Below are 115343 nucleotides of genomic sequence, written 5' to 3' on the forward strand. Positions count from 1 at the left end.
AGACCCTCCTGGTACAGCTGGAAATGCTGGGGGCGATCAAACCCCTGTATGCCTATTTCGCCGAGGTGAAGTACAAGTTCATCCAAGATCAGGCGCAGATCCTGGCGCAGTTCGATGAGCAGAGACGCAGTTTCTTGAACAGCATCTTCCAGCACACGGACTTCAAGAAGGTCTGGGGAACCCCAAATCTCGATAGCCTGTTTCAAACCCTGGGCTGCGAGCGCCACAGGGTGCTCTCGGCATTGAATTATCTGGCCGACAAGCGCTTTATCGAACTCGAGACCAAGGGAATTACCGAGGTCTTCGAGGTCAATTCGGCTATCCTGCAGAATCCCGGGCTGGCCGGGCAACTGCATGGGTATTTTGTCGACAAGGAAGCCAAGGAAATCGCCCGCATCGCCCAGCTGATCCGCTTCTTCGAGCTTGACTCCTGCCTGAGCCATAATCTGTCGCGCTATTTCGACGACCAGCAAACCCCATCCGTCTGTGGCCATTGCAGCGTCTGCCGTGGCCAGCCGGCCAAACTGGGCTATTCGTCGGCGGTGCAGGCGCCAACGGATGCCCAGCTGCGCAGCGATATAACGGAACTCAGGCGCCACCTCGACGCCAAAGGTGCCGAGCCGCCATCACTGGAGAGCGCCTGTCGCTTCCTGGCCGGCATAGCAGTCCCGGCCTTCGGCCGCTACCAGCTGCGCAAGTTGCCTGGCTTCGCCCGGGCCGAACACATGAGATTTGCCGAGATAAAAACCAGGCTCGCTCGGCTCTGGACCGAACTGAACCAAGAGGGAGTAGCATGAACAAGACAGTCAAGAAGATGTTGGCGGCACACGAACACTTGCTCCACATGGAAGATGCCATAGTAACATCCCATACCCAGAGGGAGAGCGGCGAATGGGTGCAACATACTCTGATGCTGCAAGGTTACGATGTGCCGTTCAAGTTTCGGCGGGTGAAGAAATACAAGAGCCTGCAGGGGCAGAGGGTCAACCTCGTCTATTACCCAGAAACCACCTCGGTCGCCGGCATAGAGCTGGAAATCATGCAGGTGGTTCGGATCAAACGCGCCTGAGGTTAGCCTAGCTTACGTTTGATGTCATTGAGTAGCTGATGCGCCAGCTTGCAGTCTCGCTCGCCCAGGCGGGCCATGCCGTCCAGCAGCCATTGCTTGAGCTTCTTATCCTCGCCGGCCTCCAGCTCGACCAGCAATGCCTCCGCCTTATGTTTCAACGCCTGCAGCTGCCCGCTATCCGCCGTGGCTTGGCTGGCACTGAGGCTGGCATCTATGTTTGAGAGCGTCTGACTCAGGGCATAGCTGTACACCATCACTGCCTGCGCCAGGTTCAGCGAAGGATAGTCATTTGCCAAGGGCACATAGCTGAACAGATCGCATGACTCTAGCTCATCGTTGCTCAAGCCACTGGCTTCACGACCAAACAACAGCGCAATAGAGGCAGAACCCGTCTGCTCCAGGTGCCGGGATAATTGCTGGGGATCGAAGAACTGTCGCGGAGTGCCGCGCTCCCTGGCGGTGGTCGCCACCAGTATGTCGAACCTTTGGCGGACACTGGCGAGATCCGGCATGACCTCCACCGACTCAAGAATATCCGTGGCACCGTGGGCCAACCAACCGGCTTCCGGAGTCAGATGTAACTCAGAGCCAACCAAAATGAGTTTGTTGAACCCCATGGTCTTGATGGCGCGGGCAGCGGCGCCGACGTTGGTGGCGCGGCTGGGTTCGACCAGGACGAAACTGATAGACATAAGGGGACTCGGTTGGCAAATATGCCGCTGATTATACTCAATAGCTTAACCTGTGGCATGCCTGTCACCGCAAAAGCTCAGAGCCTGCCTAATAACTGAGCATTGAACATGTTCAGTGGCTGTCGCCATGGGGCTTGGCATACTGAAAATTACTTTCTGCCTGCCAGAGGCGGAATCTCAACTCGGCGCCCTCGGGCAAATAAAAGACCTTAGGCATGCGGCTGTCGTACCCGAGTCGCAATTCCCCCGGGATCCGCACGAATGCCTGTTGCTTGGCTTGGTCGAAGCAGGCCATCTGGGTGCTGATCCTGGCCCCGAGCGCATCGAGCTTGTAATAGCTGTAACCCCAGCCGGAGAGGGTATGCTCCTTGAGTTCACCCGTCAGGCCGTGTTTGTTGCAATCAACCATCTGTGTCTGGCCAATCTGCACTTGCAGTTGCAGGTTCTGTTCCTCCCGAGTCCCATCCTTCCCCTCGGCGGTAAGCGGCGGCATGGTCAATATATATTGCACCATCCCGGCAGTCGGTGGCGGAAACATCTTGGTTGATGCCAATGCCTGGTAATCGTCCGGGGTGAAACGTTCGATGCGGATGTCTGAGGCATGGATTTCGTATGCCTGGGCGGCATGGATCTGCGGTGTGCTCAAGGCGATAACGGCGAAGGTGGCGGCCAACAAGGACTTGGTTCCGGATTGGCACTTAAATAGGGGAGTGGGTGAGCCTAGGTTCCTGGACATCATTTTCTTCATGCTTTGCTCCATTGTTTGTTTGATAGGTCGCTTCATGCTTTTCTCCATATAAAGGGGAGGGGATCTGATTGAAACGGATGCAGCCTATAAACTCAGCCTAAAGGAAAAAGGGTTAAGCGAATAGAAAATAATGTCAACCGCTTGGATTGTAACTGTAAACGCCGGTCTCATGCCTATGTTCATACCTATGTTCATACCTATGTTCATGCCTATGTTCATGCCTATGTTCAGGCCCATGCCTGATACACAGCCTGATGCGCAGTTAGCTTGCAATAGCGAAAAATTAGTTTGGCATTCAAACTATTTGGATGGCAAAATAAATACATCAGATATTCAGCCAATTGAGCCTTAGATGAAAGCGAATCCCCATTCAGTCAAGAAATGGCAACACCAACACAATTTTTCCACCGTCAACCTCAAGGGTGAACGCAATACCCGCTACGTGCTTTATCTCACCCTGATCACCATGTTGGCGGAAATTACCGCGGGTACCTTGTATGGCTCCATGGCCTTGCTGGCTGATGGCTGGCACATGGGGACCCATGCAGCGGCCTTCATGATCACTTTGTTTACCTACACTTATGCCAAGAAACATGCCGACAATCCCGAGTTTGCCTTCGGCACAGGTAAGGTCAGTGTTCTGGGCGGTTATACCAGTGCCATTGCCCTTGGGTTGGTGGCGCTGGTGATGGCGATAGAATCCTGCATGCGCCTGGTCAATCCCACCCAGATCCAATTCAACCAGGCCATACTGGTCGCCATCATAGGCCTGACTGTCAATGTGTTGAGTGTGTTTCTGCTCAAAGATCACCACTCTCACGATCATGGGCACGATCACGGACATGGTCACTCGGATCATCACGGTCACGGGCATTCCCATGAGCATCATCATGATCATAACCTGCGCGCCGCCTATTTCCATGTGCTCGCAGATGCCTTGACCTCTGTGCTGGCGATTGCCGCCTTGCTGCTGGGTAAGTATCTGGGACTCAATTGGCTCGACCCTGTGATGGGGATAGTCGGCGCCCTCATCATAGGCCGCTGGGCCTGGGGACTCATTCGCCAGACCAGCCCCACCTTGCTCGATGCCAGCATAGATGAGCAGTATCGGCAGCAGATGATCAATTCAATAGAAGAGGTGGCCGATCATCAGGTGGCGGATATCCATGTCTGGCGCGTCAGCGCGGATCACTTCGCAGCTATGATCTCCATCGTCGCCCATCAGCCCAGAGACATAGAGTATTTCAGGGTCAGGCTGGCCAGGTTCGATCGCATCTCTCACCTGACGCTGGAGATCAATACCTGCCAGGAAGCCGCCTGCCATGCAGCCCAGGGGAACAAGGCATGACGACCGAGCATAAGCTCAACCATGCCATGATAGAGTTCTACGAGAAACTCTCCTCCTGGGAGCACGCCATAGTGCGCGACAAGGGGTATAGCCTGACCCAGGTGCATATAGTGGAGATTTTGGGCGCCAACGGCGCCATGCGGATGAAGGAACTGGCGGACAAATTGGGGGTTACCACGGGCACCCTGACTGTCCAGGTCGATAAGATGGTGCAGGCAGGCTTGATCCTCCGCCGTCCCCACGCCAGCGATCGCCGCTCCATTCTGGTGGAGCCCACGGCCCAGGGGCTCAGGCTCTACGCCGAACACGATGCCCTGCATCTGCAGCTGACTCAGGACATCACGGTCGGGCTGTCGGCCGAGGAACGCCAGTGCTTGTTGAGTCTGTTCGAGCGCATCAACAGCGAGTTTTAGTTGCCCCCCTGGCCCCTTGGGGGAAGGAAACAGAGTGAGGCAAGCCATGGCATTAAGCCGCCGGAAAAAACATTCGTCCAGGGGAACTTAATCGCAAGCCACTTGCCTACTCTTATGCCGGGATGAGTCAGCTTGCAGTCCTGGGCAGCTCCATGGCGAGCCCGAATTTCCCTATAGGTTGGGGAGACAAAAAGCGGTCAGATTCAGTCGAGTCGGCCGCTTTTTTATAGCCGATTAATGTTACATTAAGAAACGAGTGGCACATTTGAGCGGCCGGTGGCAATTTGCTACCATTGCGCCCTTGAGAATGCAGGCAAGCCGTGTCTGGTGATGATCAACTATTTCGAGTGAATATTTTGCTGTTATCTAAATTTAAACGTCTCTCCGTCAATCAGTTTACCCTGCTTATCACCCTGTTTTATGTTTGCGTATTCAACATACCCCTGTTTGAAATCGTTAAACAAGGCATGGAGAACCAAGGGGAGGTGAATCCCGGATTCATTGTTTCCTTTCCCTTATTCCTCATCTGCGCCCTGGGGATCATCTTCTCGCTCTTCAGCGTCAAGTTTGTGCTTAAGCCTTTTTTCATACTGCTGACCCTGTTATCGTCCAGCGTGTTCTTCGCCGCCCTGAAGTACGGCGTGGTGTTCGACACAGGCATGATAGAAAATACCCTGCAGACCAACAAGGCAGAGGCTTTTACCTATCTCAACTGGGCCTCGACGGTCAATTTCATCCTGACCGGGCTGCTGCCGGCCTACCTCATCTACCGGCTGGACATAGAATATAAGCCCATGTGGAAAGAGCTGGGCCATAAGCTCGGCTTCATGGCCATATTGCTGACCATCATCGGCGGGATCGCCTTCTTCTTCTTCCAGAATTTTGTGGCCTTCGGCCGCAACAACGACGAAATAAAGCGCTACGTCATTCCCACTTATTTCGTCGGCTCGGCGGCGAAATACATCAACACCCACTATTTGCAGCAACCTTTGGTCTACAAGCAACTGGGGCTGGATGCCAAAAACACCAGCGTCAATGCCAATGGCAAGCCCAACCTGCTGGTGCTGGTGGTCGGCGAAACGGCCAGGGCGATGAACTACCAATATTATGGTTATGACAGGCCGACCAACGCCTATACCCAAGATCTTGGGCTGATAAGTTTCGCCGATGTCGCTTCCTGCGGGACTGCCACCGCCGTGTCGCTGCCGTGCATGTTTTCCCAGATGACCCGGGAGCAATATGAGCCGCGCCGCGCCAGGGCCCAGGACTCGGTATTGGATGTGCTCAGTCATGCCAAACTCACAGTGAATTGGCTGGATAACGACAGCGGCTGCAAGGGCGTGTGTGACAGAGTCAATTTTGTGCAGATAGATCTCAACAGCGATCCCAAGCAGTGCAGCGGCGATTACTGCTTCGATCAGGTGCTGCTCGACAAGCTGGATGACGAGCTGGCGCAGGATAGCCAGGAAGACAGGGTGATAGTGCTGCATGTGATCGGCAGCCATGGGCCCACTTATTATCTGCGCTATCCGGATGACCACAGGTATTTCGAGCCGGATTGTCAACGCAGCGACATTCAGAATTGCACCAATGAGCAACTGGTCAACACCTATGACAATACCCTGCGCTATACCGACTATATCCTCAGCCAGGTGGTGAAGAAGTTGGCCGCCCAGCAGTCACGTTTCGATACCGGCATGTTGTATGTGTCGGATCACGGCGAGTCACTGGGAGAGAAGGGCATGTACCTGCACGGTGCGCCTTATGCCATCGCCCCCAAGGAACAAACCCAGGTGCCCATGCTGGCATGGCTGTCGCCCGATTTTGCCAGTGACAACAGTCTGAGTCTCAGCTGTGTGGCCGAGCATGCCAGGCAGGGAAGTTTCTCCCACGACAACCTGTTCAGCAGCCTCCTGGGGCTGATGAATGTGCAGACCCAGGCCTACGATGCCGGGCTGGATATGTTCGCCGCTTGCCGCAGCTAAAACCCGGCGCTGATACCGTAAAAAGGCCCAGCGGCTTACGCCGTTGGGCCTTTTTATTTGGGTTTGCTTTGACTTTTTTTGGGCCCCGGCGGCGTTAGCGGCTCAGCGATGCTGGCCCTTCAGGGCTTGAGTGCCAGGTGCATCTTGATCAGCCGCTCCTCCATGTCGAAGGCGACCTCGAACCCCAGCCCCTTGGCCAGGCTGGCCATGTTGCGGTTCTCGAACAGGGTGAAACCGCTGAGCACCTGAGTGTCATTGGCCCGGTAATAACGGATCAATTTCTCCAGCAGCAGCTTGCCCAGCCCCAGTCCCTGATGATCGCCGCGCACCGCCATGGCGAATTCCGCCTCGGTATTGTCCGGATCTATCGAGGCCCGTACCGCCCCGAGGGTGATATCTTCGCCGTCGGCGCCCTTGGCGGTGGCGATGAAGGCCATCTCCCTGGCGTAATCTATCTGGGTCAGCACCGCCATCTCCTCATGTGTCATGCGCGAACGCACCCCGAAGTAGCGTTTATACCTGTCTTCATCGGACAGGGAATTGTCGAACGCCAAGTGCTTGGGTTCATCCTCGGGCAGTATCGGCCTGAGCATCACCTTGAGGCCATTCTTGAGACTGGCAACTTCCTCCAACTCCTTGGGATAGGGCAAGATGGCCAGGCGTGAGCCCTGTTCTGCATCCTTGGGATGCAGCCCCAGACTGACGTCGAGCAGGGTGATATTGTCGGCGGCGGCGAGCACGGGATTGAGATCCAGGCTGGCGATCTCCGGGCAGTCGATCACCAGGTGGGAGATCTGGGTCAGCATCACGCACAGGGCATGCATGTCCAGCCCCAGCGGCAGATGCCTGTCCTTGAGCTTGTGGGTCTTGAGCGCCTGGATCACCATGTAGCGCGCCAGCGCCATGTTCAGCGGCGGCAAGGCCACGGCGGCATCCGTGGTGGGATCCCATTCGGAGCCGCCTTCGCCCAGGCAAATGGCGGGACCGAACACGGGATCGTTGATCACCGCCACCCGGATTTCCTGGGCCCCGGCGGTCAATGCCATCTTCTGCACTATCAGGCCATCTATCACGGCGTCCGGGTGAATCGCCAGCACCCTGTGGCGCATGGCGGCGGCCGCGTGGCGCACATCCTCGTCATTGATGAGGTTGAGCATCACCCCATGCACATCCGACTTATGGGCTATGTCCGGCGACTGGATCTTCAGCGCCACAGGGTATCCCGCCTCGCGGGCGATGGCCACTGCCTCATCGGCCGTCGCCGCATACCAACTTGGGACTGTATTCAGGCCATAGGCCGACAGCACAGGGCTGGCCTCATGGGTCTCAAGCACGGCCTTGCCCTTGAGCTGCGCCTGTTGCAGCAGGCCACGGGCGGTATGCATATCTGTGGGAATATTGTCCGGAATGGATTGCGGCACTTCCTGCAACAACTTCTGGTTGCGGCGGTATTCCACCATGTGCATGAAGGCACCGACCGCGCCTTCCGGGGTCCTGTAGGTCGGCACCCCGGCCCTGTTGAAGCTTTTTCTGGCCAGGTAGGCCGAATCTTCACCGCTCCAGTTGGTGAGTATGTTGAGTCTGTGACGTTTGGGATGGCGCAGCACAGTGGCGATCACCGCATCGGCTATGGCCTCACTCTCGCCCAATGCCGAGGGAGAATGCATCACCAGGATGGCGTCCAGATCTTCGCTGTCCATCATGATCTCCAGCGCCTTGGCATAACGCGCCGTGTCGGCATCGCCTATGATGTCGACCGGATTCTGTCCCGACCAAGTCGCGGGCAATACGCTATCCAGCGCCGCCAGGGTGACGAGCGACAACTGGGCCAGCTTGCCACCGCGCAGCATGAGTTCATCCACGGCCAGCACGGCCGGGCCGCCGCCGTTGCTGATGATCCCCAGGCGTTCCCCCTGGAGCGGGTTGGAATGGGCCAGGCTCTCGACCGCCGCGAACAGCTCTATGAGATCCTGCACCCTCAGCATGCCGGCGCGCCGGAACGCCGCCTCGTAGACGGCATCGTTGCCGCCCATGCCGCCGGTATGCAGCTTGGCCGCGCGTGCGCCCTCCAGGCTGCGGCCGGATTTGATGACGAAGATGGGTTTGTTGCGTGACGCCGCCCGCGCCGCCGAGAGGAAATGGCGTTTCTCATTGACCGAATCTATGTAGAGCATGATGGCGCGGGTCTGGCCGTCGCGACCGAGATAGTCCAGCAACTCGTCGAAATCTATGTCTGTGGCGTCCCCCAGGGAGATGAAGGCCGAGAAGCCTATGCCCTTGTTGTTGGCCCAGTCCAGCACTGTGGTACAAACCGCGGCAGACTGGGACACGAAGGCAATCTTGCCCGGCAGGGCACCCGCATGGGCCAGGCTGGCATTGAGCCCCAGCGGCGGCAGTATCATCCCCAGGCTGTTGGGCCCCAGCAGGCGCATGCCATAGCGTTTGGCATGTTGCTGTGCCAGTGCGAGCAGGCTGACACCCGCATCGTCGACTTCCTGGGCCATGCCAGAGGCCATGATGATGGCCACCTTGCAGCCGAATTGGGCCAGGGTTTCGACCAGGGCCGGCACCCTGCTGCCACGGGTACAGATGATGGCAAGATCCGGCTTTATCGGCAGGGCTTGGATACTCGGGTAGGCCAGCACCCCCATCACGGCCGTGTATTTCGGGGTCACAGGCATGATGGGACCGGAAAAGCCGCTGGAGAGCAGGTTCTTCATCAGCACATTGCCGGCACGTTTGGCGCCGTTGGAGGCGCCTATGACGGCAACCGAGGAGGGTTTGAACAGACTGTGTAGGGTACGTTGACTCATAGCTTATTTCATCCCGGAGTTCTATGCCTTTGCTCTGCACTATACTCTTAACGCCAATGCCTGGTTTGATTCTATCGAGGTTTAGCCTATGAAGGCATTAAAATTTTTCGGCACCTGTCTCCTGGCTGCGCCCTTGCTGCTCTCGGCGGGCTGCGCGCCGATGCTTGCCCATGCCTGCCATTATCGGCAGCAAAGCTATGTGGGCAAACTGCTGGAGATAAGCGATTCAGGCTATCTGTTTCGCCTCTACGGCGCCGGGACTGAGTTGCCGGATCCTCTGCGCCTCAGCCACGAGGTTGTGTTCAAGGCAGCGCCTCAGTGGCAGGCGGTCGAAAACCGCCAATACAGATTGAGCTTCAGCCTCCTGGAGCAGGGCAGTTGTGCCGCCTATCGACTCGAGGCCATCAGTCCGCCCCGGCTGATGCAAGACGGCGGATCCGGGCCCTAAGGCCATGGCGCTTGTTATCGTCAGCCGAAGACGCCGCCCGGCTAAAAGACACCCGCTTTTGCAGCGGCTACACTGAAACTATGATTAGCATGACATCTTGATGATGGACTGGCGATATCGCCCATCCGGGGAGGCGAAATGAAGCGCTTTATGTCATTGATTTTTTTGAGTTGCATTTCCGGTCAGGCGATGGCCAATAACAGTTTCAACAGCGAGGCTTGCCATGCGGCGGGTGGGGCCGTGATGGCAGGTACCTTGGTGTGGGTGTCGGACAAATACTGGCCGGAGCAGGACAGGGCCTGGGTCGGGTTTTCCCTGAGCACGGCTGCCGGTGTCTTGTCGCAATACTATGAATATAACCGAGGCAGCAACAGCGCGCAGGAGGCCCTGATCGATGCCGCCGCCCATACCCTGGGATCGGCGCTGGGAGCCTATGTGACCGACGGCTATTGGTTGACCCCAGTGATCAAGCCCGAGGCCGGTGGCAGGTACGTCGGCATAGACATCAATTTTCGTTTCTGAGGCGCTTGCCCGGCTTAGGCGGCGCTTGCAGCATCAGACTCGCGACTATTTTCTATTGCTCACTATCACCTGCTATTACTCGTGATTACTCAATTCTTAACCCGCGATTCCTCTCTCGCTATTTTGGCTATGGGCGGCCAACAGGCGTCGCTGCTGGCAATAGGCGAGGCGTTGACGTATGGCGTCCAGGCGCTGACTGGCCTGGTTATCCACCAGATACCAGACTGAGGGGCAAAGCTCGGGGGTTTGGTTGAAGAACAGGGCCTCGGCGGCGCGCAGCTTGGCGTCGTCGGCATGTTGCAGCCAGAGCTCTATGTCGCTGTTTGCCAGAAGGTCCAGGGTGCTGAGCCTATCTTGCGCCGACTCGGCTGCGCCCTTGTCTTTGGCCAATGCCTGCAACAAGGGGAAGGGATCCCTTGCCAGGCTGGCATAGCTGCCTGGCTCGAACGCCTGGTTAGCAAGAGCATGGGCAGACAGATCTTGGGCAGAAACAGGGGACGCCAGATACAGCTCGGGCCACTCCAGTTGCTGCGGGCCCAAGTCGGCGGCCAATGCCAAGGCGATACGCCGCTCACCCAGCCAATTATGGACCATGCAGGGCAAGTGCTGTTCGGCGCGCATCCCGGGCGGGCGGGCCAGGCAGGGCAACAGCGACATGCGGCTCACCCTGAGCCGGGTCGCAGTCCGGGCCATGAGCACCAGGGTGGTGAGTCCGGACGAGGGCCAGCAACCGAGTTCCTTTTCCAGCGTCTGCGCCGTAGCTGTCAGGGCGGCGATCAGCGCCTCCCTGTGGCGGGTGCCTTGCACCTCGAAGGCAGCTGCGACCCCGGCGTAGGGGCCGTTGGCTATGTTGATCACCCCGCCGTCCGGCGTCAAAGCGTCGCCCCGGGCCCGGGTGCCGTTGAATACGAAGGTCACCCCTGTCTCGGCCGGCTGCCAATCGCCGGCGGCATTGCCGACTATGGCAACCTCGGCGAAGGATGGCAGTGGGAACTCAGTTGTGCTTAACATAGGCTGTCACAGTCGGCTCACATAACCAGGTAGAGCGGCCAGCCGAGCAGACCGACCAGGCCTTCCTTATGCTCGAAACGCTCCAGGCGCTCAGGGGTGGCGTTTTGCAGCAACAATGCCCGGTAGCTTTTGGCGAACTGCAGGGTGCGCAGCAGCGCCCGGTCGAAGTTCTTCCCCAGATCCTGGGCTATGGTCTCGGCCAAGGGGGCGGGCAATTCCGCCAGCGCCGCCTGGGTTTGGGCCGCAATGAAGTCGACATCGAACCAGGCCTCGTCGAGACTTATCTGCCCCAGGCGCTTCTTCATGTCCTGCCTGACCTTGGCATTGCCAAAGAGGATGCGGTACAGCACGGCTTCGGCCAGCACACCTTCGAGACTCAGACAATCCAGCGGATCGTAACTCGAGGCGGTGTAGAACTGCTTGAGCAACACGGCGATGGACTCCTGCCTGTTATGCTCCGCCAGCGCCGTCTGGTAGGCATGCCAGCCTTGCCACTCGTCGGCATCCGGCGGACAGGAGACCTGCTCCAGCAAGCCCTTGTCGACGTCGCCGTAAATGGACTTGCCGCCTTGCTTGTGCTGGCTGACGCTGCTGAGCAGGCTCCAGCCCTTTTGAAACGACCTGACTATGCCATCGCTCGCCTGCAGCAGGGCCAGCGCCCGCGGCAAATCCTGGTGGGACAATTCCATCAGGCCCAGGCTCACCACGCCTATCACATCCTGGGAGGCTTGCTCCAGCAGGTGCATCTTGTATTTGTTGTAGAACTTGTCCGCCAGTTTCAGGCTCATCAGCACGGCCTTGGCCTTGATCTGCTGGAGCTGCTCCGGGTCCATCCCGGCTTCTTCCAGGCCATAGGCCAGAACCTTGCTCAGGTAGGGGCCCTGATTCACATCTCGTAGTACCAATTGCATTAAGGGTTCCCTTATTCCAGAAAGCTGAACATGTCATCGACTTCGGCGTACTCGTCTGTGACCTGGTTCTTCTCTTTCGCTTGGATGACCAGCTCGTTGACGAACTTGCCTATGATGGCCTCCCAGCCCGAGCTTTCGTTGCGCAGCAGGCTCTTGATGGCCTTCTCGACTTCAGGGGTGAGTTCGCGGATCAAGGCCAGCAGGCTGCGGGGATCGTCTATGCTGAGGCTGTGGGCATCTTCGCTCGGCTGCCAATCTGTGTAGCCGACTGTGTCACCGTCTTCTTCGTCATCATAGGTATCGCGGACCACATCGCCCTCATCCTCGTTCGGCGACAACACCAGCTCGATGAAGGGGATGGACAGATAGAAGAGGCCTGCGGGATCGTCGGCTATGCACTCGAGAATGGCGGCCTGTTTCTCTTCGCTTTCCTGGATGCGGATAAGATAGGTCAGGAAGTCGAAGGTATGCTGGATCAGCTCTTCGGCATTGCTCTTGATCTTCTCTTCCCAGTACAAGGGTTGCTGACAGACGATATCGCGGATCTGCTCCGGGCTCATCAGCTCGGACATGATGGAAGGGTGGGAGATATCGTGGTGACTGTTTATCTGCGTCAGGGTGACGATATCCATATGCTCTATCACTTCGACCAATTGGGCGTCGGACATGGCATTGGCGATCAGCTCAAATTTCTTGCTGGCCTGCTTGGGCTCGACGTCGGCAAGATCTTTCAGCTCGGCGACAGTAACTTCAATGAGACTATTCATCAGTAGTTTTCCTCGTCATCGTATCGATCATAATAACCTTCTTCATCACTGTCTTCCTCGTCATCATCCCCATAACCCGAGCCGTAATCCGTCCCCAAGTCTGAGTCATCCTCCTCAACCTGGGCCACAGGAGCCTGCTTGCCCTGGGTCTCCAGCAGATAGAGCACGGCGCAGCTTTCGACCAGCAAGGCTTCGGAATAAGCGCGCACCGCCAACACCAGCGGCAGATCGGCATTGTTGAAGGCGATGCTCACCTTGAATTCATCCCATTCGGGTTGCACGCCGCGGCTCAGCCAGTCGGCCCACTTGCCTTTGGCATCACTTGGAAACTTGACCCGCTCGAACAGCGCCAGCGGCAGGTATTCGGGCACGGATGCCAGCATCTTGGGATCGGCCAGCAGCACCCCGCGGATCTGGCCGGTAAACTGGCTCAAGGCCTGGGGCGTGTCTGGGTCGTCATATGACATTATGTTGTCATAGGCATTATCTTTAAGCTCATTAATGCGTGAGATATTCAGTTGTTGGGCCATGGTGCTCGGATACTCAGGAATAATATTGGTCCCACAGCTCGCGCATGGCGGCTGCCGGATCTGTCACAATTACATTGTTAAAATCTTTGATGAAGGCGTTTCTCAGCTTGGCGTCCGACAGCACTTCGTAGGCTTTCTTGACCCTTTGCAGTTCGGCCCCGGCGCGTTGTTTCTCGTCTTCAGACGCACCGAGCAACTTGTCCGGATGATACTTGTTCGACAAACGTTTGTAGGCTTTTTTAATGTCGTCTTCTTTGGCGCTGGGCTTAACCCCCAACACACTAAAGTGGTTAATCATATTGATACCTGCAGGCGATGACTCAATGATCTTGAGATAACTGAGAGTGCGATAACTGATTGTGTAATTAAAAGGTTGCGAGATAAAAGTGCGTCAATCCAAACCCAAAACAACAGGAGCAGTGTAAAAGGCGCATAGTCAAAGGATTATGATTAGCAAGCCAAGAGATCACAGCCGCGGATCATAGCAGAAATCGCCCCGAAGCGGCAAACAAAGAAGCGCGACTTCCCCCGTTAAGGCAATCATTTTCGGGCCGAGCCAGTGCAAGCATAGTGTAAGCCGGCGGCCATAGGCTAAACTGCGCCTCTTCTGGTGTACCCGGCAGACTTGGATTTCGCCAAGAGGCTAAATATGCGAATATCATCTTGATGGGAAAGGTGGTTTGTCTCAGATGAAATGGCAAGCAACAAGAATAGATCCGATCGTAGATGAGCTATAAGGAAGATATGCATGGGTAAGGTGGTGATCGTCACTGGCGCTGGTCGAGGCATTGGCGCCGCTACATCAAAGTTATTGGCTGCTAAAGGCTACCGGGTTTGTGTCAACTATCGTTCAAACGCCCAAAGTGCGGCAGCCATAGTAGATGAAATAACAACGTCAGGCGGTAAAGCCTTTTCGTTTCAAGCGGATGTTTCGAATGAGAGTGACGTCATCGCTTTATTTGATGCGACTGAAAGAGCCTTTGGCCCAGTGACTCATTTGGTCAATAACGCAGGGATTCTGTTTCCACAAACGACTCTCGCCGACATAGATGTCGCACGATTCAATGAAGTCATGATGTCTAATGTCACAAGCTGCTTCCTCTGTTCTCGGGAGTATATCAGACGAGCCGAATCCACAGGTTCCATCGTCAATGTCTCATCCGCGGCTTCTCGGAGTGGCGCTCCATTTGAGTATATAGATTATGCCGCATCGAAAGGCGCAATGGATTCGTTGACCAAAGGTCTTTCATTGGAGCTGGCGCCCAAAGGCATTAGGGTTAACTCTGTAAGACCGGGTTTTATTTATACGTCAATGCATGCCGATGGCGGCGAACCCGATAGAGTCGCGCGTTTGGCACCTCAGATCCCTTTGCAGCGTGGTGGTACCCCGGATGAAGTAGCCAATGCCATTGTCTGGTTATTATCGGATGAAGCCTCTTATGTCACAGGCGCTTTTATCGATTTGGCCGGTGGCAAATAGTTCATGGCAAATGATGCAAGAGCCAGGCACAGTTCAGGATCTGCAATAGCTTAAGTACTACTCAAATCCAGGCTTTACCTTTTAACTGTTTTTATATACAGTGGTTTTAGTTTGCTCTACGAGGACTGAAAAATGAAATATAAAGGAAGTTGTCATTGCGAGGCAGTGCAATTTGAATTTGAAAGCGAAGTCATAACAGAGGCATTACAGTGTAACTGCTCTATTTGCATCCGAAAAAACGCCATCATGTCCAGAAGATACTACGAGCCTGCTGAGTTCAACTTGCTCAGTGGCACAGACAATCTCGCCCTTTACCACTGGGGAGATCATGACGTAAACCATTACTTTTGCAAAACATGTGGCATTTCCCCGTTTCATGACACTATCTACGAGCCCGGTAAATACAGAGTCAATTTAGGCTGCGTTGCCAATGTTGCACCACGGGAGCTGGACATTATGTATTTTGATGGCAGGAATGAGTTGTAAGGAAGAGGACAGGCACAAGGCTTTAAGACCCAAATACTGAGTTAAACACTCTTGCCAGAGGCGTTCAGGCCTATGTTAAAGCAGAAGGGTTTTTTTTATAATCTGAAGCCTTACTTTACTCGTTGAAACCATACTATGCCCTCATCCTGGTTACAGTTTGATGCTGTCCCTGCCGATATTTTTGCACTCTTAACAATCACGGCGGCTTTTACGTCTTTCTTTACTGCTTGTTTCGGCATTGGTGGTGGCGTGATGTTACTCGGCGTCATGGCGCAAGTGTTGCCGCCGCAACTGATTATTCCACTGCATGGCGTGGTGCAATTAGGCTCTAACGGGGGACGCGTGCTGCTGGGTTGGCAACATATTCAGTGGCGAGTCATAGGGGCGTTTTTACCCGGGGCTATTATCGGCGCCTTGCTCGGCAGTTTTGTGTTGGTCGCGCTGCCGCCCTCGGTCATGTATCTCACCATCGCAGCCTTTATCTTGTATTCCTGCTGGGGGCCGAAACTACCTAAAATGGTGCTGGGCACTTTAGGTACATTCATGGCCGGCGCAATGACCACCTTTATTTCGTTATTTGCAGGCGCTACCGGCCCTTTGGTGGCGGCATTCATGAAGCAGTTGGCGGTCGATAGATTTCGCACAGTGGCCACCTTTGCGATGGCAATGTCGTTGCAACACGGGGTTAAAATTGCGGTGTTCGAGGGAATGGGCGTATCGTTGGATGATTGGTGGCCGGTGCTTGTTTGCATGATATTGAGTGGCGCGTTAGGCACTTGGATTGGCTTTAACATGCTTAAACGCCTTGCAGACAAGCATTTTCACACCGCATTCAGTGTGGTGCTGACCCTGCTTGCCATTCGATTGATTTGGCAAGCCATCGGCCAGTGGTAAACCTGAATTCAAGCTGTTGCCATTAGTCCAAGCCGCATCCCGGCAAGCATACAGTCTATGGGGATTTGCGCATAAAAATGCGGCCCCGTTGCCGTTCCTGCCAAGCGCTCCCGTAGGGGCTGGATTAGGAATGCCGCGGGGCCGGTATTGTTCATGGTTACCAGCTGTGACTGCCGCTATTCGCTTCAGGTATTTGCTTCGGGCAGTTTAAGCGACTCTCTGGGCTTCCATCTGGCTTGAAAGATATTCATCGAATGTGCCCTGGAAGTTGATCAACTGCTTATCTTTGATGTCTATGATACGGGTCGCCAGGGAGGAGACAAACTCGCGGTCGTGGCTGACGAAGATCAACGTGCCTTCAAATACTTTCAAGGCATTGTTGAGCGCTTCTATGGCTTCCATGTCCATGTGGTTGGTGGGTTCGTCCATGATCAGCACGTTGATGTCCTGCATCATCAGCTTGCCGAACAACAGCCGGTTCTTCTCACCACCAGAGCAGTTGCGGGCCTTCTTGTTGGCGTCGTCCTCGGTAAACAGCAGGCGTCCCAGCATGGCGCGCACCATCAAATCGTTATGCTTGGGCAGGCGCCACTGGCTCATCCAATCCATCAGGCTGAGATCATTGTCAAAATCCGCGCTGCTGTCCTGGGGGCAGTAGCCTATGGAGGCATTTTCCGACCACTTGATGACGCCGGCGTTATGTTCCAGCTCATTGACCAGGCAGCGCAGCAGTGTGGTCTTGCCCACGCCGTTCTCGCCTATGATCGCCAGCTTGGCACCGGCTTCCAGGATCAGCTCGCCGCCCTCGAACAGGTGTTCGCCATCGAAGCCATGGGCCAGATCTTCGAGGATCAGCGCCTGGCGATGCATCTTCTTGCCGGCGTCGAAGCGGATAGAGGGGGTGATGCGGCTGGAGGATTTCACTTCATCGAGCTTGATCTTGTCCATCTTCTTGGCGCGGGAGCTGGCCTGCTTGGCCTTGGAGGCATTGGCACCGAAGCGGTTGACGAAGTCCTGCAGCTCTTCGATTTCGGCGCTCTTCTTGGCGTTTCCTGCCAGCAGCTGCTCACGCAGCAGGGCGGATTGCGCCAGGAAGTATTCGTAGTTGCCCGGGTAGATGCGCAGCTCGCCGTAATCTATGTCGGCCATGTGGGTACAGACGGCGTTGAGGAAGTGCCTGTCATGGGAGATGATGATCATGGTGCATTTACGCTTGTTGAGTTCGGTTTCCAGCCAACTTATGGTGTGTATGTCCAGGTTGTTGGTGGGCTCATCCAGCAGCAGTATATCCGGATTGGCAAACAGCGCCTGGGCCAACAGCACCCGCAGTTTCCAACCTGGGGCCACCTGCTGCATTGAACCATAGTGGAAGGATTCTTCTATGCCGGCTTCCAGCAAGATTTCACCGGCGCGGCTCTCGGCGCTGTAGCCGTCCATCTCGGCAAATTCGCTTTCGAGATCGCCGACCCGCATGCCGTCGGCTTCGGTCATGTCGGGCTTGGCATAGATGGCATCCCGTTCCTGTTTGACTTTCCACAGGGCCACGTCGCCCATGATCACTGTATCGATCACACTGTACTGTTCGAAGGCGAACTGATCCTGGCTCAGGGTGCCGACTTTCAGCCCAGGGGTGATGGACACGTTGCCCGAGGTCGGTGCCAGGACGCCGCTGAGGATCTTCATGAAGGTCGACTTGCCGCAGCCATTGGCGCCGATCAAACCGTAGCGGTTGCCGTTGCCGAATTTCGCCGAAATGTTTTCAAACAGCGGCTCTGGGCCGAATTGCATTGTGATGTTCGCGGTAGAGATCAAGGGAGCTTTCCTGGATATTGGCTAACTGATGGTGACAAACAAGCCTCAAAATGAAACATGCGCTTCTTTCGCTGAAGAGGAAACTCGTGTCCGGACTTCAGTGGCAAGAATAAAGTCGCGGAGTATACAGATTAAGCGTTTAAGATGCGAGAGCAGGCCTGCATTTCCTTTCGATGAGGCCCGCCGCCTGCGGGGGCAATTTCCTGGGGGCATTTAATCCGAGGCGTTTCGGCCGTTTGCCGTTATCATGCCTCCGGCCCCTCATGTTTAGCCTTATGGGGTACGTCAATCCGGTGCTATAGCCATACACTACTCATACAATAAGCTCAGCCAAGCGGCTGAATTTGGAATGTCCATGATAGAAATGCAACAGAACAACCCATTACATGGCCTGAAACTCGAGCTGTTGCTCTCAGAGTTGGTCGATTTCTATGGTTGGAAGATTTTATATGCGGCGCTGAAGCTGGAATGCTTCAACACTAAGCCGACGCTCGAGAGCAGCCTCAAGTTCCTGAAGAAGACTGAGTGGGCGCGGGAGAAGTTGGAGAACTTCTACCTCTATCGTTTCAAGCGTATGCCCAAGGCCAGTGCCGCCCAGTATGAACTGAAACCCAGGGAGCGTGGCTTCGCTGCCGGCATAGTCCCCCGCAACCCCATGGTGTTGACCCTGGAGTCCATCGCCCAGATGCAGGCCAAGGCCAGTGCCGACTATGAAGCACTTTCCGGCTTCAACAAGTCAGGCGCCAATAAGTTAAACAGGGGTGACTCTGGATTCAACAAGCCCGGCGGTCAGCATTCCAGCGCGTCCGGCAGCCGTCCCGGAAGCGAGGGGCGCAAGCCTTCGACCGATCCCCGGGATCCCTGGGGAACCAAGGGCGGTGCTTGATCTCGGCTCGTTTATTCAAAATATGAATATAAATGCGTGAAATTGCATGGAGGTTAGAAAATTCCCCGGGGTGATAATGTCAATTCTGCATATTTCAAGCATAAAAATTCAACTTGTGAGGCAGGATCTTGTGGCGGGGGCCTGAGGCGGCTCAACCTATGCAACTGATTATGCAACTGATACTTAATCCGTTTGACTTAAGCCGTAATAACCTAAGCCAGGTGAGCCGCAATAACACGAACTAGAGCGAATAGCCGCCATCTATGCTGATGTGGGCGTTGCGCAGGCCAACGGCGGCATCCGATACCAGGTAGTCGATGGCAGGCACTATGTCTTCGACCTGCAGTATCCGCCCGAGGGGAGTCGCGGCCAGGCCGTCGGTCAGGGCATGGATTTCCTCTGTTGTCATGCCCGCCTTGGCCTGGATCTCAGTTGCCGTAACCCCAGGACGTATGCTGTTGATGCGGATCCCCGCGGGAGCCAGTTCCTGATTCAGCACCCTGGCGGCGGCTTCGAACGCGGCCTTGCTGGCACTGTAGACACTGGTGCCGGCGAAGGCCTTCTCGACGGCCAGGCTGGAGATGAAGATCACGCTGGCGGGAGATGCCAGTTGTCCCAACAGGGCCTGCAGGGTGAAGAAGGGCCCCTTGAGATTGACATCCATGGTGGCATCGAACTGGGACTCGGTGCAGGCCGCGAACTCGCCCGGATGAAACACCCCGGCGTTCAACACCAGGGCATCGAGCAAGATCCGCTCCTCGGCCAGTGTCTGCTGCAACTGCCGGATCTGCGCCATGTTGCCGCTGTCACACAGTATCCCGGTCGCCCTGTAGTCCAGCGTCTTCAGCGCCTCGTCCAACCTTTGGCTGTCGCGCCCTGTGATGATGACCCTGTGTCCTTGTTGGCAGAAATGACTGGCCGCCGCCAGGCCTATGCCGGCAGTACCACCCGTGATTAAAATTGTTTTGCTTTCCATCATTTATCCTTTGTGTTTACCGAGAGAAACCCAGCATAATGAAAATCACTGTTTCCCATAAGATGGGAATGGATGAACACTTTGTTTCTCAAATGCGAATTTAGCCATGATACAACTGCATCAACACCTGCCACATCTCTATGTCTTTCGCCTGGTCGCTTCCCTGGGCAGTTTTCAGGCCGCCGCCACAGCGCTGGCATTACCCCGTTCCTCGGTCAGCAAGAAGGTGATGCAGCTGGAGCAATACATGGAGCAGCGGCTGTTGCAGCGCAGCACCCGCCAGCTCAGGCTGACGGAGGCCGGCCTGTCCCTGCTGGAGGCGACCCAGGGGCTGACGGCACTCTTGGACAACACAGAGCAGTTGCGGCTGCGACAACAACATAAACCCATAGGCAGGGTGAAGATCAGCAGCTCGACCTTACTGGGGCAGCGCTTCCTGCTGCCGCGGGTGGCGGAGTTGCGCCGCCGCTATCCTGAGGTGACTATCGACCTGAGCCTGGATGACAGTGTGGTGGATCTGATTGCCTCCGGGGTAGATCTGGCACTCAGGGTAGGGCATCTGCCGGATTCATCGCTCATCGCCCGGCGCGTCGGCCAGAAGTCCTGGGCCTGGATGGCGAGCCCAGGCTATCTGCAGCAACATGGCACCCCGGCAACCCCGGATGATCTCAAACAGCACCAGTGTATCGTCTTCAAGAATCGGGATATCGCCTTGAATCATTGGTCATTTGCCGATGGGCATGGCCGGATAGAGACCCAGGTGGTGGAGGAGGCGATCGCCGTGGATGATGGCCGCACCATGGTCGAATTGGCCTGTATGGATCAGGGGATAGTGATGCTCGACCTTCTGTTGGTGCAAAGGGAGTTGGCGCAGGGGCTGTTGCAGCCGATCCTCGGCAACTGGCAACACCCAGAGACGTCGCCGATACATCTGCTCTGTTTGGGCAAAGCCGCCCGCAGCAAGGCGGTCGACTGTGTCTGGCAGGCATTGGTGCCCTGGCTGCAAGCGGATCTGGCGGCCGCGAGCCAGGACGAAAGTCCGCGCTGATGCCATAGGCTGCAGCCCGGGTGCTAATCTCAGCTTTAGAACTATTCCCCTGATTTGGCAATGAATATCTCAGGCCGAGTGGCTAAATAAGCGTTCTTGGTACAGAATTAATCTCATCTTATCCTTGCTTCTCCGGGTATCAATGAGTCTTCTCTCGGGTCATAAGCGTACCCTCACATGGAGTGTACTGACGCTGTTGCTTGGACTGGGGTCGAGTGCCCTGGTGGCCTCGATGGTGCAAAAAAATAACCTGAGAGTGACCCAAGCGGCGCTGCAGGCGCTGTCGGAGCGAGTGGCCGACAGGCTTAGCCAGCGTCTCTCCTCATACCCCTATGGCCTGCGCGCGGCGCGAAGCTCTGTATTAGCCGCGGGTACCTATGGCATTGACCCGGCGGCATTCCATCGTGACAGTTTGACTTGGGAGTTTGCGAGCGGGTTTCCCGGGGCCGCCGGCTTTGGCTTCATTCGCCGGGTCAGCCCGGAGGCGGAAGCCGGTTTCCTTGCCAGGGCGGGAGGCGCTGTCTGGCCAGGATCTGGGCCCGGATCTGGAGCAGAGTTTGCCGTGCACCAGTTGAGCCCCCATCAAACCGAGCGTTACCTCGTTGAATATGTTGAGCCACTGGCGCGCAATAGAGCCGCCCTGGGTCTGGATATCGCATCCCATGCCGCTAGCCGAGCGGCGGCCAAGGCGGCCTTGGCCTCAGGCGAAGTACGTTTGTCGGCCGCCATCCCCGCCGCCCAGGCAGCCGCCTTTGGCGGGCCGCAGCCCTCTTTCCTACTCCTCATGCCTGTGTATGTCGGCGGCGCTGCGCCTGAAACGGCTGCGGCGCGCGAGCTTGCCGGCCTGGGGTGGAGCTATGCCCGGCTGGCGGCGGATGAGATGTTGGCCGATTTGGCGCCGGCGAATATCCGCCTGGTCCTGACAGATGTGACCGATGTAACTGATGTAACTGAAGCAACGGCTGTGACAAACATGGCCACAGTCGATGCGCCGCAGCCCTTCTTCGAAAGCCATGCCGACACTGGCACAGAGGTGTCCGCCCATGAAGTGTCCGTCCATGAAGTGACTCTGGAGCGCAACTTCTTCGGCCGCCAATGGCGACTGAGCTTGACCCCGAACCCGAACCCTGAAGCCATGGCCGCCTTGCCCTTAACCCATGTTGCCGTTATCTGGCGCTATGGCCTCTTGCTCAGTGCCCTGTTGGCGGCCTGGGTCTGGTGGGCTATCGGCAACAGGCAACACAGACACCCGCCATCCGGACCGGCGCAGCTTGAGGAGAGTAAACAGGGCGCGTTGCTCGGCCATGTGTTGAATGCGGGCTCGGAAGTTTCCATCATAGCCACGGACGTCGACGGCATGATCACCCTCTTCAATCGGGGCGCGGAGAAGCTGCTTGGCTATAGGGCCGATGAGATGGTCGGCAAATCGACCCCGGCGCCGCTGCATCTGGCAGAAGAAATGCGGGCCCGCTCCCTGCAACTGACCGAGGAATACGCCGAGCCTGTCGAAGGTTTCGAGGTGTTTGTCTACAAGGCGAGAACCGAAGGCCCGGAAACCCGCGCTTGGACCTATGTGCGCAAGGATGGCTCCCAGTGCCAGGTATCGCTGTCGGTGACCGCCATGCGGGATGAGCGCAATGGTCTTCTGGGTTATCTGGGCATAGGCGTCAATATAGATCTGCTGTTGCAGCAACAGGCGGCGCTCGAGTCGGCGAGTCAACAATTGCGCAAAGCGGCCGAGGTAGCCGAGCTGGGGATCTGGACCTGGACCCTGGCCGACAACAGGCTGGAATGGAACGAGCGCATGTTTGCCATGTACGAGCAACCCTTGAGCCTGCGGGAACAAGGCCTGGATTACGAACACTGGCGAATGCGGGTGCATCCGGATGATATCGCCGCGGCCGAGACCAAACTCACTGCGGCTGTCGAGGGCCGGGGCGTCTATGATCCCGTGTTCCGCATCGTCACCCCCGGCGGCGTGATACGCCATATTCAGGCGGGGGCCCAGGTCGAGCGCGATAAGCAGGGCAAGCCCCTCAAGGTCATGGGGATCAACCTGGACATCACGGAACAGCGCCATCTGGAGGAGAGCTTACGTTACGCCAAGTGTCAGGCCGATGAGGCGAGTGCGGCCAAGTCGGCGTTCCTGGCCAACATGAGCCACGAGATCCGCACGCCCATGAATGCCGTGTTGGGCATGTTGCAACTCATTCAACACACACAGATGACGGAGCAGCAGCAGGATTATGTGGCCAAGTCCCACACGGCGGCCAAGTCCTTGTTGCGTTTGCTCAACGATGTCCTCGATTTTTCTAAGATAGACGCAGGCAAGCTGGAGCTGGACTCCCATCCCTGTGCCATCGAAAACATCATGCGCGATCTGGCGGTGATCTTGTCCGGTAACCAAAGCAGTCCCGGGAGTGTCGAAGTGATCTTCGATTTGGATGCCTCGATCCCCGCCTATTTGAAGGCGGACCAACTGCGGCTGCAGCAGGTGCTGATCAATCTCGCCAGCAATGCCATCAAGTTCACTCAGCGGGGGCATGTCATCGTCAGCATCCAATGCCTGAGCCGGGATGCGGCGCAGGTGAGTCTGCGCATGGCGGTGACCGATACCGGCATAGGGATAGCCGCAGAGGAACAGGAGAAGATTTTCTCGGGGTTCGTCCAGGCCGAATCATCCACCTCGAGACGCTTTGGCGGTACCGGCTTGGGGCTGGCGATCACCAAACGTCTGGTGGAAATGATGGGCGGCGAGTTGCATCTTTGCAGCCAAGTCGGCAGCGGCAGTTGTTTCTGGTTCGACATCAATCTTCCCATAGTCGCCAATGACACAGGACTGCAGCAGGTTAGCCTGGATGGCCATAGGATACTTGTGGTTGACGATAATGCGACCATGCAAGAGATACTGCATAAGAATCTGCTGCGTCTGGGTTGTGAGGTCGAGTCGGCCACCGGCGGCCGGCAAGCCATCGCCAGAGTCGAGGCCGCAGCGACCCAGGGCAAGGCCTTCGATCTTGTGTTGATGGATTGGCATATGCCGGATCTCAATGGTCTGGAAACGGCCGACATCATTCGTAACAGCCTCAACAGCGGTGAGCCGCCCGTGATAGTGATGCTGACGGCCTATGGGCATGAAGCCCTCAGCGAGTCCCACAGCTTCGAGTCTTGTCCTTTTGTCCATTTCCTCACCAAACCTGTGACCTCGCAATTGTTGGCCGAATCGATACGGGACGTCATTTGTGGCACCTTGCTCAATACCCAGGTGCGGGCGCCAAGACCCGATATCCCACGTCAGCTCATTGGGCTGAAGATCCTGGTCGTCGAAGACAACCAGCTGAACCGCCAGGTCATTTACGAGCTATTGACCCATGCCGGCGCCCATGTCGTCCTGGCCTGTGGCGGGGGGGAAGGGGTGGCGAAAGTGCTGGGGGCGGAGATGAGCTTCGACTTGGTGATCATGGATGTGCAGATGCCGGACTTGGATGGCCTGGAAGCGACGCGGCGAATTCGCGCCGATGGCCGATTCACGGCTTTACCCATACTCGCCATGACGGCCAATGTGTCGGCGAGCGATCATGAGCTCTGCATCCAAGCGGGCATGAACGCCCATGTGGGCAAGCCCATAGACATGTCGCTGCTGCTGCCAGCCATTCTCACCCTGACCAAAAGGCCCCATAGGGCTGCAAACCCGGGGCGAGCGGCTGTCCCGAGATCGCTTGGGGCCGACACAGGGACCGCCGGGGGGGCGCTGATGGAGCCCCTGGAGACCATTCTCGACCGCTTCGCCGGCGATGCGGCCTTATTCAACGACATAATACCCAATTTCGAGCCGGAAATGGTCACTCAGCTGGGGCTGTTCAGACACGCCATTGCGGCCGGCGACTATTCGGCTGCCGCCGCCGTCAGCCATGCCATCAAGGGGGTCGCCAGTAACTTCGGTGCCAGCAGGCTCACGGACTACGCCGCCTGTCTGGAAGAAGCATTGCAGCAAGCGCCTGTCGAGCCTGCAGAGCTGGCACTCAGGGAAAGCGAGCTTGCCGCCCTGATAGACAAGAGTGTGCAGGCCCTGGTGGCCCTGTCGACCTCGGTTGCCCACCCAGTCGCCGCACCCAGCCACCCTGACTCACAGCAAGTGATGCAGCAAGCGATGCCGGGAGCGGCAGCCAATGAGCTGGGGGATTTGGTGGAGTTGTTGGCACTGCAGAATCTGGAGGCCCTGGCGCTGGTGAACAGGTTGGAGACCCGACTGGCCTACCATAGGCTATGGCCGGAACTGAAAGCCCAGGTCGACGGCTTCAATTTTTCCAGGGCCCTGGAAACCGCCCAGTTCATGTTAAAGGAGATGCTCTGATGGAAATAGCCGCCAACATGACCCGGCCCAATGGTGAGAAAGGCAAGATACTGATAGTCGACGATCAACTGATCAATATCAAGATACTGCATCGGCTGCTGCATACGGATTATGAGCTGTTTATGGCCAACAGCGGTGAACAAGCCATAGCCCTGTGTCGGGAAGTCCGACCCGATTTGCTGCTGCTGGATATCGAAATGCCCGACATGAACGGCTATGAGGTGTGTCTGCAACTCAAGAGTGATCCCGGCACCGCCGACATAGTGGTGATCTTCGTGACGGCCCATCTGGATGAAGCCATGGAGGTGCGTGGGTTCCAGATGGGTGCGGTCGATTTTATTCATAAGCCGGTCAACCCTGTGATCACCAGGGCCAGGGTCAGGAATCAGTTGATGCTCAAACGCCAATCCGATCAGCTGCGTGCCATCGCCCTGACGGATGGCCTGACAGGGATCCCCAATCGGCGTAAATTTGATCTCGACTACCCGGATTACTGGGGACAGAGCCGCAGAGAGCAACTGCCCATCTCACTGCTGATCCTGGATATAGATTATTTCAAACGCTACAACGACTCTTACGGGCATCAGGCGGGGGATGAGTGTTTGCGACGGGTCGCCCAGACCATTGGTGCCTGCGCTAATCGTCCCCATGATCTGGTGGCGCGTTATGGGGGGGAAGAATTTATCTGTGTCTTGCCCAGGACAGATCTCCTTGGCGCCGAGCGGGTGGCGCAACACCTGGTGCAGACGATACGCTCATTGGCCATTCCGCACCGGGACTCGGACGTGGCCGAACATGTCACCATCAGTGCCGGGGTGGCCTGCTGTATTCCCCAAGCCGATGCTGTCCCCGAAGCGCTGGTGGCATTGGCGGATGACGCCTTGTATAGGGCGAAGCACAAGGGTCGCAACCGTACCTCATCCATGGCCGCGCCGTGGCAGAAGGTGCTCTCATGCGACTGAGACTGAGCTTGCCTCAGGCACTGCCGCCTCAGGCGTACACTTTTACCTGTGACTGAGCATAGAGTGACATGGCGGCTTGTCGTTGGCATTCCAGCGCCTGGCGCCTCTGGTTGACCGCCCTGGCAAAGTCATCGAGCAAGCCAATAGTGTCTTGCCAATCTATGCAAGCATCTGTGATAGATTGGCCGTAGACCAGTTGCCCTTCACCCTTGTGTGCTTGTTTGCCTGCCTTGAGAAAGCTTTCCAGCATAACGGCGGCGATATGGCGCTTGCCTTCGCCTATTTGCCGACACAAGGATTGTCCTACTAGGAGCTGGTTCAGATGCTGCTTCTGACTGTTGCCGTGACTGCAGTCGACCATGATCTTTGCCGGCAAGGCACGGTTCAGCAATGACTCATGGGCGGCATCGACATCCTTGGCGGCGTAATTGGGCTGCCTGCCACCGCGCAATATGATGTGGCAGTTGGGATTTCCCGCCGTTTTTACTGCCTGTAAACCGCCGGCCGCCTTGGGGGCATAGATCACATGGGAGGCCTGCACAGACTGGATGGCATCCATGGCGATTTGGATATTGCCATCCGTGCTGTTTTTAAAGCCGATGGGACAGTGCAGGGCGGACGCCAGTTCACGATGGATCTGGGACTCGGTGGTACGTGCCCCTATGGCGCCCCAGCTGATGAGATCGGCAATGTAGAGGGCGTTGGCCGGGCAGAGAAACTCTGTGGCAGTGGCAAGCCCCATGGCATTGATATCCAACAGGAGTTGCCGGGCTTTAACCAGCCCAGCGGCGATATTGAAACCCTCGTCCAACCCGGGATCGTTGATGAATCCTTTCCAGCCGACCGTGGTTCTGGGTTTTTCGAAATAGGTGCGCATGACGAGCAGCAGCTCCTTGTCATAGCGCCGGGAAACCGCGGCCAATTGAGCCGCGTACTCCAGCGAGGCATGGGGATCGTGGATGGAGCAGGGACCCAGGACCACGAGCAAGCGATCATCCTTGGCGGACAATATGTCTGCTATTGCGCCTTGGGTCTCCTGTATGTGAGCGGCTGTCCCAGCCGGACGAGGCAAATCGGCAACCAATTGATGGCAGTCGGGAATGTCCATATGCAAACTTGCATTTAAGGCGGAGGGTAACGCGGGCATGATGTCGTCCTTCACTGGGTTGGATTGGGTAACAGATACAGTTCTCAAATGAGAATTATTATCATCATTGTATGTGATCTGGATTGCAAAGGGATTTACATAGACTTTGCGTCCGGCTCAGCAGCGGTCGGGTCTAGCTGCGGCCGGGCGGCTTCCCGAGCGCTGGTGTTTCCAGGTTCGCCCCCAGCTTGGGTGTTTTCCCTGGCCGTCTGCCGCAATCGGCGCAGGGGCTTACTGCACCAACAGACTGTGAGTGCCCCCAGGGTCGCCACAGTGCCCAGCAGCAGGGCACAGCTGGCCGGGCTCAGTAGCTTATTCAGGCTGCCGACCACCAGGGCGCCGAGCGAATCGCCGGCGACATTTTGCGCCGTCCACAGACTGTTGCTGCGTCCCAGTAAAGGGGTGGGGGTGTGGCCCTGGATCAGCGTGTATTGCAGCAAGGCACTGATGGCCCCCAAGTAGCCATAGAGGCCCAGTATGAGCAGCGCAGCCCATAACTGACTGGCGATGCTCAGCAATCCCAGGGTCGCAAAGGCCAGCATGCTGCTCAAGATCATGGTCAGGCCGGGACGCTTCAGCTCGGACATTCTGCCGCTGGTGAAGGCGAACAGGCTTGCTCCCAGGGGGACGGCCGAAAACAGCAGGCCCAATTCGAAGGCGCCGCCCCCGAATTGGCCGATGGCGAGTGCCGGAAACAAGACTCGCACGCCTTTGCTCACGGCATCCAACAGGCCGATGGCCGCCACGCCGCAGACTAGGCTGTTGCCATAGATAAACGTCAGGCCACCGACGAAGGAGGCTAACGGCGACTCGCCCGCCACCTTGGGAGCCTGCATCTTGGGCAAACGCCGCAAGGGGATCAGAGTGAAAAAAGTCCCTATGGCGGCGGCCGTATAGTTCCAGCTTATGTCTGCCATGGCGATGATCATGCCGCCAATCAGGGGGGATACTACCGTCCCTATGCGCACCGTCAGCATGCTCAGGGCGCCGGCCTTAGCCAGGTTCTCCCGGCCAACCAGCAGGGGAATGGCGGCCATGAGTGCCGTGATGCCTATGGCGCCGAAGAAGCCGCTCCACAGCGAGAGCAGATAGAGCGCCAACAGTGAAGGGCTGGCGAAGTAGCAGTTGATGGCCAAGGCACTGAAACCCAGGGCGCAGGCGATACGGCCGGTGAGGATCAGTTGCCGCCGCTCATATCGGTCGGCCAACACGCCCCCGAGCAATAAGCCAACCAGCATGCCGGCACCGTCCAGCGCCAGTATGATGCCTACGTGAAAGTTTGACCCTGTGAGCGAGTGCACTTGCAGGGGCACTGCCACTGTGAGCATCCCAAGTGCGAGAAGGGAAAACAGCCTGGCGATAAACACCATGCGAAAGTATGGGTTGCTTTTCAGCAGGCTGACATCGACGAAAATAGTGTGTTTTTTCATAATTTCTATTAATAGCGCCTTAATAAGACTCGTTGTAAGGAGTGCCTTTGCAGCAAGGCCTTGCGGTACCGGGTTTGCCGCCGTGGAACCGCGGCAAACCCGAAACCTTCATCTGGACACGGAGCCACCTCAGTCTTGATCTGGCCGCTCCTGCGGCGCTTCCATGCCGAGGGTATCCACCTCGGCCAAGATGGCGTTGAGCAGAGGGCCGAGCCGAGTGAGGGAGCCGGCCGAGAGTATGTCGTCGTGGGCGAAGGGCAAGCCATGCTGGACCAACTTGCCGACATAGGGTGCCCAGGACTGCGCCACATCCCAATCCGGCGGCAGGGATTTTTCGGCGACAAACAGCTCGACCCGGCCCGAATAGGCCGTGGTGCTGGCCTGTGACAATAGCCTCACTGTATCGTCATAGTTACCTAGGATGTCGTTGAACATCTTGGTCTGCTCCTCACGACTGGAGGCATCGGCAAAGTCTCCTTCGGCGGCGTTGAGGAACTGATGCCTTTCGCGCTCCACTTCGGCCATGGCTTCCTCCTTGGTGGGGCGTTTCCATTCCTGCCCCTCCGGCGGATAGGTATCGAGCAGACCGACGAAGGCGACGGTTTCTCCCCTGGCCGTCAATGTGGCCGCCAGGGCCATGGCAATGGTGCCGCCGAAGGAGTAACCCAGGAAATGGTACGGCCCTTGGGGTTGCACCCGTTTGAGCAACTCCAGGTAGTGTTGCACCGCCTGCGTCATGTCGGCACTGACCGCGACGGCGCCATCCGGCCGCGGCGATTGCAGTCCTATGATGGGCCAACGGCCCTCAAGGTATTTTGGCAGCCCTGTGTATTGCCAGGAGAAGCCCGAACCTGGATTGATACACACCAAGGGCAGTCCCCGGCCGCGGCGAACAGGCAGTATCTGTCCGAAGCCCGCCTTGTCGGGATCGGCCCTGAGCCCTTCATCGCCGAGGATCGCCGCCAGCTCGGCGACCGTCGGAGACACCATTATCTGTCCGACGGATACCTGGAGCTGCAGGCTGCGGCGCAGCTCGGTGGCCAGTTGCATCGCCAACAGTGAATGGCCCCCCAGATTGAAGAAGCTATCCTCGGCATTGACTGTGCTGACCCCGAGCAGCTTGGCGAACGCCGCGGCAATCCGGGTTTCCATGCCGGGCTTGGGCGCACGCCCCATGCGGTTTGAGTGGCTCCCGGGATCCGGCAGGGCCTTCCTATCCAGCTTGCCGTTGGCGCTCAGTGGGAAAGCCGCCACTTGCATCAAGACAGTGGGCACCATATGGGCCGGCAGCAAGCGTGAGACCTGGGTGAGCAGGCTTGCCAGCTCCAGTTCGGTTGCCGCCTGTCCGTCTGTGCCGGATTCATCGGCTATGACATAGCCAACCAGTTGCCGCTGGTCGCCGGTTTTGGCACCGGCTTTGACATCGGCGCCGCCCAGCACTCTGGCATGCACGGCCGCCTGTTGGACCGAGGGCAATTGCAGCAAGGCTTGCTCTATTTCACCTATTTCTATGCGTTGCCCGCGAATTTTCAACTGATCGTCGCTGCGGCCCAGGTATTCCAGGTTGCCGCAGGGCAACCAGCGGACCATGTCGCCGGTACGATACATGCGTTCGCCCGCGCTGAAAGGACTGGCGACGAAACGCTCGGCGGTTAAGGCGGGGCGGTGCAGATACCCTATGGCCAGCTGGGCGCCGCATAAGTACAGCTCTCCCGGTACGCCTATGCCGACTTCACGCAACTGATGATCCAGCACCCGCACTTGGGTATTCCACACGGGTTTGCCTATGGGCACTCCGGCACCCTGGCGTACGATATCCGGCGCCGCTGACGCCGGCAGAGCCGTGGCCGGGAAGTAGGTCACATCGACGGCTGCCTCCGTGGGACCGTAGAGGTTATGCAGGGGAGCCGGGTAATAACGGCGGTAATCTGCGGCCAGTTCGGCCGACAGCGCCTCGCCACTGCAAAATACCCGCCTCAATCCCGTCCCTAAGCCAGTTCCTGGTGCCTGCTCTTTGGCCAGCGTCTCGGTATGCAGCAGGAACGCCGCCAGCATGGAAGGCACAAAGTGCAAGGTGGTGACCCGATACTCTTCCATGAGCTGCAGCAAGAGTGCCGGATCTTTATGGGCCTCGGGCGGCGCCATGACGAGGCAAGCCCCCTGGAGCAGGGGCCAGAAAAACTCCCACACGGACACGTCGAAACCGGCGGGGGTCTTCTGCAATATGACATCGTCATGGGCCAGGGGGTAGGCGTGCTGCATCCAGGCTAAACGATTCACTATCGCGCCATGGGACACCAGGACTCCCTTGGGACGGCCCGTTGAACCTGAGGTATAGATGAGATAGGCGGGATCGCTCGCCTTAAGTGCGCCGATTGGCTCGGCCTCGAGCGGCGCTGCGGCCCCTCGTCCGGGAGTGGCTCCCTGGATATCCGCCAACAGGCTGTCTATCGGCAAGATCTGCACCTGGGTCGGCGCCGATCCAGCGGCAATCCGGGAAAAACGCGCCGCCTGGGATTGGCAGGTCAAGATGAGCTTGGGTCTGGCATCCTGCAACATGAAACCCAGGCGCGAGTCCGGATTGCCGATATCCAGCGGCAGGTAGGCTGCCCCCGCTTCAATGGTCGCCTGCAGCGCCAGGCTCAGGCTGATGCTGCGCGGCAAGGCGATGGCAACGATGTCGCCCGCATTCACGGCATTCGCCCTGAGCACCTCGGCAAGCAGGCACACCTGGCGGCGCATCTCGCTGTAACTCAAAGCCTTGTCTGTGTCGCGCAGGGCTATCTGCCCCGGTGTTTTCCTGGCCTGGAGCTGCAGCAAGTCCCTCAAGGTTGGCGTTTGCCCCTTATGGCTGGGCAAGGCGCTGAAGGTGTGGTTCACCCGGGACAGCAAGTCGCGCTCGTCCAGCGTCTGCAGCTGGAGTCGACATAGGGGCGTGGCAGGCGCGCGCACCAGCTGCTCGAGCAGGCCAACGAAGCGCCGGGCGAAACGCTCTGGCTCAGGCACCTCGGCCCTGTACTCGAACAAGATGCGTATCCTGTCGCCAGGCAGCACCAGGATGGTCAAGGGGTAGTGGGTAAAGCCTCGATTTTGCACATCATTCAGGCGTAGCCCGGCATAATCCGCTCCAAGCAAGGCCTGAGTGACAGGATAGTTCTCCACCACGAGCAAGGTATCGAACAGTGTCTCTGTGGCGGCCAGGCGCTGAATTTCGCCCAGGCCAAGAGCATCATGCTCCAGCAGCGCTATCTGTTGCTGCTGTATCTGACTCAGCTGCTCGAGCAGCGAGATGTCCGGGCGCAAGCCGATCCTGACGGGCAGGGTATTGCTGAACAGGCCTATATGCTGCTCCAGGCCGTCGATGTCACTGAAGCGTCCGGATACTGGGCTGCCGAACACCACATCGTCGCGGCCCGTCATGGAACCCAGCAGCAGGGCCCAAACCCCTTGCATCAGGGTATTGAGGGTGAGGCCCTGGCGACGGCATAAGCGGCCAAGCCCCTCCGAGAGCGACGCCTCAAGCCGCAATTTGAGCTCTCTCACTTCAGGTTGTCCGGCCGGCACAGCCGCGCCGGCCTGGTCAAACACCAGGGTTGGGACGACGCCCCGGAGCGCTTCCTGCCAGGCATCGCGGGCCGGTTGCAAGTCGCGCGCGGCGAGGCGACTGACTACCCGGGCGTAACTCACCTCGGGGGGCATGAGTGCGGCCTTGCCCGAGGCATAGGCCTTGAGCAGATCCTGCAAGAGTATGGGGGTCGACCAGCCATCTATGATCAGATGGTGGGCGGTCAATAACAGGCTGTAGTGTGCGTCGCCTAAGCGCACGAGATGGGCATGGGCCAGTATGGATGCGCGCTTGCCCCGAATCACATCGTCGAAGCTGCGGCGACTCTCGCTCATTTCCAACCTATACAGGGCCTCGGCCTTGGCGGCCGCATCCAGGGCGCGCAGGTCGCTTGCTTGCCAGGGCCAGCGGTAACTCTGACCCGTCACGGTCGATGACGGGATCAGCTGCAGCTGCGAGTCCGAGGTTTGCGTATCGAAGATCACTGTGAGCTGAGGATAGGCATCGAGCAGGGCTTCGAGTGCGAGCCTGAGCCTGGCGATATCCAGCCGACCTTTGAGGTCCAGCTTAGTGGTAAAGCTGTAGCTGGTCTGACTCTCGAGTTGGGCGTGGAACAGCAATCCCTGTTGCAGCGGCAACAAGGGCAAGATTGCCTGTATTCGACCATGTCTGGCCCGGAGTGCCTGCCGGTCGGCGGCGCTTATGTTCATCTGTGTCCCGGCGCGGGGCGCATCGCCAGGGAGGGCTGCTGGCGGGAGTGAGTTGCCCTTCACCTCTGTCAGCGCCAGGGGCCGCAGCACTGCCAGCATGCCTCTTGGGGTACGCTTGGCAAAAATGTCCCTGGGTTTGAGTTCGACGCCCTGGCGATTGAGCCTGATGCTGAGCTGCATGGCGCCAATGCTGTCACCGCCCAGATTGAAGAAGTCATCGTCGAGACCGATCCGCTCCAGGCCCAGAGTCTCGGCCATCTGCCGGCAGAAAAGCCATTCCTCTGCCGTGGTTGGCACGGCAGAGGCGGCGGCTCGCGACGCTGGCATGGGCTCCGGCATAGGCGTCGGCAGCGCCTGCTTGTCTATCTTGCCACTCACGGTCAGCGGCAGATCTGCGAGCAGCGTCAGCCGGGATGGCAGCATATAGTCGGGTAAGCGCTCCGAGAGCTGTGCCATCAAGCTTTGTTGGACGAGTGTGGCGTCTTGGTCGTTGAATGGCGGTTTCAGGGTGCAGTAGCCGAGCAGACGCTGGCCTTGGGCATGGGGCTGCACAGTCACCGCCACTTCCTTGACCGCCGCCAGGGCACTCAAGGCCGCTTCGACCTCACCCAACTCGATACGAAAGCCGCGGATCTTGACCTGGTTGTCACTGCGGCCGATGAACTCCAGATGTCCCTGAGGATCCCAGCGCACCAGATCGCCGCTCAGATACATGCTCTGCCCGCTGACGAAAGGATTGGCGACGAAGCGACTGGCGCTGCCAGCCGGGCGATTCAAGTAACCTAAGCTCATGTTATCGCCTGCCAGGTACAGCTCGCCGGTCACGCCTATGGGGACGGTCTGCAACTCATGGTCGAGCACATAGGCACAGGTATTGGCCAGTGGACGCCCTATGGTGGGCGTGGCATTCCCGGGGCTGACCCTGGCGCTGGTCGCATAGACGGTAAACTCGGTCGGGCCGTAGATGTTGTAGGCATGCAGCTGTGGATACTGTTGCAGGCTATGCCATAAGGCAGGCGAGACGGCTTCGCCACAGATATTGAGCAACAGCGGTTGCCAAGCGCGTGCCATCATGCCGGCCGCCATCAACTGGGTGGCCAAGGAGGGTGCCACCGCCAAGGTGTCGATTTTATGCCTGTCTATGGCTTCGAGCAGGGCATAGACATCGCGCTTTATGTCCTCATCGAACAGATACAGGGTATTGCCGAGCAACATCTGCAGCAAGGGATCCCAGGAGGTATCGAAGGAGAATGAGCCCGTCAGTGCCACCCTCAGCTGCGCTGGTGCCGCCCCGGCGGCCAGGCCCTGTGCCATGCTGCGGGCCTCATGCGCCGCCAGTGCCGCAGTGTAATGCTCCTGCTGCAAGGCCATCATCAGATTCACCAGGGCGCCATGGGGTACCTTGACGCCTTTGGGTTTGCCGGTCGAGCCCGAGGTGTAGAACACATAGGCAAGCTGGTGTTTCTCTATGGCACTACCGAGTTCCTCCGGTGCTATGGGGGCCGCCGACAGGCCGGCGCACGCCCGGATTAAGTGCTGCTCATCGAGACTGACTCTCCTGAGATCCCCGGGTAACCTGGCGATCACTCGGCTGTGAGTCAGCACCAGGGCCGGCATGGCATCGTCACAGATCATTTTCAGGCGTTCATCCGGGTGGCTCAAATCCAGCGGCAGGTAGGCGGCCCCCGTCTGTAAGATGGCAAAGATGGCGATGACAGACTCGGCGCTGCGCGGCAGTGCGGTCGCCACCAGCTTGCCGTCGGTGACACCGAGTGCCAGCAAGAAACGACTGAGCCTGTTGATACGCTCAGACAATGCCTGGAAGCTGAACCTCTGTTCCTGAAACACCAACGCCGGCCATTGGGCCCTTGCAGCGACTTGCCGGCTTAGCAGCGTCAATACGCTTGCCGGATCCCCAGAGCTGTCTCGCCTGGGGCCCTGTTGCCAAGCCTGGAGTTGCGCCAGCTCATCGGGACTCAGCACACTGAGCCTGGCCAGGGTCAGCTGTGGATCTTGCTGTAACTGGGCACAAATATGCTGTAAACGCGCGCAGTGCAAGGCCAATTCCGCTTGTTGGTAGCGGTCGGCATTGGCGGCCAGCTCCAGCCTCAATTCATCGGCGTTCAGATAGAGGCCAAACTCCATGTCCTCTATAGGCCCTGTGGCCAACTGATGGCTAGTGCCGGTATGAGTGTCGAAGTTAAGCCGATAGTCGAACAACTTGCAGTTGATGCTCGGGCCATAGAGGGCCCTTTGACTGCCAACAATGCCGAGATCCCTTTTGATCTGTTCCGCCTCATAGCCTTGGTGTTTCCTGAGTTTACGGATCTCCCAGGCGAGGGCCCGAACCACATCGACCAGGCGCATGCCGCTCTCCAGGGTTATTTGCAAGGGCAGGACATTCACGACACAGCCGCTCGAGGATAAGGCCACCGAGCCCATGCGGCGCATGAAGGGAAAACCGCAGGATATCTGGGTCTGACCGGTCATTTTTCCGAGATAGAGCAAGACGATAGCGATCGCCGTATCCGCCTTGGACACTCGGGGATCCCCAAGCCCGGCAACCAAGGCGCCCAGCGAGGGGATGAGCGTCTCTTGCCGCAGTACTCTGCCGCTTTGAAGCTTTGCCGGGCCACTCATTTTCGACAGGCTGATGGGCTGCACCAGGTTTGCCGCGTAATTCAGCCAGAATTGCTTATCGCTTTGATACTTTTCGGAGTCGGCATAGGCCAGGTATTCCTCGACCACGGCGGCATAGGGGGTCAATGCCGCCGCTGTTATGGCACGCCCTTGTTTCAGCGCCGTGTAGTGCTGCGCTATGCGTTGGGTCAGGGCGCTAAAGCTGAACCCGTCGACCATCAGGTGATGGTACCTCTGGTACCAAAACCAGCGGGGCCCGCCAAGGGCCGAGGGCAATTTGATCAGCAGGTGGCGGTACAGTTGGCGACTGTCGGCGGCATTGCCGGCCTCGGCCAAGTCCTGTGCCATCAGCCCATGGGCTTGTGCCTCGGCTTCGGCCTCATTGGAGAGATCGATCAGGCTTGGCAAGCCTATGTCCCCCGCGGCAGGCAAGGGCGGGATGAGCTGCAGCGGCCGCTCGCTACCCAATCCGTATTGGCTGTGGACAGTATCTGCCTCGCTCAGCCCGATTTGTATCGCCCGCTGCAGCAGGTCTATGTCTATGCTGCCCTCGATCACTACATACTGGGCGACTGAGAAGAGGTTTTTAATCGGGGAAATTTGCTCCGCCAGCCAAATGCCCAGCTGTGGGCCGACCAGGGGCAGTTCGAGCATGGGTTGACGGGCGAGTGCCTGAGACGTTTGTTGCACAATATTCATCCTTTAGAGAGTTGCAGCTGGGCTGCGGATAACGACTTTTAGCCTTCATGGCTGCTGGGCATGACATGGAGCCTCGTTGAGCCCATTGGCGTCAGGCAAAAGCCCCCGACTCAATCTGCTCCAGGCAGAGATTTCGCGCCTGAGGCCCGAAGATGGGGCGCCACCCCGCAGGCACAGCGGCAAACTCCGGCCAGAGGCTGAGTTGCTGTTCTTCGTTGATGAGCACCAGAAAGAGGTGACCCGGATCATCGAATGGATTGAGGTATTGGCTCGAGTCTTTGCCTGTTTCCACGCTCGGCGTTGCCACAGCCCTGGTTGGCAAATCCGCAGCTGGCGAGCCAGAATCCTGTATCTCTGAGTCAGACATAATTTCTCCCGTTAAATGAGTTGCTAGTGTTAATTTCTTGCTTTCAGGCGTCTTTCGACGCCGGAACTTCCTGTGTTAAAGAGACGTCCTGAGCCAGAAAATGCCGTAATCCCTGGAGTAAACCGCCACGCCAACACAACTTGTCGTGGCCCCCCTTATAGACACGGTAAGTCACCTCGTGCCCGGCCTGTTTCAGGGTGTGATACAGCTCCTGGTTGGCGCTGCGTATGGCGGTTTCCCGGCTGCCGGCCTCCATGAAGATCCGGATGCGGGACTCGGGTAGGCGCCGTTCCGCCAATTGCTCTGTCAGCCAGCCGCGCCTGGAAATGTTGCCGGCGGCAGTTGGGGAAGCGACCGGATGCGACAGCGCCGCGACATGGGGCCACCAGAAAGAACCCGACTGGCTGAGCACGCAGCCAAAGCGCTGCGGCCAGTGCAGGCCGGCGAACAGGGCGCTTAGCCCGCCATAACTCTGGCCGACCAGGAGTGTCTTCTGTGGCAGACGCGAGTGGGGGGCGAGGCGGTAAATTTGTGGCATCAGCTCCTGCTGCACCGCCAACCAGAATGGCGCATGACAGGGCAGCTCCCGAGCGCGGTTTTGCGGGCCGAGTGAATCGATCAACACATAAACGGCAGCGGGCAGGCCTTGCCTGGTCTCATGATCCAGGGCGGAGAAAATCGGCATGGACTGGGCCCATACCTCACCGTCGAGCAAGAGCACGAGAGGGCGCTGCGGCGGCGCCTGAGCATCTATGCCGCCCTGGGGTTCATATAACCAGACCGGCCGCTCTGTGCCCAAGATGGCACTATGCCAGGTGAATAGCTGCCGTTTCCCCTGAGCCAACTTGGCCAAGCCCTGGCTGGCAGACCCATTATCCAAGGCCTGCCAAGCCGTCTGCGCCGGCGCGGCCTTGAGGTGTATGGCCGACAATTGTTCCCGCCAGCTTCCCAGCTTGGGGCCAGCGAGATTGAGGGGATCGGCACGCTTATGCGGCAGAAGCGAACGCCACCAGGCTCTTTGCTGTGCTTGACGTCGCAATGGATCTGCATCCGGGGAGGGCGGCAATTGGTCTCGCGTAATGGCGAGGTAACAGTAACTGCCACGCCAGTCGGCATCCAAGCGGCATTGCCAATGCCATATATCTGTATTGGCAACCCGGTTGAGAGACTGGGGCGAGAAGCTGTGGTGATCCGTTACGCAGTTGATATCCAGGTAAACGGCCACGATAGGGGATTGCGCCGCAAGCCCATGGGGATCCCGCCAGAGAAAATGCAGCGTGACTGACTCTGGCGCGTCGGGATGCTCGACACAGACGGGCGTGCCTGCTTCTTCGATGCCAGACCACCAGTCCTGGCTGCCTATCTCGGCCGAGCCTGTCGGGTGCCGGCTTATCCCGGGTAACTTATCCATGTAATCGCTGGCCATTGATGCTGTCCCTAGGGCATACCTGTTTCACCCCATAGCTCTTCTGGGTATGAATGCCTCAATCCTGTTATATCCAATGCAAATCTGTATCTGTTTTGGCTGAAAATTGAATCTTGTCAGCCCTTAACCTCAGCAACTGCGCCAGCAGAGTGCACAGATGTCACCTGGGTTATTGTCGAAGTAGCAACAAGATAACCCGACACAAATAAGATTGCAATTGATAATCATTCCCATTAATATTTGTTCGTTTTCTGGAACAAGGTTGCTTAATACACTTTGATTTATATTGCATTTCGTTAGAGGGGAGTTTGATGAAGGATTATTTACCTGCGGCAGCAGCGACTGAATTGCGTCGTTTCAAGCCAGGTGCGCTGGCTGGCATCCTGGGTTTGCTGATGACAGGTTACGGCGTCGCGGCCGAGCAGGCTGAAATGGACAGAATGGTGGTGACTGCGACGGGAAGCGAACATTTGTTAGCCACCGCGCCTGCATCCATTTCTATTATCACAGCCGAAGAAGTGACTCAGTACCCCATCAAAGATTTAGGTGACGTACTTAAAACCTTGCCTGGCGTGAGCATCTCCAGCTGGGCGGGGGGGCGTAACGGCATCAATTTGCGTGGTTTGGATGAAAATTATGTGCTCATGCTGGTCAATGGCAAGCGCGTGTCTTCCAGCAATGGGCTCTGGCGTGCCGGTAACTTCGATACTACCTCGATCCCCCTGGAGTTGATCGATCATGTTGAAGTCATTCGCGGTCCCATGTCGGCCCTGTATGGCTCGGATGCCGTGGGAGGGGTCATCAACATCATCACCCGCAGGCCTCAGGACGATTGGGAGTCGACCTTGAGCCTGGATGCCAGCTTCATGGATAAGGGCACGGGCGGTGATAGATATCGTGCCAGCCTCTATACCACAGGCAAGTTAACGGACAATCTGGGCCTGGTATTCAGCGCCGAGAAAGCCGATCAGGACATTTGGGTAAACCGGGAGGTGACCCCCAAGTTTGACACCATAGAAGGGCGTGAAACCTTGAAATTTGCCTCCACCCTGAGCTGGCAAATCGATGACAGCCAGTCCCTGGAGCTGGATTTGGCCAGCGATCGAGACGATGTGCCCCTGACGACCTATGGCGCCTATAGGGAGCAGTCCATCGACAGGATCACTGTCGGCCTGACCCATAACGGCAACTGGCAGTGGGGCAAGACCCAATTGCTGGCGAATCTGTCTAGTGCCGATATCTATGACTACAACTCCCGCTATAACCTGCAGCCGCCCTTGGGCCGGGATCTTGAAGAGATCAACACCACCCTGAGAGGCACGGTTTTCCTGGACTACGGCTACAACAATATCACCTTGGGTGGCGAATACCTGAAGACGCAAGTCAACGACCCTGTCCAGTATCCCGTCAGTGGCGGAGACAGTCAGAGTCTCACCTCCTTGTTTATTCAGGATGAGATCGGCCTGGCAGACAACTTAATCGCCACCCTGGGGGTGCGGGGCGAGGACAGTGGCAGTTACGGCACCCATGTCAGCCCGAGGCTCTACCTATCCTATTTACTGAATGAGGACATAGTGCTCAAAGGCGGCGTTGGTACCGCATTTCGGGCTCCCAGCCTCTTCGAATCCTCACCCGAGTTTCATTCTGTCAGCTGTAAGGGCGCCTGCAGCATCTCGGGCAACCCGGATCTGCAGGAAGAAACCAGCGTCAGTACAGAATTGGCACTGCTGGTCAATAAGGACCTGTGGTCGGCGTCAGTCACGGTATTCCACAACAAGGTGGAGAATCTGATCACAGTCGAGAGCTGGGATGGCACCAGCCCAGTACGTAGGTACTTCAACGAAGCCGATGTCACCATCAAAGGTGTGGAAGCGACCGCGAGTATCCAAGTGACGGACGACGTTTCGTTTGCAATGAATTACACCTATCTGGACACCCAGAATACCCAAGGTAAATCCCTGAGTTATCGCCCGGAGAACACTGTGAATGCCAAGTTCGATTGGCAAGTCATAGACGATCTTAACCTGTATGCCCAGCTGAATTACTACGGCGAGCATCTCGGCAATAGGGGACAGGAGTTGTCGGGTTACAGCCGCATAGATCTGGGTGGCAATTACTTCGTTTCCTCCGCCCTTAAATTAAAGTTGGGCCTGACCAACCTCACCGACGAGCAGCCGGTATTGGATGAGCCGACATCGGACATGATACTGCAGGGAAGGGCCTTGTTCGTCGGTGCCAGCTATAGCTTCTAGGCGAGAGTCGCGATGTGACACAGGTAGAGGCGGCAAGCTTGTCGCCTTTATTTTCAATCTGAATGTATGCCTTTGACACCGACAGAACACGGGCCTGTGTCGAAGGCGGTAAGGAAAAACAGTGCAAGCCTTATTGTTAATACTGCTGGGTGGCGGCTGCAGCTTGGTTTACCTCAGCCATAAGAATCAGGGATGGTTAAACAAGACGTTGGCGTCCAGATATTGGCGCTGGCTGGGTTACGGCCTGACGCTATTGGCATTATTGGGTTGGCTGAGCATTTTCAGTCTCGCCCCCGCGCTGATGACCTGGACCGTATCCCTGATGCTGTTCTTTGGCATTTTTCCTTTTTTAGCCTTGCTCCGGGCGCCGAGGAGGTCGGCAAGAGATGAATAGCAAGCAGAAAATCCAAGCGGATTGGTGGAGCAAGAGCCTGATCGGCGGCGTCTTGGGTTTTAGCCTGGCGCTGGCGCTGAGCAGCCTCTTGACTGTCATCACACCCGGCGGCATGGACGGACAGAGCAAGGTGCAATTCAACATGTGGATGGTCGCGCCTATCTGGATGCTTATTTTCAGCTTCAGCTATCTATTCCGTTCCGGACTCAGTGCCATGAGCTGGTTGACGGGACTGAACCTGCTGAGTTACAGCCTACTCCTCATGGTATTAAGGTAAGCCGGATGAAAATTAGAAGCGATGTGATGCGGATATATCAGTCCATGCATATTTGGACTGGAATAGTGACGTCCCTGGTCTTGTTTATCGGTTTTTATGCCGGCTCCCTGACCCTGTTCAAGCCCCAGTTGGATAGCTGGTTAACGCCACCCGGGCAAGTGCTGCCACAGATCCCGACAGCTCAGTTGGATCAACTGGTTGGCCAAGTGCTTGACCAACATGAGAGTGCCAAAGCCGGTTTTAGCTTGTATTTGCAAGACGCTGCGGCGTCACACTCACCCATCCAATGGTTTGCCACTGACCTGGGGCGTGAGCTGCATTTGGATGCACGCCTATGGCAGGGCACACTGGATGAAAACGGACAGCTGCAGACTCTCCAGGTGTTGCCCTCAGTGGTGGCCGAGCTCGTCGATTATCTGCATAGAACGGCAGGCATTCCCGGCACCCTGGGCCACGAACATATAGGCATTTATGTCCTTGGGGTTGCGGCCGTGCTCTACTTTCTGGCGCTGGTTTCAGGGGTCATAGTTCTGCTGCCGAGTCTGGTTAAAACCTGGTTTGCCCTGCGGCGTCAAAAGGGAGAACGGCGTTTCTGGCTGGATGCCCATAATATTGCCGGTATCACAGCTTTGCCCTTTCACCTGGTCATCTGCCTGACTGTGATAGTGTTCGCGTTTCACGACCAGATCTACGCCAGCTTAGCGCAGATCTTGGATGATGATACCCAGATCAGCCGCCAAGCCCCCCCACGCCTAACTAAGACCTATGAGTTACAGCAATTGCTGCCTGTCGGTCGCTTGCTTGAGACAGCCCACGACCTGGCGCCTGAATTCAAGGTCACGGAAATGGTTTACATGGGACTGCAGGGGCCAAAGCCTATGGTGCGCCTGGCGTTGTTCAACCCAGACCGGCTGATGCGCGGCCCGATAAGCGATTACGCCTTCATCCACCCCTACAGCGGCCAGCTACTCAACAGCACCCTCTCACCTGGGGAGGCCGGCCTGTGGGGACGCCTGGTCGCCAGCTTCTTCGCCCTGCATTTCGGCAGTTACGGCGGTGATTGGGTGCGCTGGGCCTATTTCGTCCTCGGGTTTGGCGGGGCCTTCCTCTTCTATTCGGGCAATCTCTTATGGCTCGAGTCCAGGCGCAAGAAACGCACCAAGGAGATGGGCATCGCAGAGGTTCCCACCCAGAGTCGCTCCTGCAGGGTGCTGGCCAATCTCACTGTCGGTGTCTGCCTCGGATCTATGGCGGGGGTCGCAGTCACTATGGTGACGGGAAAACTATTATATGCCAGGGTCGACAACATCAATCATGTGTCTATGGCCGTTTATTACAGCGTGTTCCTGGGCGCCATTGCCTGGGGATTTTTGCTTGGGCCGGCGCGGGCAGCAATCCACTTGTTGCATATGTGCGCCTTGTCCACGCTGGCCATTCCCATGCTGACACTCCTGGCCATCTTGCTGCCTGACTCAGGGCTGTGGCCATCCACTGCGCCGGGTACCCTGGGGGTCGATCTCGTGGCCCTTGTCTGCGCCTCATGCTTTGGTTATTTCGCCAAAATCGCCAGGAAACGCGGCTTGGAAGGCCCGCGGGATAGCCTATGGTCACTTCATTCCGGCCCGAAAGCCCCATGCTTAACAAGCTCAAACCGGGTCGGCTCAAGGCAATAACAGAGACGATTGCTATGAAATCATATTTTTCGATGTAACCCACATCTTACTTAGCCTAAACCTTACCGAGTGCGAGGATAAAATGGATTTATACCGGACCAGTACAGACAAATCACAGCCTGCCCAGGCCGACAAGCAAGCTTCCTTATTCAGTTCGGCTCACAAGCGTATTCATGCCACGGGCGTATTCACCCGTGTTGCCGAGCCGGCCTTGGGTGGCGGTATGGGCAATGGCGTGTTCCAACACGCCATCAAGGCGGCCTTCAGCCGAGCCAGGCAAGCCGGGATCACAGCGCCCATCATCATGGGCGCTGTGCCCTTCGATGTCACTCAAGTGTCCAACCTCTATATACCTCAATCCTATGAGTTCATTGAGGCGACGGCCCCATTCCCCGGGGGCCGGGCAAGCGGGTCCCAGCCTGTCGCCCTCAAGCAGATGCAGAGTCAACCGAACGAGCAGCGTTTCAAGCAAGGCGTCGCCCAGGCAGTGGCGAACTTTAACTTGAGCGACATTAAAAAAGCCGTTCTGTCCAGGATCTTGGAATTGGAGTTCTCCGCCGGGGTCGATGTCGACACTCTGCTGGCCAACTTGATAAGCCAAAATCCCAACGGATACCATTTCAGGATCCCCATGGCGGACGGTGGCGAGCTGCTGGGGGTTAGCCCAGAGCTGCTGATCCGCAAGCAAGGCGAGCGTATTTTCTCCAATCCGCTGGCGGGTTCAGCCAAGCGCCAAACGGATGCGGCAGAAGATCTTATCGTCGGTCAAAATCTGAAAAAGTCCTCGAAGGACAGCTATGAGCACAGCTTGGTCATAGAGGCCATTCGGCACATTTTGACTCCTGTGTGCCGGCGGCTCGACATTCCTGCCGGTCCAGAGTTGATCAGTACTGCCGCCATGTGGCATCTGTCGACCAAGATAGCGGCGCAGTTACGCGATCCCTGCATGTCCGCCTTACAACTCGCCTGTTTACTGCATCCAACACCGGCAGTCTGTGGTTCGCCGGCAGGAGAGGCGCATAAACTCATCAAGCTGGTCGAAGCCTTCGATCGCGGCCTCTTCAGCGGCATGGTGGGTTGGTGCAATGAGGCGGGGGACGGTGAATGGGCCGTGACCATTCGCTGTGCCACAGTCAAAGACCGGCGGGTGCGCCTCTTTGCCGGTGCCGGCATAGTCAAGGAGTCCTGTCCTGAATCTGAGTGGCTGGAAACCCAGGCCAAGTTGGGCACCATGCTCAATGCCCTTGGCGTCCGTCAGTTGGTGGAGGCATGATGGCAATTGAATTTACCCCTTGGCCCGAAGATCTGGCACACCTGTATCGGCAGAAAGGCTATTGGCAGGATAGGCCGCTGTCGGCCATCTTGCAGCAACAATCCCAGGCAAGGCCTGAGGCGATTGCCATCATATGTAATGAGCGTCATCTGAGCTATGCCGAGTTGGATGCTTTGTCCAGCCGGCTCGCCCAGGCATTGCTGGCGCGCGGCATAGAGCAACATGACACGGCCCTGGTGCAGCTGCCCAACTGCGCCGAGTTTTATATCCTCTTCTTCGCCTTGCTGAAAATAGGTGTCGCCCCGGTCAACGCCTTATTCAATCATCAACGCCATGAATTGGTGGAATATGCCAGGCAACTGCAGCCATCCCTGTTCATAGCTGCGACCAGCCACGCCCTGTTTCGGGATGGACAATTTGTGACTCAATTGCGTCGGCAACACGCCAGCCTGAGCACTGTACTGTTGCTGCAAGACCAGCCTGCATCTCCCCACAGTTGGGACTTTGCCACTCATGGCGCCGAGGATTTCTGGGCCTGCTTAACGGCATCGCCTGTCGGGGACCCAGAGGACGCAAAGGCCGAGTCGTTATTGACCCCATCGGCGGCCGGGCAGGTAGCGTTTTTCCAATTATCCGGCGGCAGCACGGGCACGCCTAAGCTGATCCCACGCACCCATAATGACTATCTCTACAGTGTCAGGCGCAGCGCCGAAATTTGTCGCTTGTCGAGTGACACCCGATTCCTGTGTGCCTTACCCGTTGGCCACAATTTTGCCCTCAGTTCTCCCGGCGCCTTGGGGGTGTTTCATGCCGGCGGCACCCTAGTGTTGGCAGCCAACCCTGAGCCCTTGAGTTGCTTTCACCTGATCGCCAAGCATAGGGTCAACATGACGGCACTGGTGCCGCCCGCCGTGTCCCTGTGGTTAAAACTCGCCGAGACCCATGGAGCGCAACTCGCTTCACTCGAGCTGTTGCAGGTCGGTGGTGCCAACTTCAGCCCGGCATTGGCAACACAGGTTCAGGCGAAGCTCGGCTGCAAATTACAGCAGGTCTTCGGCATGGCCGAAGGTCTGGTTAATTACACCCGGCTGGACGATCCCGAGTCTCTGGTGATTAACACTCAGGGTAAACCCATGTGTGACGATGACGAGCTCCGCATCCTGGATGAAGCGGGCAATGAGGTCGGCCCGGGAGAAGTCGGCACCTTGTTTACCCGCGGCCCATACACCATTCGCGGCTATTACCTGAGTGAACAGCATAATAGTGCAGCATTCGATCCCCAGGGGTATTACTGCACGGGCGATTTGGTCCGGATGACGCCGCAGGGCTATCTGTGCGTGGTTGGACGGGGAAAAGATCAGATCAATCGTGGCGGAGAGAAAATTGCCGCCGAAGAGATAGAAGCCCTGCTGGTGCAGCATAAGGGCGTCAGGCACGCGGCCCTGATCCCCATCGCCGATGCCCTCATGGGTGAGAAAAGCTGCGCCTTCATAGTGTCGGCGACCACCCGGCCTAAGGGACCCGAGTTGCGCAAATTCCTCAGGACCCTGGGCGTCGCAGACTACAAGATCCCGGACAGATTCGAATTCGTCGATACCTTGCCGTTGACTGCCGTTGGCAAAATCGACAAGAGAAAACTCAAGCAACTTACCCAGACTGGCGCCAGCGCAGCACGCATTTAAGGAAACAACATGGCCATTCCCTCACTCGCATCCTACCCACTGCCACCAAAGGCATCCTTACCCGCCAACAGGGTCGACTGGCAAGCAGACCCAAACAAGGCCGTCTTGCTGATCCATGACATGCAAGAATATTTCGTCCGCTTTTATGGTGATGACAGTCAGCTGATAGAGCAAGTCCAAAGCAACATAGCCGCGCTGCGTCTGTGGGCAAAAGCATCCGGCGTGCCTGTCGTCTATACAGCGCAACCCGTAGAACAGACGCAGGCACAAAGGGCACTGCTGAACGACATGTGGGGGCCGGGACTGACGGGCGCGGATCCCGAACTCAGGTTGATAGTGCCTTCGTTGGCGCCCGACGGGGACGATCTGGTATTGGTTAAATGGCGTTACAGTGCGTTCCAGCGCACCTCATTGCAGGCCTTCATGCAAGAGCAGCAGCGAGATCAATTGTTGATCTGCGGGGTCTATGCCCACATAGGCTGTCTGACCACGGCACTCGACGCCTTCATGCTGGATATCAAGCCCTTCATGATCGCCGATGCGGTGGCAGATTTCTCTGAGGCCGAGCATCAGATGGCGCTGAATTATGTCACCGGCCGCTGCGGAAAAGTCGTCAGTCTGGCCGAGATCCTGGCATTGAAGCCGGCAAAAGCAAAACTCAGTCTGGAGCGGCTCAATGCCAGCCTGGCGACCCTGCTACATGACGACATAACCGAGATGGATCCCGATGATAACTTATTGGATTATGGGCTGGATTCGGTGCAGGTGATGACCTTGGTCGCCGAGTGGGAAGCGGCAGGTGTCAGGGTCCAATTCGAAGAGCTGGCGCGCCTGCCGACCCTGAACGCATGGTGGGCGCTCATAGCCGCCCGGCAGGAGGCGGTATGACCCAAATTCAATTCAAGAATCGATGGGTCTGGGTAACAGGTGCGGGGCAGGGAATAGGCCGGCACCTTGCCTGTGCCTTCACCGAGCTGGGCGCCAATGTCATCGGCTTGGATAGGCACTTTCCCCAAGATACCTATCCCTATCGGACTCAGGTGTTGGACATCAGTCAGCCGGAGGATGTCGAGAACCTATGCCAACAGTTACTGGCAGTCCAACCTAGATTGGATATCCTGGTGAATGTGGCCGGGATCTTATGCCTTGGAGAATTGGAGACCCTGTCCACCGAGGATTGGCGCCGCTGTTACGAGGTGAATGTCTCTGGGACCTTCTATCTCTTGCGTCAGCTAATCCCTGTATTTAAACGCCAAAGAAGCGGCACTCTGGTGACAGTCGCCTCGAATGCGGCCCATGTCCCGCGCGTCGGGATGGCCGCCTATGGCGCCTCGAAAGCGGCACTCGTGAGTCTGAGTCACAGCGTCGGGCTCGAACTCGCCCCCTTCGGTGTCCGCAGCAATGTGGTATCACCCGGCTCGACCTATACCCCCATGCTGAGGAGTATGCTTGAAGACTCAGAGGCTGCCCATCGACTCATTCAAGGATTGCCGGAGCGGTATAAATTAGGGATCCCGCTGGGGAAAATCGCCACCGAACAAGATATCAGCAACACCATCTTATTTCTGGCATCGGATTTAGCCGGGCATATTACCCTGCAGGACATAGTCGTCGATGGCGGCGCCACCTTGGGGGCCTAACGCACTGGAGCCTCGCGCATAGCTGGCCTGGTGCATCTGTTACCAGCCCCTTTGGTTAATCCCATGGGGCTTATTGTGCCGGCTGGCAACCAACATGCACACAGAGATATTTCTCGAAACCAGCAAAGCAGGGGGGTACCCAGTCCCTTGTTACAGTGGACAAATCATCAGGCCCTCGATGAGCCTGGGGTTACATTTTGCCTGATTTCGCCATGGAAGCCCGCTTGACCTTCAGGGTTACCCCTTGCATAGAGACGACCTCCACCCGCTCCCCGGGTTGCATATCCTCATCCGAATGGGCATTCCAGAGCTCATTTTGCAGCCGAACCCGATAATTGCCAGCTTGTCTGTCGATGATCACCCCCAGCTGATGAACCAAGGCTTCGGGCCCAGTCACCACAGGCAGGCGCATGGCGCGAATCGCAAGCAGGTAGATGGCAATGGAAAGGATCAAAACAATCCCGTAAATAGGGACGGCGACAGCCTGGGGAAGCAACCAAAACAGCGGCAGTGCCAGGAAGGGGAGAACCAACAGAATATGACACATAACGACTCAGCCCCTAATGACAGCCCTTAAGGAAGAGTCTAGTTCCCTGCCTGAATCAGGGCAAGCATGCCGCCTGTGAGCTGATGAATGGCTTAATCATAAGTGAAGCTGTGGCATGGTCCATGCGGCGTCAGGCTCGTTTGCCAAATTTCAGACATAAAAAAACCAGCTGGCGCTGGCCTGGCTTCAATCTTAATGCCTGCATTAAAAGAGAAGTGGTACACCCGAGTGGACTCGAACCACCGACCCCTACCATGTCAAGGTAGTGCTCTAACCAGCTGAGCTACGGGTGTATTGTCTGTTAAATCATTCAATGTTTAGGCTCTTTGAAAGAGTGGTACACCCGAGTGGACTCGAACCACCGACCCCTACCATGTCAAGGTAGTGCTCTAACCAGCTGAGCTACGGGTGTATCGTTTATTGCTGTTTCCTCGGCATTCGCCTTGGAACGAGCGCTATATTATGGCTATGGCTCATTGCTTGCAAGCAAAAAAATACATTTTATTACCGAATGGTGATTTGCTGTGCAACTTGCTATGTCTTTAGGCAAATCATTGAAAAAACCGCCAGTTAAGCCGGCGGTACCTTTCCTTATGCCTGATGTGCATCTTGGGGGCTGTGCAGTAACTGCGCCGCGAGCCCCCGCTTCTGGATATGCTTCAGCCTGATGGCGAAGAGCAGGGCAGCCGTGGTTAACCCGGCGATCAGCCCGGTCCAGAAGCCATGCACCCCCATGGCGGGCACCAACCAATCCGTATAGGCCAAGGTGTAACCCAGGCTCATGCCTATGGCCCAGTAAGACACCAGCGTGATATAGAAGGCGCTGCGGGTATCCTTGTAACCCCGCAGGGCGCCGGCAGCTACCACCTGGATGGAGTCGGATAATTGGTACAGGGCCGCCATCAGCATCAGGCTCCCGGCCAAGGCCACCACTTGCGGATCCCTGTTATAGAGTTCGGCTATGTCGAAGCGAAATAGCACTGTCACTATCGCGGTGCAGAGCGCCAGCGACAGGGACAAGCCCAGACCGACCCTGGCGACCATGGCGGAAATATCGGCCCTGTCCCGTCCCAGGTAATAACCTATACGTATGGACACAGCGATGCCGACGGACAAGGGCAGCATGAAGACTATGGCGGAGAAGTTCAGGGCTATCTGATGACTGGCGACCACGTTGGCGCCCAGGGGAGCCAGCAACAAGGCGATGATGGCGAACAGGCTCACCTCGAAGAACAGCGCCATGGCGATCGGCATCCCCAGCTTGGTCATGGCCCACATGGTTGCCGGCTGCGGCCGATGAAAGTGCTTGAAGGGGGCCAGTTCGGCAAACTTCTTGTGGAAGTTCATATACAAGGCCATGGCGATGAACATGGCCCAGAACACCAGGGCGGTGGCGACACCACAGCCTGCACCGCCCATGGCGGGCATGCCCAAATGGCCATAGATGAAGATGTAGTTGGCGGGAATATTGACCGCCAGGCCGACGAAGCCTATGACCATAGTGGGTAGGGTATAGGATATCCCCTCGCTGCAGCCACGCAGCACTTGGTATAAGACAAAGGCCGGCGCGCCCCAGAGTATGGCGTCGACATAGCCCAGGGTCAGGCGTTCCAGCGCCGGCTCCAGCTGCATCAGGCTGAAGATGAAGGAGGAAGCGCCGAGGAATAACATCACCCCCAAGGCCCCTATGATGGCGATATAGGCGGCCTGAAAGATCAAGGGTTGGATGGCCCTTTGATTGCCGGCCCCATGGTGATGGGCGAATATCGGGGTGAAGGCCATCAGCAAGCCCTGCACGAACAAGATGGCTGGCAACCAGAGACTGGTACCAATGGCGACGGCCGCCATGTCGACGGCGCTGACCCGACCGGCCATGACTGTATCTATGAAGCCCATCATGGTTTGAGTGATCTGGGCGATGAGCACAGGCAGCGCGAGCTGAATGAGACGTTTGGCCTGAAAGCCTGAATGATGCATGGATACAACCTTAACTGCTGTGAAACGGGGAATACAACTCACCTGAGCTCAGTCTCGCAACTCAATTAATAGGTTTGATGACCTGGGAAGTGGCGATCCGGGCAGCCGCCAATGCCACCTATATGGCAGGCTTGTTGACCCGATGCTCGATGATAGTTTTTTTCCCAGGGAAGTGGAAGAGACACAGGTGTTAATCCCAGCACTGTCGCCCGCCATTGGCAATAAACTATGCCTTGAGTCTGATGGTTAAGTGGTTCATGCCAATCGAATTACATGACTATACTTAACATCAAACAGGGACTTAATCTTGAGCAGAGACTTAATCTTGAGCAGGGGCGTTAGCCTAGCCACTGAGCCAGAACCGCTTGTAGCTACGGCAACATTAGTACCCAAGCCAGTGGTGCCAGCCTGCGCAAGTGACTGCCAGAGGGAAGGCGACTCGCCTTCATCATCATAATGAGTTCGGTGACAGTTCCTCGACTATTAGGCAGAGAACATCAGCCTGGTTCCCCAGATTTCTTACAACACAAGCTAAGTCATTAAAGGAGTTAAGATGAAAACATTTCTCAATGCGCTCACCCTTGCCACTATGCTGGCACTGCCTGCGTCTGGCGTTGCGCAAGACGATGCCAACGCAGGGACGCCCTGCAATATGAGCCAGGAACAGGTGATGGCCATGCAGCAGCATATGCAGGGAATGCAGGCGCTGATGCACCAGATCCAACAGGAAAAAAATCCCAAGCACCATGCCGAGTTGATGCAACAACATATGAATGGCCTCATGAAAGGCATGCAGATGATGAACGGCGGTCAAGGGGGCATGTCGATGATGAATGATGGCAAGGGAGGCATGCAGATGATGCATGACGCCAAGAAGGGGCAAATGATGAACGGTGAACAGACTATGCCCATGAACATGGACGAGCGCCTCCATATGATGGAACTGCGTATGGGAATGATGCAGCAGATGATGCAGCAGATGCTCGAACACAGCAGCGAGAAGTAGCTGTCCTTGATTGGCAGAGGACTGCCTGGACACTATCCATATAACCCATTGGAGAAGCTGGCATGAGCGATTTGGATCATAGAGCCGGCGTCAAAGAAGCGAGCCTGGTGGTTCGGCATCTGAAGCTGGAAGGCATGACTGAAAGTAATAAGGCGGAGGTTATCGCGGCGGTCGATCAAAGCTTTGGCATTGACAGTGTCAGTTATGATGAGAAGTCCAATATCCTCAATCTGGCCTACGATGCAACGCATTGTGATCTCGATGGCATCGAAGACATATTGAAAACTCACGATGTCTATGTGGCCCATGATTGGTGGACACATTTTAAGGAAGGCTACTATAGATTTGTCGATCAAAATGTCAAAGACAACGCGGTGCGTGAACCTTGGAGTTGCCACAAGCCCCCATCTGGGTCAGGCAAGAAACGTTAACCTCTTTTAAATGAGGCAGGCTTTCTATCTCATTTAAAGCAGCCAAGAGCTGAGCCGGATTAGCCTGTCGGCACCTTTTAGTCTGTGCGCCAAGGCTCTGGGTACAAGACTCATATTCGAGAGGTGAAACATGAAATTGGATGCAATCAAGTTCGGCTTGGCTTCGGCTATCGTTTTCGCACTGGCCTGGATAGTATGCAGTCTGTTGGTATGGGCCATGCCAGGGATGATGATGGATATGACGGGCCACATGGTACATGGTGACTGGTCGCAAATGGGCTGGCAGCTGACATTTGCTGGGGTATTCTTAGGCCTGCTTGGCTGGTCCGTGGTTGCGGGTCTGTGTGGATGGTTGCTGGCTGCAATCTATAACGCCATCCTCTAGCCATAGCGGCGCGACGGAAAATAGCCAGCGTCTCCATGAGCATGGGCTAGTCAATAGATCTGCTCGTCATCCGAGTCAATAAACAACTCTATCTTGTGGTGTTGTTCGTCCAGATGTAAACGCATGTGGATGGGATTACAGCAAACGCGGCAGTCATCGTAATAGTCCTGATCGCCATAACTGGCATCTATGTCTATGTGCTGATGATGTCCGCAATGGGGACAACATATGGTTTGGGACATGAATTTCATCTCTGACTCCCGGTAAAGCCGCCAGTCGAATAAGACACAGCGCGCGGCCCTATTGGCTGCCTGCCGCTGTGCGTTGCCCTGATGTCAAACTTTGGCTTTCCCTTTTGCATCTCGCCTGTGTCTAAGTGTAGTGTATTCCATGCCGAATGGCGCCCGGGCCCAAGGCGTTGAGGCATCGCCGGGGGCAACAGCCATAAGCTCAGTAGACAGAAGTTCAATGGACAAGCAGGATAGGCGAGGCGTTTGCATGGCTGCCAATGGCAACAGCGGCAGCATGCAAAATAATTCACAGATAGAAAGGTTATGCCAGTAACTCTTGAAGGAGTCGCCTTAACTCAACAGCCATTGCGGTGAGTTAAATTCACATATAGCCGGCGATTTTCATGAAATGCCCTGATGCCCAGAGCCGCCATGTGATTCAGGCCATGCACGGCATTGCAGTTTCGCGGCTCACCCGGCGGCTCGAGGCTTAAGCCAGGTTCAGTGTCCGGACTGAGATTCGGCGCTGGCCAGCTTCAAGGACTCGGGCAGGCCGGTATCAAGATGACCATGGCTCAGACCCTGGGAGACTTCCGCAGTCAGCTGCAGTCGCTGTTGCTCCAGGCTGGTTTGCAATTCATGCACCAGAGTCTGGTTATCGAAACCTGACTCCATTGCCGTCGGAGCCGGGCCCTGTGCCAGTCCTGCTATCATTATCAATGCCGTTAACATACCCATGTCCTTCATTAGTCAGAGTCTCAAAAAACTGCGCCTAGCTTAGGCAGGAATGATGACGGAAAAATTACCGCCAGACGTCAAAATCATGAATATAATCAAACATCGAGTGCCTATTTAGAACATCAGTCCACGACTAATTGGCTTGCACTGCTGACAGCGAGTCACGTAAACTAGGGCGCTGCGGCGCACGGCGGCTAAGACTCCTGTAATGACTTAAAGCCTGCGTTTGCCTTTTATCTTACTTAATCACCATGTGGCCCTGCGTGTGGGTCACCACTGGACAAGGAAATTTCATGCCTGTAATTACACTTCCCGATGGTAGCAAACGCGAGTTTGCCAATCCTGTATCTACTCTCGATGTTGCCGCCGATATCGGTCCCGGCTTGGCGAAAGCCTGTATCGCCGGCCGTGTTAACGGTGAGTTGAAAGATGCCTGTGACCTTATCGACACAGATGCAGAGCTCGCCATCATTACCGCCAAAGACGAAGAAGGTGTTGAAATTCTTCGCCACTCTTGCGCTCACTTATTGGGTCATGCGATCAAGCAGATGTGGCCTGAAACCAAGATGGCGATCGGTCCAATCATAGATAACGGCTTCTATTATGATGTCGATCTCGAGCATAAACTGACCGATGACGACATAGCGGCATTAGAGAAGCGCATGCTGGATCTGGCCAAGACTAACTATGACGTGGTCAAGCGTGTGGTTAGCTGGCAAGAGGCCAGAGATGCCTTCGCGGCGCGTGGTGAAGACTACAAGATTGCCATTCTGGATGAGAATATCAGCCGGGATGCAACGCCGGCGCTGTATCATCACGAAGAATACACAGACATGTGCCGTGGCCCGCACGTGCCGAATATGCGTTTCTGCCAGAATCTCAAGCTGATGAGCGTGGCCGGTGCCTACTGGCGTGGCAACTCCGAGAATAAGATGCTGCAACGCATCTATGGTACCGCCTGGGCCGACAAGAAGGCCCTGAAGACCCATTTGACTCGTCTGGAAGAAGCGGCCAAACGCGATCACCGTAAAATAGGCAAGCAGCTGGATCTCTACCATATGCAGGAAGAAGCCCCCGGCATGGTGTTCTGGCATAACGATGGCTGGAGCCTATTCCTGGAGCTGGAGAAGTTTATTCGCCGTAAACTCGGCCAATATACCTATCAGGAAGTGAAGGGTCCGCTGATGATGGACCGCGTCTTGTGGGAGCGCTCGGGTCACTGGGATAAGTATTCTGAGGCCATGTTCACCACCAACAGCGAAAACCGCGAGTACGCCATCAAGCCGATGAACTGCCCCGGCCATGTGCAGATCTTCAACCAAGGGTTGAAGTCTTACCGTGACCTGCCGCTGCGGATGGCAGAATTCGGTTGTTGCCACCGCAACGAGCCTTCGGGTTCACTCCATGGCCTGATGCGGGTGCGTGGCTTTACCCAGGATGATGCCCATATCTTCTGTACCGACGATCAGGTTCAGGACGAAGTCAGCGCCTGCATTCAGATGGTGTACGATACCTATGCGACTTTCGGCTTCGAAAACATAGTGGTTAAGCTGTCGACTCGTCCCGAGAAACGCATAGGTGATGACGCCATGTGGGACAGGGCGGAGGAAGCATTGAAGCAAGCCTTGCGTGCCAATGATATCGAATTCGAGATCCTCCCGGGCGAAGGCGCCTTCTACGGCCCCAAGATCGAATTTACTTTGCATGACTGTTTGGACCGTGCATGGCAATGTGGTACTGTGCAGCTCGACTATGCACTGCCAAGCCGCTTGGGTGCAACTTATGTCGCCGAAGACAACAGCCGCCAAACGCCTGTGATGATCCATAGGGCCATTTTGGGTTCTTTGGAACGTTTCCTCGGTATCTTGATCGAAGAATATGCCGGTCGTTTCCCAACCTGGTTGGCGCCGATGCAAGTCGTGGTGATGAACATTACCGACAAGCAAGCCGATTATGTTGAAGAAGTGGTCAATTTCTTCAAAGAACAAGGTATTCGGGCCTCTAAAGACTTGAGGAATGAGAAAATAGGCTTTAAAATACGCGAGCACACCTTAAGGCGTGTTCCTTATTTGTTGGTCGTTGGCGATCAGGAAATGGAAAATAAGGAAGTAGCGGTGCGTACCCGTGATGGGATAGATTTAGGTAAGATGCGGATCGAAGATTTCGCCACTAAAATCCATCAACAGATTTCGCTCCGTAGTCTCAAATTGTTGGAGGAATAGGTCATAAAGATCAAAAAAACAGCAGGGCGTCAGCCGGCCCCTAATAGAATCAATGAAGAAATAACAGGCGTACCAGAAGTACGTTTAACCGGCATTGATGGTGAAGCTATTGGTGTGGTAAGCATCAAAGATGCTCAGAATTTGGCCGATGAGGCGGGTGTAGATCTCGTTGAAATCAGTCCAAATGCTGAACCTCCAGTCTGTCGTATAATGGACTACGGTAAGTATCTTTTTGATAAGGCGAAAGCCCAGAAAGAACAAAAGAAGAAGCAAAAACAGGTCCAGGTTAAGGAAATCAAATTCCGTCCTGGAACTGACGAAAACGACTATCAGGTAAAACTACGCAACCTGATACGTTTTCTGGAAGACGGGGACAAAGCGAAAATCACGCTGCGTTTCCGAGGTCGCGAAATGGCACACCAAAACCTGGGTATGGCTCTGTTGAACCGTATCAAGGCCGATTTGGAAGAATGTGCGGTTGTTGAATCTTTCCCGAAAATGGAAGGTCGACAAGCAATCATGGTGCTAGCGCCTAAAAAGAAATAGTAGGGCAAACCTAAAGTAGCAAAGGGCACTCGTGGCCTTTGCTCGCCTTACGTTTTATTAATATCCCAATGCGGAGTTTTAGCAAATGCCTAAAATGAAAACAGACAAGGGTGTAGCGAAGCGTTTTAAGAAAACCGCCAATGGTTTCAAGCGTAAGCAAGCACATTTACGTCACATTTTGACCAAGAAAAGCACTAAGCGTAAGCGTCACTTACGTGCAAAATGTTTAGTTGCTAAGTCTGACGTTCCAGCAATCGCGCGTCAGTTACCATACGCTTAATTTAGGAGATTAGAAAATGCCAAGAGTTAAGCGTGGTGTAACCGCTCGTGCTCGTCACAAGAAAGTTTTAAAACTAGCCAAAGGTTATTATGGCGCTCGTAGCCGTACTTACCGTGTTGCTGTTCAGGCAGTAACTAAAGCTGGTCAATATGCTTACCGTGACCGTCGTCAGAAAAAACGTCAATTCCGTCAACTGTGGATTGCACGTATCAACGCAGCGGCTCGTCAAAATGGTCTGTCTTACAGCCGTTTCATTAACGGTCTGAAGAAGGCGTCTATCGAAATCGATCGTAAGATTTTGGCAGACATAGCTGTATTCGACAAAGTTGTATTCGCAACTTTAGTTGAAAAAGCAAAAGAAGCTTTGAACTAAGAAATTAGTGATGTGCTTTAAAGAAGGGACCGAATGGTCCCTTTTTTTGTGGCCAGAAGTGGTCATCGGCAACCGTCATTTGGCAGGGCTAAAAAAATAGCAGGCCATCGCCTGCTATCGTTAACCTTAGGTTCCAGGTATTACTTCTGGGCATCCAGGTAACGCTCGGCATCCAACGCCGCCATACAACCCGTGCCGGCAGAAGTGATAGCCTGACGGTAATGCTGGTCCATCACATCGCCGGCGGCGTATACGCCTTCGATGCTGGCTTGAGTCGCATTGCCGTTGAGGCCGCTCTGAACCTTGATATAGCCATGGTCCATATCCAACTGACCTTCGAAGATCCCTGTGTTGGGGCTATGGCCTATGGCGACAAACACCCCGGCAACGTCCAGCTCAGTGATGGCGCCGTCTTTGGTGCTCTTCATCTTGAGTCCTGTCACCCCCATGTTGTCACCCAGCACTTCGTCCAGAGTGTTATCCAGGTGCAGTATGATGTTACCGTTGGCGACCTTGTCCATCAGACGATTGATGAGGATCTTCTCCGAGCGGAAGCTGTCACGTCTATGGATGAGATGCACTTCTGAGGCTATGTTGCTCAGGTACAGGGCTTCTTCGACGGCCGTGTTACCGCCGCCTATGACGGCAACCTTTTGGTTGCGATAGAAGAAACCGTCACAGGTAGCGCAGGCAGATACGCCGCGGCCCTTGAAGGCTTCTTCCGATTCCAGGCCCAGATACTTGGCCGAGGCACCCGTGGCTATGATGAGGGCGTCACAAGTGTATTCGCCATTATCGCCCTTGAGGCGGAAAGGGCGTTCAGTCAGTGTCACTTCGTTGATGTGGTCGAACACTATTTCTGTGTCAAACTTCTCGGCATGCTTCTGCATCCGCTCCATCAGCGCCGGGCCTGTGAGGTCATCGGCATCGCCTGGCCAGTTCTCAACTTCCGTGGTGGTGGTCAGCTGACCGCCTTGCTGCATGCCTGTGATCATCACAGGTTTAAGGTTGGCACGGGCAGCATAAACGGCCGCTGTGTAGCCCGCCGGGCCCGAGCCCAAAATTAATAAGTTACTGTGTCTGGCTTGGCTCATCTTGTTTCTCCGCCTTTGCAAATTGCAGCGATTTTAGAGAATTTACCTGTAGGGGTAAAGCGCTGTCTTGTCGTTATTTTAGATTGCTCTAATCGAAAACCCGATCGAAAAAAAGGGAGCTCGAGAGCTCCCTTCACTTGATCTGTATTGGGTTACAGTAGTGCAGTGGGGGCCGTGTAGTCAAGGCTCAGCGCTTCGGCAACTTCTTTACAGGTCAGCTTACCGTGCATCACGTTAAGACCGTTCAGGAGATGCTTGTCGCCCAGCAGGGCCGCCTTATAACCTTGGTTCGCCAACTTGATGATGTATGGCAGGGTGGCGTTATTCAGGGCGAAGGTCGAAGTACGGGCAACCGCACCCGGCATGTTGGCCACACAGTAATGCACTACCTCATCGACGATATAGGTAGGATCTTGGTGTGTTGTCGCATGTGAGGTCTCGACACAACCGCCTTGGTCTATGGCCACGTCAACGATGGCGCTGCCTGGCTTCATGCGGCTGATCATTTCCTTGGTCACCAGTTTAGGTGCTGCAGCACCTGGTACCAGGACGCCACCGATAACCAAGTCGGCTTCGATAACGTGACGCTCGATGGCATCGGCAGTCGAGTAGATGGCCTTAACGGCCGAACCGAACTGGACGTTCAGGCGACGCAGTGCGTCTATGCTGCGATCCAGTACTACGACATCAGCGCCCATGCCAACAGCCATTTGCGCCGCGTTGGTGCCCACCATGCCGCCACCTATGATGACAACCTTGGCAGGCTCAACACCAGGAACACCGCCGAGCAACATACCGCGGCCGCCCATGGATTTTTCCAGCGCCATGGCACCGGCCTGGATCGACATACGACCGGCCACTTCAGACATAGGCGCCAGCAGGGGCAGGCCGCCACGGTCATCGGTCACAGTTTCATAGGCGATACAAACTGCACCGCTCTTGAGCAAATCTTCAGTTTGGGGTAAATCTGGCGCCAAATGCAGATAAGTAAACAGGATCTGGTCGTGACGCAACATAGCGCGTTCAACTGCCTGGGGCTCCTTTACTTTGACTATCATATCGGCTTTGGCAAACACTTCCGCCGCAGTGGCTAAGATCTGTGCGCCTGCATCGATATAATCCTGGTCGGTAAAACCGATACCATTGCCTGCATTTGTTTCAACAAAAACCTCATGGCCTTTCAGCGTCAGTTCGCGAACGCTTGAAGGTACCATGCCAACACGGTATTCGTGGTTTTTGATTTCCTTAGGAACACCAATTATCATCTTTCGAGCCTCAGTTGCTTGAAAACCCAGTAAATATGGGCATATTTGTTATTTTATCGTGGCCTGAACGTGATTAATTCAGGGATATCTAGTATAGTATCCCGGATGCAGTTTATGCTGCTGAACTTTCGACATACGAAGAAGAAAATGTTGTTTTAGTAATAAAACAAGGTCAAATATAATGGCATATAATAAAAAGAGTCCTGTAAAAGACTTGGATCGCATCGATCGTAACATTCTTAACGAACTTCAACTTGATGGTCGCATTTCAAATGTCGAATTGTCAAAAAGGGTAGGGCTTAGCCCAACCCCTTGTTTGGAAAGGGTAAAACGACTCGAAAAGCAAGGATACATCAATGGCTACACCGCCTTGGTCAATCCCCATTTCTTGGGCGCATCACTCCTGGTATTCGTCGAGATCACCTTAAGCCGTGATACTCCCGAAGTCTTCGACAAATTTAACCGCGCAGTGCAATTCCTGGATGACATTCAAGAATGTCATCTGGTCTCGGGTGACTTTGACTACTTGCTGAAAACCCGTGTTTCAGACATGTCAGCCTATCGTCGCCTGTTGGGAGAAACACTGTTGAAGTTACCTGCCGTCTCAGACACCCGTACCTATGTCGTCATGGAAGAAGTCAAACAAACCAGCAGGGTCGCTATAAACCAATTATCGGAAGCCACAAGCGCCTAATAATCAGGTTTATAAATATGGGGCCCTGGGCCCCTTATTTTTTTGTGTTTTACAGTCCGGCATCTTGAGTTATCTGTGCCAATACCCTGACTAAAGAGTGAAAGCATGCGGCAGCGACTTTCAGGGCAAGCACAGGGAAACCACTGTCTGACAAGCCTTTTAGCGCCCATCCCCCCGATCGCAAATTGACTAAAAGCCCATTTTCCCGCTTGATACCCCTGATTTGCCGTGAACACAAGTTAATTCGCTGCACATTCACTAAGATTCTGGTATCGTTACGACACCTGTTTTCATCATTTTATGGATTCTTCGTTTGTCTCAGGAAAATAGTGTATCTACGCTCAGCGGACTGCAGCGCCTGCTGGAAGGCGGCCTCATTTTATGTTGCATGGTGGCGACTTATATCCTTTTGGCCCTGACCAGTTTCGATCCCGTCGATCCGGGCTGGAGTCAGTCGCACTTTCAAGGCGAGATTAAAAACCTCACTGGTGCCGTCGGTGCCTGGCTGGCCGATGTGTTGCTGTATTTCTTCGGTTTTACTGCCTATCTGATCCCCATGATCACCGCCGCCACCGGCTGGCTCATCTTCAAACGAGCCCATAAGCTACTGGAAATTGATTATTTTTCCGTGGGTTTACGTTTAATAGGTTTCCTCTTGGTGGTGCTCAGCCTGGCGGCATTGGCGAGCATGAACGCCAACGATATCTACGAGTTCTCCGCCGGCGGGGTTGCCGGGGATGTGATAGGCCAGGCCATGTTGCCTTACTTCAATCAGCTGGGCACAACCTTACTGCTGCTATGCTTCGTCGGCGCCGGCTTCACCCTGCTGACGGGGATCAGCTGGGTCACGGTCGTCGAGTTGACCGGGTTCGCCGCCATCCGCAGCTTTCGCTTCCTGCGCCGTATCCCGGGTTATTTCAGGCGGCCGGCCGAGACTGAGGATACCCGCGGCTTCATGTCCGTGGTCGATAAATTCCGTCAGCATCGCCATAGCCAAACACAGGTCGAAGACAGCGACTATCAGGCGGATGATGAGGCCTATGATGAAGCGGCTGAAGCGCAGGACATCGAGGACAGTGCCGACAAGCCCAGATCCGGCATTCGCGAGCTCTTGTCTGTCAACCGTCTGAAGCAGAACCTCAGGATAGAACCCAAGTTGGAACCCAAGCCTGAACCTGGGTCTGGGTTCGGATCTGAGACGGCTGCAGATTCCACACCTCCCTGGACCGCCCGCGATGAGGGTTCAGACTATGACGACGAGGTCATCACAGACATAGATTTCGATACCAAGGCATCGACCGGCGCCGTCAGTCTGGCACAGCGCAGCAAGCAAGCCCCTGAGTCTGCAGCCCAACAGCCTATGCCAGCCAAGCTCCAGGAAACCAAGTCCCAGGAAACCAAGGCCAAGATAGTCGACGGCATAGTGGTATTGCCCAACCAGGGCGAGCTCCAGAGCCGCAGCGAGCCCATGGAACCTCTGCCGAGCATCAACTTGCTCGACGTGCCGGATCGCAAGAAGAATCCCATCAGCCAGGCCGAGCTGGATCTGGTCGCCCGTTTGGTCGAAACCAAGCTGGCCGATTTTAATATCATAGCCAATGTGGTCGGCGTCTATCCAGGTCCTGTGATCACCCGTTTCGAGCTCGAATTGGCTCCAGGGGTGAAGGCCTCCAAGATTTCCAACCTCTCCAGGGATTTGGCCCGCTCTCTGCTGGCCGAGAGTGTGCGTGTGGTCGAAGTGATCCCCGGCAAGGCCTATGTGGGTCTGGAGTTGCCGAACAAGTTCCGTGAAACCGTGTATATGCGTGATGTACTCGACTGCGACGCCTTCACCGAGAACAAGTCGAATTTGACCATGGTGTTGGGACAGGACATTTCCGGCGATCCCGTGGTGGTCGACTTGGGCAAGATGCCGCACCTCTTGGTGGCGGGCACCACGGGCTCGGGCAAGTCGGTCGGGGTCAATGTGATGATCACCAGCCTGCTGTATAAGTCAGGTCCGGAAGATGTGCGCTTCATCATGATAGATCCCAAGATGCTGGAGCTGTCAGTGTACGAAGGCATTCCCCATCTTCTGTGTGAGGTGGTGACCGACATGAAGGAAGCCGCCAACGCACTGCGTTGGTGTGTGGGGGAGATGGAGCGGCGCTACAAGCTGATGTCGGCGCTCGGCGTGCGTAACCTCAAGGGCTACAACGCGAAAATCGCCGAGGCCAAGGCCCGCGGCGAAGCCATATTGGATCCGCTGTGGAAGTCTTCGGACAGCATGGAGCCGGAAGCCCCAGAGCTGGACAAATTGCCATCGATAGTGGTGGTGGTCGATGAGTTTGCCGACATGATGATGATCGTCGGCAAGAAGGTCGAAGAGCTCATCGCCCGTATAGCCCAGAAGGCCCGCGCCGCCGGCATACATCTGATCCTGGCGACCCAGAGACCTTCGGTGGATGTGATCACCGGCCTCATCAAGGCCAACATTCCCACCCGCATGGCCTTCCAGGTATCCTCACGGATAGACTCTCGCACCATATTGGATCAACAGGGTGCCGAGACACTGCTGGGCATGGGCGACATGCTCTACCTGCCGCCGGGCACCAGTGTTCCCACCCGGGTACATGGCGCCTTCATCGACGATCATGAAGTACATAAGGTGGTAGCCGACTGGCATGCCCGCGGCAAGCCCCAGTACATAGATGACATATTGCAGGGAGCCAACGATGGCGAGCAGGTGCTGTTGCCGGGTGAGGCCGCCGAGGGGGATGATGAGTTGGACTCCCTCTACGACGAGGCCGTTGCCTTCGTCACCGAGACCCGCAGAGGCTCGATTTCCAGCGTGCAGCGTAAATTCAAGATAGGCTATAACAGGGCAGCCCGTATCATAGAGCAGATGGAAATGCAGGGCATAGTCAGCTCCCAGGGGCACAACGGTAACCGTGAAGTGCTGGCACCGCCGCCACCTAAAAATTTTAACGACTGAGGTTGAGAGTGACTAAATTATTCAAAGCATTAGTATTGGCAATTCCCCTTATGACCCAGACATGCGTCTGGGCCGACGATGCCGAGCTGCTCAGAGCCAGGCTGACGGATATGTCTTCCCTGCGGGCCGAGTTCCAACAGACGGTAACGGACGTCAATCAGAAGCTGATCCAACAGGGCAGCGGTGTGTTCGCCCTGGCTTATCCCAACCAGTTTTACTGGCACCTGACGGCCCCGGATGAGTCTTTGATCGTCGCCGATGGCACAGAACTGTGGATCTATAATCCTTTCGCCGAAGAGGTCACCCTGATGGACATGGATCAGGCGATACAGGCTTCGCCCATCGCCTTGCTGGTGCATAGGGATGCGCAAACCTGGGCGCAGTATGATGTCAGCCGTGACGTGTCAGGCGATGATCCGGCCCACGAGTGTTTCGCCATCCGCCCCAAGGCGACAGATACCAGTGTGCAGGCGGTCAACCTGTGTTTCGAGGCCAAGTTGTTGACGGATTTTCGTATCGAGGATGAACAGGGCAACCTGAGTCGTTTCCTGCTCAGCCAGCAACGTCCCATGCAAGACAGCGAGAGGTCGCTATTCCACTTCAGTGCCCCGGCGGATGTCGACATAGACGATCAACGCCGGAACCCCGAGGTTCAGGTAAAGCAGTGAGCAGCCTAAGTTTCGATTTTGCCCCCGACTTTCGTCCCCTGGCCGCAAGAATGCGCCCCAGGGTATTGGAAGAATACATAGGCCAGGCCCACTTGCTTGGCCAGGGACAAGCCTTGCGTCAGGCGCTCGAGGCCGGCCGGGCACACTCCATGTTGCTGTGGGGACCTCCTGGTACCGGCAAGACCACACTGGCGGAATTGGTGGCCCATTATGCCAATGCCCATGTCGAACGCATCTCGGCGGTCAGCTCAGGGGTGAAAGAAATACGCGCGGCGATTGAACAGGCCAAAGCCGTGGCCCAATCCCGCGGACAGCGCACCTTGCTGTTCGTCGACGAGGTCCACAGGTTTAACAAGAGCCAGCAGGACGCCTTTCTGCCCTTCATCGAAGACGGCACAGTGATCTTCGTTGGCGCCACCACGGAAAACCCTTCGTTCGAACTCAACAACGCCTTGTTATCCAGGGCGCGGGTCTATCTGATTAAACGCCTGGATAAGGACGAAATCACCCGGATAGTGGCCCAGGCTTTGGCCGATGTCGACCGGGGGCTGGGCAAGCGCTGCCTGTCCATGCCGGGGGAGGTGAGCGAAAAACTCGCTAAGTTATGCGATGGCGATGCGCGCAAGGCACTCAACCTCATCGAGCTGATGAGTGACATGCTGCCCGATGGCGGCGAGTTCGAGGTGAGCCATCTGTCCCAGGTGGCCGGCCATCAACTGGCGGGCTTCGATAAGAATGGCGATCAGTTCTACGATCTGATCTCGGCGGTGCATAAGTCCATCCGCGGCTCGGCGCCGGATGCCGCCCTGTACTGGTATTGCCGAATTCTCGAAGGCGGCGGCGATCCCCTGTATGTCGCCAGACGCCTGCTGGCCATCGCCTCGGAGGATGTCGGCAACGCAGATCCCGCCGCCATGACCATAGCCCTCAACGCCTGGGATTGTTTCCATAGAGTCGGCCCGGCCGAAGGCGAACGGGCCATAGCCCAGGCCATAGTCTATCTCGCCAGTGCGCCCAAGAGCAACGCCGTGTATACCGCCTTCAAGGCCGCCCGCGCCCTGGCCCGGGAAACGGGTCAGGAAGCCGTACCGTTGCACCTGCGCAACGCGCCGACCAAGTTGATGCAGGAACTGGGGATGGGAGAAGGCTACCGTTATGCCCACGATGAACCCCATGCCTATGCCAGCGGCGAAAACTATTTTCCACCTGCGCTGCAGGAGGCGCGTTTCTACTATCCGACCGAGCGCGGTTTCGAGAAGCGCATCAGGGATAAATTGGCACAATTGGCGCAGTGGGACAGCGACAGCGAGACAAAACGTTATGATTAATTTGCTTTTTGTCGCGCTTGGCGGTTCGATCGGTGCGGTTTTGCGCTATCTTGTTTCAATATTGATGTTTCAGCTATTTGGCAGTGGTTTTCCTTTTGGTACACTGTTGGTCAATATCTTAGGCTCATTTTCAATGGGCATGATTTATGCCTTGGGGCAGGCAACACATGTCAGCCCGGAATTGAAAGCCTTAGTCGGTGTCGGCCTGCTCGGTGCCCTGACGACGTTTTCCACTTTCTCCAACGAGACCTTGCTGCTGATGCAGGAGGGCCAGTTGTTGAAAGCGATTATGAATGTAGTGCTTAACCTGAGTCTGTGTCTATTCATGGTGTACTTGGGTCAACAACTGATTTTTTCGCGCCTTTAACCATAAAGAATATAAAACATGTTAGATCCTAAATACTTACGTAACGAACTCGAAGCCACGGCCGCCCGACTGGCCAGCCGGGGCTTTACTCTCGATGTCGAACGCTTGCAGAAGCTGGAAGAGCAGCGTAAATCGCTGCAAGTCACCACCGAAGAATTGCAGGCCTCGCGCAACGCCATCTCCAAGTCCATAGGCCAGGCGAAGGCCCGCGGCGAAGATGTTGCCGCCATCATGGCCCAGGTCGGGGATCTCGGTTCACAGCTGGATGCCAAGAAGCACGAACTGGCGGCGCTGCTGGAAGAGATCAACGCCATCGCCATGAGCATGCCCAACCTGCCGGACGAGTCGGCGCCACTGGGCGCAGACGAGAACGACAATGTCGAAGTGCGCCGTTGGGGCACGCCGCGCAGCTTCGATTTCGAGGTGAAAGATCACCTGGATCTCGGTGAGGCCCTGCAAGGTTTGGACTTCAAGAGTGCGGTGAAGATCACCGGCTCGCGTTTCATAGTAATGAAAGGCCAAATTGCCCGCCTGAACCGTGCCATAGGCCAGTTCATGTTGGATCTGCATACAGAGCAGCATGGATACCGGGAAACTTATGTGCCCCTGTTGGTCAATGCCGACAGCCTGCTGGGCACGGGTCAGCTTCCCAAGTTCGGTGAAGATCTCTTCCATACCCAACCCGCTACCGAAGAGGGCCAGGGCCTGAGCCTGATCCCGACCGCCGAAGTGCCGCTGACCAACCTGGTACGGGACGCCATAGTGGATGAAGACGAACTGCCGATAAAGATGACCGCGCTGACCGCCTGTTTCCGCAGCGAAGCCGGCTCTTACGGTAAAGACACCCGGGGTCTGATACGCCAACATCAGTTCGACAAGGTGGAACTGGTGCAACTGGTTAAGCCCGAAGATTCCATGGCCGCCCTGGACGCCTTGACCGGTCACGCAGAGAAAGTGCTGCAGCTGCTCGGCCTGCCTTACCGCACAGTGATCTTATGCACGGGCGACATGGGCTTTGGTGCCAGCAAGACGTTCGATATCGAGGTCTGGTTGCCGGCGCAGAACACCTACAGGGAAATCTCCTCCTGTTCCAACATGAAAGATTTCCAGGCCCGCAGAATGCAGGCGCGGTATCGCAACAAGGCGGATAACAAGCCGGCCTTGCTCCATACCCTCAACGGTTCGGGTCTGGCGGTCGGCCGTACCTTGGTGGCCATACTGGAAAACTATCAGAATGCCGACGGCAGCATCACAGTGCCAGACGTACTGCGTCCTTACATGGGCGGCATCGATAAGATCGGCTAAGGAGTTGATTGATATTCGATGGACAAGGGTCAGCGTTATCTTCGCTGGCTTTCCTATGTCGTCATCATAAGCCTGTTTTCAGGGGTCATGTTGACGACCTTAGGCAAAGCGCTCTGGCTGGTGCTGCAACACCTCTGGTAAAAAAGCGCCGACACGAGTTCGGCGCTTTTTTTTATCTCAATTTTCCTTGCCTGTCGCTGTTGCCTGACCCATGGAGATCAGGACTAGAGACACTTGGCCGGTTTCGGCAGGCCGGCAATCTTGGTCGCTTGTTTCGCCGGGCCGATAGGGAACAGGGTGTAGAGGTATTTGGAGTTGCCCTTATCCGGCCCCAATGCCTGGCCCAGCGCCTTGACCAACACACGGATCGCCGGGCTGGTCTTGTATTCCAGGTAGAAGTTACGCACGAAATGTATCACTTCCCAATGGGCCGGGGTGAGCTCTATGTCTTCGGCCGCGGCGAGGATCTCGGCAAGTTGTTCATTCCAGTCGGCAACATTCTTCAGGTAGCCCTGGGGATCCGTGGCTATCTGTTTGCCTTGATATTCGATATAACTCTCTGTATGACTCACCAGCTGATCACCTTGGTATGACTGAGTGACAGATCGACAAAATCTGCATAGTCTATCTGCGTAAAATTCTTCAACAGCTCACCCAGGCCGCGGGCCTGCACATCCTGTTGCAACAACATGAGCTTGAAGGGTGACAGCGCCATGGCCCATTGACGTTGCAACAGGGCATTGACGCCATTGCCCGCCAGCAGAATAGTGTCTTCCTTGCGGGCATAACGCAGGCATAGCTTGAGCGCGCTGTCGTTGTTCGGGGACGTTTGAATATGGTGGAGTATCATCAGAAGACCAGGACCTCATCTGCCTGAGCCAGATGGCCGGCAATTTGCTCGTGATTGAACACAGTCACAGGAATGGACAGCAGACCTGTGCTCAAGCCCAATTCTGCCAGGGACTGCTTGCACACAAGCACTGTCTCGACATCATACAGGGGTAGGGCCTTGAAGGTGGCTATGTAGTCCTTGGCGCCTATGAGTTCGGGTTGCTGCTGTTTCAACAGGTTCAGCACACCTTCGTCCATGAAGAGCAAGCTCACCTCCTGCTCGAAGCTGGCACTGAGCAGCGCCAGATCCAGTCCCTCGCGGCCATGGGCTGTGCCATGGGGAGCGCGGCGAAACACTATGCATAATTTCTTCATACTAGAAACTCACCACTCTGTCGGCCTGCTCTATGCCTGTCACCAGCTCGCCCAGTCCGCCCATGACGAAGGGCGACGCCAGGTTCCAGTGTTCCCTGGCATTCTCGCGGGCATCCTGCTCGGAGAGAATGCCGCGCCTGAGCGCCGCCGAGACGCAATTGACCAGTTCGAGCCCTGTGTCATTGGCCAGTTCGGTCCAGGCCCGGGTCAGGTCAAACTCATCCGAAGCCGGGCAGTTGAGTGCATTGCTGTTAAACACGCCGTCCTGGTAGAAAAATACCCGGATGACGCTGTGGCCCTGCGCCTGCGCCGCCTTGGTGAAGCGATAGGCATTCATACTCGCGGCCGAGCCATAGGCGGGCGAGTTCACCTGCACGATAAATTTACTCATGGCAACACTCTTGGACTTTCTGTCATAAACACTCTGCCTTGAAATCTGGGGCATGAAATCATCCGCCATAAAAAATGGCCCTCAAGCGGGCCATTTTAGCGCAAATTTAGTGATTTGGGATCAATCATCACCGCCTATGCCCATCAAGTGCAGGATGCTGATGAACAGGTTGAGGAAGTCCAGATACAGGGAAATGGTTGCGCGGATATAGTTGGTCTCGCCACCGTTAACTATGCGACTGGTATCGAACAGGATGAAGGCGGTCATCAGCAATGCCACGCCGGCATTGATGGCCATGAACACCACGCCACTGCCGAGGAATAAGTTAAGCACGGCGGCGGCGATAACCACTATCAGGCCGGCGAACAGGAAACCGCGCAGGAAAGAGAAGTCTTTCTTGGTGGTTAAGGCATAGGCCGACAGGGCAATGAAGATCACCGAGGTCAAGCCCAGCGCCTGCATTATCAGTGCCGGACCATTGGCCATGCCGGCATAGTGGTTGAGCATATACCCCAGAGAGGCGCCTTCCATACCGGTAAAGGCAAACACCCAGAAAATACCTGCGGCAGATTCGGCCTTGCGCAAGGTCACGAATAACAGCACCAGGCCACCGACAGACAGGCCCAGGGACATCAGGGGGCTGATTTGCAGTGCCATGGCGAGGCCGGCACACAGGGCGGAAAAGGCCAGTGTCATGGACAGCAACATATAAGTATTTTTCAGCAGCTTGTTCACTTCCAGTGTGGACGCGCGGCCGGCATAAAGTGTTTCTTGGGTCATGATTATCTCCGTTGACACAGCTAAGGTTGGCAGCCGAGAAGCCGCCATGGATCTGTTCCAGTGGCTCAACGCACCCTCGGCCAGATGCAGTTCCGATAATACCCGAGTACGGATGCTTGTTAAAGCGCAGCCATTCATTTCAGTCAGTTAATCTGCTTAAGCCAGCCACTCACGATGCAGTTTGTCGGTATCGCCCAGATAGTCGAGTACCCAGGCCAGTGCCGGCGACATCTTGTCGGCATTCCAGGCCAAGCAGCAGGGACTGACGGCGAGCGGTCGTTCCAGCTGTTTCTCCACCAGGGCGCCGGCCTTGATGAAAGCGCTCGCCAGATGGGCCGGCATATAGCCGACGCCCAGGCCTTCACGGAAGCAGTTTATCGCGCGTATCCAGTCGGGTACCACCAGGCGGCGTTGATTGTCCAGCAGCCAGGTGAGCCGCTTGGGGATCTCCCGCGAGGTGTCTTCCAGGCAAATGGAGGGGAAGGGCCGCAGTTCATCGTCCGTCAGCGGCCTGTCTATCTCTGCCAGGGGATGATGCTTACTGACCAGGAAGGCCCACTCTATCTCGCCCATGTCCTTATACTGGTACACGCCACCCACAGGGATGGCGGTAGTCGCACCTATGGCGACATCGCTGCGGCCCGTGGCCAGGGCCTCCCACACGCCGTTAAACACTTCTATGCGTATGATGAGCTCTATGTCCTGGAAGTGACGGTAGAAATCGGCGATCAGCACGCTGATACGATCCGCCCGCACTATGTTATCCAGGGCGATGGACAGGGTAGGTTGCCAGCCGTTGGCGACCCTCTGGGTGCCGCGCTTGATCTCATCCAAATGTTGCAGCACGGCACGGGACTCCCTGACGAAGTGTTCGCCGGCCGGGGTCAGGCTGACGCTGCGATGGTGACGGATGAAGAGCATCACCCCAAGTTCTTCTTCTATCTGTTTGATTGCATAGCTGACGGCCGAAGGCACCTTATGCAGCTTGTTCGCCGCCGCGGTGAAACTGCCGACCCGGGCCACTATGTCTATGAGTTCCAGCGCTTGTTCTGAGAGCATATGCCGCCTTCCATTGCCATGAGAATATTTGATTGCAGTCATCAAAAATAAACGTTTCCCATGGCTTTGGCAAGTTATTAGACTGCAGAGCTATTTTGCCAAACCAGCACTCTTGCTGCCGAATTTAACGAGCGATACCGTAATGAATATGAAATTTTTTATCTTTCTCTGCTACCTGGCACTGCTGAGCATGCTGGGATTCATTGCTACAGACATGTATTTACCAGCATTCAAAGCAATTGAAGGCACATTCGACGCCAGCCCGTCACAAGTGGCCATGTCCCTGACTTGCTTCCTGGCGGGGTTGGCCATCGGCCAGTTGCTCTATGGCCCCCTGGTACACAGATTCGGTAAGCGCACCGCTCTGATCGGTGGTTTGGTCCTGTTTGCCCTGGCCAGTCTGGCGATTGCCAACAGCGAATCTATCCTCATGCTCAACCTGGGGCGCTTCTTCCAGGCGCTCGGTGCCTGCAGCGCCGCCGTCATCTGGCAAGCCATAGTGATAGAGCAGTATGATGCCGACAAGGCTCAGGGGATCTTCAGCAACATAATGCCACTGGTGGCCCTATCGCCGGCACTGGCTCCGATCGTCGGTGCCAGCATATTGAATGCCTTCGATTGGCGCAGCATCTTCATCGCCCTGTGTACCATCGCCCTCCTGCTGGTGCTCTTGACCTGGTATCTGGTGCCCGCACGCAAGGCGCACCATGGGGAGAAACCCGCGAGTGTCGGCTACCTGCAGATGCTGGCAAATCGCACCTATCTCGGCAATGTGATCATCTTCGGTGCCTGTTCGGCGGCCTTCTTCGCCTACCTGACCCTCTGGCCCATAGTGATGGAACAGCATGGTTATCAGGCGACTGAAATCGGCTTGAGCTTCATTCCCCAGACCATAATGTTCATCGTCGGTGGCTACGCCAGCAAGTCTCTGATCAAGCGGGTCGGTGCCGACAAGACCCTGAGCATACTCCTGGCCATCTTCGGCAGCTGTGTTGCCGCCATAGTGATTTTTACCCTGTTGCTGCCAACGGCAAGCATTTTCCCTCTGCTGATCGCCTTCTCTGTATTGGCCGCCGCCAACGGCGCCACTTACCCTATAGTGGTCAACAATGCGCTGCAGCAATTTACTCAGTCTGCCGCCAAGGCCGCTGGGTTACAGAACTTCCTGCAGATCAGCATCGCCTTCGGCGCCTCCAGCCTGGTCGCCGTCTGGGCGGAGCAGGGTGAACGCACCATAGGCCTGGGGATCTTGGGTTGTGCCTTGTTGGTGTTGCTGGGCTTCATGCTCAAAGAAAAGGCTAAAAGTGCCGCCAATCTGCCGCAACAGGGCTGCAGCGCCGACCTGGGCGCCTGACAAGTCAGACTAAGGGGTCGACTGTTGCGCATAAGTTAAGCAGTCGACGCAGATTTATAAAATACTGCTTTACAGTGGCGCGCCTTACTTATAATATGCGCCTCGTTCGGAGGGGTGGCAGAGTGGTTGAATGCACCGGTCTTGAAAACCGGCATGGGTTTATAGCCCATCCAGGGTTCAAATCCCTGCTCCTCCGCCATATTTAAGATGAAGGGTCACTAGCAATAGTGGCCCTTTTTCGTATTTTTACTAGGCAAGATATAGGTTTATAGCACTCCTATGCAGGGTTTAAATCCTGCTCCTCCGCCATATTCAACGGGAAAGGTCGTCAGCAATGACGGCCTTTTTTGTATGCAGATCTTAAAGCAAATCTTAAAGCAGCTCTTAAAACAGGCATGGGTTTATAGCACTCTCATGCAGGGTTTAGATCCTGCTCCTCCGCCATATTCAACGGGAAAGGTCGTCAGCAATGACGGCCTTTTTTGTATGCAGATCTTAAAGCAAACCTTAAAGCTGCTCTTAAAACAGGCATGGGTTTATAGCACCCTCATGCAGGGTTCAAATCCTGCTCCTCCGCCATATTTAAGATGAAGGGCCACTAGCAATAGTGGCCCTTTTTCGTATGTAACCTCGAGGTCCAAGAGCCGGGGCCACCAGCATGGCGCCTCTTCGCGTTTGAAACCTGGCAGGCGAGATCTGCGAGCCGGCAAATAAAGACCCGATAACCAATGTCTTATACGAAAGCAGCGCCTTCTCCAGCATGAGTCCATGGCTGCCCTGCGTTTAGTCTCCTGTTGAAACCGGCCGGGCTGTGACTCTGTACATCGACTGTTACACTCATTTTGTCGACAATATCCCGGGTTTATACTTGACCAATCACCAATATGCGCCTACATTGTCGACAACCTTGTTAATTAATTGATGAACTTCCGTATGACATTTGCGAGTGAACAGCCGGTTACCGCGGCGGACAAGACCTTTATTCAGCTGCGAACCGATATTGTCGAAGGTGTCATCCAGGCGGGAACCAAGCTGAGCGAAACCGAGTTGTCGACAAAATATGCCGTCAGCCGCGCCATCATTCGCGAAGCCATCAATCGTCTGGCGTCCTGCCGCATAGTGGAACGCAAGGCGAATATCGGCGCCAGGGTCGTGGCCTTGACGCCCGAGGGGTTGGATCAGCTGTATCAGGTGCGGGAATCCCTGGAAGGCATGGCGGCGAGACTCGCGGCCCAGAACATGACGGATCAGGAAATTGCCGATCTCAATAGCCTGCTCAATTCCCATTTCGATGAAGTGAAAACCGGCGAGTCCTACTATCAGGAGGCGGGTGACGTCGACTTCCACTACCGCATCATTCTCGGCAGCAAGAACAGCCATCTCATTTCCCTGTTATTCGATGGCATCTATCATCTGGTGCGCATGTACCGGGTACAGCTGGGCATGGCTGGGCCCAGGGTCACCACGGCATTCGATGAACATAAACACATAGTGCAGGCCATTTCCAACCGGGATGCCGAGCTGGCAGAAATGTTGATGCGGCGGCACATCTGGTATTCGAAGAGCAATATTGAAAGAAAGTTAGTTAACTAGCGGGCTAGCCCCAATACCCAAATCACCGACAGAAGAGAGGAATATATGAGCGCAGGCAAGAAATTCCGTCAGGCATTGGCCGACAACAAGCCGTTGCAGATCCTTGGCACCATAAACGCATACACAGCCATGATGGCCAAGCAAATAGGTCACAAGGCCATCTACTTATCCGGTGGCGGGGTCGCCAACGCCTCCTACGGCCTGCCGGATCTGGGCATGACCTCGCTCAATGACGTCTTGGTTGACGTGCAGCGCATCACCTCTGCCTGTGATCTGCCGCTGATGGTCGACATAGACACAGGTTGGGGCGGGGCATTCAACATTGCCAAGACCATACGCGACATGGAGAAGGCCGGCGCCGCCGCCGTGCATCTGGAAGATCAGGTGGCCCAGAAGCGCTGCGGCCATAGACCCAACAAGGAAATCGTTTCTGTCGAGGAGATGGTCGACCGTATCAAGGCGGCTGTCGATGCCCGCACGGATCCCGATTTCTTCATCATGGCCCGTACCGATGCCTTCGCCCAGGAAGGCCTCGACGCCGCCATAGCACGCGCCAAGGCCTATGTTGCCGCCGGCGCAGACGGGATCTTCGCCGAGGCTGTGCAAACCGAGGAGCACTACCGCGCCTTTGCCGAGGCGTTGGATGTGCCCATCCTGGCCAACATCACAGAATTCGGCCAGACGGAGCTGTGGAATACCAAGCAGCTGGGCGAGTGGGGCGTTGACATGGTGCTCTATCCCCTGAGCGCCTTTCGCGCCATGAATAAGGCCGCCGAAACTGTCTATAAGGCTATCCTTGAAAACGGCGATCAAAAAGCCGTGCTCGATAGCATGCAAACAAGGATGGAACTCTACGATTACCTGGGTTACCACGAGTATGAGCGCAAGCTCGACAGCCTGTTTGCCGAAGGCAAGAACAAGTAATCTGACACTAAAGCGTCATGACAAGCTATTAGCTTAAAAATCCCTACGCCCGGGTTTTCTGAACCCGGGCCCAGAAACAAGAAAAGGAATGCATTATGGTAGATAAGAAACTCAGTGGTGCCGGTCTTCGTGGCCAGAGCGCCGGTGAAACGGCCCTGTGTACCGTAGGTAAATCCGGCTCAGGCCTGACCTACCGTGGTTACGACGTGTCGGATCTGGCCGACAACGCCAGCTTCGAAGAAGTGGCCTATCTGCTGTTCAACGGCGAATTGCCCAATCAGGCACAATTGGCTGCCTACAAGACAGAACTCAAGGCCCAGCGCGACTTGCCCCAGGCGTTGAAAGAGGTGCTCAAACTCATCCCCGCCAGCGCCCATCCCATGGATGTGATGCGTACCGGTTGTTCCTTCCTGGGGAACCTGGAGCCGGAAACCGACTTCGCCATGCAAAACCAGGCGGCCAACCGTCTGCTGGCCGCCTTCCCGGCGATCATGTGTTACTGGTATCGCTTCAGCCATGACGGCGTCGAAATCGACTGCAACACGGATGAAGATTCCTTGGGCGGCCACTTCCTGACGCTGCTCAACGGCGTGACCCCATCGGATCTGCACCGCAGAGTGATGGACGTGTCGCTGATCTTGTACGCAGAGCACGAGTTCAATGCCTCCACCTTCACCGCCAGGGTATGCGCCTCGACCCTGTCCGACATGTTCTCCTGCGTCACGGGTGCCATAGGCTCCTTGCGTGGCCCGCTGCATGGCGGCGCCAACGAGGCGGCCATGGACATGATCCAGAAGTTCGACTCGCCCGAAGATGCCAAGGTACAGATGGCCGGCATGCTGGAGCGCAAGGAGAAGATCATGGGCTTCGGGCATGCCATCTACCGCGAGTCGGATCCCCGCAACGTGATCATCAAGGCCTGGTCCGAGAAGCTGGCCAAGGAATTCGGCAACACGTCACTGTATGACATCTCGGTCGCCTGTGAAGAGTTCATGTGGGACGCCAAGAAGCTGTTCTGTAACGCCGACTTCTTCCACGCCAGCGCCTATCACTTCATGGGGATTCCCACCAAGCTGTTCACCCCCATCTTCGTGTGTTCACGGGTGACAGGCTGGTCGGCCCACGTGATGGAGCAACGTGCCAACAACCGCATCATACGTCCGAGTGCCGACTATATTGGCCCAGAGCCAAGAAAAGTCGTCCCCATAGACGCCAGATAGTCGCTAAAACGCTGGACAGACCCAGAGATGCGACTATAGGTGCCGGCTCAGGACGGGTAGCCCAAGGCTGCCCGTCCTTGCACATACAGCCATTGCCCATGGCGCATTTCCCGAACCTATTCTGTGGATGAGTTTATGAATACCGAATACCGCAAGGCCTTACCCGGCACAGAGCTGGATTACTTCGATACCCGCGCCGCGGTCGATGCCATCAAGCCCGGCGCCTACGCTGGCCTGCCTTATACCTCAAGGGTGCTGGCGGAAAACCTGGTGCGCCGCTGCAGCCCCGCCATGCTTAAGCCTGCGCTGGAGCAGCTGATAGAGCGCAGGCGCGACCTGGATTTCCCCTGGTTTCCGGCCCGCGTCGTGTGCCACGACATCCTCGGCCAGACGGCCTTGGTGGATCTCGCCGGTCTGCGCGACGCCATCGCCCTCAAGGGCGGCGATCCGTCCCAGGTCAACCCTGTGGTGCCGACCCAGCTGATCGTCGATCACTCGCTGGCGGTGGAACACGGCGGCTTCGAGGCGGACGCCTTCGAGAAGAACCGCGCCATCGAAGACAGACGCAACGAAGACAGATTTCACTTCATCAACTGGACCAAGACGGCGTTCAAGAACGTCGACGTGATCCAGCCGGGCAACGGCATAATGCACCAGATCAACCTGGAGAAGATGTCGCCCGTGATCCATGCCCAGCAAGATGAAACCGGCCGGGGCATAGCCTTCCCGGATACTCTGGTGGGCACAGACAGCCACACCCCACACGTGGATGCGCTCGGCGTCATCGCAGTGGGTGTCGGCGGCCTGGAAGCCGAAAGCGTGATGCTGGGACGCGCCTCCTACATGCGCCTGCCGGACATCATAGGGGTAGAGCTCACCGGCAAGCCGCAACCCGGGATCACGGCCACAGACATAGTGTTGGCACTGACCGAGTTTCTGCGCGCCCAGAAGGTAGTGTCTTCCTATCTTGAGTTCTTCGGCGAGGGCGCCGCCCACCTGACGCTCGGCGACAGGGCCACCATCTCCAACATGACGCCTGAGTACGGCGCCACCGCGGCCATGTTCTACATAGACAGCCAGACCATAGACTATCTGCGCCTCACCGGTCGTGACGAGAGCCAGGTCAAACTGGTGGAAACCTATGCCAAAGAAGCGGGTCTGTGGGCCGACAGCCTGAAAAATGCCGAGTACGAACGCACCCTGAGCTTCGATCTCTCCGGCGTGGTGCGCACCATAGCCGGGCCATCCAATCCCCACGCCAGGGTACCTACCAGTGAACTGGCCGCACGCGGCATCTCGGGTGTGGTGGAGAACGAGCCCGGCCTGATGCCGGACGGCGCAGTGATCATCGCCGCCATCACCAGCTGTACCAACACCAGCAACCCGCGCAACGTGATTGCCGCCGCTCTGCTGGCCCGCAACGCCAACGCCAAAGGCCTCACCCGCAAACCCTGGGTCAAGACCTCGCTGGCGCCCGGCTCCAAGGCGGTGCAGCTGTATCTGGAAGAGTCGGACCTGCTGCCGGAGCTGGAACAGCTGGGCTTCGGTATAGTCGGCTTTGCCTGCACCACCTGTAATGGCATGAGCGGCGCTCTGGATCCTGTTATCCAGCAGGAAGTGGTCGAGCGCGACTTGTATGCCACAGCCGTGCTGTCCGGTAACCGCAACTTCGACGGCCGTATCCACCCCTATGCCAAGCAGGCCTTCCTGGCGTCGCCGCCATTGGTGGTGGCCTACGCCATCGCCGGCACCATAAGGTTCGACATAGAAAAAGACGTGCTGGGACTGGATAAAGAAGGCAAGAGCGTGACTCTCAAGGACATCTGGCCGGATGATGCCGAGATAGATGCCGTGATTGCCAAGAGCGTCAAGCCGGAGCAGTTCCGCAAGGTCTATGAGCCCATGTTCAACCTGAGCGTCGACTATGGCGACAAGGTCAGCCCCCTGTACGACTGGCGTCCACAGAGCACCTACATACGCCGTCCTCCCTATTGGGAAGGAGCATTGGCAGGTGAGCGCACCATGAAGGGCATGCGTCCCCTGGCTGTGCTGGGTGACAACATCACCACAGATCACCTGTCGCCATCGAACGCCATCATGCCGGGCAGCGCCGCCGGTGAATACCTCGCCAAGATGGGCCTGCCGGAGGAAGACTTCAACTCCTACGCCACCCACAGGGGCGATCACCTGACGGCCCAGCGCGCCACCTTCGCCAACCCCAAGCTGTTCAACGAGATGGTGAAGCAGCAAGACGGCAGTGTGCGTCAGGGCTCCCTGGCACGCATCGAGCCAGAGGGCAAGGTAGTGCGCATGTGGGAAGCGATTGAGACCTACATGGAGCGCAAACAGCCGCTCATCATCATAGCCGGTGCCGACTATGGTCAGGGCTCCAGCCGTGACTGGGCCGCCAAGGGCGTACGCCTGGCCGGGGTGGAAGTGATAGTCGCCGAAGGCTTCGAGCGCATCCACAGGACCAACCTGGTGGGCATGGGCGTGTTGCCGCTGGAATTCAAGCCCGGGGTAGATCGCAACAGCTTGCACATAGACGGCACAGAGAGCTTCGATGTCGCCGGCAAGCCGACGCCGGGTGCCACTTTGACACTCATCATCCACCGCCAGGACGGTGAGCGTGTCGAAGTGCCTGTGACCTGTCGCCTGGATACCGCAGAGGAAGTGTCCATCTACGACGCCGGCGGCGTGCTGCAGCGCTTCGCCCAGGACTTCCTCGAGGCCAGCGCCCACTAGCCAGGCGTCTCTTTCATCCAGGAAGACACTTAAGCCGATGACAATGGCGGTATAGCAATATACCGCCATTCTTTCCTGGGCTCAGACTTACAGCCAGTACAAGCTCTTGCAAGAGAGCACAAAGGAATACAGGGGAAATTTATGCCTCATACACCACAAATCAAGATCCCCGCCACCTATATGCGTGGCGGCACCAGCAAGGGCGTGTTCTTCCGCCTGCAGGACCTGCCCGAGGCGGCGCGGGTGCCTGGACCAGCCAGGGATGCGCTGCTGCTGCGGGTCATTGGCAGCCCGGATCCCTACGGCAAGCAGACAGACGGCATGGGCGGCGCCACCTCTTCGACCTCCAAGACGGTGATCCTGTCCAGGAGTGACAAGGAAGATCACGACGTCGACTACCTCTTCGGTCAGGTCGCCATCGACAAGCCCTTCGTCGACTGGAGCGGCAACTGCGGCAACCTGAGCGCCGCCGTCGGCTCCTTCGCCATCGCCAACGGCCTGGTGGACGAAGCCCGGCTGCCGGCAAATGGCATGGCCAAGGTCCGCATCTGGCAGGCCAACATAGGCAAGACCATCATCGCCCATGTGCCCATGACGGACGGCGAAGTACAGGAAACCGGCGACTTCGAACTCGACGGGGTGACTTTCCCGGCCGCCGAGGTGCAGCTGGAGTTCATGGATCCCGCCGACGGCGAGGGTGCCATGTTTCCCACGGGACACCTGGTGGAAGAGCTGACTCTGCCCGAAGCCGTAGTCGCCGGCGGCAAGCTCAGGGTGACCATGATCAACGCCGGCATTCCCACCATCTTCGTCAATGCCGCAGATCTTGGCTACCAGGGCACTGAGCTGCAGGATGACATCAACAATGACGAGCAGGCGCTGGCAAGATTCGAGACCATCAGGGCCCACGGCGCGCTGCAGATGGGGCTCATCAAGCACCTGGACGAGGCGGCGAGTCGCCAGCATACCCCCAAAGTGGCGTTTGTCGCCCCGAGTGCGGCCTATGTGGCTTCCAGTGGCAAGCAGATAGCGGCAGAGGATACAGATCTGCTGGTGCGCGCCCTGTCCATGGGCAAGTTGCACCACGCCATGATGGGCACCTGTGCCGTGGCCATAGGCACGGCGGCGGCCGTGCCAGGCACCTTGGTGAACCTCGCCGCCGGCGGCGGTCAGCCGAGCGCGGTGCGTTTCGGTCACCCCTCCGGTACCCTGAGGGTCGGCGCAGAGGCGGCGTTCACAGACGGCCAATGGACTGTGACCAAGGCCATCATGAGCCGCTCGGCCCGGGTGCTGATGGAAGGTTGGGTGCGGGTGCCGGGGGATGCGTTTTAAGCTTCCCGGCAACAGACTTTTTATCCCACATTTTTCGACTCATATTTCTCGACTCATAAAGCCGGCGGCGATTAAATCCCGCCGGCTTTATTTTGCCCAAATGCCGGCCGGGCAAGGCGGGGCAAGCAACTGCTATACTCTGTATACGAGTTAGCCGAGCCGACCGACATAGCCGCAGTTCCTCGTTACATCACTCGGACGCAGGCAGGGAAATGTTGATTTCAAGGCTCAGGAGAGTTGGAGCACGTCATGTTAAGGTACTATTACGTCACTGACGATCTTGATGATTTGGAAAAGGTAGAACAAGAGTTGGAGGCGGAGGGCATTACCGAGCCACAGATACATATATTGAGCGAGAAAGATGGTGATGTGGAGACCCATCGCCTGCACGAAGTCGAACCCGTGTTGAAACAGGATGTGGTGCACTCCACCGAAATAGGCGCCGTCATAGGCACCATAGGCGCGGCCCTGGTCCTGTTTGTCGCCTTTGCCTTGGGTTGGACCGAGAGCGCCGCCGGTTGGCTGCCGTTCATCTTCCTGGCGGTTGTCGTCCTGGGCTTCTGTACCTGGGAAGGGGGCTTCATCGGCATTCAGATCCCCAATGTTAACTTCAAGCGTTTTCAGAACATGCTCCATAAGGGCCGGCACGTTTTCTTTGTTGACGTGGATCCCGAGCAGGAGCCTTCCTTCACCCGGGTCATACTGGCCCATCCCCACCTGCATGCGGTAGGCACAGGTTCTGCCACCCCAAGATGGGTCGTTCGTTGGCAGGATATCTACCACAACTTCATGAAGCGCATGCCCTAAGCGGTTTAAGGCACCTTTCACGGGTGCCTTATTTTCCCTTGGCGTTTGGAAAACCCGCGGTTTATGGCCTATCTTAATACTAGTTTTCCAACAAAAACCACATGCATTTCAGTGGCTTTGTACTGAGCGAAACTGAGCATTCCGGCGTTGCCAATGTATTGTTTTCCAACACCTTCCAAGACGAAGATGAGGGTAGTGGCAAGGTCCTTCCGCAACTTGGCTCACTGCTCATCACGATTGGCTTCGTCTTCTCATAGGGATGGATGTTATGGCAATAGCAATAGTGATCCTCTTACTCGTGGCAGGCTCACTGATCTTTCACTTTGCCAGCCCCTGGTGGTTCACTCCCTTGGCCTCGAATTGGGGCACCATAGACGACACCATCAAGATCACTTTCTGGGTAACAGGCATTGTCTTCGTCGCCGTCAATGTCTTTCTCGCCTATGCGGTTTACCGTTATCGCTTCCACAAAGATCAACGCGCCGATTATGAGCCGGAAAATAAGCGACTCGAGGGCTGGCTGGTATTGGGAACCACCCTGGGGGTGGCGGCCATGCTGGCACCCGGATTATTTGTCTGGGCCAAGTTTGTCACTGTGCCTGAGGACGCGCAGCTGTTTGAAGCCGTCGGCCAGCAGTGGTTCTGGAGCTTCAGGCTGCCGGGCAAAGACGGCGTGCTGGGGCAAACCTCGACCGAATTGATCGATGAAAAAAATCCCTTCGGCATCAATCCCAAGGACAGTGCCGGGATGGACGATATACTGGTAAGCAGCAATGAGATGCATATTCCGGCTTACCATCCGGTCAAGGTAGTGCTCAGATCCAAGGACGTGCTGCACGACTTTTCCGTGCCCCAGTTCAGGGTAAAAATGGATCTGGTACCCGGCATAGTCTCCTACCTCTGGTTCACGCCGACCCGGATAGGTCGCTTCGAACTCATGTGCCAGGAACTCTGTGGCATGGCGCATTACTCCATGCGCGGTCACATAGTGGTCGACTCTCAGGAGGACTACCGGGCCTGGTTGGCGCAGCAAGTCACCTTCGCCCAGTCCATGCAGGCCCCCGCAGGCGATCTGGCGCTGGGCAAGCAAGTGTACCAGGTCTGCGGCGCATGCCATGGCAGCGAAGGCGAAGGGAATGACAACTTGAGTGCCCCTAAGCTGGCGGGGCAGCACGCCTGGTATCTCAAGCGCCAACTTGGCTATTTCAAGAATAAGGTGCGGGGGGCCACTGAAAAAGATCCCTACGGCCAACAAATGGCCGCGATAGCCGCGACTTTGACCGAGGCCAACATCCAAGATGTCTCTGCCTATATTGCCTCCCTGCCGGCGCCGGCCAATGGCGCTTCGCCGTCCATGGCGAACGACAGAGGCAAGCAGCTGTACCACAACTGCGCCTATTGCCACGGCGATCAGGGGGAGGGCAAGTTCGCCCTCAATGCACCGGCCTTGTCGGGGCAGCAGCCGGCCTATCTCAAGCGCCAACTGAAACATTTTCAGCAGCAGATCCGCGGCGCCCATCAGCAAGATACCTATGGCAACCAGATGCTGTTGATGTCGCGGTTACTGCAGGACGAACAAGCCGTCGAGGCAGTGGCGGCCTACTTGAATACCTTGCCGGCACCTTAACGGGATAACAGCAGGCATTCGCCGCTTTCATGGGATTTAGAGGTGACTCAGATGAATTACACCGCCATTGCCGATCGGCCCGATGAATCGCATCATCCGACGACATTCGTGACCAAGTATATCTGGAGCCAAGATCATAAGGTGATCGCCATCCAATATGCCGGCACGGCGATCTTCGTCGGCCTGATCGCCTTGGTCCTCTCGGGTATGATGCGCCTGCAACTTGGGTTCCCCGACAACTTCTCCTTCATCAATCCCAGCGACTATCTGCAGTTTGTGACCATGCATGGGATGATCATGGTGATCTACCTGCTGACGGCACTCTTGCTGGGAGGCTTCGGTAATTACCTGATCCCCTTGATGCTCGGCGCCCGTGACATGGTTTTTCCCTACCTGAACATGCTCAGCTACTGGACCTATTTGTTGTCAGTGATAGTGCTGCTGGCCAGTTTCTTTGTTCCCGGCGGCCCGGCGGGGGCTGGCTGGACCTTGTACCCGCCGCAATCCATATTGCATGGCACTCCGGGGAGTGACATGGGTATCATAATGATGCTGGCTTCCCTGGCCATCTTCATCGTCGCCTTCACCATGGGCGGGCTCAATTACGTCACCACTGTGTTGCAGGCCAGGGCCAAAGGCATGACTCTGATGCGCATGCCCCTGACCATCTGGGGGATATTCGTCGCCACCATACTCGGCCTGCTGGCCTTTCCGGCGCTCCTGGTGAGCGCCATCATGATGCTGCTGGATAAGCTCGCCGGCACCAGTTTCTTCATGCCGGCCCTGGTGTCACTGGGCGAACCCCTGAGCTACCAGGGCGGCAGCCCCATACTATTCCAGCATCTATTCTGGTTTTTCGGTCATCCCGAAGTTTACATAGTCGCACTGCCGGCCTTCGGCATGGTGTCGGATGTGATCGCCACCCATGCCAGAAAAAATATCTTCGGCTACCGCATGATGGTGTGGGCCATAGTCGCCATCGGCGGCCTGAGCTTCCTGGTCTGGGCGCACCACATGTATGTCAGCGGCATGAACCCCTATTTCGGCTTCTTCTTCGCCACTACGACCCTCATCATAGCCGTGCCGACGGCGCTGAAAGTCTACAACTGGGTGCTGACCCTGTGGCGCGGCAATATTCACATGACGCTGCCCATGATGTTCGCCATAGGCTTCATCTTCACCTTCACCCATGGCGGGCTGACCGGGCTGTTTCTCGGCAATGTGGTGGTTGACTTGCCCCTGTCTGACACTTACTTCGTGGTCGGCCACTTCCATATGGTGATGGGCGTGTCGCCTATCATGGTATTGTTTGCCGCCATCTATCACTGGTTTCCCAAGATCACCGGCCGTTTCCTGAATACCAGTTTGGGCAAGCTGCATTTCTGGATCACTTTCCTCGGCACCTACGCCATCTATTTGCCCATGCATTACCTGGGATTTTTAGGGGTGCCCAGACGCTACTTTGCCATGGGAGCAGACTATATCCCCGAGTCGGCCCAGACGCTCAATGCCAGCATCACAGTATCGGCGCTGATCGTCGGACTGGCACAGCTGGTCTTTATCGCCAATCTGATCTGGAGCACCTTCAGGGGCCAGCCCGCCGGCGACAACCCCTGGAATGCGACCACGCTGGAATGGCAAACGGCCACCACGCCACCCGGCCATGGAAACTGGGGCGCCGAGTTGCCCGTGGTTTATCGCTGGGCCTATGACTACAGCGTGCCTGGGGTGAAGGCAGATTTCATTCCGCAAAATTGTCCCCAGTCGGCCGTTGAGTTGGTGGCGGATGAGCGCGCCGCAGCGGATGTGAGCGGCGAGAGAGAAGGGCCATACAATGAACCTACTGCATAAATTGACCGAGAAGCCCTGGCTGGCCCAGCCGGAGGGAGCAGAACTGGCGCTGGCGGAGGACACAAATCTCAGATTTCCGGCCAGGACGGCGCTGAAATTTTTCATCGCCATAGTGTCGGTGCTCTTCTTTCTCTTCAGCATCACCTTTCTTTCCCGCTCCCAGTTCCCCGATTTCCAGGCGCTGGCCGGCGAGCCCTGGCTGCCACTGAGCCATCCGAGTCAACTCTGGTTCAACTCTGGTCTGTTGCTGCTGGCAAGTGTCGGGCTGGAACTGGCCAAACGTCAGGCCGCCAGACAAAGAGTCAATGGACTGGTTCTGGCACTGGGGTTTACCGTGATTTGCTCCATAGGCTTCGTCATAGGCCAGTATCTTGTTTGGCTTCAGCTCAGTGGCATGGGGTTCACCATCAGTGCCAACCCGGCCAACAGCTACTTCTATCTCCTGACCGCGGTGCATGCACTGCACCTCCTCGGGGGATTGCTGGCGCTGGCGCGGCTGATATACCTGTTTGGTGAGCGGCCAAACCTGGCGGCGCTGCAACAAAATCTCTCCCTGTGTGCCCTCTACTGGCACTACTTGTTGTTGCTGTGGCTATTCCTCTTCACTTTACTCGCAGCCCCCGCCGATGCCTATCGGGCGATCGCTGCCTTTTGCGGTCTCTAGGAGGCGCCATGGCTGTCAAGGACAATAAGGCTCAACAAACCGACGACTGGCCCGGCGTCGTCCATGATTGGGGCGCGGATAAACAGGCCTTCGACATGCCCTGGGGCAAGTTGATGATGTGGATCTTCCTGCTCAGCGACACCTTCATCTTCAGCATCTTTCTGACGGGTTACATGAATGTGCGCATGTCGAGCCTGGATACCTGGCCCAATCCCAGTGAGGTATTCGCCCTGAACATAGCCGGGCACCACATCCCCCTGGTGCTGATTGCCATCATGACCTTCATACTGATCACCAGCAGCGGCACCATGGCGATGGCGGTCAACTTCGCCTACCGCGGCGACAAACGCAAGACGGTATACCTGATGGCGGCGACGGCACTCCTGGGTGTCAGCTTTGTCAGCATGCAGGCCTTCGAATGGACCAAGCTCATTCTCGACGAAGGTGTCCGTCCCTGGGGCAACCCCATGGGGGCCGCCCAGTTCGGCTCATCCTTCTTCATGATCACAGGTTTCCATGGTCTGCATGTGAGCGCCGGGGTGATCTACCTGTCGATCATCGCCAGGCGGGTCGCGCGTGGCCATTATGAGCAAAAGGGCTATCAGATAGTCGAAATTACCGGCCTGTACTGGCACTTCGTCGATCTGGTGTGGGTGTTTATTTTTGCACTATTTTACTTGTGGTGAGGTGAGCTATGAACCCGGCATTGGGACAACAACATCCTATCAGTCTGTACCTCAAGGTCTGGGCCATACTCTTTGTGCTCAGCACCATGTCCTACCTGGTGGATTATTTTCAACTCCATGGCGCACTGCGCTGGAGCTTGATCTTGCTGTTCATGCTGCTCAAGGCCAGCTTGATCATCTCCGTGTTCATGCACGTCGCCTGGGAGCGGCTGGCACTCAAGTTAGTGCTGTTCATGCCGCCGCTGGCAATCGTCATACTCATCTCCCTGATGGCGATAGAGGGCGACTACACCTTCCTCAATCGCGTCGTCGCCTTCATGTCGCCATGAGGCGCCAAGGCCCAACGGAATGCGCTGTTTGGCCTGGTTTGACGCAATGGGGTCGATAAATGACTAACAAAACCCGTTTCTTCCTGGCGTTGTTGACCCTGATTTTGGCCAGTGCCGCCCTGGTGTTGGCCCTGACGGCAGAGCAGAGAAGGGTGCCCAGACTCAACTCGGGCGTCATCCTGATGCCGGCCGAGCCGTTACCGGATTTCGAGCTCGTCAGCGACAGCAAAGGGCCCTACACCAAGGCTGAGCTGCGCGGCAAGTGGCATATACTCTCGTACGGCTATACCTATTGCCCGGATGTATGCCCGACCACCTTGTTCACCCTGACGCAACTGGGCCATAGGCTGGATGAATTCGGTCGGTACCAAGATCTGGACTTCCTCTTCTACACCATAGATCCCAACAGAGATACCCAGGACAAACTGGCCGAGTATGTGGCTTTCTTCGGCGACAAGATCACCGGCATTCGCCAGGCGCGGCAGCCCTTGGCGCAGGTATTCGAGCAGGCGCTCGGGATCAAGGCCCAGATCCGGGTGAATAATGCCGGCCCTGAGGAATACAGGGTCAGTCATGGGGTGACCTTGTACCTCATTAACCCCAGGGCCGAACTGCAGGCGGTGTTCACCCCGCAGAAAACGCCGCTGGGAGTGAGCCATTTCGATCTCGAGCGCCTCTTCGAAGACTACCTGACGGTGCGCAGGGATTACCTGTCCGAGACAGGAAAGAGCTGACAAGGGAAAGCCTTGATATTGCCGCTATTTATTCAATAATTAGACTGGATAATTTTCTCAGGGAATGGTTCACTGAAGAGCGTTCCGAGATCCATTTATTCAACATGCATCATTTCTTCATTAGACTAAGGAAGGTACCTATGAAACAGCTCACGTTCGCCGCAATGGCAATACTCCTCTCGGGTTGCAGCAATAGCTATAACGCGCCGGGCAGCACAGATGGCTCCCGTATGGCCGACACCAACAAACACACTCAATGCCCGGGCACCACGGCGTTACCGCCGGCCTTGGCGGATAAGTTTATCCCAATCGAAGACCCCGAGCTGTTGGCGCAATCCTTGGGGGAAACAGATCAGGGCAAGCTCTGCCAGGGCCAGGTTTACCGGGTCAAGGAAGACACTGAAATCCCCCTGTATCGTGCCTGGAACAGCACCAATCCCAACAGCAAGATGGGTAACTGGTGGGCCTTCAGTGTGCCTGCGGGCTCATCGAGTCAATATCGCCAGCAGTACGAGATCTGTTATCAGTGGTCGCCGCTGGATCGCATGAGCAGCTGTACCCTGAAAGCCAATACCAAGGTCGTGGTCGGCACTGGGCAGAGCGCGACTTGCTCGGAATACCTGACTTACCCCACCTCGGTCGAGCAACAGATCTACATCGACCAGGCCGACACAGCCCTGGAAGAGTGCAATACCTTCACTGGCCATTTCGACTGGCAGCCGATACCACAATAGCGAACGAGAATCCATTGCCGCCATTCTTCAAGGGCCTGCTATTGGGCTCAGCATTCTTTAAGGCGTCGCTATCAGAGATGAGACCCATGCCAGTTTCGCTTTGTGTTTCAACAAAGGCGTAAGGCATGGGCAGTCTGGACTCCTGAATCATAACGACAGGATCAGCCTGGCGGATTGCTGATTAGCTTAAACGTTAGCTTTCTTATCAACGATATGGAGATCATTATGTATCCAAAGGAATTTTACATCCTACCCGAAGAGCTTTTCCGTCTGGGAAATGCCTCAAGTCCCCGTTTATCTAATGTTCGAGCTCGCGATGTTGATGTTACAATCATAAATGGAATTAAGGTTATCATCGCGAACGGAAAAGGAATCAGCGTGTTCGACAGGGAAGGCATCAACAACGCTCCTATGACAGGTTGGATTTGGAGGTTTCCGCCGAACACCCAGCCTCCTCATGGATTAAAAATGGTTCAAGATAAGCCTCACCATTATTGTATTTCTCCCGCTCAGAACATGCCGGTGGATAAGTTCAAGGGATTACTCGAAGAAATGGCTTTGAAAGCATCTCGTGTGTTCAAGAAAGAAGGAAAAATTGTATGAGCCAGTTCAAGCTTGAGCTTGCAGAATCAGAATTGAAGTACGTGCTTGAGGGCCTTATGGCGCTTGAGCTACAAATGGCCGAGACCTGTGAAACCTCAGATGATCCAGATGAGATTGCAGATGTCGGCAATGACCTAATTGAACTGCGCTTGTTACTCGCCCCACTAAAAGAAAAGGCTATCAGCCAGTTCGGAGCCGGTATCACTGATTTTTCGCGAGACGAGTTATAAGTTAACAAGGCCGTGAAGGGCGCTTTACGGCAGCGTTGATATTATTCTCCCTGTCAATAGGTACAAAGGTGTCCGTGCCGGACATTAAAAAAGCCGGCAAGGACACTTGGTGAAGTGCCTTTGGCGAGTAAGTGTCGCGGTTGACCTTGCATTCTCTGCGGACACTAGTCAGCGGGTTTGGGTATGCGCGGTTGGAGCCTGGCTTTGATGGCGATAGTGCCGCAATAGGTTACAGTATCGCCAAATAGTGTCAGAAACCAGAGCAACATCAGTCGTTTCCTTGTGTACGTCCAAACGGCGTTGTTGCCTAAATAGGTGAACCTTCTGCTCCTGATGCGATCAGATCCTGTGAATAGCACACCGGAACCGATACAAAATGGGCAAATCCAAGCATCGCAAATGCTAGCCAAGAGCCATTTCCTCCCAACTCTTGTGGGCGGCACTGTCATTTCCGAAATGCACTATATGCGCCGTATCACGTCAATGAATAGAATGGGTCGGGCAGGGGAATGAGATTAGGTTTAAATTCACAGCTTTAGTGTGGGGAGATACTGAATCGAGGTATTGAGTCAAAAGTAATAAGATGAGCATGATGCCTTTTATCAAAAAATAGGGAGATTAATCCAATGGGAAAGCAATTTTCAGAACTCTCAAGTAAACACATAGAATTTATCGAGCAGCAAAAAATCTACTTTGTCGGCACCGCTGCCGAAACCGGCAGTGTGAACTTGTCACCCAAAGGCGGTGATTCATTACGAGTCATTAGTTCAACAAAGATCGCTTGGCTAAACCTGACAGGCAGTGGTAATGAATCTGCTTCCCATGTGCTCAAAAATGCGCGTATGACCATCATGTTTTGTGCATTTGAAGGCTCGCCGCTCATTCTGCGTGTCTATGGCCAAGCTGAGGTGTTGCATTCCAGGGACGCAGATTGGGCGCAATATTCTCGGCTTTTTCCCCAAAGTGTCGCAGCCCGGCAAGTCTTTGTATTGGATATTGCCATGGTTCAAACTTCATGCGGCATGGCCGTTCCTTACTTCACATACGAAGACGATAGAGACGATCTGGCTAAATGGTCAGAGAAGCGAGGCTCCGAGGGCATTGAGAAATACTGGCTTAACAAGAATCAACAAAGTATCGATGGCTTTGCTACCGAGATAGTCGAGCGCAGTGGCATCACAGAAGCTGCAAGCTGAATGTGACATTCTCCTATCCAGGGCTGTCTTGGAATAAGTTTGGCTAAGCTAATGGCAAGGATAGGGAGTAGCGGCTGCGCCGGTACGGGTAAAATCTTACATGCGGCCCAGTCTCAACTGGAATGGCAGCGGCCACCAAGCAACCAGTTTATCCGATAGTCACAAATCTTATTTACCTAATCTCTTAACTGGACTTAGTACATGTAGCGCGAAACTAGGAAAACTGGGCCTAATAGAGAGTTTTTGTACTTTTGGCGTACATGTACTTGTCTATGTAGCAGTATTAACAGTGGTTTTTTAATAGATTCGTACATGTACAAATTACTTTCTTTCTACTGCATCAATGGGCTCTAGAAAATCGGTGGCAATTCATTGTATGGCGATCTACCATCAAAAATGATGCAGATTTTTGACCAATTTGCTCCCGATCAGCTTGTTTACTCTATCGATCAGTCTTTATTTTTGGCGCTTGAATGGCAATTGAAAGTGAAGAGACAATCACTTTCAAATTTTCAGTTAATTGAAGTTGACCGACTTCCCGTTAGAGCACCATGTTGAATAGGTCGAAATACCAAACAACTGCATTAATTCGCCAGCCTCAACTCTGCAAAAGTGTCGATTGACGCCGCAACTCCTCAATATCACGTTTGGGAGGCACTCCAAAGAGACGGCTATACTCTCTGGAGAATTGTGAGGCACTCTCATATCCAACTTGAAATGCGGCAGTACCTGCATCCAATCGGTCATTGAGCATAAGACTCCGTGCTTCATGCAGACGCAACCATTTCTGGTATTGCAAGGGACTCATAGAGGTGAGCTGGCGAAAGTGGAGGTGCAAATTCGATGTACTCATTTGCACGTAAGTGGCCAACTCTTCGATTCGTAAGGGGCGAGCATAGTTCACCCTCAACCAGTCAATTGCTCTTGCAACCCGGTGGCTCATACTACCTACCGAGGCTATTTGCCATAAACGTGCGGCCTGATCGGTTCTAAGTAGACGGAAATGAATCTCTCGCTCAATCAGTGGAGCAAGCACTGATATCGTGTCCGGCTCGTCGAGCAGAGCCAGAAGACGGTTGCACGGCTCCAACAAGGCAGGCGTTATCGTGCCAAGTGTTGAACTTCCGTCTGGAGCTCGTTCACGGGGTGGCGGCAAGCTGCCCTCAGCAATAAGCTCCGCAATGATTCTCAGGTCGAGCTTGAAAACCAATCCCAGACAAGGTTTATCTGTACTCGCTTCGAGCGCTTGTGAGTTGCCGGGAATATCAAGTGAGTTGATTAAAAAGTGACTGGTATCGTAGGCGTATGAACGATTGCCAACGAGTAATTGCTTAGCGCCTTGAACAACAATTACGAGGCTAGGCTCTATTTTGCAGTTACTTGGTTGCGTTGGTGACTCTCGCCGAAACAACTCAAGGCTTGGAATAGCAGTAGAGCTATCTTCTTTTCCGACAGTCCAACGCTCGATGGCGGTAGCCATCTGCATACACAAGCTGTCGAGCATATCTTTGTCATCGCATTCAGCAAGGTTTACTGGTTTGTCCATATAAAACTCCTCGATTTATCCCACATCGATGTTATTACACACAACGCTCCGCTGTCGCGCATTACTCCATGAGGAAATAGGAATAGGCAAGGAATAGAGGGGATCGGTATACCGATTAATGTCGAGTGGCAGGAATAATAGACCCAAAATTGATGCATTGCGCTGGTCTGCAGAGAGTTAAAGACCCGCTCAGCGAATTAGCACTGCCTTTATCGGGCGCGAGCTGTGTTAGCAGTACACAAACCAGTCTAGCTCTAAACATTTCGAATCAATACTTGAGGACCAATATATGGAAAACTTCACCTACTTCAACCCCACTAAAATCGAATTTGGCGTTGAAAAGGAACAAATGATAGGCCTGTACCTGGCCAATCATAATGTCAAGAAAGTGCTGCTGTGCTATGGCAGTGAGCGTATCAAGCGTGAGGGGCTGTTCGACGTTGTCAGCAAGAACTTATCGGAGAATGGCATCGCGCTGGTTGAATTTGGTGGTATCAGCAGCAACCCCGTACTTTCAACTGTCCGGGATGCGATTATGGTAGCCCGTACACAACAAGTTGATGCTGTTCTGAGTGTAGGCGGAGGCTCGGTTCTAGATAGCGCTAAGGCCATTGCTGCGGGTGTGCAATATCAGGGTGACGTTTGGGATCTCTTCGTCGGTAAAGCACCCATTCAGTCCTCACTGCCAGTGTTCTCAATCCTAACACTTGCTGCGACTGGGAGCGAAATGAACACCTATGCCGTTGTCACGAACGAAGAAACCAAAGAGAAGCTATTCATCGCAAGCCCCGAGAGTTTTCCCAAGGTGTCCATTCTTAATCCGGAGCTCATGCAAGGGGTACCACGAGATTACCTTGTGTACTCTGCTGCCGATGTTATCTCGCACGTGATCGAGCCTTACTTTACGGCCAGTGTCCAGCCAAAACTGCTCTCAAGGCTTGCAGAGTCTGTGATCAATACTGTGGTTGAAACGACAGAAGCCTTGTTGACGGATCCTACCGACGTGGCAGCGCGAGGCGAATTTGCGTGGGCTGCAACGCTTGCTCAAAACGGGTTGGTATTCACGGGCGCAGCCGGTTTCAGCTACCCGAATCATGCGATTGAACATGCACTTTCCGCGCTATTCAATGTACCACATGGCGCGGGGCTATCCGTGATCATACCCGCCTGGATGAAATGGTACCACAGTCGAAATACTGCTCAGTTTGAACGATTTGCTAAGAATGTGTTCGGTGTTATGGCAGCCGAAGAAGGGATTGCCGCACTGGAAACCTGGTTCAACAAGGTGGGTACGCCAACGAGGCTCTCGCAATTGGGAATTGGGGAAAGCGATCTGCCTGCCGTGCTGGAGAATGCGATGGGGAACATTCGCATATTTGGAATGGAAGATATCTACTCTCAAGAAGCGGTGGAGACAATCCTAAGGAACGCTCTTTAAATAACGCCAAGAGTGAATAATTAAGCTGTGTTGCTAAAGGACGCTATCGCATATTAACGATAACGTCCTTTTAAAACTGTCCGGACTCAAACACGTAATCACCATTTTTCGTCAACTAAAAGGAAAACATTATGCCAAAAATCAATTTGCTTTTTCTATTTGTGTTATTGGCGTGGTCTTCGTCCGCTCTTTCAAACGAGAAATCCCCCCTCATTGGAGCGTGGCGCATGACTAAATTAGAGGTACTTGTTGACGGTAAATTAGAAAAGGTCTCCTGCTCAGGGCAGCTAATTATTACCGATGCCGGAACATTATCAGCGCAAGCTATGGATTCGAACCCAAACGCAACGCCAACGACATTTACAATGAACGGGTACGAAGCGCTATACGGCGACATCGATATTAATGATTCTTTAAATCAATTCGAGATAACTATTCAATCGTCGCTTGTACGTGACCTTATTGGAAGAAAAATGAAGCGCAAGTTTACTATATCTGACCGAAAAATGGTTTTATCTCCGGTTGATGCAAGCGAAGGATGGCGAGTAACTTATGAACATTATTAACGCGATAAAAATCGAAATCGTAAAGCAAATGAAAATGTATTTTCGGTCTTTTTTGGCAATCTCAAAATCGTAAATGCAGTATCTATCCCAACTACTAGTGGCTAATAACTTTAGAAGGAAATATTGTGATTAATAGTTATTTACCCCCAAAAGTGTGGATGATGGAAAATGAAAATGGTGGTCAATGGGCTAATATCAATCGGCCGGTATCTGGACCAAGATTTGAAAAACCTCTCCCTGTTGGTGAACATCCCCTTCAGCTGTATTCCATGGGCACCCCAAATGGTCAGAAGGTGACCATAATGTTAGAGGAGCTATTGGCACTTGGGATAAGGGAAGCTGAATACGATGCGTTTCTGATTGCAATCGGTAATGGTGATCAATTTGGCTCAGGTTTCGTGGCTATAAACCCAAATTCAAAAATTCCCGTGATGGTTGATCGTTCAGTCGAGCAGCCTGTTAATCTGTTCGAATCTGGCAACATTCTATTCTACCTTGCCGAAAAATTCGGACATTTTCTCCCGACGGATTTGCCTGGCCGCATCAATGCCCTTAATTGGCTATTCTGGTTACAGGGAGCTGCGCCATTTTTAGGCGGTGGATTGGGTCACTTCTATGTATTTGCCCCAGAAAAACTGAAATATCCTATTAATCGTTTTGCGATGGAAGTAAAACGTCATTTAGATTTGTTAGACAAGCAACTGGCTATAAACAAATTTATTACGGGTGAGCAATATAGTATTGCAGATATTGCTATATGGCCTTGGTACGGAAACTTGGTCTTGGGCAATATCTTTAACGCTACTGAATTTCTAGATGTTCAACAGTATCAACATCTGCTGCGTTGGGCTGATTTTATTGCACAAAGACCTGCCGTAAAACGTGGACGAATTGTTAATCGTATTCAAGGAGAAGAATGGGAACGCATTAGAGAGCGTCATAGCGCGAGTGATATTGATAATGCGCTGTCGAAATACCCTAAATAAGAGCGATAAATCTCAGACTAAGACACCAAGTTTTATAAATGCTCGTCGGCTTCACCTTTTAAAACTGCCATAACTAATTAACGGGGAAAGTCCAGGGCACTTTACGTTCATTGGTTAGGATTTCAATACTTAGAATCATTAATTCATCCTACTTGTGTTAATCATTATTACATAACAATATCAATGCATGGGCTAGACCATTTAGATATGGGTTACCTCAATAGTCGAAGCATTGGGTCGCTGAACGGATAGCCATACGCAGAGACTTGTTTTTCGGATCGTTAAAGTAGACGACGCAGGGGATAAAGATGAAGAGAATACAATTTTATCGCTATGGTGGTCCGGAAGAGATGCTCCTTGAAGAGTATCAATTACCTAATTTGGCGGACGACGAAATCCTGGTCAGAGTCAAGGCTGCTTCCATCAACCCTGTCGACTGGAAAATTCGCCAAGGTGTCATGAAACTCATGACAGGCCGAAAGTTTCCTCGTGGTATGGGACAGGATTTTTCCGGCATCGTTGAAGGGGTCGGACAGCAAGTAAATAGTCTAAGGGTCGGCGATGAAGTCTTCGGCACAACCCCCGTAAAAACATCCGGTTCATTTGCTGAAACTCTAATCACCAAAGAATCACTGGCGACCATTAAACCTTCCACATTGTCGCACGATGAGGCTGCAACGCTGCCGATCGCAACGTCGACGGCATGGCGTGCGTTTGTGCAAATAGCTAAGTTGAAAGCCGGGCAGACTGTCTTCATTAACGGCGCTTTTGGGGCAGTAGGTCAGGCAGCAACGCAAATTGCGAAGGCGTTGGGTGCCTCTGTGGTCGGTCGTGTAAGAGCTGAATTAATAAATGATGCAAAGGGCATTGGAATGGACATAGCGCTCGATTACACCCAACCCGTCCCAGAAAATCTCAGGGGAAAGTTTGATGTCGTATTTGATACGCATGGATGTTTATCGATTAGGGACGAAGGCAAGCTCATCAGGCCCGGAGGCATGATACTCAATATCAGTCCCTCGCTCATAAAAATGGTTTGTACCTTGTTTTCACGAAATCGCCACTTTGTTGTGGGCAAACAAGACGTGGCAACGTTACGGGCAGTGGCAGATCTTGCGAGTAAGGAAAAACTCAAACTCTCGGTCGGCCGTAAAGTTCGACTTAATGAAGGTATCGACCTGATACAAGGCTTGGAAGTTGGAAAGCGCATTAATGGCAAGGGACTTATCATCATGGAAACACAATCGTGATGTTTTTGCGGATCGCAGCCATTCCTAATCTTACCGCCAAGATCATTGGCGTGAAGGTTCCACCGTTGAACTTGCCTCACCATAGAAGGAATCACTATTTTGAAATCAACAGGCTTTACTGAAAACGACGTGCCAGATCAATCAGGCAAATGTTTCATTGTTACAGGTGCAAATACTGGTGTTGGCTTCGAGACAGCAAGGGCCCTGGCGCAACGTGGTGCTCGTGTGCTGCTCGCTTGTCGGGACAAGACTAAGGCGCAGGAGGCGATTGCCCGCATCCGGCAAATCACATCAAACGCGGACCTAGCGTTTCTACTCATCGATTTTGCGGATCTATCCAGCATTCAGGCAGCGGCTAAGCGCGCTTCCCTCGAACCTCGTTTGGATGCACTCATCAACAACGCCGGCGTAATGGCTCCACCGTTGATGCGTACCAAACAAGGCTTTGAACTGCAGTTCGGTGTGAATCACTTGGGGTGCTTTGCGCTAACGTCATTGCTGCTAACCAAACTGAGTGAAACGCCTGGATCGCGCGTTGTCATAACCTCCAGCGTGGCGCACAAAGGGGCTCGGTTTGACTGGGACGATCTCAATGCGGAGAGGAGCTACAAGAGAATGGAGCGGTATGCAGCAAGCAAACTTGCTAATGCACTCTTCTTCTTCGAGCTGGACAGGCGATTGCGAGCCGCCAACTCTCCAATTACTGCTGTGGGTTGCCATCCGGGTATAGCATCAACGAGTCTTGGGCGTTACATGGGAGCTCTCCAAATTCTCAATCCAATTGCAGGGATTCTACTCAATAGTGCTGACAAAGGAGCATGGCCTACGCTTCAGGCTGCCACCGGCATTATTCAACCAGGTGGTTACTACGGACCTAAAGGTTTTCGTGGTATTAGGGGGGGGGCCGGTGAAGCTCCACGCTCTACTGATGCAATAGATCCTACACTCGCACAGAGGCTCTGGGATGTATCCATCGCTGCGACCGGCATTGATCCCGGATTATCCTCGGTAAGTTGATACTCATGGCTTTTCGTCTGGAGCCTGAAATAGCTCCAGTACGATTCGTTAAAATAGGCTATTACATGGCTGAGCTAGTACATCTAAACAAACATGACATTAATGAAAAATGCCAGATAATGAGCGTTACTTAATTCTTATAATCAACAATCCGAAGCGGCCTTATTAGGCGGGTACCTAGCGCCACTCCGCCCCTATTTTACCTTGCGTCCTCGACCCGCAGGTCGCTTCGGTATGGTACCCCCATAAATCTGCCACCATGCTGTCAGCGCTTCCATCGTCGGCCCCAGCCCACGAGCCTTCTGAGTGATTTCATATTCGACTCTCGGGGGTACTTCGGCGAAGACCGTACGTGATACTAACCCATCCTCCTCTAGTTCACGAAGCTGGGCCGTCAACATGTGTTGTGTAATGCCTGGAATCGCGCGGCGCAGTTCTCCGAAACGGTGCATACGCTGATTTAGAAGCCAAAGAATTTCCAGCTTCCACTTCCCTGAGACTAGAGCAAATGCCCTGCGCATTTCCTCGTGCATGTTGCTTCCACACTCATTAGTCTGGTTATTCATACTTACCTTCGTTTTTTCATCCTACTTGCGGATATTCATATTAGCTGACAATATCGATATAAGCCATAGCGCGACATTAAAAATGTGTATCATTTGGCTAAGTATCGACGGGAAAAAGCATCCCATACTGAAAAGATTTACCAGGAGAAATCAACATGAATCGCAGTTACTTTTATTGGTTCAGTACAGTGCTCTTAAGCCTGCTCTATCTGACCTCTGCAACATTTTATATAACCCAGGGAGAAAAAGTACGCCAAGCGTTTGAGGCGCTCGGTTACCCCACTTATCTTATACCTGTACTTATTGCAGTGAAAATACTGGCAGTAGTTGCTGTTGTGTCACGATTCCGAGTGGCACTTAGTGATCTTGCCTATGCAGGTATGTTCTTCCATCTGCTTCTGGCCATCTCTGCGCATGTCAATGCTGGTGAAGGTATAGGATCTGTTCCAGCTGTTGTTGGATTGTGTCTTCTGTTTAGCTCGTTCTTCACTCAAAACTATGCACGTGCAAACAAATCGCCTTACTTGGCCTAAGACGCAAGCCATATTAAATTATTGAAATCGGAGAAAATTAATATGAATCGACTCGAAGGCAAAATAGCCATTGTCACAGGTGCTAGTCGCGGTATTGGCCGAGCCACAGCCAAGCTTTTTGCAGCGGAAGGTGCCAAAGTTGCGGTAGTTTCTCGTACACAGGAAAGCATTGATGAAGTAGTTGCAGATATTGAAGCCAAAGGTGGCACCGCGATGGGAATCGTGTGTGATATTGGTAATGCCAGTCAAATTGATAACACCGTGAGGGAAGTCGTCGACAAATATGGAAAGATCGATATTCTTGTCAACAACGCGTTTGATCCCACCGTACCCTTTTCTTCTGTAATTGATCTCTCAGTAGAGCAATTGCAGCGTAACTTTGAGATAGGCCCAATCGCCTATCTAAGATTCATGCAAGCTGCTTACCCACATCTGAAGGCCGCTGGAGAAGGCCGTGTTATCAATTTTGGTTCCATGGCTGGGGTTGTCGGTCTATCGGGATACTGTCCCTACAACATGGCCAAAGAGGCCGTCCGCGCTCTGACAAGAACCGCGGCGCGCGAATGGGCGAACGACAATATTACGGTGAACAACGTCCTCCCCGTAGCGCAGACATGGGGAGATGAAGTTGATATACCTCCATCTACTAGCCCTTTAGGCCGTTATGGTTCTCCAGAAGAAGACGTTGCTCCAGTGGTTCTATTTCTTGCTAGTAAGGATGGGCAATTCCTGACGGGTTACAGTTTAAACCCTGATGGAGGAATGCTTATCGACAGCTCTCGATGATAAAGCTCGGTGGCGTGCGAGCTTCAGATTCCCCGACGATACAATTGGGAAAAGCCTCGAACGTCCACCAATTACAAGTCAATTGAATAGTCTGAGGTTACTGTAAATGAAAATTACGCTTTTTGGAGCAACCGGAAAAACAGGAATTTACTTAATCCAGGAAGGATTAAAGCGCGGTTTTGAAATCACTGTTTTCGCTCGGTCCAACAGCCAATTTGAACATCCTGATGTCCAGATTGTGAGGGGGGACTTTACAAACCAAAACCTTCTACGAGAGGCCATCCGAGATTCGGATGCGGTTCTTTCCGCGTTGGGGCCGGCGAATATTCCTCACCCGAACGGAATTCCAATTACTAAGGCAACAGACGCTATCATTTCGGCGATGAAGCTAGAAGGGCTCGATCGATTAGTCGCTATCTCTACCGGTACAGCTGTTGATCCTGATGATGGTATTGATATGAAGATTTGGTTACCAGCTCAGCTTATAAAGTTCACGATGCCAAAGGTATATAAGGATATCGTGGGAATGGCAAAGACAATTCGGGCTTCTGGGCTGAATTGGACGATGGTTCGCGTAGCGCTGTTAAAGAGTATTCCAGCCTCCAATCGCTTAAACGTCGGATTATATGGGCACGTTAAGCATAACTTGAAGATATCTCGAGAAGACGTTGCCAAATTCATGTTCGATCAGATTTTAACTTCCGAGTTCGTTAACAAAGCCCCGGGGATCAGCACCCAATAGTTTTTAGTTTTGGTCGTTCCCCGAATTTGCGTTAGCAAAATGATTTGGTTTGATGTTAGACGCCTTCAATAAAGAAGCCAAATGAATGTTGCTCTTTGGCTCTTCAACACTTGCTTTATTACATGCACCAATGTCCTCTCCCCAAGAAGTTTTAATTATATATGTCAAGAACTGCCAGCCCGTCGGTTGCATCCATTCCATATTGCTGAATGAGGGAAACTGCTATTGAGTAGTCAGCTTCTCCCTACATGACACCCCAAATCTTCTTTTCGACATCCTATGACTTGATTTTCCAACTCCATAAAATGCCCGATATTCATGATAGTGGTGCGGTCTGGAATACCTTTATCCAGTGACAGGCGGGAAAATTGGCGCATGGAGGCGATTTATAGAGGGCATCTTCCATGGCCTCATCGCTCAGGTTGTACCATTGCTGCATGTAGTGAATGTGCAGTATGGTTTCCAGCGATAGGGCCTGAGAGCATTACCGGCCTTCGGATAAACAGGCTCGATACCGCCAAGTAGTTTACCCTGGGGGAGTATGTCACCCATCCTACCAAGGAGGTCTTCTTTGCGGGTCTGGCGACGATTACTGGAGAGCCCACTGTCGGCAAATGTCAGTTCCTGGCTCATCTGGATTCTCATCCAGGGGGAGGTCACTACACGAAGATCTCACATCTGGATCTTATTCGCATCTTCCCTAACACAGATACTTAATAAATTAGATAATGGTCATAAAAGTTCTGAGCAAGTAAATCTTACTAATGCTTTTCAATTTTTGTTATAAATTGAATTTCATAGCCATCAATGTCACTATGTGTAAACGGTAGAAAGTTAATAATTATGCTAAAATCTCCTGTACATTTTAACAGAGTTTCTTTGCTCTGTTTAGTAAACCTAATAAAGCTTTCAACATCTGAGGGTAATGACTTCTCTGCGATTGCTTTATAAATATCTTTGCAACACGCAATAAGGTACTCTTTAGCAGCAACTTCGCTTGAAATGTCATTTATATTCAGCACTAGCTTTAATTCATTACAATAGCTTTCTTCACCGAAAACATAAAAAGCAATGTTGTTTGATAGTTTGTGCACCTCTAGTTCCTGATAGTCCGAGCTTGCCAACCATTTTTCTTGCTGATGGGGATCTTGGTGATATTCGCCTATGATTAACTGATTAGATCTACTTTTTAATATGGTTTTTATTTTGTTAACGAGCATTATGATTTCCTTTTAAATTAGTGTTATTTAATATTATTAAAAATAAAAATCTAAGGCATAAAACCTCCTTTCCTGTTGGTGGAATTTTTAGTGATTTTTTGAATTTGTTCGAGGAATATAGGCAGGTAAATAAATGAATTATCTAATGGAGTGATTACACTCCTAGCATCCATAATTGTATAATAACATTTATTAAGACACCACTCAAGAGGGAACGTTATTAAATCAAGATTTATTTTAGATGCTAAGTCGATATTTACTTTTTATACTTTATTATAGCATGCAAACACTTTTGTCTCTAGGAAGGTATTTGACAAACTTTTGAATTGGAGACAAGTGAATACACATGTATAGATATTAATAACGAGTGTAAAATAGAAACACATACACACTCCATATATCATCACTATTGATTCTATATGTATCACTTAGTTAAATAAATGTAATGAGCAGTTGTAATTATGTAGAGCTACCAAGGTTTCAAAACTCGCATCAATAAAACGGTTATAAGATCTGATCAAGATTATTATTCAGTTTCAATTTCTGCAAGTAGGTCATGAGCAAATGGCCAAGGATATCCAAATTTTCGGCTTTGCTGGAGTCTGAACGCAATGGCATGAAGGATTGCTTTCGCAGCAACAGTGACTCTCCGATCCTTAAGCCGTATCGAACGAGGAGGGTGGTCAGAAGATAATTCCGCATTTGCACTTCATAGCTGACTATTGGGTTGAACTCGTTCTTATTGACCAAGGAGAAACAGACCTCCGTACTACCATCAGGTAATTTGACATGGGAAGGCTTCATAACATCCGGCATAAGCACACGAATAAAGTCTTCATATTGTCGAGAGGTCAAACTACTGAGTGAGTCATTAGCAGAAGACTTTTTGCTGGATTTCTGCCATTTAGCAAACTTGCTCGTAGCGTCTTTAAGTCGTAGATGTACATCTGTCCGGTACCGCCTAAGTAATAGTGGATCTTCATCGCGGTACGCTGTCGTTAGATAAGCACCAGAAAGGTACGAAATGAAATTGCATACAACTTGGCAATGTTTGGCGGCGGTTCGCTTTTTCTTTGCGAGATCGCGTTGCCTGGAGGTCGGCGCTGGAAGCATCACCACATTGGAAATTTGCTTATCAGCGAGGAGGTAATCCCAGAACGGCTGCAACTCATGGGTCAGAGCTTCAACATCACGATAGTCACTTTGATGAAAAGAGAAATCGAGAGAGACACCGTGTTTTGCCAACCAGAAATCGTAAAACAGTTTGAGCGAATCAAGATAAGACTTCTGAGTTCCGAGAGCTTTCTGTATTAACTCTTCTTCAGACCACCTTAGCGCCAACAATGGGGGCATAGTGGTCAACACATCCAGCAAGCAGTAAAACTCGCCATTACAATTTTCAACTTTGTACATGAACTACTTGCAACTCGTAGATTTGTGTCTGATGTACGAATATACGTGTAGAGATTTCGCTAAGTCAAATGACGACGGTTCTCATGTAAGGTATTGATCTAGAGAGGGCAAGAATGCACATATGTACTAAATCTTAATCAGATCAAATTTAACATAATATACATTGTGCGCACAAAGATGCTTATGTTAAACAATGCTAGAAATTAGCGGGATTGCCTGGCATTGCTTCTAGCCGAGCCTGCCATATATCCGGTAAGCATACAACTGAACATACAACTCACGCATGCCATGGGCTCAGTAGCCATGTTGTACCCAACACGTTGTACCCAACACTTTGGCTTGAATTCATTCATCAGGCTCATTCATTGCTGCACAGCAGACTCAAGATTCGAGCCTGCTGTGGCTTTGATAACAAACCGACTCTGATGACAAAGAATGAGTTTGACTATGCGCCAATGTGCTTCCCAGCGCTGGCCGGCTTCAGACATGCCGCCAAGTGACAGCAAGCTGGTAAGTATCGCAGCCGATGGATTAGCTTATCTTGAATTGACAGCCTGAACTCTGAACTGCCAGCAACCTTGGACTGCCAGTGGCTTTAACTGTCAGCGGCTTGAGCCGATAACCGCAAAAGCTACGAACTAATCTTGAGTTTGATGCTGACTTCGTTGCCAGCCGGAACCGAATCCAAGACGACCGTTTTTCCTGGGTTCGATTTCATCAGTGCCGCGGCTTTTTCAACATGCAGCCCTAACAATACACTCTCGATAACCCAGGCATTGTGGGTGATTTCCAGACGATAATTGCCGCCACAATAGGCAATACCGAAGCAAACCGGGTCTTCCCGCAGCGGATCATAGGGATCCCGCTCGAATGTGACCGGGTAGAGTTCCTGATTGAGCAAGGCAATGTGCTTGTCTGCTTTCATTTGCTCTCTGGTTTCCATAAACAACTCCGTCTAGCCAAGGCCGGCGTGTGTAGAGCTAGAGTATAGCAAGCAAATCCGATCCGCCTCTTGATGCCGATAAGTCACATTATCGGCATTAACCCATGCAGCTTCCCGAGCAACCCAAACATGGCGACTGCAACCAATTTGGCGCTATTTGCGATTCATCCAGGCTCGAACATCCAAGCATCAAACCAGCCAATGTTTGCTATGCCGCTTGATATTGCACTTCGGCCATTGAGGACAGAATATGAGCCTTTGTACTGCAAGGCTGATTGCTAGCATAGAGCTGGTATCGACATACCTTCCGAGTGGCGAACAGCAAGATGAAGCGCAATTGGGTTGGTTTAGCACCCTGGATATTATGACTTATATCAAAGATATGCTCGATGAACTCCCCTTCGATTGAAGAACTTAATCCATTGCTGGAACTATTGATTAATTGCATACGCCAGTGAACTATAGAGTTGGAAAACCAGAGGAAACGGCCTGAAACCACCGCTATTGCCTGAATAGTAGCTCGCGTTTGGGCTCATTCGCCATATCAACAATGCTGACGTCATCACCCTTCCCCATCAATCTATCCCCTGCAGCCGATCCAGGGGTTTGCCGTAGGCACTCTCGTGCCTCTCTATCTGGCTGGTATGCAGGTATTGCGAGGTGGTGTCTATGCTCTCATGGCCGGCATCGGCCTGCACATGGGACAAGGGGCGGCGGTTGATGTTGATGTCGTGGGTGATCCCAGTGTGGCGCAGGTTGTGGGCGGTCAGCTTGCGCATTTCTATCGCGTCCTGCGCGAAACCATCGGCTTCGGCCTCGGCGGCCGCCAATAGGATAAGCTGCTGAATTTCTTCTCTTATCTGACGAATCCCGAGATTGGCGTTCAGCAGCCCGGCATCACGGCCCCGCCCCGCCGCCCTGTGACGCACGAATAAGGGCTGTTGTTCGTTCGCCGCTGGATAGTCGGACAGGCCGAGGAAGCGACGGTATTCGACCAGACCGTCGAGCAGCGCCTTGGAGATGGCGACGCTGCGGCGTTTACCGCCCTTACTCTGGGGGATGTGAAAACTCCAGATACCTGTGTCGCGATTCTGCCGGAACTGGCTCATCACAGGGGCATAACCGGCGCGGGCCGAGACATCTGAGACCCTCAGGTAACAGCAATAGATGAGCTTCACCAGGAACAGGCTGCGCTGATGCAGCTCCGGCTCCTGCTCGGCCAGCTGCGTCACGCAGCCGATCACATAGGACCATTGCAGCTGAGTAAATGCCTGGCAGTTGTCTTCGTCGTCGGGGGCGCGAAACTGGCGCTTGCCGGAGAAACGACTGTGATTGAGCCAGATCTGCGCCGGGTTGCGCTCGCAGTATTCCTCGCCAACCAGGTAGCTATAAAAGGAAGAGAGGATCGCCATCTTGGTCTTGAGGGCATTGTCGCTCAGGCTGTAGGCCTGCTCCTGACCGAGGATTTTCTTGCCGACGAAGGGCCGCCATTGGGGATTGGGGCGTCTGTCCCGGGTCTCCTTGTCATCTTTGAACTGGGCCACATTGAAGTAGCCTATGAGTTCTTGTGGCGGCTGGCGGCAATAATCCACGTAACGGCCCATATCCTTGCGGGTCAGCGCCGTCGGCGACATGGCGGCAACATCGAAGCACCAATGCAGGAAAGTCGTCAGCTCACTCCTGTAGGCCTTGTAGTTATTTTCGTTGTGTTGTTGCTCATACAACCAGTCGGTGGCGTGCTCCATCACCAGGCCGGCATCTGTCACCTTATTGAGGCTGACTTGGGTCAGGTATTGATTCACATGGCAGTTGCCCAGTTGAATGCTGTCGACGGTATCGAACAGCGGCATGACGGGTGGGTATGACATAATGAGATTGCTGGGCCTTAGCGATAGCATGATTTATAAGCAAGTATTTTCAATATGATAGCTCTTAATCATCCAGAGCGATAAGCATATTTTGGCTATGCCCCTGAGTCTGGCATGGCGCGGCCAGGATAACCAGGCTAGGCGATGCGGGAGGCATGATGATGGGCGCCTTGGCCCTTGTCAGAGAGAGTGTCATGACGCCGGTGAGCCGGGTCATGCTCACAAGCACCACAAAGGTCACATGCTCCCAACTGCCGGCAGTGGTTGAGGCACATCTGCCATACCTGGTGCTTGGATCCGGCGTCGAGACAACCGAAGTCGGCGGCACACAGGTGTCCCTGGGCAATCAATCTGGCGAGTGTATCCGCCGCTATGCTTAAGTTGATCCTGGTTTGCATCGCACTGCCCTCCCTTTCCTTGAAAAAAGCCCTAAAATGAGTCCTGAAAAAAGCCCTGAAAACGAGTCCTGAGAACAACCCTGGAATGGGGCCAGACAATCAATCCTCAAAATAAGGCTCTGCCCGCGGCCCAGATAATAAGATACCTTAATGAGAATAATTATCAATAGCAAGCATGCGATTTAGAGCCGTTGCATAGGGTGAATGCACAGGTTAGCGAACAGACAGTGAGTAAGATGCCAAGCCGTCAGCAGATTTAAGCTTGGCTCAGGCGTCATTGTCCGCGAGGAAATCAAACACCAAGGTATGCATCTTGCCCCGGTAGTCGAAACTGACGAATGCCGACCATACCATATAGCCGCTGCTGCAGGAGCCGTAGATCACATCGGCACTGTATTGAGTCCCGGACACTTGTTCCAGCTTAACAGGAATGATCCCCATGAACATGTCGCGGCCTTCGAGTCGTACCTGCACCTCGGTTATTGGCTCTGATGCCATAAGCGATAATTGCAGCGGCCGTTCGCTCGGTGCATCGACGGGGGATATTGCCAGTTGCAATTCGACCCCGTCCAAGGTTTTACGACAGCTGCCGGCGGCAAATTGGCAGAACGAAGGATCGCTTATTTGCGTGTCGGCGATCGCATTTTCGGTCGCTTCTTGAACCCGGTCACAGCCGGCGGCAGACAGCAATAATGATGCATAAAAAATCGGCGAAAAATATCGGTTAAGCACAAAAAATGACCTTATATGGCAACGTGTTAACATTCTATGTAGCCGCTTGATCCAGATCAACTTTCTATTGGCCTCTCAGGTATCTTTTTCCATGGGTCTACAGTATTATTAAGCGTCCTTAGGCTCACCTCAGAACCTACGGATTATCGCTTTGGCACAGGAACACCACTTATTTGAGTGGCTTTTTTGTACCAAAAATAACAGGTAAAGCCCGTCTTTACTAAAACTATATGTAAAAGTAATAAGCAGTGGAAGCAAATGATGAACCATTCCCAGCCTACAGGCGCTGATTACAATTACACCGTTGTCCGCCAATTTGCCTTAACCACAGTTTTGTGGGGTATTGTTGGTATGTCAGTCGGTGTGTTAATTGCGGCTCAGTTAATCTGGCCACAGCTGAACTTCGATACACCTTGGTTTACGTATAGTCGCCTGCGACCATTACATACCAATGCGGTGATCTTCGCGTTCGGTACATCAGCCCTTTTTGCCACATCCTATTATGTTGTTCAACGCACCTGTCAAACCCGACTCTTTGCACCTAAATTGGCTGCATTTACGTTCTGGGGCTGGCAAGCCATCATTCTCGCGGCAGCCATCACTTTACCTCTGGGTATCACCCAGGCTAAAGAGTATGCCGAACTGGAATGGCCCATAGATATCGCAATCGCCATAGTGTGGATTTCCTACGCGACGGTGTTCTTCGGTACCATAATCAAGCGAACCACGTCGCATATCTATGTGGCTAACTGGTTCTTCGGTGGATTCATTATCACCGTGGCCGTATTGCACATAGTGAACTCCATGGCGATTCCGGTCAGCCTGTGGAAGTCATACTCAGTGTATGGCGGCGCCGTAGATGCCATGGTGCAATGGTGGTATGGCCACAACGCGGTAGGCTTCCTGCTGACTGCGGGCTTCCTGGGTATGATGTACTACTTCGTGCCTAAGCAAGCCGGTCGCCCCGTCTATTCATACCGTCTGTCTATCGTCCATTTCTGGGCGTTGATTGCATTGTATATCTGGGCCGGTCCACACCACTTGCATTACACCGCCCTGCCAGACTGGACCCAGTCACTGGGTATGGTGATGTCACTGATCCTGTTCGCACCTTCTTGGGGTGGCATGATCAACGGTATCATGACCCTGTCGGGTGCCTGGCATAAACTGCGTACCGACCCTGTGCTGCGCTTCCTGGTTGTCTCTCTGTCTTTCTACGGTATGTCTACCTTCGAAGGCCCTATGATGGCAATCAAGACGGTTAACGCCCTGTCGCATTACACAGACTGGACCATAGGACACGTACACTCAGGCGCGCTAGGCTGGGTTGCCATGGTCTCTATCGGTTCTCTGTATCACCTGATCCCGGTACTCTTCGGCCACGGCCGCATGTACAGCACTAAGTTAGTCAATGTGCATTTCTGGTTAGCGACTATCGGCACAGTGCTGTATATCGTTGCCATGTGGATCTCGGGTGTGATGCAAGGTCTGATGTGGCGCGCGGTTAACGCCGACGGCACCCTGACTTACAGCTTTGTGGAAGGATTGGAAGCCTCTTATCCATTCTACTTTGTACGTTTCATCGGAGGATGTTTCTTCCTCACAGGTATGCTGATCATGGCATATAACGTGATCCGTACAGTTAAGGCCCCTGATAATACGCTGCCAGCATTGGCTGAAGCAGAAGCGGCATAAGGAGCAGACTCGATGAAATTTAATCATGAGATAGTCGAGAAAAACATCGGTCTGTTAGGGATTTTCACCGTTATCGCTATCAGTTTCGGTAGCTTGGTGGAAATCACCCCGCTGATTTTCCAGAAAGATACCACTGAGCCCGTCGAAGGCTTGAAGCCTTACACTGCCCTGCAGATCGAAGGCCGTGACATCTATGTCCGTGAAGGTTGTTACAACTGTCACAGTCAGATGATACGTCCACTGCGCGCCGAAACAGAACGCTATGGTCACTACTCAGTCGCCGGCGAGTCCGTTTGGGATCACCCTTTCCAATGGGGTTCCAAGCGTACTGGTCCGGATCTGGCGCGTGTCGGTGGTCGTTACAGCGACAAGTGGCATGAAGTTCATCTGATGGATCCCCGCGCCGTTGTGCCTCAGTCAAACATGCCAGGTTTCCCCTGGTTGGCCGAGAACAAGCTCGATGGCAAGTTGACCGGTGACAAGATGACCATACTGCGTAACCTGCATAAAGGCGGTTACAAGGGACATGATCTCTACACAGATGAAGAAGTTGCTGGCGCTCAGAAAGCTGTCGAAGGCAAAACAGAGCTTCAGGCCCTGATCGCTTACCTGCAGTCTTTGGGTCTTGCACTCAAATAAGGAGGCAAATTTATGGATTACGGCACATTGCAAGGAATTATTACCATCATTGTAATGCTGACCTTCGTCGGTATATTTGCTTGGGCATACAGCTCGCGTCGTCAGAAACAATTCGACGAAGCGGCTAACCTTGTGTTTTCTGATGAAGAAGGCAGCAAGGCTACTAAGGACTCAGGAGAGCATAAGTAATGACCAGCTTCTGGAGTATTTGGATTTCCGTTCTCAGTTTGATCGTCATCGCCGGTTGTCTGATTCTGCTAAGGTTGTGTTCCAAGAACACCACAGGTGTAGAAGAAGGCAAGTCGATGGGTCATAGCTTTGACGGTATCGAAGAACTGAATAACCCACTGCCTAAATGGTGGAGTTATATGTTCTACATCACGATAGTATTCGGTTTGATCTATCTGGCCCTCTATCCAGGCCTGGGTAACTACAAAGGCCTGCTGGGCTGGAGCAGTTCCAACCAGGGTGTGGTGTCGATAGCAGAATCGAAGGCAGCTACCGAGTTAGCCGTTAAAGAAGGCCGTTGGGTGCAGTATGACCAAGAAGTCAAACATGCTAACGACAAGTTTGGTCCTATCTTTGCGGCCTACGCGGCAACCCCGCTGGAAGAGTTAGTCAAGAATGAAGAGGCGCTGAAAGTCGGTGGCCGTTTATTCCTGCAAAACTGTGCCCAGTGCCATGGTTCAGACGCGCGCGGCAGCAAGGGCTTCCCTAACCTGACCGACAACGACTGGCTCTATGGCGGTGATCTGGCAACCATCAAGACAACCATAATGAATGGTCGTCACGGCATGATGCCGCCCAAGGGTGGTTTACCTATCGCCGACAGCGAAATTCCAGCCCTGGCTGAGTATGTCGTTAGCTTGTCCGGTCGTGAACACGATGCGGCCAAGGCGGCACAAGGCCAAGCCTCCTTCATGAAGGGTTGTTTCGCCTGTCATGGTATGGACGCCAAGGGCAATAAGCTCATGGGTGCCCCTAACCTGACGGACAACATCTGGTTATATGGCGGCAGCCGCGGCGTCATCGAAGAGACCATTACCCATGGTCGCGGTGGCGTGATGCCTACGTGGAAAAACGTTCTCGGTGAAGAGAAGGTTCACGTGATAGCTGCTTACGTATATAGCTTGTCAAACAAGTAGTTACACTTAAGTAACATAAAGGCCTCGACAATTCGGGGCCTTTTTTTTAAGTGCTAATCCCCCCCATTAACGGTAAAATGCTACCACTTACAACTATTGGTATTGAACATGAGTCAACAACAAGCCTGGTATAAGCAGTTCTGGCCTTGGTTCTTAATTATTCTCCCCGCCTGCGCCGTCGTCGCCAGTTTAACCACCCTGAAAATTGCCCTGGATAATTCAGATTCCCTGGTGGCAGAGGAATACTACAAGGAAGGTAAAGCCATCAACATGGATCTGCGTAAGGTCAAGTACGCCCAGCAACTGGGAATGCAATATTCTATGGAATTGAAGGGCAAAGAAATACTCCTGTCACAGGAAGGTGGCCCCGCCTACCAGGCAGCCCTGGACGTGCAGTTCTACCATCCGACCCAGGCCGAGAAAGACTTCCGGCTCAAGGCCACCGCCGACGCCAAGGGTATCTACCATATCAAACTGGACAAGCCGATAGTGGGAAACTGGGAAGTACGACTGGAAAGCTATGACAGCAAATGGCGCATCCATAAGCGTCTCAACTTGAAAGACGCGACCCAATACTGGTTAAACTGAGAAGACCATGACCCAAGTCAGCTGTTTTCACTGTGGTGAGCCGGTATTGACCGGCACTCAGTTCGTTACCCGTATCCAGGATGATGACAGGGCCATGTGTTGCCCTGGTTGTCAGGCGGTATCCCAGGCGATCCTGGATGCCGGGCTCACGAGTTATTATAAGTTCCGTACCGAACCCGGTGCCCGCCAGACCGCCCTGGTGCCCGACGCCCTCAATGCCTTCAGCGGGTATGATCTGCCCGAGGTACAGCAGGATTTCGTCCACAGCGAAGCCGGGATGGACTCAGTTTCCCTGTCCATCGAAGGCATAACCTGCGCCGCCTGTGCCTGGTTGATTGAACATAAGGTCAAGCAACTTAAGGGTGTCCAACAGATATTGGTCAATTCCACCACCCAGAGGGCATTGATCAGCTGGGATAAGCAGCTCATAAAACTCAGTGATATTCTCGGGCAGATAAGCCGCATAGGTTACCAGGCTGCGCCCTATCAGCTCGACGACCAGGAAACACTCAGCAAACAAAACAGCCGTAAGTTTCTGCTGCGCCTGGGGTTGGCAGGCTTTGCCACCATGCAGGTGATGATGTTCGCCCTGGCACTCTATACCGGCTACTTTACCGATCTCGATACCGAGATCCGCGACTATTTCCGCTGGGTCAGTCTGCTGTTCGCCGCCCCCGTGGTCTTCTACTCGGCGCAGCCCTTCTACTTCAGCGCCATTCGCAGCCTGCTCAGTGGCCGGCTGAACATGGATGTGTCCGTCTCCATCGCGATTTGCGGCGCCTATATTGCCAGCGGCATCGCCACCCTCAATGGCACGGGGGAAGTCTATTTCGAATCCGTGTCCATGTTTACCTTCTTCCTCTTGCTCGGGCGTTATTTCGAACAAAATGCCCGTCAGAGCGCTTCGGTCAGCTCGAGCAACCTGCATAAACTTGTGCCTTTGACTGCCCATCTGATGACGGCCACAGGCTTGGAGGCCATTCCGGCCAAGAAGTTGAAAGTCGGCGATGTCATTCTGGTCAAACCGGGCGAAGCCATCGCCGCCGATGGCGAGATCCGTGCCGGCCACTCGAGTATCAACGAGGCCATGCTCACGGGTGAACAGCAGCCGATTGAGAAACGCAGCCAGGACAAGGTATATGCCGGCACCATCAACCTGGAGCAACCCCTGGAAGTGTGCGTCACCGCCCTGGGGCAAGATCAATTGGTGGCCGAAATCATTCGCCTGCAGGAGCTGGCGGCCGCCACCAAGCCAGGCATAGCCCTGTTGGCCGACAAACTGGCGCGCTATTTTTCCGCCACAGTGCTCAGCATCGCCGCCCTGACCTACCTCGTCTGGCACCAGCTGGCGCCCGAAGATGCCTTCTGGGTTACCCTGTCCGTGTTGGTCGCCACCTGCCCCTGCGCCTTGGCCTTGGCGACGCCGACGGCCGTGACCTGCGCCAGTGCCATCTTCACCCGTTTGGGGATCATCACCCGCAAGGCCGGGGTATTTGAGAAGTTGCCGACCATAACCCATGTGGTATTCGACAAGACAGGCACCCTCACCTGCGGCAGCCTGTCGCTGCAACGCGTCACCCTGTTGGCCGAGCTCGGCGAGTCCGAGGTGCTGGCGATCGCCGCCGCGCTCGAGGCCGGCTCCCTGCATCCCATCGCCCAGGTGTTTGCCCCCCACAGGGATAACGCCCTGGCAGTGACCCAGGTGCACCATGAAGTCGGCCAGGGGATAGCTGGCAAGGTTGCCGGCGTGTCTTACCGCATAGGCAAGACCGACTTTTGCATGGCCTTGGCGGCGCAATCCCCCGGCGCTTCGCCCCAGGCACATGAGTCACAGGCCTCCCCACAGGAATACCAGTCACAAGAGTATCAGACTGTCTTTCTGGCCGACGCCGGCCGGCTGATAGCCACCTTCGAGATAGCAGACACAGTGCGTCCCGACAGCAAGAGTACGATAGCGGCGCTCAAGCGCCGTGGTTGCCAGGTCAGCATTGCCAGCGGTGACAGCTCGGCGCATGTACAGCAACTGGCCGCGAGTCTGGACATAGACCAGGTGCATGCCGGCCTGAGCCCGGCAGATAAACTGGCACTGGTAAAACGCCTGCAGCAGGAGCACACCGTGGCCATGTTTGGCGATGGCATCAACGACGCCCCTGTGTTGGCCGGCGCCGATATCTCGATCGCCATGGGCAGCGGCACCGCCATTGCCAAGAACAGCGCGGATTTGATTCTGCTTGGCGATCATCTGAGCCGTTTTACCCAGGCACTCGACGTCGCCCAGTTCACTACCCGCATTATCCGTCAAAATCTGCTCTGGGCATTGGGGTACAATCTGCTGATCCTGCCCTTGGCGGTCACGGGTCAAGTGCCCCCCTATATTGCCGCCATCGGCATGTCGGCCAGCTCCCTTATCGTCGTCAGCAACAGTCTCAGGTTACTTAGGATACGTCTATGAGCATTATTTATGTGTTGATCCCCATTGCGATGATTTTCGTGATGATTGGTATAGGCGTCTTCTTCTGGGCGGTCAAGTCTGAACAATTCGACGATCTCGAGCGTCAGAGCATGTCTATCCTGTTCGATGAAGATGCCCCCAAGGCCAGCAACCAGCTCGAGCCGGCGGCAGACACCCAAGCCACTGCCTCTGAGGTGGACAAGGGGTGATCGAATACAATGTGACAGGGGCATTTCTGGTGGGACTGATGGGCGCCGCCCATTGTTTCGGCATGTGTGGCGGCCTGGTGGGCGCCTTCTCTACTCAGTTGCCCAAAGCCAGCTCGGGCAATGCCCTGGCCCATCAACTGGGCTTCCTGCTCAGTTACAACCTGGGACGGATCCTGAGTTACAGCCTGGCCGGGGCCTTGGTTGGTGGCTCGGCGGCGGCCCTGGGACAGCTGTTCGATATCGACACCTATCTGTTGCTGCTCAGGTTGCTTGCCGGCTTGATGATGATAGCCACAGGGCTGTATATCGCCAAGATCTGGGGCGGCGTGGTAAAAATAGAGAAAGTCGGTCAGCTCATTTGGCCCCACATAAAGCCCTTGGCACAGAAGGTGCTGCCGCTGCAACGCAGACGTCAGGCCCTGGTGGCCGGTCTCCTGTGGGGCTGGCTGCCCTGCGGCCTGGTTTACAGCACTCTTACTTGGTCTGTGGCCTCGGGGTCGGCGTTAACCGGCGCCTTGATCATGCTGGCCTTCGGCCTGGGTACCCTGCCGGCCCTGCTCAGCGCGGGGATCGCCGCCAGAACCCTGGCAAACTGGGTGCAGAAACGGGCCGTCAGACTGGCCAGCGGCTTGTTGCTTGTCGCCTTTGGTGTACAAACCTTGGTTATCGCGCTGGCACAACTCGACTGACACGACTGGCCCTGGCAGGAGAATTGTTTTAACATGAGCGATAACATCTCGTTACGGGTATGAAAATGTCTATAGTTCAGAACAATAAACCAAGAACAGCCTCCGGCGGTTGCGCCATTCATTGCCATGACTGCAGCATGAGCACCCTGTGTATTCCTTTTACTCTGGATGCCGGGGAACTGGACAAACTGGATGACATTATCGAGCGCAAGAAGCCTATCCAGAAGGGAGAGCTGATCTTCAAGTCCGGTGATCCGCTCAAGTCTCTGTTTGCCATACGCGCCGGCACTGTGAAGAGTTTTACCATCACAGAGCAAGGCGACGAACAGATCACAGGCTTTCATCTGGCCGGCGACGTCATAGGTTTCGACGGCATCCATGCCCACACCCACCAGAGTTTCGCCCAGGCATTGGAAACCGCCATGGTGTGTGAAATCCCCTTCGATACCTTGGATGACTTATCTGGCAGCATGCCGAAGTTGCGCCAGCAGATCATGCGTCTGATGAGTAATGAGATCATGAGCGACCAGGAAATGATCTTGCTGCTGAGCAAGAAAAATGCCGAAGAACGACTGGCGGCCTTTATCAGCAACTTGGCGTTCAGGTTCGGCAGCCGGGGATTTTCCGCCAAAGAATTCCGCCTCACCATGACCCGGGGCGACATAGGCAACTACCTGGGCCTGACGGTCGAAACCATCAGCCGCTTGCTCGGACGCTTCCAGAAATCGAATTTTATCGAAGTGAATGGCAAATACATCATCATTACCGATGCGCCGGCACTGGCCGAGTTGGCCGGCAATGCCAGGATCGCCCGCTAACAGTCCGCATCATCTTCACTGCCGGCCCTTAGCCGCTAATGGGCCGGCAGCCAAAATAAGTCCTCTACATGTAGTTAAGTGCAAATTGATCTAGCACAAAGCAAATCATAGGCATAAGCTCAATATAGTGTTAACAAACTACATTAGGAGCATTTCCATGAAGGACTTTCAAAAAATACTGGTGGTCGCCGACCCTACTGCCGAGCATCAGGTTGCACTGGCCCGGGCGGTGGAATTAGCCACCAAGAACCAGGCCAAGATCACCGTATTCTTGTCTATTTTTGATTTTTCCTACGAAATGACCTCGATTCTCTCCAGCCAAGAAAGGGAAGCCATGCGCCAGGGGGTCATAGACCAGCGCAACGCCTGGCTGCTGGATGTGGTTGCCGCCTATAAGGACAGAGGTCTGGAGATTAACACCCAGGTGGTATGGCATAACCGTCCCTTCGAGAGTGTGATCAACCAGGTCATAGCCGAACAGTACGATCTCATAGTCAAAGGCACCCATCACCACGGTAAGCTCAAGGCGGTGATCTTCACCCCAACCGACTGGCATCTGCTGCGTAAATCCCCGGTTCCGGTGTTGATGGTCAAGGAACATGACTGGCCGGTTGCCGGCAAGATCCTCTGTGCCGTCAATGTCTCTACCGAAGACGAAAGCCACCAGGCACTCAACGGCAAGATCATAGAACACGGCAAGGCCCTGGCCGAAAAATTTGCCGGTCAGGTTCATCTGGTCAATGGTTTTCCCGGCACCCCGGTGAACCTGGCAATCGAGTTACCGGATTTCGACGCCCACAGCTACAACGAAGCCATCCGCATGCAGCATGAGCTCAGGGTTAACTATCTGGCCAACGAATACGGTATTCCCATCAACCAGTGTCACGTCAAGGAAGGCTTACCCGAAGATGTGATCCCTGAGCTGGCCGAGCAACTGGACGCCGAGCTGGTCATCCTGGGCACAGTCGGCCGTACCGGCTTTTCCGCCGCTCTGATAGGCAACACGGCCGAACATGTGATCGACAGCCTGACCTGCGACTTGTTGGCAATCAAGCCGGATGACTACAAATCCCCCTTGGATGAGTCCTGATCTTACACCTTAACCTTTACCCAGAGTCTGTTAGCTGGAATAATACGCGCCCTGAAACTGTGCGTTAATGGGCGTCTATTCTAATGTCGGAAGTTATGTCAGAAGCTTTATCGGAAGAAATCAGTAAGAAACAAGTGACCCGTCTCAATAAATTGCAGAAACGCCTGCGTCGTGAAGTCGGCAGTGCCATCGCTGATTACAATATGGTTGAGGAAGGCGATAAGATCATGGTCTGCCTGTCTGGTGGCAAAGACAGTTATGCCATGCTCGACATTCTGATGAACCTGCAACAGCGGGCCCCCATCCGGTTCGATATCATAGCCGTCAACCTGGATCAGAAGCAGCCTGGCTTTCCTGAGCATGTGCTGCCCGCCTATCTGGATAAGCTCAATGTGCCCTATCACATACTCGAAAAAGACACCTATTCGATAGTGAAGGACAAGATCCCCGAGGGCAAGACCACCTGTTCCCTCTGCTCACGCCTGCGCCGCGGTACCCTATACGGCTTCGCCCAGCGCATAGGCGCGACCAAGATAGCCTTGGGTCACCACAGGGATGACATAATAGAAACCTTGTTTCTGAACATGTTTTTCGGAGGCAAGATGAAGGCCATGCCGCCGAAACTCTTGTCGGATGATGGTGCCAACATGGTGATCCGCCCTCTGGCCTATTGCAGAGAGAAAGACATTGCCGAATATGCCCAGTTGAAGGAATTCCCCATCATTCCCTGTAACTTGTGTGGCTCGCAAGAGAACCTGAAGCGGGCCGCGGTGAAAGACATGCTCAAGCAATGGGATAAGCATTATCCCGGGCGTATCGAAACCATATTCACCGCCATGCAGAATACCGCGCCGTCACAGGGCGTCGACAGGGAACAGTTCAACTTTGTCGATTTGCAACGTAACCCGGATGCGCCCATGAAGGGTGACGTCGCCGAAGCGGATCTGCCGGCATTCGACTTCCTAGATATCGCCAACAATGGCCATATCGACCTGGATGCGGCCCAGCGCATCGACATAGTCAACAGCTATCAGCCTTGAGGCCTTTGCCTCAAGCCCGGCTAACTAGATGAAACAAAAAAAATCGGCAATGCCGATTTTTTTTGTTTGCGCCCGAGTTTCAGCAACCGCCCGTTGACAGCACTTTATGATACCCGGGCACATTTATCATTGTACCCAAGGACTGACGACCTTGGGGATCAGGTTGAAGCTCAGGCTCTTGAGCTCGTTCAGGGCTTGCAAGCTCAATTGAAAACTCCCCCGAGTCTCGGTGCGCACGCCGTCTAGGGTCACGGTCACGGGAGCCTCTGTGGCGAACTCGAAATTGAGTCCCGTGATAGGGGCGCGGAAATAACGCATGGGAAACCCTTGCATCGCATCGAGCAAGTTGTCCATCTCTTGCCTGATCTGGATCAGCTCTGCCTGGGAATAATCAGTCTGAGTCTGCTTGGTCCTGAGCTGCACCGCTATGCCACAGTCTTTGGCGTCACCTTCTATGTCGAGCTTGACCAAGGCCCGCTCCGTCTTGAGTGCATCATCGAAGGGAATAAACAGCCGCTGATCTTCGGTATAGGTGAGTGGGTATTGAACCGACTCTGTGGCTATGTTGCCGCCGAGCAGGCGGCACCCGGCCGTCTTGGGCACACTGAAGGCAAGCTCAACCAATTGATAATGGCCCTTGTTGACCGTTTTCAATCGACCATAAAAATCACCATAGCCGAGGGAAACTTCGGCGGCGCCGGCCGTCGCCGACAGCAGGAGTAAACTAAGCAGCAGGGGTTTGTGCATGGGTATCCACCAGGAATTGTTCATTGTGACGTAACATATCGAGCAGCTCATCTACGTAAGCCTCTTGCCGCTCGGAGTAATTGACCAGGCCATAGATAAGCTGTTCAGCTTCCGGTTCTATATTCTGGGATCTGAGATCGGCACGAATAGAGCGGAACAGTGAATAAGCGGCGTTCGAATTCAAATTGCGCATGTAAGAGGCCACCGACGCTTCGACCGTGTTAAACACTTTCACCTCATGGTTCATGTTGTCGTTGCGCGACAAAGGTACCAGACCACAGCCGCTGCTGAAACACCATTGGCCGAAGAAATTCAGCCCTTCCCTGGCGAAGCGTGAACTGCCCCACCCCGTCTCATTGGCGGCCTGGATCAGTACCATGGCCTCAGGAATGACATCGACCC

The 115343-nt window shown here is 54.6% G+C and carries 110 protein-coding genes, 3 tRNA genes and 1 pseudogene (2 of these 114 cut by a window edge); 74 read left to right on the top strand and 40 right to left on the bottom strand.

All coding sequences use genetic code 11. The annotated features are described in order from the left end of the window. Both LZP73_RS13775 and LZP73_RS13780 read left to right on the top strand, forming a co-directional pair. Positions 1-797: the final stretch of a RecQ family ATP-dependent DNA helicase gene (locus LZP73_RS13775; RefSeq protein WP_234235588.1), read on the top strand. 1282 nt of this gene lie to the left of the window's left edge; the window shows 797 of its 2079 coding nt (coding positions 1283-2079); its start codon lies beyond the left edge, outside the window; its stop codon occupies positions 795-797. Then, positions 794-1069, top strand: coding sequence for a hypothetical protein (locus LZP73_RS13780; RefSeq protein WP_234235589.1), 276 nt, complete (start codon positions 794-796; stop codon positions 1067-1069). The genes LZP73_RS13775 and LZP73_RS13780 overlap by 4 nt, the downstream gene beginning before the upstream one ends. A 2-nt stretch (positions 1070-1071) precedes the next feature. Here the strand turns inward: LZP73_RS13780 and LZP73_RS13785 are convergent, their stop codons facing one another. Both LZP73_RS13785 and eco read right to left on the bottom strand, forming a co-directional pair. Next, on the bottom strand, positions 1072-1761 hold the full coding sequence (locus LZP73_RS13785; RefSeq protein WP_234235590.1) for a tRNA/rRNA methyltransferase: 690 nt from the start codon (positions 1759-1761) through the stop codon (positions 1072-1074). A gap of 112 nt (positions 1762-1873) precedes the next feature. Beyond that, a complete protein-coding gene (eco, locus tag LZP73_RS13790) occupies positions 1874-2500 on the bottom strand; it encodes a serine protease inhibitor ecotin (protein ID WP_442800747.1) in 627 nt (208 codons plus the stop codon). Positions 2501-2861: 361 nt separating this feature from the next. Between eco and dmeF the strand changes: the two genes are divergently transcribed. From dmeF to LZP73_RS13805, 3 genes are all read left to right on the top strand, one after another. Continuing rightward, positions 2862-3857: a CDF family Co(II)/Ni(II) efflux transporter DmeF gene (dmeF, locus tag LZP73_RS13795; RefSeq protein ID WP_234235592.1), complete on the top strand. Its 996-nt coding sequence runs from the start codon at positions 2862-2864 to the stop codon at positions 3855-3857. Beyond that, a complete protein-coding gene (locus LZP73_RS13800; RefSeq protein ID WP_234235593.1) occupies positions 3854-4270 on the top strand; it encodes a MarR family winged helix-turn-helix transcriptional regulator in 417 nt (138 codons plus the stop codon). The genes dmeF and LZP73_RS13800 overlap by 4 nt, the downstream gene beginning before the upstream one ends. A gap of 359 nt (positions 4271-4629) precedes the next feature. Further along, positions 4630-6255 carry a phosphoethanolamine transferase gene (locus LZP73_RS13805; RefSeq protein ID WP_234235701.1) on the top strand — a complete coding sequence of 542 codons (1626 nt, stop codon included), beginning with the start codon at positions 4630-4632 and terminating at the stop codon, positions 6253-6255. A gap of 119 nt (positions 6256-6374) precedes the next feature. Here the strand turns inward: LZP73_RS13805 and LZP73_RS13810 are convergent, their stop codons facing one another. Beyond that, positions 6375-9068, bottom strand: coding sequence for an acetate--CoA ligase family protein (locus tag LZP73_RS13810; RefSeq protein WP_234235594.1), 2694 nt, complete (start codon positions 9066-9068; stop codon positions 6375-6377). Positions 9069-9156: 88 nt separating this feature from the next. Between LZP73_RS13810 and LZP73_RS13815 the strand changes: the two genes are divergently transcribed. Together LZP73_RS13815 and LZP73_RS13820 are read left to right on the top strand one after the other, a co-directional pair. Next, positions 9157-9516, top strand: coding sequence for a hypothetical protein (locus tag LZP73_RS13815; protein ID WP_234235595.1), 360 nt, complete (start codon positions 9157-9159; stop codon positions 9514-9516). A gap of 150 nt (positions 9517-9666) precedes the next feature. Further along, positions 9667-10038, top strand: a complete 372-nt coding sequence (locus tag LZP73_RS13820) for a hypothetical protein (RefSeq protein WP_234235596.1) — start codon at positions 9667-9669, stop codon at positions 10036-10038. A 96-nt stretch (positions 10039-10134) separates the two neighbouring features. Here the strand turns inward: LZP73_RS13820 and LZP73_RS13825 are convergent, their stop codons facing one another. The 5 genes from LZP73_RS13825 to atcJ are packed head-to-tail and all read right to left on the bottom strand — an operon-like array spanning position 10135 to position 13555. Further along, the gene (locus LZP73_RS13825) at positions 10135-11049 is read right to left on the bottom strand and encodes a hypothetical protein (protein WP_234235597.1); all 915 of its coding nucleotides are present in this window, start codon (positions 11047-11049) and stop codon (positions 10135-10137) included. Between the two features lie 17 nt (positions 11050-11066). Further along, a complete protein-coding gene (gene atcC / locus LZP73_RS13830) occupies positions 11067-11960 on the bottom strand; it encodes a cold adaptation protein AtcC (protein WP_234235598.1) in 894 nt (297 codons plus the stop codon). A gap of 11 nt (positions 11961-11971) precedes the next feature. Continuing rightward, positions 11972-12730 (bottom strand): cold adaptation protein AtcB, encoded by a 759-nt coding sequence (gene atcB, locus LZP73_RS13835; RefSeq protein WP_211164252.1) that lies wholly within the window; start codon positions 12728-12730, stop codon positions 11972-11974. Then, the gene (gene atcA / locus LZP73_RS13840) at positions 12727-13257 is read right to left on the bottom strand and encodes a cold adaptation protein AtcA (RefSeq protein WP_234235599.1); all 531 of its coding nucleotides are present in this window, start codon (positions 13255-13257) and stop codon (positions 12727-12729) included. The genes atcB and atcA overlap by 4 nt, the downstream gene beginning before the upstream one ends. Before the next feature lie 13 nt (positions 13258-13270). After that, entirely contained in the window at positions 13271-13555 is a 285-nt protein-coding gene (gene atcJ / locus LZP73_RS13845) for a cold adaptation protein ActJcold adaptation protein ActJ (protein WP_169562684.1), read from the bottom strand. A 450-nt stretch (positions 13556-14005) separates the two neighbouring features. On the opposite strand from atcJ, the gene LZP73_RS13850 reads away from it, so the two are divergent. The 3 genes from LZP73_RS13850 (at position 14006) to LZP73_RS13860 (ending at position 16117) form a co-directional block, all read left to right on the top strand. Continuing rightward, complete coding sequence (locus tag LZP73_RS13850) at positions 14006-14737, top strand: SDR family oxidoreductase (RefSeq protein ID WP_234235600.1); 732 nt, start codon at positions 14006-14008, stop codon at positions 14735-14737. Positions 14738-14869: 132 nt separating this feature from the next. Beyond that, positions 14870-15223 (top strand): GFA family protein, encoded by a 354-nt coding sequence (locus LZP73_RS13855; protein WP_267960189.1) that lies wholly within the window; start codon positions 14870-14872, stop codon positions 15221-15223. Positions 15224-15358: 135 nt separating this feature from the next. Beyond that, complete coding sequence (locus LZP73_RS13860) at positions 15359-16117, top strand: sulfite exporter TauE/SafE family protein (RefSeq protein WP_234235601.1); 759 nt, start codon at positions 15359-15361, stop codon at positions 16115-16117. A 207-nt stretch (positions 16118-16324) separates the two neighbouring features. Here LZP73_RS13860 and LZP73_RS13865 read toward each other — a convergent pair whose 3' ends face one another. Beyond that, a complete protein-coding gene (locus LZP73_RS13865; protein WP_234235602.1) occupies positions 16325-17929 on the bottom strand; it encodes an ABC-F family ATPase in 1605 nt (534 codons plus the stop codon). A gap of 355 nt (positions 17930-18284) precedes the next feature. On the opposite strand from LZP73_RS13865, the gene LZP73_RS13870 reads away from it, so the two are divergent. After that, positions 18285-18815 carry a VF530 family DNA-binding protein gene (locus LZP73_RS13870; RefSeq protein WP_234235603.1) on the top strand — a complete coding sequence of 177 codons (531 nt, stop codon included), beginning with the start codon at positions 18285-18287 and terminating at the stop codon, positions 18813-18815. Between the two features lie 241 nt (positions 18816-19056). Here LZP73_RS13870 and LZP73_RS13875 read toward each other — a convergent pair whose 3' ends face one another. Continuing rightward, the gene (locus tag LZP73_RS13875; protein WP_234235604.1) at positions 19057-19794 is read right to left on the bottom strand and encodes an SDR family oxidoreductase; all 738 of its coding nucleotides are present in this window, start codon (positions 19792-19794) and stop codon (positions 19057-19059) included. 103 nt (positions 19795-19897) lie between these two features. Between LZP73_RS13875 and LZP73_RS13880 the strand changes: the two genes are divergently transcribed. The 3 genes from LZP73_RS13880 (at position 19898) to LZP73_RS13890 (ending at position 26155) form a co-directional block, all read left to right on the top strand. Further along, positions 19898-20839, top strand: a complete 942-nt coding sequence (locus LZP73_RS13880) for a LysR family transcriptional regulator (protein ID WP_234235605.1) — start codon at positions 19898-19900, stop codon at positions 20837-20839. Positions 20840-20981: 142 nt separating this feature from the next. Next, the gene (locus tag LZP73_RS13885; protein ID WP_234235606.1) at positions 20982-25193 is read left to right on the top strand and encodes a response regulator; all 4212 of its coding nucleotides are present in this window, start codon (positions 20982-20984) and stop codon (positions 25191-25193) included. After that, on the top strand, positions 25193-26155 hold the full coding sequence (locus tag LZP73_RS13890; RefSeq protein WP_234235607.1) for a diguanylate cyclase domain-containing protein: 963 nt from the start codon (positions 25193-25195) through the stop codon (positions 26153-26155). The genes LZP73_RS13885 and LZP73_RS13890 overlap by 1 nt, the downstream gene beginning before the upstream one ends. Positions 26156-26183: 28 nt before the next feature. Here LZP73_RS13890 and LZP73_RS13895 read toward each other — a convergent pair whose 3' ends face one another. From LZP73_RS13895 to fes, 5 genes are all read right to left on the bottom strand, one after another. Then, positions 26184-27302 (bottom strand): 3-deoxy-7-phosphoheptulonate synthase, encoded by a 1119-nt coding sequence (locus LZP73_RS13895; RefSeq protein ID WP_234235608.1) that lies wholly within the window; start codon positions 27300-27302, stop codon positions 26184-26186. 95 nt (positions 27303-27397) lie between these two features. Continuing rightward, positions 27398-28732, bottom strand: coding sequence for an enterobactin transporter EntS (entS, locus tag LZP73_RS13900; protein WP_234235609.1), 1335 nt, complete (start codon positions 28730-28732; stop codon positions 27398-27400). A 129-nt stretch (positions 28733-28861) separates the two neighbouring features. Then, positions 28862-36337, bottom strand: coding sequence for a non-ribosomal peptide synthetase (locus LZP73_RS13905; protein ID WP_234235610.1), 7476 nt, complete (start codon positions 36335-36337; stop codon positions 28862-28864). A 100-nt stretch (positions 36338-36437) separates the two neighbouring features. Then, complete coding sequence (locus LZP73_RS13910; RefSeq protein WP_326490351.1) at positions 36438-36713, bottom strand: MbtH family protein; 276 nt, start codon at positions 36711-36713, stop codon at positions 36438-36440. Positions 36714-36756: 43 nt separating this feature from the next. After that, positions 36757-38139, bottom strand: coding sequence for an enterochelin esterase (fes, locus tag LZP73_RS13915; protein ID WP_234235611.1), 1383 nt, complete (start codon positions 38137-38139; stop codon positions 36757-36759). 311 nt (positions 38140-38450) lie between these two features. On the opposite strand from fes, the gene LZP73_RS13920 reads away from it, so the two are divergent. From LZP73_RS13920 to dhbA, 8 genes are all read left to right on the top strand, one after another. After that, a complete protein-coding gene (locus LZP73_RS13920; RefSeq protein WP_234235612.1) occupies positions 38451-40391 on the top strand; it encodes a TonB-dependent receptor domain-containing protein in 1941 nt (646 codons plus the stop codon). A gap of 192 nt (positions 40392-40583) precedes the next feature. Further along, entirely contained in the window at positions 40584-40781 is a 198-nt protein-coding gene (locus tag LZP73_RS13925; protein WP_234235613.1) for a hypothetical protein, read from the top strand. Continuing rightward, positions 40778-41062 carry a hypothetical protein gene (locus tag LZP73_RS13930; protein WP_234235614.1) on the top strand — a complete coding sequence of 95 codons (285 nt, stop codon included), beginning with the start codon at positions 40778-40780 and terminating at the stop codon, positions 41060-41062. Before LZP73_RS13925 ends, LZP73_RS13930 begins: the two co-directional genes overlap by 4 nt. A gap of 5 nt (positions 41063-41067) precedes the next feature. After that, positions 41068-42735 (top strand): PepSY-associated TM helix domain-containing protein, encoded by a 1668-nt coding sequence (locus tag LZP73_RS13935; RefSeq protein ID WP_234235615.1) that lies wholly within the window; start codon positions 41068-41070, stop codon positions 42733-42735. Positions 42736-42817: 82 nt separating this feature from the next. Further along, the gene (locus tag LZP73_RS13940; protein WP_234235616.1) at positions 42818-44008 is read left to right on the top strand and encodes an isochorismate synthase; all 1191 of its coding nucleotides are present in this window, start codon (positions 42818-42820) and stop codon (positions 44006-44008) included. Continuing rightward, complete coding sequence (locus LZP73_RS13945; RefSeq protein ID WP_326490352.1) at positions 44005-45690, top strand: (2,3-dihydroxybenzoyl)adenylate synthase; 1686 nt, start codon at positions 44005-44007, stop codon at positions 45688-45690. Before LZP73_RS13940 ends, LZP73_RS13945 begins: the two co-directional genes overlap by 4 nt. A 9-nt stretch (positions 45691-45699) precedes the next feature. After that, positions 45700-46578, top strand: a complete 879-nt coding sequence (locus LZP73_RS13950) for an isochorismatase family protein (protein ID WP_234235617.1) — start codon at positions 45700-45702, stop codon at positions 46576-46578. Further along, on the top strand, positions 46575-47330 hold the full coding sequence (dhbA, locus tag LZP73_RS13955; protein ID WP_234235618.1) for a 2,3-dihydro-2,3-dihydroxybenzoate dehydrogenase: 756 nt from the start codon (positions 46575-46577) through the stop codon (positions 47328-47330). The genes LZP73_RS13950 and dhbA overlap by 4 nt, the downstream gene beginning before the upstream one ends. Positions 47331-47520: 190 nt before the next feature. Here the strand turns inward: dhbA and LZP73_RS13960 are convergent, their stop codons facing one another. From LZP73_RS13960 to LZP73_RS13975, 4 genes are all read right to left on the bottom strand, one after another. Next, complete coding sequence (locus LZP73_RS13960) at positions 47521-47877, bottom strand: NfeD family protein (RefSeq protein ID WP_234235619.1); 357 nt, start codon at positions 47875-47877, stop codon at positions 47521-47523. Between the two features lie 216 nt (positions 47878-48093). Next, positions 48094-48170 (bottom strand) — tRNA-Val (locus LZP73_RS13965). Positions 48171-48212: 42 nt separating this feature from the next. Next, a tRNA-Val gene (locus LZP73_RS13970) sits at positions 48213-48289 on the bottom strand. A gap of 179 nt (positions 48290-48468) precedes the next feature. Beyond that, positions 48469-49854 carry an MATE family efflux transporter gene (locus LZP73_RS13975; RefSeq protein ID WP_234235620.1) on the bottom strand — a complete coding sequence of 462 codons (1386 nt, stop codon included), beginning with the start codon at positions 49852-49854 and terminating at the stop codon, positions 48469-48471. A 553-nt stretch (positions 49855-50407) separates the two neighbouring features. Between LZP73_RS13975 and LZP73_RS13980 the strand changes: the two genes are divergently transcribed. The 3 genes from LZP73_RS13980 to LZP73_RS13990 all read left to right on the top strand — a co-directional run bounded on the left by LZP73_RS13980 (position 50408) and on the right by LZP73_RS13990 (position 51676). Then, complete coding sequence (locus LZP73_RS13980) at positions 50408-50860, top strand: hypothetical protein (RefSeq protein WP_234235621.1); 453 nt, start codon at positions 50408-50410, stop codon at positions 50858-50860. A 62-nt stretch (positions 50861-50922) separates the two neighbouring features. After that, positions 50923-51291, top strand: coding sequence for a cation transporter (locus tag LZP73_RS13985; protein ID WP_234235622.1), 369 nt, complete (start codon positions 50923-50925; stop codon positions 51289-51291). 130 nt (positions 51292-51421) lie between these two features. Further along, the gene (locus tag LZP73_RS13990) at positions 51422-51676 is read left to right on the top strand and encodes a DUF5676 family membrane protein (RefSeq protein ID WP_234235623.1); all 255 of its coding nucleotides are present in this window, start codon (positions 51422-51424) and stop codon (positions 51674-51676) included. Positions 51677-51726: 50 nt separating this feature from the next. Here the strand turns inward: LZP73_RS13990 and LZP73_RS13995 are convergent, their stop codons facing one another. Continuing rightward, a complete protein-coding gene (locus tag LZP73_RS13995; protein ID WP_169562643.1) occupies positions 51727-51927 on the bottom strand; it encodes a CPXCG motif-containing cysteine-rich protein in 201 nt (66 codons plus the stop codon). Between the two features lie 480 nt (positions 51928-52407). Then, positions 52408-52638, bottom strand: coding sequence for a hypothetical protein (locus LZP73_RS14000; RefSeq protein WP_234235624.1), 231 nt, complete (start codon positions 52636-52638; stop codon positions 52408-52410). Positions 52639-52937: 299 nt separating this feature from the next. On the opposite strand from LZP73_RS14000, the gene thrS reads away from it, so the two are divergent. From thrS to rplT, 4 genes are all read left to right on the top strand, one after another. Beyond that, on the top strand, positions 52938-54866 hold the full coding sequence (gene thrS / locus LZP73_RS14005) for a threonine--tRNA ligase (protein ID WP_234235625.1): 1929 nt from the start codon (positions 52938-52940) through the stop codon (positions 54864-54866). Between the two features lie 3 nt (positions 54867-54869). Further along, positions 54870-55412 (top strand): translation initiation factor IF-3, encoded by a 543-nt coding sequence (infC, locus tag LZP73_RS14010; RefSeq protein WP_169562812.1) that lies wholly within the window; start codon positions 54870-54872, stop codon positions 55410-55412. 85 nt (positions 55413-55497) lie between these two features. Further along, entirely contained in the window at positions 55498-55692 is a 195-nt protein-coding gene (gene rpmI / locus LZP73_RS14015) for a 50S ribosomal protein L35 (protein ID WP_011496149.1), read from the top strand. Between the two features lie 16 nt (positions 55693-55708). After that, positions 55709-56065 (top strand): 50S ribosomal protein L20, encoded by a 357-nt coding sequence (gene rplT / locus LZP73_RS14020; protein WP_006081652.1) that lies wholly within the window; start codon positions 55709-55711, stop codon positions 56063-56065. A 140-nt stretch (positions 56066-56205) separates the two neighbouring features. Here rplT and trxB read toward each other — a convergent pair whose 3' ends face one another. Together trxB and ald are read right to left on the bottom strand one after the other, a co-directional pair. Further along, positions 56206-57159 (bottom strand): thioredoxin-disulfide reductase, encoded by a 954-nt coding sequence (gene trxB, locus LZP73_RS14025; protein WP_234235626.1) that lies wholly within the window; start codon positions 57157-57159, stop codon positions 56206-56208. Between the two features lie 152 nt (positions 57160-57311). Continuing rightward, complete coding sequence (gene ald, locus LZP73_RS14030; protein ID WP_234235627.1) at positions 57312-58424, bottom strand: alanine dehydrogenase; 1113 nt, start codon at positions 58422-58424, stop codon at positions 57312-57314. A gap of 181 nt (positions 58425-58605) precedes the next feature. Between ald and lrp the strand changes: the two genes are divergently transcribed. The 7 genes from lrp to LZP73_RS21340 all read left to right on the top strand — a co-directional run bounded on the left by lrp (position 58606) and on the right by LZP73_RS21340 (position 65901). Next, positions 58606-59118 carry a leucine-responsive transcriptional regulator Lrp gene (gene lrp, locus LZP73_RS14035; RefSeq protein WP_169562633.1) on the top strand — a complete coding sequence of 171 codons (513 nt, stop codon included), beginning with the start codon at positions 58606-58608 and terminating at the stop codon, positions 59116-59118. Between the two features lie 313 nt (positions 59119-59431). After that, the gene (locus tag LZP73_RS14040; protein ID WP_234235628.1) at positions 59432-62092 is read left to right on the top strand and encodes a DNA translocase FtsK; all 2661 of its coding nucleotides are present in this window, start codon (positions 59432-59434) and stop codon (positions 62090-62092) included. Between the two features lie 8 nt (positions 62093-62100). Then, a complete protein-coding gene (lolA, locus tag LZP73_RS14045; protein ID WP_442800745.1) occupies positions 62101-62760 on the top strand; it encodes an outer membrane lipoprotein chaperone LolA in 660 nt (219 codons plus the stop codon). Continuing rightward, positions 62757-64088, top strand: coding sequence for a replication-associated recombination protein A (locus LZP73_RS14050; RefSeq protein ID WP_234235630.1), 1332 nt, complete (start codon positions 62757-62759; stop codon positions 64086-64088). Before lolA ends, LZP73_RS14050 begins: the two co-directional genes overlap by 4 nt. Beyond that, the gene (crcB, locus tag LZP73_RS14055; protein ID WP_169562625.1) at positions 64081-64455 is read left to right on the top strand and encodes a fluoride efflux transporter CrcB; all 375 of its coding nucleotides are present in this window, start codon (positions 64081-64083) and stop codon (positions 64453-64455) included. Before LZP73_RS14050 ends, crcB begins: the two co-directional genes overlap by 8 nt. Positions 64456-64473: 18 nt before the next feature. Further along, on the top strand, positions 64474-65760 hold the full coding sequence (serS, locus tag LZP73_RS14060) for a serine--tRNA ligase (RefSeq protein WP_234235631.1): 1287 nt from the start codon (positions 64474-64476) through the stop codon (positions 65758-65760). Positions 65761-65778: 18 nt separating this feature from the next. Further along, positions 65779-65901 carry a hypothetical protein gene (locus LZP73_RS21340; RefSeq protein WP_267960190.1) on the top strand — a complete coding sequence of 41 codons (123 nt, stop codon included), beginning with the start codon at positions 65779-65781 and terminating at the stop codon, positions 65899-65901. A gap of 83 nt (positions 65902-65984) precedes the next feature. On the opposite strand, the gene LZP73_RS14065 is transcribed toward LZP73_RS21340, so the two are convergent. The 6 genes from LZP73_RS14065 to punR form a co-directional block, all read right to left on the bottom strand. Further along, the gene (locus tag LZP73_RS14065; protein WP_234235632.1) at positions 65985-66332 is read right to left on the bottom strand and encodes a TusE/DsrC/DsvC family sulfur relay protein; all 348 of its coding nucleotides are present in this window, start codon (positions 66330-66332) and stop codon (positions 65985-65987) included. Next, positions 66329-66610: a sulfurtransferase complex subunit TusB gene (gene tusB, locus LZP73_RS14070; protein WP_234235633.1), complete on the bottom strand. Its 282-nt coding sequence runs from the start codon at positions 66608-66610 to the stop codon at positions 66329-66331. The genes LZP73_RS14065 and tusB overlap by 4 nt, the downstream gene beginning before the upstream one ends. Continuing rightward, positions 66610-66966 carry a sulfurtransferase complex subunit TusC gene (tusC, locus tag LZP73_RS14075; protein WP_234235634.1) on the bottom strand — a complete coding sequence of 119 codons (357 nt, stop codon included), beginning with the start codon at positions 66964-66966 and terminating at the stop codon, positions 66610-66612. Before tusC ends, tusB begins: the two co-directional genes overlap by 1 nt. 1 nt (position 66967) lies before the next feature. Further along, on the bottom strand, positions 66968-67357 hold the full coding sequence (gene tusD, locus LZP73_RS14080; RefSeq protein WP_169562616.1) for a sulfurtransferase complex subunit TusD: 390 nt from the start codon (positions 67355-67357) through the stop codon (positions 66968-66970). Positions 67358-67477: 120 nt separating this feature from the next. Next, positions 67478-68137: a Bax inhibitor-1/YccA family protein gene (locus tag LZP73_RS14085; RefSeq protein ID WP_234235635.1), complete on the bottom strand. Its 660-nt coding sequence runs from the start codon at positions 68135-68137 to the stop codon at positions 67478-67480. A gap of 156 nt (positions 68138-68293) precedes the next feature. After that, the gene (gene punR, locus LZP73_RS14090; protein ID WP_169562612.1) at positions 68294-69196 is read right to left on the bottom strand and encodes a DNA-binding transcriptional activator PunR; all 903 of its coding nucleotides are present in this window, start codon (positions 69194-69196) and stop codon (positions 68294-68296) included. A 142-nt stretch (positions 69197-69338) separates the two neighbouring features. Here punR and punC point away from each other — a divergent pair, with 142 nt between their 5' ends. From punC to LZP73_RS14180, 18 genes are all read left to right on the top strand, one after another. Further along, positions 69339-70550, top strand: coding sequence for a purine nucleoside transporter PunC (punC, locus tag LZP73_RS14095; RefSeq protein ID WP_234235636.1), 1212 nt, complete (start codon positions 69339-69341; stop codon positions 70548-70550). Positions 70551-70658: 108 nt separating this feature from the next. Next, positions 70659-70749 (top strand) — tRNA-Ser (locus LZP73_RS14100). Between the two features lie 734 nt (positions 70750-71483). Next, positions 71484-72143 carry a GntR family transcriptional regulator gene (locus LZP73_RS14105; RefSeq protein WP_234235637.1) on the top strand — a complete coding sequence of 220 codons (660 nt, stop codon included), beginning with the start codon at positions 71484-71486 and terminating at the stop codon, positions 72141-72143. 45 nt (positions 72144-72188) lie between these two features. Further along, positions 72189-73067, top strand: coding sequence for a methylisocitrate lyase (gene prpB / locus LZP73_RS14110; RefSeq protein ID WP_234235638.1), 879 nt, complete (start codon positions 72189-72191; stop codon positions 73065-73067). A gap of 95 nt (positions 73068-73162) precedes the next feature. Next, complete coding sequence (gene prpC / locus LZP73_RS14115; RefSeq protein ID WP_234235639.1) at positions 73163-74287, top strand: bifunctional 2-methylcitrate synthase/citrate synthase; 1125 nt, start codon at positions 73163-73165, stop codon at positions 74285-74287. A 135-nt stretch (positions 74288-74422) separates the two neighbouring features. Next, complete coding sequence (gene acnD / locus LZP73_RS14120) at positions 74423-77032, top strand: Fe/S-dependent 2-methylisocitrate dehydratase AcnD (RefSeq protein WP_234235640.1); 2610 nt, start codon at positions 74423-74425, stop codon at positions 77030-77032. A 141-nt stretch (positions 77033-77173) separates the two neighbouring features. After that, positions 77174-78364, top strand: a complete 1191-nt coding sequence (gene prpF / locus LZP73_RS14125; protein WP_234235641.1) for a 2-methylaconitate cis-trans isomerase PrpF — start codon at positions 77174-77176, stop codon at positions 78362-78364. 249 nt (positions 78365-78613) lie between these two features. Continuing rightward, a complete protein-coding gene (locus LZP73_RS14130) occupies positions 78614-79171 on the top strand; it encodes an NAD/FAD-utilizing enzyme (RefSeq protein ID WP_169562602.1) in 558 nt (185 codons plus the stop codon). A 268-nt stretch (positions 79172-79439) separates the two neighbouring features. Beyond that, the gene (locus LZP73_RS14135) at positions 79440-80798 is read left to right on the top strand and encodes a c-type cytochrome (RefSeq protein ID WP_234235642.1); all 1359 of its coding nucleotides are present in this window, start codon (positions 79440-79442) and stop codon (positions 80796-80798) included. Between the two features lie 51 nt (positions 80799-80849). Continuing rightward, on the top strand, positions 80850-82649 hold the full coding sequence (locus LZP73_RS14140) for a cytochrome c oxidase subunit I (protein WP_234235643.1): 1800 nt from the start codon (positions 80850-80852) through the stop codon (positions 82647-82649). Continuing rightward, positions 82633-83313: a cytochrome c oxidase subunit 3 gene (locus tag LZP73_RS14145; RefSeq protein ID WP_234235644.1), complete on the top strand. Its 681-nt coding sequence runs from the start codon at positions 82633-82635 to the stop codon at positions 83311-83313. The genes LZP73_RS14140 and LZP73_RS14145 overlap by 17 nt, the downstream gene beginning before the upstream one ends. An 8-nt stretch (positions 83314-83321) precedes the next feature. Then, positions 83322-83999, top strand: coding sequence for a heme-copper oxidase subunit III family protein (locus tag LZP73_RS14150; protein WP_234235645.1), 678 nt, complete (start codon positions 83322-83324; stop codon positions 83997-83999). A gap of 8 nt (positions 84000-84007) precedes the next feature. Next, positions 84008-84328, top strand: a complete 321-nt coding sequence (locus LZP73_RS14155) for a cytochrome C oxidase subunit IV family protein (RefSeq protein WP_234235646.1) — start codon at positions 84008-84010, stop codon at positions 84326-84328. Positions 84329-84387: 59 nt separating this feature from the next. Further along, positions 84388-85062, top strand: coding sequence for an SCO family protein (locus LZP73_RS14160; protein WP_234235647.1), 675 nt, complete (start codon positions 84388-84390; stop codon positions 85060-85062). Between the two features lie 140 nt (positions 85063-85202). After that, complete coding sequence (locus tag LZP73_RS14165; protein ID WP_234235648.1) at positions 85203-85796, top strand: hypothetical protein; 594 nt, start codon at positions 85203-85205, stop codon at positions 85794-85796. A 225-nt stretch (positions 85797-86021) separates the two neighbouring features. Further along, positions 86022-86399: a hypothetical protein gene (locus tag LZP73_RS14170; RefSeq protein ID WP_169562587.1), complete on the top strand. Its 378-nt coding sequence runs from the start codon at positions 86022-86024 to the stop codon at positions 86397-86399. Next, positions 86396-86629: a hypothetical protein gene (locus tag LZP73_RS14175; protein ID WP_234235649.1), complete on the top strand. Its 234-nt coding sequence runs from the start codon at positions 86396-86398 to the stop codon at positions 86627-86629. Before LZP73_RS14170 ends, LZP73_RS14175 begins: the two co-directional genes overlap by 4 nt. A 626-nt stretch (positions 86630-87255) precedes the next feature. Then, a complete protein-coding gene (locus LZP73_RS14180) occupies positions 87256-87825 on the top strand; it encodes a pyridoxamine 5'-phosphate oxidase family protein (protein WP_234235650.1) in 570 nt (189 codons plus the stop codon). A gap of 598 nt (positions 87826-88423) precedes the next feature. Here LZP73_RS14180 and LZP73_RS14185 read toward each other — a convergent pair. Then, the gene (locus tag LZP73_RS14185; protein WP_234235651.1) at positions 88424-89371 is read right to left on the bottom strand and encodes an AraC family transcriptional regulator; all 948 of its coding nucleotides are present in this window, start codon (positions 89369-89371) and stop codon (positions 88424-88426) included. A gap of 289 nt (positions 89372-89660) precedes the next feature. Here LZP73_RS14185 and LZP73_RS14190 point away from each other — a divergent pair, with 289 nt between their 5' ends. From LZP73_RS14190 to LZP73_RS14210, 5 genes are all read left to right on the top strand, one after another. Then, positions 89661-90809, top strand: coding sequence for an iron-containing alcohol dehydrogenase (locus LZP73_RS14190; protein ID WP_234235652.1), 1149 nt, complete (start codon positions 89661-89663; stop codon positions 90807-90809). A 131-nt stretch (positions 90810-90940) separates the two neighbouring features. Further along, positions 90941-91375: a lipocalin-like domain-containing protein gene (locus LZP73_RS14195; protein WP_234235653.1), complete on the top strand. Its 435-nt coding sequence runs from the start codon at positions 90941-90943 to the stop codon at positions 91373-91375. Between the two features lie 125 nt (positions 91376-91500). Further along, positions 91501-92361, top strand: coding sequence for a glutathione-dependent disulfide-bond oxidoreductase (yghU, locus tag LZP73_RS14200; protein WP_234235654.1), 861 nt, complete (start codon positions 91501-91503; stop codon positions 92359-92361). A gap of 308 nt (positions 92362-92669) precedes the next feature. Beyond that, positions 92670-93611, top strand: a complete 942-nt coding sequence (locus tag LZP73_RS14205) for an NAD(P)-dependent alcohol dehydrogenase (protein ID WP_234235655.1) — start codon at positions 92670-92672, stop codon at positions 93609-93611. Between the two features lie 99 nt (positions 93612-93710). Beyond that, a complete protein-coding gene (locus LZP73_RS14210) occupies positions 93711-94628 on the top strand; it encodes an oxidoreductase (protein ID WP_234235656.1) in 918 nt (305 codons plus the stop codon). 194 nt (positions 94629-94822) lie between these two features. Here LZP73_RS14210 and LZP73_RS14215 read toward each other — a convergent pair whose 3' ends face one another. After that, positions 94823-95194: a winged helix-turn-helix transcriptional regulator gene (locus LZP73_RS14215; protein WP_326490353.1), complete on the bottom strand. Its 372-nt coding sequence runs from the start codon at positions 95192-95194 to the stop codon at positions 94823-94825. A 155-nt stretch (positions 95195-95349) separates the two neighbouring features. Between LZP73_RS14215 and LZP73_RS14220 the strand changes: the two genes are divergently transcribed. The 3 genes from LZP73_RS14220 to LZP73_RS14230 all read left to right on the top strand — a co-directional run bounded on the left by LZP73_RS14220 (position 95350) and on the right by LZP73_RS14230 (position 97255). Beyond that, on the top strand, positions 95350-95727 hold the full coding sequence (locus LZP73_RS14220) for a DoxX family protein (protein ID WP_234235657.1): 378 nt from the start codon (positions 95350-95352) through the stop codon (positions 95725-95727). Positions 95728-95769: 42 nt separating this feature from the next. Then, positions 95770-96513 (top strand): SDR family NAD(P)-dependent oxidoreductase, encoded by a 744-nt coding sequence (locus LZP73_RS14225; protein ID WP_234235658.1) that lies wholly within the window; start codon positions 95770-95772, stop codon positions 96511-96513. Between the two features lie 106 nt (positions 96514-96619). Continuing rightward, positions 96620-97255, top strand: coding sequence for an NAD(P)-dependent oxidoreductase (locus tag LZP73_RS14230; RefSeq protein ID WP_234235659.1), 636 nt, complete (start codon positions 96620-96622; stop codon positions 97253-97255). Positions 97256-97551: 296 nt separating this feature from the next. Here LZP73_RS14230 and LZP73_RS14235 read toward each other — a convergent pair. The 4 genes and pseudogenes from LZP73_RS14235 to LZP73_RS14250 all read right to left on the bottom strand — a co-directional run. Then, positions 97552-97888, bottom strand: a pseudogene (locus LZP73_RS14235) (transposase); the annotation flags it as partial. 128 nt (positions 97889-98016) lie between these two features. After that, positions 98017-98475: a hypothetical protein gene (locus LZP73_RS14240; RefSeq protein WP_234235660.1), complete on the bottom strand. Its 459-nt coding sequence runs from the start codon at positions 98473-98475 to the stop codon at positions 98017-98019. A gap of 504 nt (positions 98476-98979) precedes the next feature. Next, the gene (locus tag LZP73_RS14245) at positions 98980-99888 is read right to left on the bottom strand and encodes a hypothetical protein (protein WP_234235661.1); all 909 of its coding nucleotides are present in this window, start codon (positions 99886-99888) and stop codon (positions 98980-98982) included. A 631-nt stretch (positions 99889-100519) separates the two neighbouring features. Beyond that, complete coding sequence (locus LZP73_RS14250; RefSeq protein WP_234235662.1) at positions 100520-100831, bottom strand: hypothetical protein; 312 nt, start codon at positions 100829-100831, stop codon at positions 100520-100522. A gap of 250 nt (positions 100832-101081) precedes the next feature. Between LZP73_RS14250 and LZP73_RS14255 the strand changes: the two genes are divergently transcribed. Next, positions 101082-101240 carry a hypothetical protein gene (locus tag LZP73_RS14255; RefSeq protein ID WP_234235663.1) on the top strand — a complete coding sequence of 53 codons (159 nt, stop codon included), beginning with the start codon at positions 101082-101084 and terminating at the stop codon, positions 101238-101240. A 166-nt stretch (positions 101241-101406) separates the two neighbouring features. Here LZP73_RS14255 and LZP73_RS14260 read toward each other — a convergent pair whose 3' ends face one another. From LZP73_RS14260 to LZP73_RS14270, 3 genes are all read right to left on the bottom strand, one after another. Then, complete coding sequence (locus LZP73_RS14260) at positions 101407-102699, bottom strand: tyrosine-type recombinase/integrase (protein WP_234235664.1); 1293 nt, start codon at positions 102697-102699, stop codon at positions 101407-101409. A 137-nt stretch (positions 102700-102836) separates the two neighbouring features. Then, positions 102837-103097: a hypothetical protein gene (locus tag LZP73_RS14265; protein ID WP_234235665.1), complete on the bottom strand. Its 261-nt coding sequence runs from the start codon at positions 103095-103097 to the stop codon at positions 102837-102839. 267 nt (positions 103098-103364) lie between these two features. Then, a complete protein-coding gene (locus LZP73_RS14270) occupies positions 103365-103829 on the bottom strand; it encodes a hypothetical protein (protein WP_442800746.1) in 465 nt (154 codons plus the stop codon). A gap of 258 nt (positions 103830-104087) precedes the next feature. Here LZP73_RS14270 and ccoN point away from each other — a divergent pair, with 258 nt between their 5' ends. The 11 genes from ccoN to ttcA all read left to right on the top strand — a co-directional run bounded on the left by ccoN (position 104088) and on the right by ttcA (position 114194). Beyond that, positions 104088-105524, top strand: a complete 1437-nt coding sequence (gene ccoN / locus LZP73_RS14275) for a cytochrome-c oxidase, cbb3-type subunit I (RefSeq protein WP_234235667.1) — start codon at positions 104088-104090, stop codon at positions 105522-105524. Positions 105525-105536: 12 nt separating this feature from the next. Beyond that, positions 105537-106163, top strand: coding sequence for a cytochrome-c oxidase, cbb3-type subunit II (gene ccoO / locus LZP73_RS14280; RefSeq protein ID WP_234235668.1), 627 nt, complete (start codon positions 105537-105539; stop codon positions 106161-106163). 12 nt (positions 106164-106175) lie between these two features. After that, on the top strand, positions 106176-106352 hold the full coding sequence (locus tag LZP73_RS14285) for a cbb3-type cytochrome oxidase subunit 3 (RefSeq protein WP_169562573.1): 177 nt from the start codon (positions 106176-106178) through the stop codon (positions 106350-106352). Next, positions 106352-107308, top strand: a complete 957-nt coding sequence (ccoP, locus tag LZP73_RS14290; protein ID WP_234235669.1) for a cytochrome-c oxidase, cbb3-type subunit III — start codon at positions 106352-106354, stop codon at positions 107306-107308. Before LZP73_RS14285 ends, ccoP begins: the two co-directional genes overlap by 1 nt. A 108-nt stretch (positions 107309-107416) precedes the next feature. Further along, positions 107417-107896, top strand: a complete 480-nt coding sequence (locus LZP73_RS14295; RefSeq protein ID WP_234235670.1) for a FixH family protein — start codon at positions 107417-107419, stop codon at positions 107894-107896. 7 nt (positions 107897-107903) lie between these two features. Then, complete coding sequence (locus LZP73_RS14300) at positions 107904-110348, top strand: heavy metal translocating P-type ATPase (protein WP_234235671.1); 2445 nt, start codon at positions 107904-107906, stop codon at positions 110346-110348. Beyond that, positions 110345-110557, top strand: a complete 213-nt coding sequence (gene ccoS, locus LZP73_RS14305) for a cbb3-type cytochrome oxidase assembly protein CcoS (protein ID WP_234235672.1) — start codon at positions 110345-110347, stop codon at positions 110555-110557. The genes LZP73_RS14300 and ccoS overlap by 4 nt, the downstream gene beginning before the upstream one ends. Further along, positions 110554-111246 carry a sulfite exporter TauE/SafE family protein gene (locus tag LZP73_RS14310; RefSeq protein WP_234235673.1) on the top strand — a complete coding sequence of 231 codons (693 nt, stop codon included), beginning with the start codon at positions 110554-110556 and terminating at the stop codon, positions 111244-111246. The genes ccoS and LZP73_RS14310 overlap by 4 nt, the downstream gene beginning before the upstream one ends. 65 nt (positions 111247-111311) lie before the next feature. Continuing rightward, complete coding sequence (gene etrA, locus LZP73_RS14315; protein ID WP_234235674.1) at positions 111312-112064, top strand: electron transport transcriptional regulator EtrA; 753 nt, start codon at positions 111312-111314, stop codon at positions 112062-112064. Positions 112065-112221: 157 nt separating this feature from the next. Continuing rightward, positions 112222-113154, top strand: coding sequence for a universal stress protein UspE (uspE, locus tag LZP73_RS14320; RefSeq protein ID WP_234235675.1), 933 nt, complete (start codon positions 112222-112224; stop codon positions 113152-113154). A gap of 95 nt (positions 113155-113249) precedes the next feature. Then, positions 113250-114194, top strand: coding sequence for a tRNA 2-thiocytidine(32) synthetase TtcA (gene ttcA / locus LZP73_RS14325; protein WP_234235676.1), 945 nt, complete (start codon positions 113250-113252; stop codon positions 114192-114194). A gap of 126 nt (positions 114195-114320) precedes the next feature. On the opposite strand, the gene LZP73_RS14330 is transcribed toward ttcA, so the two are convergent. Then, complete coding sequence (locus LZP73_RS14330) at positions 114321-114941, bottom strand: DUF2987 domain-containing protein (RefSeq protein WP_234235677.1); 621 nt, start codon at positions 114939-114941, stop codon at positions 114321-114323. Continuing rightward, positions 114919-115343 carry the 3' portion of a glucosaminidase domain-containing protein gene (locus LZP73_RS14335; protein WP_234235678.1) on the bottom strand. It continues 403 nt past the right edge of the window, so 425 of the gene's 828 nt are visible here — the last part of the coding sequence; its start codon lies off the right edge, out of view; the stop codon is at positions 114919-114921. The genes LZP73_RS14330 and LZP73_RS14335 overlap by 23 nt, the downstream gene beginning before the upstream one ends.

The organism is Shewanella sp. AS16, from assembly GCF_021412365.1.
Classification (GTDB): Bacteria; Pseudomonadota; Gammaproteobacteria; order Enterobacterales; family Shewanellaceae; genus Shewanella; species Shewanella salipaludis.

Bases quoted from the DNA above. Each gene is read 5' to 3' on its own strand.
- LZP73_RS14330 (WP_234235677.1), bottom strand. From the start codon at position 114,941: ATGCACAAACCCCTGCTGCTTAGTTTACTCCTGCTGTCGGCGACGGCC.
- LZP73_RS13895 (WP_234235608.1), bottom strand. From the start codon at position 27,302: ATGCCCGCGTTACCCTCCGCCTTAAATGCAAGTTTGCATATGGACATT.
- LZP73_RS13925 (WP_234235613.1), top strand. From the start codon at position 40,584: ATGGTTAAACAAGACGTTGGCGTCCAGATATTGGCGCTGGCTGGGTTA.
- LZP73_RS14185 (WP_234235651.1), bottom strand. From the start codon at position 89,371: ATGGACAAACCAGTAAACCTTGCTGAATGCGATGACAAAGATATGCTC.
- prpF (WP_234235641.1), top strand. From the start codon at position 77,174: ATGCCTCATACACCACAAATCAAGATCCCCGCCACCTATATGCGTGGC.
- LZP73_RS21340 (WP_267960190.1), top strand. From the start codon at position 65,779: ATGGACAAGGGTCAGCGTTATCTTCGCTGGCTTTCCTATGTCGTCATC.
- LZP73_RS13930 (WP_234235614.1), top strand. From the start codon at position 40,778: ATGAATAGCAAGCAGAAAATCCAAGCGGATTGGTGGAGCAAGAGCCTG.
- LZP73_RS14180 (WP_234235650.1), top strand. From the start codon at position 87,256: ATGGGAAAGCAATTTTCAGAACTCTCAAGTAAACACATAGAATTTATC.
- LZP73_RS13820 (WP_234235596.1), top strand. From the start codon at position 9,667: ATGTCATTGATTTTTTTGAGTTGCATTTCCGGTCAGGCGATGGCCAAT.
- LZP73_RS14190 (WP_234235652.1), top strand. From the start codon at position 89,661: ATGGAAAACTTCACCTACTTCAACCCCACTAAAATCGAATTTGGCGTT.
- trxB (WP_234235626.1), bottom strand. From the start codon at position 57,159: ATGAGCCAAGCCAGACACAGTAACTTATTAATTTTGGGCTCGGGCCCG.
- LZP73_RS14240 (WP_234235660.1), bottom strand. From the start codon at position 98,475: ATGCTCGTTAACAAAATAAAAACCATATTAAAAAGTAGATCTAATCAG.
- ccoS (WP_234235672.1), top strand. From the start codon at position 110,345: ATGAGCATTATTTATGTGTTGATCCCCATTGCGATGATTTTCGTGATG.
- ccoN (WP_234235667.1), top strand. From the start codon at position 104,088: ATGATGAACCATTCCCAGCCTACAGGCGCTGATTACAATTACACCGTT.
- lrp (WP_169562633.1), top strand. From the start codon at position 58,606: ATGGCATATAATAAAAAGAGTCCTGTAAAAGACTTGGATCGCATCGAT.
- LZP73_RS13870 (WP_234235603.1), top strand. From the start codon at position 18,285: ATGATAGAAATGCAACAGAACAACCCATTACATGGCCTGAAACTCGAG.
- LZP73_RS13910 (WP_326490351.1), bottom strand. From the start codon at position 36,713: ATGTCTGACTCAGAGATACAGGATTCTGGCTCGCCAGCTGCGGATTTG.
- LZP73_RS14105 (WP_234235637.1), top strand. From the start codon at position 71,484: ATGACATTTGCGAGTGAACAGCCGGTTACCGCGGCGGACAAGACCTTT.
- LZP73_RS13810 (WP_234235594.1), bottom strand. From the start codon at position 9,068: ATGAGTCAACGTACCCTACACAGTCTGTTCAAACCCTCCTCGGTTGCC.
- LZP73_RS14245 (WP_234235661.1), bottom strand. From the start codon at position 99,888: ATGTACAAAGTTGAAAATTGTAATGGCGAGTTTTACTGCTTGCTGGAT.
- LZP73_RS14230 (WP_234235659.1), top strand. From the start codon at position 96,620: ATGAAAATTACGCTTTTTGGAGCAACCGGAAAAACAGGAATTTACTTA.
- LZP73_RS13850 (WP_234235600.1), top strand. From the start codon at position 14,006: ATGGGTAAGGTGGTGATCGTCACTGGCGCTGGTCGAGGCATTGGCGCC.
- tusB (WP_234235633.1), bottom strand. From the start codon at position 66,610: ATGATACTCCACCATATTCAAACGTCCCCGAACAACGACAGCGCGCTC.
- LZP73_RS13860 (WP_234235601.1), top strand. From the start codon at position 15,359: ATGCCCTCATCCTGGTTACAGTTTGATGCTGTCCCTGCCGATATTTTT.
- LZP73_RS14300 (WP_234235671.1), top strand. From the start codon at position 107,904: ATGACCCAAGTCAGCTGTTTTCACTGTGGTGAGCCGGTATTGACCGGC.
- LZP73_RS13780 (WP_234235589.1), top strand. From the start codon at position 794: ATGAACAAGACAGTCAAGAAGATGTTGGCGGCACACGAACACTTGCTC.
- LZP73_RS14255 (WP_234235663.1), top strand. From the start codon at position 101,082: ATGAGCCTTTGTACTGCAAGGCTGATTGCTAGCATAGAGCTGGTATCG.
- LZP73_RS14140 (WP_234235643.1), top strand. From the start codon at position 80,850: ATGAATTACACCGCCATTGCCGATCGGCCCGATGAATCGCATCATCCG.
- ald (WP_234235627.1), bottom strand. From the start codon at position 58,424: ATGATAATTGGTGTTCCTAAGGAAATCAAAAACCACGAATACCGTGTT.
- fes (WP_234235611.1), bottom strand. From the start codon at position 38,139: ATGGCCAGCGATTACATGGATAAGTTACCCGGGATAAGCCGGCACCCG.
- punR (WP_169562612.1), bottom strand. From the start codon at position 69,196: ATGCTCTCAGAACAAGCGCTGGAACTCATAGACATAGTGGCCCGGGTC.
- LZP73_RS13800 (WP_234235593.1), top strand. From the start codon at position 3,854: ATGACGACCGAGCATAAGCTCAACCATGCCATGATAGAGTTCTACGAG.
- LZP73_RS14155 (WP_234235646.1), top strand. From the start codon at position 84,008: ATGAACCCGGCATTGGGACAACAACATCCTATCAGTCTGTACCTCAAG.
- LZP73_RS13980 (WP_234235621.1), top strand. From the start codon at position 50,408: ATGAAAACATTTCTCAATGCGCTCACCCTTGCCACTATGCTGGCACTG.
- LZP73_RS13855 (WP_267960189.1), top strand. From the start codon at position 14,870: ATGAAATATAAAGGAAGTTGTCATTGCGAGGCAGTGCAATTTGAATTT.
- LZP73_RS14160 (WP_234235647.1), top strand. From the start codon at position 84,388: ATGACTAACAAAACCCGTTTCTTCCTGGCGTTGTTGACCCTGATTTTG.
- uspE (WP_234235675.1), top strand. From the start codon at position 112,222: ATGAAGGACTTTCAAAAAATACTGGTGGTCGCCGACCCTACTGCCGAG.
- entS (WP_234235609.1), bottom strand. From the start codon at position 28,732: ATGAAAAAACACACTATTTTCGTCGATGTCAGCCTGCTGAAAAGCAAC.
- LZP73_RS14135 (WP_234235642.1), top strand. From the start codon at position 79,440: ATGGCAATAGCAATAGTGATCCTCTTACTCGTGGCAGGCTCACTGATC.
- punC (WP_234235636.1), top strand. From the start codon at position 69,339: ATGAATATGAAATTTTTTATCTTTCTCTGCTACCTGGCACTGCTGAGC.
- LZP73_RS14175 (WP_234235649.1), top strand. From the start codon at position 86,396: ATGAGCCAGTTCAAGCTTGAGCTTGCAGAATCAGAATTGAAGTACGTG.
- thrS (WP_234235625.1), top strand. From the start codon at position 52,938: ATGCCTGTAATTACACTTCCCGATGGTAGCAAACGCGAGTTTGCCAAT.
- prpC (WP_234235639.1), top strand. From the start codon at position 73,163: ATGGTAGATAAGAAACTCAGTGGTGCCGGTCTTCGTGGCCAGAGCGCC.
- LZP73_RS13815 (WP_234235595.1), top strand. From the start codon at position 9,157: ATGAAGGCATTAAAATTTTTCGGCACCTGTCTCCTGGCTGCGCCCTTG.
- LZP73_RS14265 (WP_234235665.1), bottom strand. From the start codon at position 103,097: ATGCAAACCAGGATCAACTTAAGCATAGCGGCGGATACACTCGCCAGA.
- LZP73_RS14250 (WP_234235662.1), bottom strand. From the start codon at position 100,831: ATGGAAACCAGAGAGCAAATGAAAGCAGACAAGCACATTGCCTTGCTC.
- LZP73_RS13950 (WP_234235617.1), top strand. From the start codon at position 45,700: ATGGCCATTCCCTCACTCGCATCCTACCCACTGCCACCAAAGGCATCC.
- LZP73_RS13975 (WP_234235620.1), bottom strand. From the start codon at position 49,854: ATGCATCATTCAGGCTTTCAGGCCAAACGTCTCATTCAGCTCGCGCTG.
- LZP73_RS14195 (WP_234235653.1), top strand. From the start codon at position 90,941: ATGCCAAAAATCAATTTGCTTTTTCTATTTGTGTTATTGGCGTGGTCT.
- atcC (WP_234235598.1), bottom strand. From the start codon at position 11,960: ATGCAATTGGTACTACGAGATGTGAATCAGGGCCCCTACCTGAGCAAG.
- LZP73_RS14260 (WP_234235664.1), bottom strand. From the start codon at position 102,699: ATGTCATACCCACCCGTCATGCCGCTGTTCGATACCGTCGACAGCATT.
- tusC (WP_234235634.1), bottom strand. From the start codon at position 66,966: ATGAAGAAATTATGCATAGTGTTTCGCCGCGCTCCCCATGGCACAGCC.
- ttcA (WP_234235676.1), top strand. From the start codon at position 113,250: ATGTCAGAAGCTTTATCGGAAGAAATCAGTAAGAAACAAGTGACCCGT.
- atcA (WP_234235599.1), bottom strand. From the start codon at position 13,257: ATGGCCCAACAACTGAATATCTCACGCATTAATGAGCTTAAAGATAAT.
- LZP73_RS13885 (WP_234235606.1), top strand. From the start codon at position 20,982: ATGAGTCTTCTCTCGGGTCATAAGCGTACCCTCACATGGAGTGTACTG.
- LZP73_RS13960 (WP_234235619.1), bottom strand. From the start codon at position 47,877: ATGTGTCATATTCTGTTGGTTCTCCCCTTCCTGGCACTGCCGCTGTTT.
- tusD (WP_169562616.1), bottom strand. From the start codon at position 67,357: ATGAGTAAATTTATCGTGCAGGTGAACTCGCCCGCCTATGGCTCGGCC.
- LZP73_RS13825 (WP_234235597.1), bottom strand. From the start codon at position 11,049: ATGTTAAGCACAACTGAGTTCCCACTGCCATCCTTCGCCGAGGTTGCC.
- LZP73_RS14295 (WP_234235670.1), top strand. From the start codon at position 107,417: ATGAGTCAACAACAAGCCTGGTATAAGCAGTTCTGGCCTTGGTTCTTA.
- LZP73_RS14225 (WP_234235658.1), top strand. From the start codon at position 95,770: ATGAATCGACTCGAAGGCAAAATAGCCATTGTCACAGGTGCTAGTCGC.
- LZP73_RS13945 (WP_326490352.1), top strand. From the start codon at position 44,005: ATGATGGCAATTGAATTTACCCCTTGGCCCGAAGATCTGGCACACCTG.
- LZP73_RS13985 (WP_234235622.1), top strand. From the start codon at position 50,923: ATGAGCGATTTGGATCATAGAGCCGGCGTCAAAGAAGCGAGCCTGGTG.
- rpmI (WP_011496149.1), top strand. From the start codon at position 55,498: ATGCCTAAAATGAAAACAGACAAGGGTGTAGCGAAGCGTTTTAAGAAA.
- LZP73_RS14170 (WP_169562587.1), top strand. From the start codon at position 86,022: ATGTATCCAAAGGAATTTTACATCCTACCCGAAGAGCTTTTCCGTCTG.
- prpB (WP_234235638.1), top strand. From the start codon at position 72,189: ATGAGCGCAGGCAAGAAATTCCGTCAGGCATTGGCCGACAACAAGCCG.
- LZP73_RS14205 (WP_234235655.1), top strand. From the start codon at position 92,670: ATGAAGAGAATACAATTTTATCGCTATGGTGGTCCGGAAGAGATGCTC.
- LZP73_RS14145 (WP_234235644.1), top strand. From the start codon at position 82,633: ATGAACCTACTGCATAAATTGACCGAGAAGCCCTGGCTGGCCCAGCCG.
- ccoP (WP_234235669.1), top strand. From the start codon at position 106,352: ATGACCAGCTTCTGGAGTATTTGGATTTCCGTTCTCAGTTTGATCGTC.
- LZP73_RS13880 (WP_234235605.1), top strand. From the start codon at position 19,898: ATGATACAACTGCATCAACACCTGCCACATCTCTATGTCTTTCGCCTG.
- LZP73_RS14150 (WP_234235645.1), top strand. From the start codon at position 83,322: ATGGCTGTCAAGGACAATAAGGCTCAACAAACCGACGACTGGCCCGGC.
- LZP73_RS13990 (WP_234235623.1), top strand. From the start codon at position 51,422: ATGAAATTGGATGCAATCAAGTTCGGCTTGGCTTCGGCTATCGTTTTC.
- LZP73_RS14285 (WP_169562573.1), top strand. From the start codon at position 106,176: ATGGATTACGGCACATTGCAAGGAATTATTACCATCATTGTAATGCTG.
- crcB (WP_169562625.1), top strand. From the start codon at position 64,081: ATGATTAATTTGCTTTTTGTCGCGCTTGGCGGTTCGATCGGTGCGGTT.
- rplT (WP_006081652.1), top strand. From the start codon at position 55,709: ATGCCAAGAGTTAAGCGTGGTGTAACCGCTCGTGCTCGTCACAAGAAA.
- ccoO (WP_234235668.1), top strand. From the start codon at position 105,537: ATGAAATTTAATCATGAGATAGTCGAGAAAAACATCGGTCTGTTAGGG.
- LZP73_RS13995 (WP_169562643.1), bottom strand. From the start codon at position 51,927: ATGAAATTCATGTCCCAAACCATATGTTGTCCCCATTGCGGACATCAT.
- LZP73_RS13940 (WP_234235616.1), top strand. From the start codon at position 42,818: ATGGATTTATACCGGACCAGTACAGACAAATCACAGCCTGCCCAGGCC.
- LZP73_RS14000 (WP_234235624.1), bottom strand. From the start codon at position 52,638: ATGTTAACGGCATTGATAATGATAGCAGGACTGGCACAGGGCCCGGCT.
- serS (WP_234235631.1), top strand. From the start codon at position 64,474: ATGTTAGATCCTAAATACTTACGTAACGAACTCGAAGCCACGGCCGCC.
- LZP73_RS14130 (WP_169562602.1), top strand. From the start codon at position 78,614: ATGTTAAGGTACTATTACGTCACTGACGATCTTGATGATTTGGAAAAG.
- LZP73_RS14165 (WP_234235648.1), top strand. From the start codon at position 85,203: ATGAAACAGCTCACGTTCGCCGCAATGGCAATACTCCTCTCGGGTTGC.
- LZP73_RS13935 (WP_234235615.1), top strand. From the start codon at position 41,068: ATGAAAATTAGAAGCGATGTGATGCGGATATATCAGTCCATGCATATT.
- etrA (WP_234235674.1), top strand. From the start codon at position 111,312: ATGTCTATAGTTCAGAACAATAAACCAAGAACAGCCTCCGGCGGTTGC.
- dhbA (WP_234235618.1), top strand. From the start codon at position 46,575: ATGACCCAAATTCAATTCAAGAATCGATGGGTCTGGGTAACAGGTGCG.
- LZP73_RS13920 (WP_234235612.1), top strand. From the start codon at position 38,451: ATGAAGGATTATTTACCTGCGGCAGCAGCGACTGAATTGCGTCGTTTC.
- LZP73_RS14220 (WP_234235657.1), top strand. From the start codon at position 95,350: ATGAATCGCAGTTACTTTTATTGGTTCAGTACAGTGCTCTTAAGCCTG.
- acnD (WP_234235640.1), top strand. From the start codon at position 74,423: ATGAATACCGAATACCGCAAGGCCTTACCCGGCACAGAGCTGGATTAC.
- dmeF (WP_234235592.1), top strand. From the start codon at position 2,862: ATGAAAGCGAATCCCCATTCAGTCAAGAAATGGCAACACCAACACAAT.
- LZP73_RS14085 (WP_234235635.1), bottom strand. From the start codon at position 68,137: ATGACCCAAGAAACACTTTATGCCGGCCGCGCGTCCACACTGGAAGTG.
- LZP73_RS14215 (WP_326490353.1), bottom strand. From the start codon at position 95,194: ATGAATAACCAGACTAATGAGTGTGGAAGCAACATGCACGAGGAAATG.
- LZP73_RS13875 (WP_234235604.1), bottom strand. From the start codon at position 19,794: ATGATGGAAAGCAAAACAATTTTAATCACGGGTGGTACTGCCGGCATA.
- LZP73_RS13890 (WP_234235607.1), top strand. From the start codon at position 25,193: ATGGAAATAGCCGCCAACATGACCCGGCCCAATGGTGAGAAAGGCAAG.
- eco (WP_442800747.1), bottom strand. From the start codon at position 2,500: ATGATGTCCAGGAACCTAGGCTCACCCACTCCCCTATTTAAGTGCCAA.
- LZP73_RS13785 (WP_234235590.1), bottom strand. From the start codon at position 1,761: ATGTCTATCAGTTTCGTCCTGGTCGAACCCAGCCGCGCCACCAACGTC.
- atcJ (WP_169562684.1), bottom strand. From the start codon at position 13,555: ATGATTAACCACTTTAGTGTGTTGGGGGTTAAGCCCAGCGCCAAAGAA.